The 114,908-nt window shown below is 61.9% G+C and carries 105 protein-coding genes and 3 pseudogenes (2 of these 108 only partly in view); 34 read left to right on the plus strand and 74 right to left on the minus strand.

The window, feature by feature from the left end; genetic code table 11:
- A protein-coding gene (locus tag HY019_RS15680; RefSeq protein WP_052162847.1) for a heavy metal translocating P-type ATPase crosses the window boundary here: on the minus strand, nt 1–1,270 show its 5' portion. Its footprint begins 815 nt before the window's first position; the window shows 1,270 of its 2,085 coding nt (coding positions 1–1,270); it begins with the start codon at nt 1,268–1,270; the stop codon falls past the left edge of the window.
- Between the two features lie 277 nt (nt 1,271–1,547).
- Between HY019_RS15680 and cadR the strand changes: the two genes are divergently transcribed.
- From cadR to HY019_RS15705, 5 genes are all read left to right on the plus strand, one after another.
- Nucleotides 1,548–1,979: a Cd(II)/Pb(II)-responsive transcriptional regulator gene (gene cadR, locus HY019_RS15685; RefSeq protein ID WP_035034018.1), complete on the plus strand. Its 432-nt coding sequence runs from the start codon at nt 1,548–1,550 to the stop codon at nt 1,977–1,979.
- A 19-nt stretch (nt 1,980–1,998) separates the two neighbouring features.
- Entirely contained in the window at nt 1,999–2,619 is a 621-nt protein-coding gene (locus HY019_RS15690) for a class I SAM-dependent methyltransferase (protein ID WP_035034015.1), read from the plus strand.
- On the plus strand, nt 2,616–3,674 hold the full coding sequence (locus HY019_RS15695; protein ID WP_290693951.1) for a DMT family transporter: 1,059 nt from the start codon (nt 2,616–2,618) through the stop codon (nt 3,672–3,674). Before HY019_RS15690 ends, HY019_RS15695 begins: the two co-directional genes overlap by 4 nt.
- 9 nt (nt 3,675–3,683) lie before the next feature.
- Nucleotides 3,684–4,313 (plus strand): Crp/Fnr family transcriptional regulator, encoded by a 630-nt coding sequence (locus tag HY019_RS15700; RefSeq protein WP_290693954.1) that lies wholly within the window; start codon nt 3,684–3,686, stop codon nt 4,311–4,313.
- Nucleotides 4,314–4,382: 69 nt separating this feature from the next.
- Complete coding sequence (locus HY019_RS15705) at nt 4,383–4,904, plus strand: aspartate carbamoyltransferase (RefSeq protein WP_290693957.1); 522 nt, start codon at nt 4,383–4,385, stop codon at nt 4,902–4,904.
- An 820-nt stretch (nt 4,905–5,724) separates the two neighbouring features.
- Here the strand turns inward: HY019_RS15705 and HY019_RS15710 are convergent.
- The 8 genes and pseudogenes from HY019_RS15710 to HY019_RS15745 form a co-directional block, all read right to left on the minus strand.
- Complete coding sequence (locus HY019_RS15710) at nt 5,725–6,579, minus strand: methyltransferase domain-containing protein (RefSeq protein WP_290693960.1); 855 nt, start codon at nt 6,577–6,579, stop codon at nt 5,725–5,727.
- 109 nt (nt 6,580–6,688) lie between these two features.
- A complete protein-coding gene (locus HY019_RS15715) occupies nt 6,689–7,048 on the minus strand; it encodes a hypothetical protein (RefSeq protein WP_290693964.1) in 360 nt (119 codons plus the stop codon).
- A 114-nt stretch (nt 7,049–7,162) separates the two neighbouring features.
- Entirely contained in the window at nt 7,163–7,591 is a 429-nt protein-coding gene (locus tag HY019_RS15720) for a copper-binding protein (RefSeq protein ID WP_290693967.1), read from the minus strand.
- Nucleotides 7,592–7,600: 9 nt separating this feature from the next.
- On the minus strand, nt 7,601–8,137 hold the full coding sequence (locus HY019_RS15725) for a cupredoxin family protein (RefSeq protein ID WP_290693969.1): 537 nt from the start codon (nt 8,135–8,137) through the stop codon (nt 7,601–7,603).
- A gap of 36 nt (nt 8,138–8,173) precedes the next feature.
- Nucleotides 8,174–9,567, minus strand: a pseudogene (locus tag HY019_RS15730) (copper oxidase).
- A 28-nt stretch (nt 9,568–9,595) separates the two neighbouring features.
- On the minus strand, nt 9,596–11,002 hold the full coding sequence (locus HY019_RS15735; protein ID WP_290693972.1) for a TolC family protein: 1,407 nt from the start codon (nt 11,000–11,002) through the stop codon (nt 9,596–9,598).
- An 8-nt stretch (nt 11,003–11,010) separates the two neighbouring features.
- Nucleotides 11,011–11,391 (minus strand): hypothetical protein, encoded by a 381-nt coding sequence (locus tag HY019_RS15740; RefSeq protein ID WP_290693976.1) that lies wholly within the window; start codon nt 11,389–11,391, stop codon nt 11,011–11,013.
- A gap of 32 nt (nt 11,392–11,423) precedes the next feature.
- On the minus strand, nt 11,424–11,801 hold the full coding sequence (locus HY019_RS15745; RefSeq protein WP_290693979.1) for a CzcE family metal-binding protein: 378 nt from the start codon (nt 11,799–11,801) through the stop codon (nt 11,424–11,426).
- Between the two features lie 314 nt (nt 11,802–12,115).
- Here HY019_RS15745 and HY019_RS15750 point away from each other — a divergent pair, with 314 nt between their 5' ends.
- Entirely contained in the window at nt 12,116–12,358 is a 243-nt protein-coding gene (locus tag HY019_RS15750) for a nicotinamide mononucleotide transporter (protein ID WP_290693984.1), read from the plus strand.
- Between the two features lie 18 nt (nt 12,359–12,376).
- On the opposite strand, the gene HY019_RS15755 is transcribed toward HY019_RS15750, so the two are convergent.
- Nucleotides 12,377–13,651: a type II restriction endonuclease gene (locus HY019_RS15755; RefSeq protein WP_290693987.1), complete on the minus strand. Its 1,275-nt coding sequence runs from the start codon at nt 13,649–13,651 to the stop codon at nt 12,377–12,379.
- A gap of 16 nt (nt 13,652–13,667) precedes the next feature.
- Nucleotides 13,668–14,873, minus strand: coding sequence for an MFS transporter (locus tag HY019_RS15760; RefSeq protein ID WP_290693989.1), 1,206 nt, complete (start codon nt 14,871–14,873; stop codon nt 13,668–13,670).
- 191 nt (nt 14,874–15,064) lie between these two features.
- Here HY019_RS15760 and HY019_RS15765 point away from each other — a divergent pair, with 191 nt between their 5' ends.
- Both HY019_RS15765 and HY019_RS15770 read left to right on the plus strand, forming a co-directional pair.
- On the plus strand, nt 15,065–15,532 hold the full coding sequence (locus tag HY019_RS15765) for a DUF411 domain-containing protein (RefSeq protein WP_290693993.1): 468 nt from the start codon (nt 15,065–15,067) through the stop codon (nt 15,530–15,532).
- Nucleotides 15,533–15,575: 43 nt separating this feature from the next.
- Complete coding sequence (locus tag HY019_RS15770; protein ID WP_035034001.1) at nt 15,576–15,866, plus strand: heavy metal-associated domain-containing protein; 291 nt, start codon at nt 15,576–15,578, stop codon at nt 15,864–15,866.
- A gap of 26 nt (nt 15,867–15,892) precedes the next feature.
- On the opposite strand, the gene HY019_RS15775 is transcribed toward HY019_RS15770, so the two are convergent.
- The 15 genes from HY019_RS15775 to HY019_RS15845 all read right to left on the minus strand — a co-directional run bounded on the left by HY019_RS15775 (nt 15,893) and on the right by HY019_RS15845 (nt 30,815).
- Nucleotides 15,893–16,396, minus strand: a complete 504-nt coding sequence (locus HY019_RS15775) for a TPM domain-containing protein (protein WP_235333805.1) — start codon at nt 16,394–16,396, stop codon at nt 15,893–15,895.
- A complete protein-coding gene (locus HY019_RS15780; protein ID WP_052162846.1) occupies nt 16,396–17,223 on the minus strand; it encodes a YgcG family protein in 828 nt (275 codons plus the stop codon). The genes HY019_RS15775 and HY019_RS15780 overlap by 1 nt, the downstream gene beginning before the upstream one ends.
- An 8-nt stretch (nt 17,224–17,231) precedes the next feature.
- A complete protein-coding gene (locus tag HY019_RS15785) occupies nt 17,232–17,840 on the minus strand; it encodes a LemA family protein (RefSeq protein WP_035033996.1) in 609 nt (202 codons plus the stop codon).
- A 26-nt stretch (nt 17,841–17,866) separates the two neighbouring features.
- Entirely contained in the window at nt 17,867–19,558 is a 1,692-nt protein-coding gene (locus HY019_RS15790; protein WP_235334006.1) for a DUF3141 domain-containing protein, read from the minus strand.
- Between the two features lie 109 nt (nt 19,559–19,667).
- On the minus strand, nt 19,668–22,091 hold the full coding sequence (locus HY019_RS15795; protein ID WP_290694255.1) for a heavy metal translocating P-type ATPase: 2,424 nt from the start codon (nt 22,089–22,091) through the stop codon (nt 19,668–19,670).
- Nucleotides 22,052–22,210: a hypothetical protein gene (locus HY019_RS15800; protein ID WP_235333803.1), complete on the minus strand. Its 159-nt coding sequence runs from the start codon at nt 22,208–22,210 to the stop codon at nt 22,052–22,054. Before HY019_RS15800 ends, HY019_RS15795 begins: the two co-directional genes overlap by 40 nt.
- A gap of 70 nt (nt 22,211–22,280) precedes the next feature.
- Nucleotides 22,281–22,931, minus strand: coding sequence for an isoprenylcysteine carboxylmethyltransferase family protein (locus HY019_RS15805; protein ID WP_035033993.1), 651 nt, complete (start codon nt 22,929–22,931; stop codon nt 22,281–22,283).
- Nucleotides 22,928–23,215, minus strand: a complete 288-nt coding sequence (locus tag HY019_RS15810) for a DUF2933 domain-containing protein (protein WP_081960924.1) — start codon at nt 23,213–23,215, stop codon at nt 22,928–22,930. Before HY019_RS15810 ends, HY019_RS15805 begins: the two co-directional genes overlap by 4 nt.
- Before the next feature lie 5 nt (nt 23,216–23,220).
- Nucleotides 23,221–23,409, minus strand: coding sequence for a DUF2933 domain-containing protein (locus tag HY019_RS15815; protein WP_035040569.1), 189 nt, complete (start codon nt 23,407–23,409; stop codon nt 23,221–23,223).
- 167 nt (nt 23,410–23,576) lie between these two features.
- Complete coding sequence (locus tag HY019_RS15820; protein ID WP_052161994.1) at nt 23,577–24,032, minus strand: hypothetical protein; 456 nt, start codon at nt 24,030–24,032, stop codon at nt 23,577–23,579.
- Between the two features lie 185 nt (nt 24,033–24,217).
- The gene (locus tag HY019_RS15825) at nt 24,218–24,679 is read right to left on the minus strand and encodes a hypothetical protein (protein ID WP_290694013.1); all 462 of its coding nucleotides are present in this window, start codon (nt 24,677–24,679) and stop codon (nt 24,218–24,220) included.
- Nucleotides 24,680–24,728: 49 nt separating this feature from the next.
- The gene (locus HY019_RS15830) at nt 24,729–27,833 is read right to left on the minus strand and encodes an efflux RND transporter permease subunit (RefSeq protein ID WP_290694015.1); all 3,105 of its coding nucleotides are present in this window, start codon (nt 27,831–27,833) and stop codon (nt 24,729–24,731) included.
- Nucleotides 27,834–27,857: 24 nt separating this feature from the next.
- Nucleotides 27,858–28,997: an HlyD family efflux transporter periplasmic adaptor subunit gene (locus tag HY019_RS15835; protein WP_290694016.1), complete on the minus strand. Its 1,140-nt coding sequence runs from the start codon at nt 28,995–28,997 to the stop codon at nt 27,858–27,860.
- A 4-nt stretch (nt 28,998–29,001) separates the two neighbouring features.
- Entirely contained in the window at nt 29,002–29,589 is a 588-nt protein-coding gene (locus HY019_RS15840; protein ID WP_152606316.1) for a hypothetical protein, read from the minus strand.
- Nucleotides 29,586–30,815 carry a TolC family protein gene (locus tag HY019_RS15845; RefSeq protein ID WP_152606315.1) on the minus strand — a complete coding sequence of 410 codons (1,230 nt, stop codon included), beginning with the start codon at nt 30,813–30,815 and terminating at the stop codon, nt 29,586–29,588. The genes HY019_RS15840 and HY019_RS15845 overlap by 4 nt, the downstream gene beginning before the upstream one ends.
- A 180-nt stretch (nt 30,816–30,995) precedes the next feature.
- Between HY019_RS15845 and HY019_RS15850 the strand changes: the two genes are divergently transcribed.
- Both HY019_RS15850 and HY019_RS15855 read left to right on the plus strand, forming a co-directional pair.
- Nucleotides 30,996–31,679 carry a heavy metal response regulator transcription factor gene (locus HY019_RS15850; RefSeq protein ID WP_035033984.1) on the plus strand — a complete coding sequence of 228 codons (684 nt, stop codon included), beginning with the start codon at nt 30,996–30,998 and terminating at the stop codon, nt 31,677–31,679.
- Complete coding sequence (locus HY019_RS15855) at nt 31,669–33,087, plus strand: heavy metal sensor histidine kinase (protein ID WP_035033982.1); 1,419 nt, start codon at nt 31,669–31,671, stop codon at nt 33,085–33,087. Before HY019_RS15850 ends, HY019_RS15855 begins: the two co-directional genes overlap by 11 nt.
- A gap of 6 nt (nt 33,088–33,093) precedes the next feature.
- Here HY019_RS15855 and HY019_RS15860 read toward each other — a convergent pair whose 3' ends face one another.
- The 4 genes from HY019_RS15860 to HY019_RS15875 all read right to left on the minus strand — a co-directional run bounded on the left by HY019_RS15860 (nt 33,094) and on the right by HY019_RS15875 (nt 36,987).
- Nucleotides 33,094–34,332, minus strand: a complete 1,239-nt coding sequence (locus HY019_RS15860; RefSeq protein ID WP_290694017.1) for a DUF1173 family protein — start codon at nt 34,330–34,332, stop codon at nt 33,094–33,096.
- Nucleotides 34,333–34,337: 5 nt separating this feature from the next.
- Entirely contained in the window at nt 34,338–35,279 is a 942-nt protein-coding gene (locus HY019_RS15865; protein ID WP_290694018.1) for a site-specific integrase, read from the minus strand.
- 317 nt (nt 35,280–35,596) lie between these two features.
- On the minus strand, nt 35,597–35,857 hold the full coding sequence (locus HY019_RS15870; RefSeq protein WP_035033980.1) for an AlpA family phage regulatory protein: 261 nt from the start codon (nt 35,855–35,857) through the stop codon (nt 35,597–35,599).
- Nucleotides 35,858–36,222: 365 nt separating this feature from the next.
- Nucleotides 36,223–36,987, minus strand: coding sequence for a DUF1845 domain-containing protein (locus HY019_RS15875; protein WP_290694019.1), 765 nt, complete (start codon nt 36,985–36,987; stop codon nt 36,223–36,225).
- Nucleotides 36,988–37,488: 501 nt separating this feature from the next.
- On the opposite strand from HY019_RS15875, the gene HY019_RS15880 reads away from it, so the two are divergent.
- From HY019_RS15880 to HY019_RS15905, 6 genes are all read left to right on the plus strand, one after another.
- On the plus strand, nt 37,489–38,031 hold the full coding sequence (locus tag HY019_RS15880) for a hypothetical protein (RefSeq protein ID WP_290694020.1): 543 nt from the start codon (nt 37,489–37,491) through the stop codon (nt 38,029–38,031).
- Nucleotides 38,032–38,101: 70 nt separating this feature from the next.
- Nucleotides 38,102–38,419 carry a hypothetical protein gene (locus HY019_RS15885; RefSeq protein WP_290694022.1) on the plus strand — a complete coding sequence of 106 codons (318 nt, stop codon included), beginning with the start codon at nt 38,102–38,104 and terminating at the stop codon, nt 38,417–38,419.
- Nucleotides 38,420–38,461: 42 nt separating this feature from the next.
- The gene (locus HY019_RS15890; RefSeq protein ID WP_290694024.1) at nt 38,462–39,472 is read left to right on the plus strand and encodes a toprim domain-containing protein; all 1,011 of its coding nucleotides are present in this window, start codon (nt 38,462–38,464) and stop codon (nt 39,470–39,472) included.
- 233 nt (nt 39,473–39,705) lie between these two features.
- Nucleotides 39,706–40,767 (plus strand): DUF932 domain-containing protein, encoded by a 1,062-nt coding sequence (locus HY019_RS15895; RefSeq protein ID WP_290694026.1) that lies wholly within the window; start codon nt 39,706–39,708, stop codon nt 40,765–40,767.
- A gap of 291 nt (nt 40,768–41,058) precedes the next feature.
- Entirely contained in the window at nt 41,059–41,379 is a 321-nt protein-coding gene (locus HY019_RS15900; RefSeq protein ID WP_290694028.1) for a hypothetical protein, read from the plus strand.
- Nucleotides 41,380–41,394: 15 nt separating this feature from the next.
- On the plus strand, nt 41,395–41,988 hold the full coding sequence (locus HY019_RS15905; RefSeq protein ID WP_290694257.1) for a FlhC family transcriptional regulator: 594 nt from the start codon (nt 41,395–41,397) through the stop codon (nt 41,986–41,988).
- On the opposite strand, the gene HY019_RS15910 is transcribed toward HY019_RS15905, so the two are convergent.
- Nucleotides 41,989–42,324 carry an H-NS histone family protein gene (locus tag HY019_RS15910; protein ID WP_290694030.1) on the minus strand — a complete coding sequence of 112 codons (336 nt, stop codon included), beginning with the start codon at nt 42,322–42,324 and terminating at the stop codon, nt 41,989–41,991.
- 269 nt (nt 42,325–42,593) lie between these two features.
- Here HY019_RS15910 and mobH point away from each other — a divergent pair, with 269 nt between their 5' ends.
- From mobH to HY019_RS15930, 4 genes and pseudogenes are all read left to right on the plus strand, one after another.
- Entirely contained in the window at nt 42,594–44,300 is a 1,707-nt protein-coding gene (gene mobH, locus HY019_RS15915; RefSeq protein ID WP_290694032.1) for a MobH family relaxase, read from the plus strand.
- A gap of 1 nt (nt 44,301) precedes the next feature.
- Complete coding sequence (gene traD / locus HY019_RS15920; protein WP_290694034.1) at nt 44,302–46,209, plus strand: conjugative transfer system coupling protein TraD; 1,908 nt, start codon at nt 44,302–44,304, stop codon at nt 46,207–46,209.
- Nucleotides 46,206–46,829 carry a DUF4400 domain-containing protein gene (locus HY019_RS15925; RefSeq protein ID WP_290694036.1) on the plus strand — a complete coding sequence of 208 codons (624 nt, stop codon included), beginning with the start codon at nt 46,206–46,208 and terminating at the stop codon, nt 46,827–46,829. Before traD ends, HY019_RS15925 begins: the two co-directional genes overlap by 4 nt.
- 59 nt (nt 46,830–46,888) lie before the next feature.
- A pseudogene (locus HY019_RS15930) lies at nt 46,889–47,164 on the plus strand (SDR family oxidoreductase); the annotation flags it as partial.
- On the opposite strand, the gene HY019_RS15935 reads toward HY019_RS15930, so the two are convergent.
- The 14 genes from HY019_RS15935 to HY019_RS16000 all read right to left on the minus strand — a co-directional run bounded on the left by HY019_RS15935 (nt 47,145) and on the right by HY019_RS16000 (nt 60,576).
- The gene (locus tag HY019_RS15935; protein WP_290694038.1) at nt 47,145–47,510 is read right to left on the minus strand and encodes a response regulator; all 366 of its coding nucleotides are present in this window, start codon (nt 47,508–47,510) and stop codon (nt 47,145–47,147) included. The pseudogene HY019_RS15930 and the gene HY019_RS15935 sit on opposite strands and share 20 nt — an antisense overlap.
- 22 nt (nt 47,511–47,532) lie before the next feature.
- Nucleotides 47,533–48,501, minus strand: coding sequence for a chemotaxis protein CheX (locus HY019_RS15940; RefSeq protein ID WP_290694040.1), 969 nt, complete (start codon nt 48,499–48,501; stop codon nt 47,533–47,535).
- Between the two features lie 31 nt (nt 48,502–48,532).
- Nucleotides 48,533–49,087 (minus strand): hypothetical protein, encoded by a 555-nt coding sequence (locus tag HY019_RS15945; protein WP_290694041.1) that lies wholly within the window; start codon nt 49,085–49,087, stop codon nt 48,533–48,535.
- Nucleotides 49,088–49,092: 5 nt separating this feature from the next.
- Nucleotides 49,093–49,743 carry a methyl-accepting chemotaxis protein gene (locus HY019_RS15950; protein WP_290694043.1) on the minus strand — a complete coding sequence of 217 codons (651 nt, stop codon included), beginning with the start codon at nt 49,741–49,743 and terminating at the stop codon, nt 49,093–49,095.
- 304 nt (nt 49,744–50,047) lie between these two features.
- Entirely contained in the window at nt 50,048–52,336 is a 2,289-nt protein-coding gene (locus HY019_RS15955) for an ATP-binding protein (protein ID WP_290694046.1), read from the minus strand.
- Nucleotides 52,337–52,621: 285 nt separating this feature from the next.
- Nucleotides 52,622–53,848, minus strand: coding sequence for a fatty acid desaturase (locus tag HY019_RS15960; RefSeq protein ID WP_290694048.1), 1,227 nt, complete (start codon nt 53,846–53,848; stop codon nt 52,622–52,624).
- Between the two features lie 116 nt (nt 53,849–53,964).
- The gene (locus HY019_RS15965) at nt 53,965–54,396 is read right to left on the minus strand and encodes a hypothetical protein (protein WP_290694050.1); all 432 of its coding nucleotides are present in this window, start codon (nt 54,394–54,396) and stop codon (nt 53,965–53,967) included.
- 17 nt (nt 54,397–54,413) lie between these two features.
- Nucleotides 54,414–55,706, minus strand: coding sequence for a hypothetical protein (locus HY019_RS15970; protein WP_290694052.1), 1,293 nt, complete (start codon nt 55,704–55,706; stop codon nt 54,414–54,416).
- A 256-nt stretch (nt 55,707–55,962) separates the two neighbouring features.
- Nucleotides 55,963–56,766: a lysophospholipid acyltransferase family protein gene (locus HY019_RS15975; protein ID WP_290694053.1), complete on the minus strand. Its 804-nt coding sequence runs from the start codon at nt 56,764–56,766 to the stop codon at nt 55,963–55,965.
- Complete coding sequence (locus HY019_RS15980; RefSeq protein ID WP_290694055.1) at nt 56,763–58,106, minus strand: dihydroorotase; 1,344 nt, start codon at nt 58,104–58,106, stop codon at nt 56,763–56,765. The genes HY019_RS15975 and HY019_RS15980 overlap by 4 nt, the downstream gene beginning before the upstream one ends.
- On the minus strand, nt 58,103–59,065 hold the full coding sequence (locus HY019_RS15985) for an aspartate carbamoyltransferase catalytic subunit (RefSeq protein ID WP_035039415.1): 963 nt from the start codon (nt 59,063–59,065) through the stop codon (nt 58,103–58,105). Before HY019_RS15985 ends, HY019_RS15980 begins: the two co-directional genes overlap by 4 nt.
- Nucleotides 59,062–59,577, minus strand: a complete 516-nt coding sequence (pyrR, locus tag HY019_RS15990) for a bifunctional pyr operon transcriptional regulator/uracil phosphoribosyltransferase PyrR (RefSeq protein ID WP_290694058.1) — start codon at nt 59,575–59,577, stop codon at nt 59,062–59,064. Before pyrR ends, HY019_RS15985 begins: the two co-directional genes overlap by 4 nt.
- 16 nt (nt 59,578–59,593) lie before the next feature.
- Nucleotides 59,594–59,992 carry a Holliday junction resolvase RuvX gene (ruvX, locus tag HY019_RS15995; RefSeq protein WP_290694060.1) on the minus strand — a complete coding sequence of 133 codons (399 nt, stop codon included), beginning with the start codon at nt 59,990–59,992 and terminating at the stop codon, nt 59,594–59,596.
- Nucleotides 59,989–60,576 carry a YqgE/AlgH family protein gene (locus HY019_RS16000; protein ID WP_290694062.1) on the minus strand — a complete coding sequence of 196 codons (588 nt, stop codon included), beginning with the start codon at nt 60,574–60,576 and terminating at the stop codon, nt 59,989–59,991. The genes ruvX and HY019_RS16000 overlap by 4 nt, the downstream gene beginning before the upstream one ends.
- 96 nt (nt 60,577–60,672) lie before the next feature.
- Here HY019_RS16000 and HY019_RS16005 point away from each other — a divergent pair, with 96 nt between their 5' ends.
- Nucleotides 60,673–62,247 carry a deoxyribodipyrimidine photo-lyase gene (locus HY019_RS16005; RefSeq protein ID WP_290694064.1) on the plus strand — a complete coding sequence of 525 codons (1,575 nt, stop codon included), beginning with the start codon at nt 60,673–60,675 and terminating at the stop codon, nt 62,245–62,247.
- Nucleotides 62,248–62,271: 24 nt separating this feature from the next.
- On the opposite strand, the gene HY019_RS16010 is transcribed toward HY019_RS16005, so the two are convergent.
- The 7 genes from HY019_RS16010 to HY019_RS16040 all read right to left on the minus strand — a co-directional run bounded on the left by HY019_RS16010 (nt 62,272) and on the right by HY019_RS16040 (nt 73,951).
- On the minus strand, nt 62,272–63,378 hold the full coding sequence (locus HY019_RS16010; RefSeq protein WP_290694065.1) for a GGDEF domain-containing protein: 1,107 nt from the start codon (nt 63,376–63,378) through the stop codon (nt 62,272–62,274).
- A gap of 20 nt (nt 63,379–63,398) precedes the next feature.
- Nucleotides 63,399–69,911, minus strand: a complete 6,513-nt coding sequence (locus HY019_RS16015; RefSeq protein ID WP_290694066.1) for an Hpt domain-containing protein — start codon at nt 69,909–69,911, stop codon at nt 63,399–63,401.
- Nucleotides 69,912–69,926: 15 nt separating this feature from the next.
- A complete protein-coding gene (locus HY019_RS16020) occupies nt 69,927–72,266 on the minus strand; it encodes a methyl-accepting chemotaxis protein (RefSeq protein ID WP_290694067.1) in 2,340 nt (779 codons plus the stop codon).
- A gap of 42 nt (nt 72,267–72,308) precedes the next feature.
- A complete protein-coding gene (locus tag HY019_RS16025) occupies nt 72,309–72,851 on the minus strand; it encodes a chemotaxis protein CheW (RefSeq protein WP_290694068.1) in 543 nt (180 codons plus the stop codon).
- A gap of 17 nt (nt 72,852–72,868) precedes the next feature.
- Entirely contained in the window at nt 72,869–73,234 is a 366-nt protein-coding gene (locus HY019_RS16030) for a response regulator (protein WP_290694069.1), read from the minus strand.
- Nucleotides 73,235–73,333: 99 nt separating this feature from the next.
- On the minus strand, nt 73,334–73,732 hold the full coding sequence (locus HY019_RS16035) for a response regulator (protein ID WP_290694070.1): 399 nt from the start codon (nt 73,730–73,732) through the stop codon (nt 73,334–73,336).
- 66 nt (nt 73,733–73,798) lie between these two features.
- The gene (locus HY019_RS16040) at nt 73,799–73,951 is read right to left on the minus strand and encodes a rubredoxin (RefSeq protein WP_035043462.1); all 153 of its coding nucleotides are present in this window, start codon (nt 73,949–73,951) and stop codon (nt 73,799–73,801) included.
- Between the two features lie 131 nt (nt 73,952–74,082).
- Between HY019_RS16040 and HY019_RS16045 the strand changes: the two genes are divergently transcribed.
- The 3 genes and pseudogenes from HY019_RS16045 to mpl all read left to right on the plus strand — a co-directional run bounded on the left by HY019_RS16045 (nt 74,083) and on the right by mpl (nt 77,527).
- Complete coding sequence (locus HY019_RS16045; RefSeq protein WP_363302775.1) at nt 74,083–75,030, plus strand: bifunctional hydroxymethylpyrimidine kinase/phosphomethylpyrimidine kinase; 948 nt, start codon at nt 74,083–74,085, stop codon at nt 75,028–75,030.
- A pseudogene (locus tag HY019_RS16050) lies at nt 75,020–76,143 on the plus strand (glutamate-1-semialdehyde 2,1-aminomutase). Before HY019_RS16045 ends, HY019_RS16050 begins: the two are co-directional and overlap by 11 nt.
- Before the next feature lie 7 nt (nt 76,144–76,150).
- A complete protein-coding gene (gene mpl / locus HY019_RS16055) occupies nt 76,151–77,527 on the plus strand; it encodes a UDP-N-acetylmuramate:L-alanyl-gamma-D-glutamyl-meso-diaminopimelate ligase (protein ID WP_290694071.1) in 1,377 nt (458 codons plus the stop codon).
- Nucleotides 77,528–77,569: 42 nt separating this feature from the next.
- Here the strand turns inward: mpl and ugpQ are convergent, their stop codons facing one another.
- On the minus strand, nt 77,570–78,382 hold the full coding sequence (ugpQ, locus tag HY019_RS16060; protein WP_290694072.1) for a glycerophosphodiester phosphodiesterase: 813 nt from the start codon (nt 78,380–78,382) through the stop codon (nt 77,570–77,572).
- Nucleotides 78,383–78,619: 237 nt separating this feature from the next.
- Here ugpQ and HY019_RS16065 point away from each other — a divergent pair, with 237 nt between their 5' ends.
- Entirely contained in the window at nt 78,620–82,627 is a 4,008-nt protein-coding gene (locus HY019_RS16065; RefSeq protein WP_290694073.1) for an FAD/FMN-binding oxidoreductase, read from the plus strand.
- A gap of 2 nt (nt 82,628–82,629) precedes the next feature.
- Nucleotides 82,630–83,076, plus strand: coding sequence for an HIT family protein (locus HY019_RS16070; RefSeq protein WP_290694074.1), 447 nt, complete (start codon nt 82,630–82,632; stop codon nt 83,074–83,076).
- 6 nt (nt 83,077–83,082) lie between these two features.
- Here HY019_RS16070 and HY019_RS16075 read toward each other — a convergent pair whose 3' ends face one another.
- Nucleotides 83,083–83,745, minus strand: coding sequence for a TetR/AcrR family transcriptional regulator (locus HY019_RS16075; protein WP_290694075.1), 663 nt, complete (start codon nt 83,743–83,745; stop codon nt 83,083–83,085).
- A 125-nt stretch (nt 83,746–83,870) separates the two neighbouring features.
- On the opposite strand from HY019_RS16075, the gene HY019_RS16080 reads away from it, so the two are divergent.
- On the plus strand, nt 83,871–84,758 hold the full coding sequence (locus tag HY019_RS16080; protein WP_290694076.1) for a metal-dependent hydrolase: 888 nt from the start codon (nt 83,871–83,873) through the stop codon (nt 84,756–84,758).
- A 66-nt stretch (nt 84,759–84,824) separates the two neighbouring features.
- Here the strand turns inward: HY019_RS16080 and HY019_RS16085 are convergent, their stop codons facing one another.
- The 5 genes from HY019_RS16085 to HY019_RS16105 form a co-directional block, all read right to left on the minus strand.
- A complete protein-coding gene (locus tag HY019_RS16085) occupies nt 84,825–85,283 on the minus strand; it encodes a cache domain-containing protein (protein WP_290694077.1) in 459 nt (152 codons plus the stop codon).
- Between the two features lie 17 nt (nt 85,284–85,300).
- The gene (locus HY019_RS16090) at nt 85,301–85,777 is read right to left on the minus strand and encodes a chemotaxis protein CheW (protein WP_290694078.1); all 477 of its coding nucleotides are present in this window, start codon (nt 85,775–85,777) and stop codon (nt 85,301–85,303) included.
- A gap of 20 nt (nt 85,778–85,797) precedes the next feature.
- On the minus strand, nt 85,798–87,909 hold the full coding sequence (locus HY019_RS16095) for a chemotaxis protein CheW (protein ID WP_290694079.1): 2,112 nt from the start codon (nt 87,907–87,909) through the stop codon (nt 85,798–85,800).
- Nucleotides 87,910–87,960: 51 nt separating this feature from the next.
- Nucleotides 87,961–88,323, minus strand: coding sequence for a response regulator (locus HY019_RS16100; RefSeq protein ID WP_035039376.1), 363 nt, complete (start codon nt 88,321–88,323; stop codon nt 87,961–87,963).
- A 67-nt stretch (nt 88,324–88,390) separates the two neighbouring features.
- Nucleotides 88,391–88,840: a hypothetical protein gene (locus HY019_RS16105; protein ID WP_290694081.1), complete on the minus strand. Its 450-nt coding sequence runs from the start codon at nt 88,838–88,840 to the stop codon at nt 88,391–88,393.
- A gap of 230 nt (nt 88,841–89,070) precedes the next feature.
- On the opposite strand from HY019_RS16105, the gene HY019_RS16110 reads away from it, so the two are divergent.
- A complete protein-coding gene (locus HY019_RS16110) occupies nt 89,071–90,273 on the plus strand; it encodes a response regulator (protein ID WP_290694083.1) in 1,203 nt (400 codons plus the stop codon).
- The gene (locus HY019_RS16115; RefSeq protein ID WP_290694085.1) at nt 90,270–90,899 is read left to right on the plus strand and encodes a response regulator transcription factor; all 630 of its coding nucleotides are present in this window, start codon (nt 90,270–90,272) and stop codon (nt 90,897–90,899) included. Before HY019_RS16110 ends, HY019_RS16115 begins: the two co-directional genes overlap by 4 nt.
- A gap of 36 nt (nt 90,900–90,935) precedes the next feature.
- Here the strand turns inward: HY019_RS16115 and HY019_RS16120 are convergent, their stop codons facing one another.
- Nucleotides 90,936–93,353, minus strand: a complete 2,418-nt coding sequence (locus tag HY019_RS16120; RefSeq protein ID WP_290694087.1) for a UvrD-helicase domain-containing protein — start codon at nt 93,351–93,353, stop codon at nt 90,936–90,938.
- Nucleotides 93,354–93,502: 149 nt separating this feature from the next.
- Here HY019_RS16120 and HY019_RS16125 point away from each other — a divergent pair, with 149 nt between their 5' ends.
- Together HY019_RS16125 and HY019_RS16130 are read left to right on the plus strand one after the other, a co-directional pair.
- On the plus strand, nt 93,503–94,729 hold the full coding sequence (locus HY019_RS16125) for a YjgN family protein (protein WP_290694088.1): 1,227 nt from the start codon (nt 93,503–93,505) through the stop codon (nt 94,727–94,729).
- An 8-nt stretch (nt 94,730–94,737) separates the two neighbouring features.
- Complete coding sequence (locus HY019_RS16130) at nt 94,738–95,844, plus strand: M48 family metallopeptidase (RefSeq protein WP_290694090.1); 1,107 nt, start codon at nt 94,738–94,740, stop codon at nt 95,842–95,844.
- 6 nt (nt 95,845–95,850) lie between these two features.
- On the opposite strand, the gene HY019_RS16135 is transcribed toward HY019_RS16130, so the two are convergent.
- The 6 genes from HY019_RS16135 to HY019_RS16160 all read right to left on the minus strand — a co-directional run bounded on the left by HY019_RS16135 (nt 95,851) and on the right by HY019_RS16160 (nt 100,194).
- Complete coding sequence (locus HY019_RS16135) at nt 95,851–97,017, minus strand: nitronate monooxygenase family protein (RefSeq protein WP_290694263.1); 1,167 nt, start codon at nt 97,015–97,017, stop codon at nt 95,851–95,853.
- Between the two features lie 161 nt (nt 97,018–97,178).
- Nucleotides 97,179–98,537 (minus strand): MBL fold metallo-hydrolase, encoded by a 1,359-nt coding sequence (locus HY019_RS16140; RefSeq protein WP_290694092.1) that lies wholly within the window; start codon nt 98,535–98,537, stop codon nt 97,179–97,181.
- Nucleotides 98,538–98,539: 2 nt separating this feature from the next.
- Nucleotides 98,540–98,944, minus strand: a complete 405-nt coding sequence (locus HY019_RS16145) for a YqjK family protein (protein WP_290694094.1) — start codon at nt 98,942–98,944, stop codon at nt 98,540–98,542.
- The gene (locus HY019_RS16150) at nt 98,944–99,330 is read right to left on the minus strand and encodes a phage holin family protein (protein ID WP_290694096.1); all 387 of its coding nucleotides are present in this window, start codon (nt 99,328–99,330) and stop codon (nt 98,944–98,946) included. The genes HY019_RS16145 and HY019_RS16150 overlap by 1 nt, the downstream gene beginning before the upstream one ends.
- Nucleotides 99,331–99,387: 57 nt before the next feature.
- A complete protein-coding gene (locus HY019_RS16155; RefSeq protein WP_290694098.1) occupies nt 99,388–99,699 on the minus strand; it encodes a DUF883 family protein in 312 nt (103 codons plus the stop codon).
- Nucleotides 99,700–99,747: 48 nt separating this feature from the next.
- Nucleotides 99,748–100,194 carry a universal stress protein gene (locus HY019_RS16160; RefSeq protein ID WP_290694100.1) on the minus strand — a complete coding sequence of 149 codons (447 nt, stop codon included), beginning with the start codon at nt 100,192–100,194 and terminating at the stop codon, nt 99,748–99,750.
- 244 nt (nt 100,195–100,438) lie between these two features.
- Between HY019_RS16160 and HY019_RS16165 the strand changes: the two genes are divergently transcribed.
- Nucleotides 100,439–103,282: a valine--tRNA ligase gene (locus HY019_RS16165; RefSeq protein ID WP_290694102.1), complete on the plus strand. Its 2,844-nt coding sequence runs from the start codon at nt 100,439–100,441 to the stop codon at nt 103,280–103,282.
- A gap of 115 nt (nt 103,283–103,397) precedes the next feature.
- Nucleotides 103,398–104,267, plus strand: coding sequence for a UTP--glucose-1-phosphate uridylyltransferase GalU (gene galU, locus HY019_RS16170; RefSeq protein ID WP_290694104.1), 870 nt, complete (start codon nt 103,398–103,400; stop codon nt 104,265–104,267).
- Here the strand turns inward: galU and HY019_RS16175 are convergent.
- The 7 genes from HY019_RS16175 to HY019_RS16205 all read right to left on the minus strand — a co-directional run bounded on the left by HY019_RS16175 (nt 104,254) and on the right by HY019_RS16205 (nt 112,014).
- The gene (locus HY019_RS16175; protein WP_290694106.1) at nt 104,254–104,850 is read right to left on the minus strand and encodes a shikimate kinase; all 597 of its coding nucleotides are present in this window, start codon (nt 104,848–104,850) and stop codon (nt 104,254–104,256) included. The genes galU and HY019_RS16175 overlap by 14 nt on opposite strands.
- Nucleotides 104,851–104,862: 12 nt before the next feature.
- Nucleotides 104,863–106,776 (minus strand): Ig-like domain-containing protein, encoded by a 1,914-nt coding sequence (locus HY019_RS16180; protein WP_290694107.1) that lies wholly within the window; start codon nt 106,774–106,776, stop codon nt 104,863–104,865.
- A gap of 62 nt (nt 106,777–106,838) precedes the next feature.
- Nucleotides 106,839–109,010 carry a type IV pilus secretin PilQ gene (locus tag HY019_RS16185; RefSeq protein WP_290694109.1) on the minus strand — a complete coding sequence of 724 codons (2,172 nt, stop codon included), beginning with the start codon at nt 109,008–109,010 and terminating at the stop codon, nt 106,839–106,841.
- Between the two features lie 23 nt (nt 109,011–109,033).
- Nucleotides 109,034–109,567 carry a pilus assembly protein PilP gene (locus tag HY019_RS16190; RefSeq protein ID WP_290694111.1) on the minus strand — a complete coding sequence of 178 codons (534 nt, stop codon included), beginning with the start codon at nt 109,565–109,567 and terminating at the stop codon, nt 109,034–109,036.
- Nucleotides 109,567–110,268 carry a type 4a pilus biogenesis protein PilO gene (locus HY019_RS16195; protein WP_290694113.1) on the minus strand — a complete coding sequence of 234 codons (702 nt, stop codon included), beginning with the start codon at nt 110,266–110,268 and terminating at the stop codon, nt 109,567–109,569. The genes HY019_RS16190 and HY019_RS16195 overlap by 1 nt, the downstream gene beginning before the upstream one ends.
- 10 nt (nt 110,269–110,278) lie before the next feature.
- Complete coding sequence (locus HY019_RS16200; protein ID WP_290694115.1) at nt 110,279–110,938, minus strand: PilN domain-containing protein; 660 nt, start codon at nt 110,936–110,938, stop codon at nt 110,279–110,281.
- Nucleotides 110,935–112,014, minus strand: coding sequence for a pilus assembly protein PilM (locus HY019_RS16205; protein WP_290694117.1), 1,080 nt, complete (start codon nt 112,012–112,014; stop codon nt 110,935–110,937). Before HY019_RS16205 ends, HY019_RS16200 begins: the two co-directional genes overlap by 4 nt.
- 241 nt (nt 112,015–112,255) lie before the next feature.
- On the opposite strand from HY019_RS16205, the gene HY019_RS16210 reads away from it, so the two are divergent.
- Nucleotides 112,256–114,658 (plus strand): penicillin-binding protein 1A, encoded by a 2,403-nt coding sequence (locus HY019_RS16210; RefSeq protein ID WP_290694119.1) that lies wholly within the window; start codon nt 112,256–112,258, stop codon nt 114,656–114,658.
- A gap of 3 nt (nt 114,659–114,661) precedes the next feature.
- Here the strand turns inward: HY019_RS16210 and cyaY are convergent, their stop codons facing one another.
- Nucleotides 114,662–114,908 carry the 3' portion of an iron donor protein CyaY gene (gene cyaY, locus HY019_RS16215; protein ID WP_290694121.1) on the minus strand. Its footprint extends 110 nt past the window's final position, so the window shows 247 of its 357 coding nt (coding positions 111–357); its start codon lies beyond the right edge, outside the window; the stop codon is at nt 114,662–114,664.

Here is a 114,908-nt window from a genome sequence, read left to right on the forward strand (position 1 = left end):
AACGGCTGGCCAGACTGGCGGCCAAGCTGCGAACATCCGCCTCGTTGTGGCCGTTCAACACGACAAAGTCCGTCTGCACCGGCTTGCCGTGGGTGATCGTGCCGGTCTTGTCAAGGGCCAGCCAAACCAGCTTGCGGCCTTCTTCCAGGTAGACCCCACCTTTGATCAGGATGCCTTGGCGCGCGGCGGCGGCCAGGCCGCTCACGATGGTCACCGGGGTCGAGATCACCAACGCGCACGGGCAGGCGATGACCAGCAAAACGAGCGCCTTGTAAACCCAGTCGAACCAAGCCGCACCCATCAACAGCGGCGGCAGGATCGCCACCGCCAGCGCGATGGCAAAAACCACGGGCGTATAGACGCGTGCGAATTGATCGACGAAGCGCTGTGTTGGCGCCCGCGCACCCTGAGCCTCTTCCACCGCGTGGATGATGCGTGCCAAAGTGCTGTCGCCTGCTGCGGCCGTCACGAGGTATTCGAATGAGCCCGACTCGTTGATGGTCCCGGCAAAAACCGCATCACCCTGTGCCTTGTCCACCGGCAGGCTCTCGCCGGTGATCGGGGCCTGGTTGACCGTTGACCGACCGCTGACCACTGTGCCATCCAATGCAATGCGCTCACCCGGCTTGACGCGAACACGCGCCTGGATGGCGACCGACTTCGCCTCCACATCCCGCCAAGTGCCATCGTCCTGCAGGACGGAGGCACGCTCTGGCGCCAGTTGAATCAAGCCCTTGATGGCGTTGCGCGCACGGTCCAAAGATTTGGCTTCGATCAACTCCGCCACCGTGAACAGCACCATCACCATGGCTGCTTCGGCCCACTGGCCCAGCACCAGCGCTCCCGTCACAGCAATGCTCATCAAGGCATTGATGTTCAGGTCGCCATGACGAATGGCCACCCAGCCTTTTTTGTAGGTACCGATGCCGCAGGCGAGCACCGCTGCCAATGCCAGCAAAGCAGGCAGCCATGTGGGCAACCCCAGCCAGACGGCGGCCTCGGAGCCGATGGCCGCCACTCCGGCCAAGGCGAGTGGCCACCATGGCTCGGCAGGTTCTGGCGTGCCAACAGCCTCGGATGAGGCGTCGGTGACGACCTCTGGCGTGAACCCCAAAGAACGAACCGCTTCCAGGATGAGATCAATGGCCTGTGGCTCGTGTGACACCGTCAGCACACGCTGCATCAGGTTGAATTCCATGCCCGAAACTCCAGCCATGCCGCCCAGCCTCTTGCGCAAGAGCGCCTCCTCGGTCGGGCAGTCCATCTGCATGATGCGAATGGGCGTTTGCGTGTAACCGCCTTTGGCCGCAGCTTTGCCCAATGTCACCTTGGCGGGTTGGGCATCTTGCCCACAACACGCCGTGTTGCAGGACGCAATAGGTGGCGCTGGCTCAGCGCAGCAAGGCTCATCGTCATGAGCAAGGCCGTCATCTGGGTTGCGGTCAAACGGGAGGTTTTCTTGTGGGGCAGGCATGGTCATGGCGAATCTGTTTACCGCATTACACAACCTGAAGCTACTATAGAGTCAAGGGGTTTCTGGAGTCCTCATGAAAATTGGTGAGTTGGCGCAGGTTGCGCAGTGCACGGTTGAGACCATCCGCTACTACGAAAAGGAAGGCCTGTTGGCTGCACCCACCCGTACGAGCGGTAACTTCCGGGTGTACGGGCCCGAGCAGGTGGAGCGCCTGCGGCTCATTCGCAACTGCCGTGCGCTGGACATGAGTCATGATGAAATCCGCACCTTGCTGGGCATGGCAGACCAGGTCGAACAAGGATGTGGCGCGGTGAACGACGTGGTTGATCAGCACATCGCTCACGTTGACGAACGCATACGTGAGCTCAACCACCTCAAGCAACAGCTGACGGCATTGCGCCAGCGATGTCAAAGCGAGCGAACCGTGCAATCGTGCGGCATCCTGCAAGGGTTGGCGGCCATGGAAACCGAAGCCAAACCTGAAAGACACACCCATCTGGGTTGAACACGCCAAGGAGTGCTGCATGCAAAACAAAGAGCACTGGGAAAAGGTCTATTCCACCAAAGCGCCGGACAGCGTTAGCTGGTTTCAGCAGCACGCCGATACGTCCATGCGGCTGACCAAGGCAAGCGGCCTCGACCGAGGCGCGGCCATCATCGATGTCGGCGGCGGAGCCTCCACGCTGGTCGATGACTTGCTGGACGATGGCTACACCAACCTGACGGTGCTGGACCTGTCGGCTGCCGCCTTGGCAGAAAGTCGGCACCGCCTGGGAGCCAGATCGGATCGCGTGACCTGGATGGAGGCTGACATCACCCGTGCGGCCTTCGCCGCCCACAGCATCGACCTCTGGCACGATCGCGCCGTGTTCCACTTTCTGACGACGCAGGCAGACCGTGAGGCATATGTCGAGCAGGTCTTGCGTGCGCTCAAGCCGGGTGGCCACGTCATCATGGCCACGTTTGGCAGCGAGGGGCCGACACAGTGCAGTGGCCTGCCAGTCATGCGTTACGCACCAGACGAATTGCACGCCGAGTTCGGAGAGGTCTTCACCCTGCTGGCCCACGAAGAGCAGGTGCACCACCCCCCCTTTGGTACCGAGCAGCAGTTCATCTACTGCATGTGCAGAAAGCGGTCAACATGAACGGGCTGCACCGCGCAGCCTGGCCTGCTTTGGGTGCAGCCATCCTGTTTGGCGCCAGCACCCCTTTCGCCAAGCAACTCATCGGCGCAGGCAGGATCACCTCGTCGCCCGTTTTGCTGGCCGGCTTGCTCTATCTGGGCAGCGGCCTGGGTTTGACGCTGGTTCGACTGGTACGTGACAAAGGTTGGCAATCGCCCGGCATACCAAGCCACGAGTGGCCCTGGCTGCTTGGAGCCATCGCTTTTGGCGGCGTGCTCGGTCCGCTGATGCTCATGGTCGGTCTTGAACACACCACTGCGGCCACAGCGTCTCTATTGCTGAACCTGGAGTCGGTGCTGACCGCCGTGCTGGCGTGGATGGTGTTTCGTGAGAACACCGATCGCCGCATCGTGTTGGGCATGGTGCTGATTGTGATCGGGGGCGCCGTGCTGGCTTGGCCAGCAGGCGGGACGTTGGCAATCGGCCTCGGCCCATGGGCTTTGGCGAGTGCCTGCCTCGCGTGGGCGATCGACAACAACCTCACGCGCAAGGTGTCCGCATCTGATGCCTTGTTCATTGCGGGCAGCAAAGGCCTGGTGGCTGGCAGTGTCAACACCGCATTGGGCTTGGCGCTGGGCGCCACATGGCCTCATACCGGGTTCTTGTCATCGGCCATGCTGATTGGCTTTTTAGGCTATGGCATGAGTCTGGTGCTGTTTGTGCTGGCCTTGCGCGGCCTGGGTGCGGCCCGCACGGGCGCCTATTTTTCGACAGCGCCGTTCGTTGGGGCGGCGCTGTCAGTCGTGATGTTGGGAGAACCCACCAGCGCCGCGTTCTGGGTGGCGGCCACGCTGATGGCGGTGGGAGTTGCCCTGCACCTCACCGAACAGCATGTGCACGAACACGAGCACACCGATCTGTCTCATGTCCACCCGCATCGACACGATGTGCATCACCAGCACCTGCATGAGTTCGAATGGGATGGTACAGAGCCTCATGCACACGCGCATCGTCACAGCAAGCTGAAGCACAGCCATGTGCACTTCCCAGACATCCACCACCAACACAATCATTGAGCACGCTTTATGCGCGAGGTTCCCGAGCAGCAAGTGATTGCAACAGGCCTGCCTGCGGCCTTGAGCGTTGCCGGTACCGTCATCTCGTGCGATGCCGGCGTCACGGTATTTCACGCCGGACAGCCCGCCCGTGCGGTGTACTTTCTTGTCTCAGGTTCTGTTCGCCTGGTGAGGTATGGGCGAGCCGGTGAAGAGGTCTCGCTCCACGAAGCTCGGCCCGGCGAGTTCTTCGCCGAGGCCTCGCTGGACAGCGATTGCTACCACTGCGACGCCATCGCAAACGAGTCGAGCGAGTTGCTTCAATTTCTAGCCCCGGCTATGCGAAACCACTTGGCATCAGATGTCACGCTGTCGCGTGAATGGATGGCCCTGCTTGCTCGGCAGTTGCGCACGGCCCGCACCCGCGTCGAGCGGCTGTCCTTAAAGAATGCGGCGGAACGGATTCGGCATTTGCTTTATTCAGAGGGACGAGGCGATCGGTGCGAAGTCACCTTGCCCGGTACGTTCAAGGAACTTGCGCGTGAGTTGGGCCTGTCGCATGAAGCGCTGTACCGAACACTGGCCACGATGGTGCGAGAAGGCATCATCGAACGTGAAGGCATGACCTTGCGATTCAAAGAGTCGGCGTCACGCATATGACCGAAATCACATGAAGTCACCCGCATGCTGCGACACCATGGCGCATTTTCATCACGTCAAGGCCCATTCATGATCGACCTATTTCGACGCACTGCCCTAGCAGTGCTCATCCTGCTACCGCTGCTGTCCTGCGCGGCTGACAGCAAGCGGCAGGCAGAGGTGGGCAGGCTCGGCGCAGATGTGATGCCTTTCAGCCTGAAGGCAACAACGCACATTTTCACAAAAACAGCCGAAGGCGGTATTCAGCGCGTGGTTGCAAAAAGCATGACCGACACACCGCAAGTCACTTACGTACGAGAACACCTGCATGAGATCCAGGCCCAGTTCCTCAAGGGCGATTTCTCAGGACCGACACACATCCATGGCAGCGAGATGCCTGGCCTAACTGAACTCAAGACCGCCAAACCAGGGCAGATCGCCATTTCATATCAGGATGTGGTCGGTGGTGCGGAGCTGCGCTTCAGCACGACCAATGTCAGGCTGGTGGAGGCACTGCACACTACTTGGTTTGATGCACAACTGTCTGATCATGGCGCTGACGCCATGGCAGGTCATCACCACCATGATCATCAAGACATATCTGCGCCTTGACTTGTCGCACACCATCAGCGAATCCTGGCGCTCACCATCACAGGCAAATCAGGTTGAACGTGGATGGCCTTGCAGCAAAGATCGACTCAACGCATGAAAATGCATTTCGATCGCGCTTGCTTGCTAGACACGATTGGATTGCAGCCACCAAACAAGAAGCTGGAACAAGACGCCGCCAAGATAGTGGGCCTTTGCCTGGGTCTTTCATAAACGCCGGTAACCAATCACGCGCGCCTCGAACACCAACTCAACGAGAAGTTCTCGAAAACGGTCTTGCACGAAATGGCCGGATCGGCGCCCCAGCATCGCCTGAAAGACCTGCCGCTGTTCGTGCACATGGAGAACAGTCCGCCTGCCCCGACTGCGCCAACGATGAAAATGATGCCTGCTCACGTAGTGCCGTATGCAGGCCTCCAAAACCTCCCATGAGCAGACCTCTTTGATGGAAAATACAAGTAAAAGGTTCACCCGCCAATATTAGCGCGTTGGCACAGCAACTGGATGTCAATGCCATCCCACCGGCGTTCGACAAGCGGTGCCAGGAGTGCGTGACGAAGAGCCTCTCGCGTGCGAAGCACTCGCCGGTCACCGAGAGCCCGACCAATTCGGCTAGGGAGGGTCTGCACAAATGAGCACTGACCGAGGATAGGGCACTGATATGACCAGATTGAGGCTAGACGGCATTAGCGCCGATCGAAAAAACGAGCTCAAATTCGGATTAACAGGGCCAAACATGGCTTCAGCAAGACGAGGGCGATCCTCTGATTTGATGTTGCCTCGCCAACGTGACAAACAGCGCTGGAGCTCCTTTCAAGCGGCATCAAATATCGGATGATTTCCGACAAACCACCACATAGTGCGTGCAATACATTGAGCGGAATGGATACATTTTAAATTTCAAATCACCCTTCAAATTGTACTTTTCTGCAAACCCAGAAAAAACAATATAAGCAAGTTGAAAGGGATACAAAAAAACAGAAGGAAGTAACATCCAATAATTTCTTCTCTTGCCAACAAAATACTCAATCCCCTCCACTTTGAATCCTGAGTCCTGCAACAACCGGATCATCATGCCCAATGGGAATAAATTCCATATATTCTCCCCTTGCAAACGAAGAAGCTTTTGCCTTCTGGTTCTACCCAAAAAAAAGAACATGATTCTATCTTGCAGGGTTTGCACGCTGTCGTTTGAAACAATCAGCCCTCCACCGTCAGCCAGGTTTTCGTGACAAAAATCCAAGAACCTCGACGTATTTCCAAATTCCATGATGCCGCTGATGCATGTAACGACATCAAAATTCGGATGCTTGCCTTGATCGATGCATGGAGATGCCGCATCGATTCTCTGATAAAACTTCTCCGACAGATACTTTGGATCGAGCAATATATCAGCCCCCAAAACATCCATACCGACATGCATTTTAACAGTCTGAGCGAATAAACCATTCCCACACGGGATGTCAAGCAACCGCTTCCAGCCACGGCTCCGCGCATGAGCCAACAAGTATTTGACAATATATGCGTTTACTCCGCGAGTGGTATTGCCTTGCGGAACATGAAAAACACCCACCCGATCAGTCGTCAATTCCTTCTTCTCGATTGCCTTGAGTGGCGAATTTTTTTGACCGGCAAGGCCAGGCTCACGCTCAATGGGAATAATGGTCTTTCTGAACATTGTGTCTATTCAAATTCGAGTCAAGTCTGCTATTGCGTCACCAATGACGCAGAACCGAAATTTGATCTCATGTCTGCGCCCGAAGAGTTCAAACCATGTCCGATGCCGCTCATGCTGGCGTCAGCCGCTTGAGCGGCAACACGCAATCCACAACGTTCACTGACACCCAGGCGCCAACCTCCAGCCCCCGGTCAGCTGCGGGGATGCCGACAGCGATTTTCTTTCTCAGATTGGGATCCCCTCCGAAGCTGTAGGACACGACTGCAAACTGGGCGTAGGAAGCACCAGGTGGCAACATCGTTTGGCAGTCTTTGATGGCTGACGGCGTCACGGTGCCAGCGCGGACGATTTCCAGCACTTGTGCACGCCGCCATCCGGCTTGGTAATCGCCAGCCTCACGTTCAAGCGAAGCGCATGCGCTCAAAAACGACACCCCGCCCCAAAGAATCAAGGACATGTGTTTGGCCATCGTGATCTCCTGTAACAAAAATCGTCAACGCCCTTCACCACATTACGATCTAGGCCTCGAACCACAAAGCAAGTCATGACGGCGGGCCGTGAACTCACGAACCGCCTCAACCACTCATGGCATCACTTCAAGGCGAACCACGACAAGCGCACCAGCCTGTCTTTCCGCGCGAAATTTGACCTTGTCACCGGCTTTGACCGTGTTCAACAACGACTCGTCCTTGACCTGGAACACCATGGTCATGCCCGGCATCTCCAGGTTCTTGATTTCCTCATGCTTGATGGTGATCTTCTTGGTCGACGCATCGACCTTGCGGATCACGCCTTCAGTCAACGCCATGGCGTCAGACTCTGCGCCAGCGCCAGAAGCCATCGCTGTGGCCTGGGGCATGCCATGTCCAGCCATGTGATCGGCCGCCTGTGCTCCCGTCAATGAGTAAGCCAGCGCCGCCAACAAGGTTGCGCGAGCCAGATGGGTGTAGGTCTTTTTCATGTCGGTCCTTTGAGTAAAAAAGAATGTGCAAACTGCGCCTGCAGTCAGCAATGAACGGGCTCAGTGCTGATGGGTTGCCTGTGAGGCAGGTGCACCGACAACGTTGACACGCCCCTTCATGCCCGCGTCGAAATGCCCCGGCTGAAGACATGCGAAATCGACAATGCCCGCTTTGGAAAACGTCCAGATGATTTCACCCGTTTGACCAGGGGGCAACGTGATCATGTTGGGATCGGCATGTTCCATTTGAGGGTTCTTGAGCATCAAGGCGTAGTGCGATTTGAGTTCTGCCGTGGTCCCCAGCACCATCTCGTGCTTGAGCGTCCCTGCGTTCTTCACCACAAAGCGCACGGTTTCGTTTTTCTTCACCTGAATCTCAGCCGGTGTAAAACGCATGCCATCGCTCATCTCAATGGTCAGCGTGCGTGTGGCTTGGCTGGCCATTCCAGGTTGACCGATGGCCGCATACTCCGAAGCATCGTCACTGCCATGCGCATGGCCTGCGTCTTGGTGATGCGCGCCCTGAGCTGTGTCGGCCATGCTCAGATTGCTGGCGACAAGAAGCGGCAGCAACAACCAGATTTTCTTCAAATGCATGATCAAGTCCTTGAGGTTAAAAGAGTTGAAGTTGAATCAATGACCTGCATGCCCCGTCGGTTTGCGAACCTGAAGGTCGATACTGGCTGGAGTCTTGGGGGGTGTGGGCGTTTCTCGAACAGGCTCGCTCAACTGTCCTGACCATTCATAGGCCACTGATCCTGCTGGCGGCTTGAACCAACCGGGGTCCTTGTAGTCCCCGGGCTTTTGGTCTTTGCGCACCTTGACCATTGAGAACATGCCGCCCATCTCCACAGACCCGTAGGGGCCCTGCCCCGTCATCATGGGGGGGTCGTGTTGTCTGGCAAGGGCATTTCCATTTCTGCCATGTCTGCCATGCCACGCTCACCCATCACCATGTAGTCGGGGATCAGCTGCGTGATCCGCTTGGACACGTCTTTGTGGTCTACGCCGATCATCGTTGGCACATCGTGTCCCATCGCGTTCATGGTGTGGTGGCTTTTGTGGCAATGAAATGCCCAATCACCCTCCTCGTCAGCCAGAAACTCGATTTGCCTCATTTGCCCCACGGCCACGTCGGTGGTCACCTCGTACCACCGGGTGGACTTGGGTGTCGGGCCACCGTCCGTGCCTGTGACCAGGAACTCGTGCCCATGCAAATGGATGGGATGGTTGGTCATCGTCAGGTTGCCGATGCGGATGCGCACCTTGTCGTTCTTGCGCGCGACCAATGGCGAAATCCCCGGAAACATGCGGCTGTTCCAAGTCCACAAGTTCTGATTCAACATCGTCATGATCTTGGGGGTGTAACTCCCCGGATCGATGTCATAGGCATTGAGCAAGAAACAGTAATCCCGCTGAACGTCGTCAATCAATGGGTGTTTGCTTTTGGGATGGGTGACCCAAAAGCCCATCATGCCCATGGCCATCTGCGTCATCTCATCGGCATGAGGGTGGTACATGAACGTGCCGGGGCGCCGGGCCACGAACTCATAGACGAAAGTCTTTCCCGGTTGAATCGTCGGTTGATTCAACCCACCGACCCCATCCATCCCGTTGGGCAGACGCTGACCATGCCAATGGATGGTCGTGTGCTCCGGCAGCTTGTTCGTCACAAAGACGCGCACCCTGTCTCCTTCCACCACTTCGATGGTCGGACCAGGAGACTGTCCGTTGTACCCCCACAGGTGAGCCCTCGTCCCCGGAGCCAGTTCACGCACGACGGGCTCGGCCACAAGGTGGAACTCCTTGACACCATCCTTCATGCGCCATGGCAACGTCCAACCGTTGAGCGTGACCACGGGGTTGTAAGGTCGACCGCTGTTGGGCACAAGCGGAGGCATGGTCTCTGGCGAGGACTGAGACATGGGCTCCGGCAGGGCGGCCATGGCGACTCGACTGACCGCACTGGCCGCGACCGCCCCGCCAGCGAGCCCCAAGCCTTGTAGAAAACGTCTCCTGTCATCCATGGATGTACTCCGTCAAATCTTGATCTGTTCAATTACTTGCCGCGGTCGATGACACGCTTGCTGCCGAGCTGCTCAAAGGCGGAGGCCCAACCAGCGCCAACTGCATGTCACTTTGAGCCAACCAGAAATCCCTTAATGCATCGATGTAGCCGTTGACGGCCATCACCTGCGAGCGGGCATCCGCCAGCAGATCAAAAACACCAATGAACATGCCGTTGTAGCGAAGCTGGTTTTCTTCCGAAACCCGCTTGCGATTGGGTACGACCTCATCCTTGTAGTGACGTGCGATGTCATAGCTAGACCGATAGGCCGCATAGGACTGCCGGATCTCAGAGCGGGCATTGACAGCCGTCTGCGACAGGCGGTCAACCGATTGCATGTACATCGCTTCGGCCTTTGCCGTTCGCGCACTGCCCCAGTCAAACAAGGGCACCTCTAGGCTGACAACGTAGCCACGTTGCGTCAGCGCCGCGTTGGACGTGTTGCTGACCGCGCCCAACTCCAGCACGTTCAAAAAGCGTGTGACTTTGCTCAGCCCCAGGTTGCGCGCCAGGCCTTCGCTTTGGGCCTTCATTGCCTGCACGTCCAGGCGCTGAGCCATGCCGACCTGTTCGACGTCAGGCTGATCGGTCGGCATTTTGGGCAGCTCGGGCAAGCGATCAGGCAAGTTGAAACTCAGCTGTTCACCCCACACACCCATCAAGCGGGTCAACTTCTCGCGTGCATTGAGCTCAGCTTGCGTTGTTCGGGCAAGACCCAGCGCTGCGTCAGCATAGAACCCCTGCTCCCGTGCGTGATCCAGTTTGCTCCAATTGCCTGCAGCGGCCATGCGAGACGCCAACTCTTCACCGATCTCTGCTGACTGCAAAACCTGCTGCGCATATCGCACCGCCTCCTTGGCAGCCACAGCGTTGAACCACGCCTTGCGTGTTTCAAAGACCAAGCTCAAGGTCTCCAGGGTTGCGATTCGGCGCGTTTGTTCAAACCGCCTGGCCTCAATCCCGGAGACCAGCGGTGCAGTCAACATCCTAGCCAGATTGAACTGCAGACCATGATCAAACTCGACCTCATCACCTCGTCGTAGGCGACCAAATGAAATGCTGGGGTTGGGCAGTCGAGACGCCTGGACCAAATCGGCTTCAGACACCCCCAGTTCAGCATAGGCGGCTTGCAAGCCCCTGTTGTTGAGCAAAGCCACCTGCACCGCATCGTCTACAGATAACGTCTTGGACAACAGCGCGGAAACCTCCTGACGCGCACTGGTTTGCTCGGCGTCACTTCTGAGCCACTGCGCTTTGAGCCCTGTTCTCAACTGCGTCTCGCGCTGAACCGGTGCAAAGCCGCCATCAGGCTCAAACGTCGAGCACCCACCCAGCACGACGACACTGGCAGACAGCAACAAGGCGCCAGTGCGCGAAGACAGCAAAAGATTCATCCGCATGTTCACTTTCCCCGATGCCCTTGATGAGGCGCCTCCGACGGCGTCATCGCGCCACCTGTTACTTGGTCCGGACGAGCATAGCCACCGGACTCTGGTGCTCTGCCGCCTGAGTTTTTGTTGACCATCGCGTTGCTTTGCCTCCAATCGTTGACTTCTGGGCTCGCCAGACGACGCACGCCAGCCAGTGCAGAGCGATAGACAACCATGGGCACGCTCGCCAATGTGTTGGCAGGATCAGCCTGTTGAAGCCTTGCCCTCTCCATGTCATTGGCTATGGCCTGTGATTGGGATTGCGCAATGGCCCCGACTGATGCTGTTGCCAATGAGGCAAACATCAGCGCACAAACGGCTGATTTCATTGCCGCACGAGAATTCAAAAACATGACAGCCCTCGTAAAAGTTGACCGCATCTAACTCAACGCCGGGAAAGGCGATCCGGTGCCACGTACACCATCACGTTGGCAAGACCTGACGCCAACCCTTCTGGTGCCAACTTCGACAGCGGATAGGGCTGGTTTGACAAAACGTCCATGCGACGAATGAATTCATCAGGTGTGCCACCAGCGGGCTTCACAACGAACCGAATCACCTCCGCCCGCCGGACATTCACCCACCGAGTCGCACCTGGCTCAACCGTGATGGTTCGGTCAACGCCAATGCGAAAGTTTTCAGCGATGGCAGATGTGTCGCGCTCGGCGTGACGCTTGGGTGGCTCATGGTCAGGGCGGGCCCATGCCCCCACAGAGCACAAACTAACAAGCAGGCTTGCAAAAATGACGGAAAGGCGTTTCATGATGATTCTCCGAATACCGAGGCATGAGCGCTTCGCTTTGTGGCTTGGCTCAGCACACGCCACCTCAACGGCACACCCGCCAGCATCAACCAGCAAGGCATTACCTTGAGACTGCATCCTATGCAGCCAGGATCACAGCAACCTGACCCGCAAATTACATTTTTGCAATGTAGTCACTGCTCAACGAGCGTTCGCCACGCTCATGACCGGACCATGACCAAAATGACATGTAAGACCACACGTCTTTCGCACGTTGATCCCCCCACTCTCAATCAGAGGAAAACCCAGAATCGGCCCATGCTTTGGAGACCCGCATGGATTGGCTGCAACCCCTCATCATCCTCATGGGCCTGTCCGGCCAGCTTCTCATTGCCAAGAAAAATCCCGCGGGATATGCCTGCTGGATCGTTGGCAACATCAGTTTGATGTTCGTCTATGTCGATCTGCATCAGTACGGACTGATGGGACTGCAAGCGGTCAACACGGTCATCCAAATCTACGCGCTCAACGATTGGCTCAAAAGCTTTCGGCACAGCAAAGCTGTGCAACCGACGTGATCATCAATCGACCACGTGCTACAGCCTCTGCGAGATGTCGATGATCGGCTTGATCCCCGAACCGAATCGGGCAATGGCATCTCGGTGCTTCTGCAACTCACCGTACGGCAGGTAGCGGATCCCCAACTCGGATACTCGGCTGAACGCAGGTCTGGCCAACTGTTGTTTGACTTCGTCGCGTCGGCTGTCGGGAGCGACAAGAAACAGGACACTGGATGCCCCCACATCACTCCCCAGGGCCAGATCCAGCATGCGCACGATCCCCGAGTAGATGGACGTGGAGTGCTCCACCTCAAAAGCCGCCGCCACGCTGGCGGCCCCCTTCTCCAGCCAGATCACGTCAATGAGGCGAACCGCATCACCTCGCGTGCTGACGTTCACGGGCAGATCGGCCAGGCAGCCATCGCCCAGGCGCCCGCCGCCGTAGGTGCGGCCGCGGTCATTGGAGGCGATCCAGACATCAAAGCCCAAGGCCAGACCCAGGTCCCTCAATCGTCCCTGGATGTCGGTGTGGGTGGCATCGCTTTCCGCATCACGCAGCCACTGCTTTTGCGCAGCGGACGATTCCTCGCGAACCTTGTTGAGATCGGCTTCCCAAAGTGCTCTGGATTGCGACATGGCATCCGGGTCATCCAACCTGGGCGGCGCGGCATACCGTCCATTGCCCACATCGAACATCAAACCGGCCAGCGCACCCAGGTCATTGGACAGTTGTTGACGGTGCGCCTGGTTGATCCGAACCAAGCCCTCTCGCATGGACAGGTAATGGTCCCATCGCCCAAGTTTGACATTGGCCCCCGTCACCGCGTTGTAGCCTCGGACAATCGCGGTGTTGAAGGGTGAAACCAGCGTGGGGTGAATGAAGTACAGGAGGTTGGCCACAGCAGGCCCCAGGCCTTTGATCTGCAGTGCATCGATGCGCTGAATCGCCTCGATGATCGATTCGATCGTGTCACAGCAATCACAGGCGTCGAGCAAACGGGCAAAGGCCTTTTGGTTGGCCGCGTTTTCATAGATGTCGGGAATGCGCAGCTTGGGTTTCCACAGGAAGGCGTGGTCAGCCCCCTTGAAAATCTGGCGCTGTTCGGCCACTGAGCCCACCACCGTCTCCAGAGACGAGCCTCGGTAGGCATTGCCGAAAGTACCTGCATCGATGTCGCGAACCACCTGTCCGATGCCTCGGCGGATCGAGCGGAAGTTCTTGAGCCGCTCCTCCCACAGAAACCAGGTGTTGTAGGTGCTGTGCGGATCGCTCTTCCAATGGTCGATCAGGACGGTCAGGGTGTCATGCATGTGATCAAGCAGGTGGCTATGGTTGTAGCTGCGGGGATGGTTGGCGCGCCCACAAGGCTGGGCGCAGCAGCACCAACGCCAGTATCGCCACCAATGGCGCCGTCAGCCAACCATAGCTGTGCTGGGCAGCAACACCGAACAGCCATCCACCGACAGCCGAACCCACGATCTGGCCCACGCTGCTGGCGGCGGCCAGCCCCCCCATCGTGACACCCAGCCTGTCACGCTCGGCGCCCGCCGCGACATAGGCGATCACGGGCAGCACCAGGCCTGTGCCAGCCGAGGTCAGGCTGACGCCCAGGTACATCCAGGCCTCGGCCCGATGCCAGGCAAGCAAGGCCAAACCGGTGATGGCCAGCAACAGCCCGACGCAGATGAGTTTGCGCGGCGGGGTCCGCTCCAGCAGTTCAGAGAAAAACAGCACGGCATTGACGCCCAGCATCACCAGGCTGCATTCGGCAAACATCATCGACACCTGGCGCGAGCTCAGATCGGGATGCTGCTGACCTTGCAACATGATGCCGACCTCAAACCCCGACAAAGCAAACATGACCAAGGTGTCGAGCCCACACAGCGCAGCGAAGCCTTCGGCCTTGTCACTGACATGCTCAGGCCTGGACGATGGCGGTGTCTTGGGCGAATGAGGCAAGGTCCAGATCTGCCCTGCCATCGTCGCAGCACCCAGCAAAGCCGAGAGCACCACCACGACCTGGGGCGCCGATATCCCGCGCAAGGCACCCTGGCTGATCCAGTCGGCCGCCGCGTTCAACCACGGGCCAAACAGGAATCCGATCAGCGACACGGCACCGAGCCAGGCGAAGCGACGTGCACGCTGCCATGGCCGAGTGTGCTCCGCGATCAAGGCAGACACCACGGGAATGACTGCCGCAACAAAGAAACCGCTGGTGCACCGCAAGGCATACAACCCCGACAGCCCCGCCAACGATGGCGCCAGCAACAAGAGCAGGCTCGCCACATAGCCCGCCAAGCCCATGATCAGGATCGGCTTGCGCCCCACGCGGTCAGAGACCAGTCCCCAAAAAGGTGCCCCCATTAATACTCCGAACGCATACACCCCTGTGATGAACCCCACATGGTCGGCGATGTCACTGGCTGCAGCATCAGGCCTGGCCAGCGCCAGCCAGGTCGGCAGCAAAGGCATCAAGGCCCCATAACCCGTGGACACCACCAGGATGGCGGCAGCCAGCCATGCCAATTGCATGCGCCCTAATTCGCCCTGGACATTGGAGGTTTCTGGAAGTTGGTCCTGCATGAAGCAAATGTAATGTCAGCGTCATGCTGCAGATAACTACGCGAGCCTATCCTGCAAATGTGCTGACGCGTGGATGCTGCCCGAAGAGCCTGCAGTGTCCATCCGCAGCTTCGAAGCCGCCAGCAAACAGGAGATCCAGCATGCACAGATTTGTCGGATTGCAACGCCGCCAGTGGTTGGTGGGCGCATTGGTCCTCGCCACAGTGGGCGCCTGGGCCCAGCCTGATGGCCCGATCGTCGAAGTATGGAAAGACCCCCAATGCGGGTGCTGCAAGGACTGGGTTGCCCACATGGAAAAAGCCGGCTTCGTTGTCCGAGTGCATGAGACAGGCAACGTCGGCGCGCGCAAGCGCCTGGGCATCCCCGACAAGCTGGGCTCCTGCCACACGGCCAGCGTCGGCGGCTACGCGCTGGAGGGGCATGTCCCTGCACGCGATGTCCAGCGCTTGCTGAAAGAAAAACCCCGTGCTGTTGGCCTGACGGTGCCCGGCATGCCAGTGGGGTCGCCAGGCATGGATGGTCCAGCCTATGGCAACCGTTTGGTTCCCCATGATGTGTTGCTGGTCCAAGCAGATGGCCGCAGCACGGTGTACCAAAGCTACCGCTGATCTACCGGACAACGTCCTTTCCCCTTTCTATTGGAGCCTGAACATGAACACCATCGATCTTGAAGTCCAGGGCATGAGTTGCGGCTCGTGCGTCAAGCACGTCACTCAGGCACTGCAGACACTGAGCGGCGTGCAGCACGTGGACGTGAGCCTGCAGTCCGGCCACGTCAAGGTGAGCGGTGCTTTGGCCACCGATGGCCTGCCCCTCATCTCAGCCCTGAATGCGGCAGGCTACCCGGCCAAGCTGTCCACCTCAGCCTTGCCTGTGCAGGGCAAGCCATCTGGCGGCTGTGGCAGCACCGGCAAAGCCAAGGGTGGATGCTGCTGTGGATGATGGCCAAATCAACACTGAACGTGTCCTCACAGGACCACTGGCGCGTCCGGTAGTTCATTGTGGGCATGTTGTCCGTGCGAAGGAAAATGCCGAGAAAGGTGCTGCGCCACCGCACCAATGCAGGTGATGGCGCCTTGTTCGTATTGGTCGCTGCGAAACGCAGCCTCCATGTCCCGACACAGCGCCTCCCAACCGCCTGGTCCGACGCGGGCATGGATGCCCCGATCGGCCACGATTTCGACGCGCCGATCGGCCAGCAACAGGTAGATCAGCACACCGCTGTTGTGCTCGGTGTCCCAGATGCCCAACAGCGAGAAGACCTCGATGGCCCGCTCACGCGCGGACTGACCTCTCAGCAGAGGTAAGCCATCGAGTGCGCCTTCCACCACAAAGCGAATTTCGCCTGCATGGCCGACTTCGGCTGCCTTGATCGCCTGCTCGATGGCGTGCATGGACTTGGGCGGAAAGGCCCGGTGGACACACCCGCGTGTGGTCGTCATGTGCGACACGATCCTGGAGAGTTTGCTCATCACCATCTCCCTGACGCACCGCCGCCGCCGAAACCACCGCCACCACCTCCAAAGCCCCCGCCGCCGCCATAGCCTCGATGACCGCGCCCGCCCATGGCCGCCAGCAAGCCCATGCCCCCAGCCAGCGTGAAGACCAGTGAGATGACCCCGGCTGCCAAGGCCAATGACAATGCGCCCGCCATGAACCAGGTCACCCCAGCCACCACGCCTCCTGTGACCAAGGCACCGGGCAAGCGGCCCAGCCAGGCGCGCAAGATGCTGCCCAAGCCCAGCGCCAGGATGATCGCCACGGGTGCGAACTGCTGCACATCGTTGGCCCCCTGGTCGGGCCGCTCCTGGGGGGCAGGCAGAGGTTCACCATCGACCACGCGGATGATCTGATCGACGCCCGCAGCGATGCCACCCGCAAAATCCTGTTGCTTGAAGCGTGGCACGATGACCTCACTGATGATGCGCTTGGACGTCGCGTCGTTGAGCGCGCCCTCCAGGCCGTAGCCAACCTCGATGCGCAAGGTGCGGTCTTCTTTGGCCACCACCAGGATGGCGCCATCGTCCACTTTCTTGCGCCCGATCTTCCACTGCTCGGCCACACGCAAGGCGAACTGCTCGATGGGCTCAGGCGCCGTGGTGGGCACGATCAGCACAGCCAATTGGGAGCCTTTTCGGGTCTCAAAGGCTTGCAGCGTTTGGCTCAAGCTGGCTTGTTGCTCAGCGCTCAGTGTGCTGGTTTGATCAACCACGCGCCCGCTCAGGGGCGGCACGGGCACTTGCGCACCGGCCAGCGCCGACCACCAGAGCGAGATGGCAAGCAGCAGCGCCCTTGCCATGGTGGGTGTCACTTCGACGCCCCGGCCGCAGCGCCAAAGTCCACAGCGGGCGGCTTGGAGATTTCCTTTTCGTTCTCGACGGCGAAGTTGGGCTTTTCCTTGTAGCCCATGACCATGGCCGTGAGGTTCGAGGGGAAGGTGCGCACCGTCACGTTGTAGTCCTGGACCGACTTGATGTAGCGATTGCGCGCCACGGTGATGCGGTTTTCCGTGCCTTCCAGCTGAGCCTGCAAATCCCGAAAGCCCTGGTTCGCGCGCAGTGTCGGGTAGTTCTCGGTCACCACCAGCAAGCGAGACAAGGCGCCAGACAACTCGCCTTGGGCCTGCTGGAATTTCTGGAAGGCTTGCGGGTCGTTGACCAGCTCCGGCGTGGCCTGGATGGACGTGGCCTTGGCACGCGCCTCCACCACCTTGGTCAGCGTGCCCTGCTCGAAGTTGGCCTCGCCCTTGACCGTGTTGACCAGGTTGGGCACCAGATCGGCTCGCCGCTGGTACTGGTTCACAACCTCCGACCAGCTTGCCTTGATCTGCTCGTCGGTGGTTTGGAAGGTGTTGTAGCCGCAACCGCTCAGGCTCAGGGCCGCTGCGGTCATCGTGATGGCGATCAGCTTGCGCATGTCATTGCTCCAAATGGAATGTTGAGTTAAAGGTCTTGAACGCCTTGGCAGAAGTACTGCTGGAACAGGGTCTCGCCCATGGCGTCGCGCAGGTGCCGCCCGTTGTCCATGACATCGGCCACGCCCTTGGCCGCTTGGACCTGGGCTTTGAGGAATGCGTTGCTGGGCTCAGCAGGCTGTCTGTTGTCTTTGACCCAGGCCGCCCAGGGTGCGAGGGATGCGGTCAATGGGTTGAGCGCCGTCGCAAAGGCATAGCGCTGCACGCGCATGGGATGCATCCACTTTTGGATGGCCGCACCCCAAGGGTTGGCCCAGGTGCGCACCCATGGGCTGACCCAGTTCGCATAGGCCGACTCGTTGATTTCCGAGACCTGGCGCACCTTCTCGAAGGCTTGCCTGGGGTAGGCGTAGTGCACATCCTCCACCTGCCGCTCCTCGTAATGCACGCGTGCCGCACCGCGAGCCCCCTCTGACTCATCAGCGGAGTCAATGACCATCTGGTAAAGACCGGGCGGCAGGGTTTCGATGCGCTCCAACTCCTGCAGGATCGCGTGGTGCTCATGACGCGCGACACTGGCCGACACGAAGATGCCCAGGTGTCCCACGTGCCGATTGATCAGGTACACGATACGCTGCCCGGCATCCTTGAGTGCCTGAGTGCTGGGGTAGACAGCGGGAATCCAGTTGAGCGCCTGATGTGGCGGGGTGATGTTGTCAGCGCTGGATGCAAAGATCACCACCGGGTGACGGATGCGGCGCAGGTCGGCCACACAGTGCTCGCAGATGCGCATCAGGCCTTGTTCCAACTGGTCCCCGATGAACAGGTTCTCCACGATGGTCTTGATCTCTTCACGGCTCAAGAAGTAGTAGCCGCTCCACCAGCGCTCGAAATCCAGGAAGCGCTCACGCTCCGTGTCCACCTGAGAGAACAACTGGTAGTTCTTGGTGAAATACGAGTGCGCCGGGTTCAAGCTCTCGAAGTTCTGCACCAGCCAGGCGCCATCAAAAAGGCCATTGCCCAAGTCCGATGTGAAGTGGGACAACCAGGCACCGCCCAGAAAGGCCCCAGCCAGCCGCATGGGGTTCACGTCAGAGGCCCCCGCCCAATACGACAGTGGCGAGCCGTTCATCACCACTGGCCCGGCGGTGCCTTCGCAGTCAGCGGCCAGCAGCGCCACGGCCCAGCCACCCTGGCAGTTGCCGTACAGAGCCGGCGCCACACCCTCATGCAGCTCGCACACCTTTGCCACGAAGCGGCGCAAGGTGTGGTGGACATCGGCCAGCGTTTGCTCAGGTCGAGGCTCGGGGAAAAACACTACGAAATAAACCGCCCGGCCATCGGTCAAGGCCATGCCCACTTCGGAGTCGCGCTTGAACCCGCCGATACCAGGACCATGACCGGCACGGGGGTCCACCACCAGGATGGGCCGGTGATCGGGCGAGACCTTGGTTGGCTCATCGTCATTGGAGGGGAGGATGCGCAACAAGGCGTAGTTCACCGGTACAGCGAACTGTCTGGCGTCCAGCACCACCTCGTGCGCGAAATCCAGCAAGGGCGGCATCCCAGCCGCTTCGTGGGCCAGCATGTTGTCGGCACGCTGGCGCAGCGTGTCCATGAACAGGATCGAGCGCTGAACCACGTCGATCTGGTAGCGAAACAATTGCTCCGCCAGGCTTTGATGCTCGCCCGTCGCAAGCGCGTCGGGCGCATGGGCCATGTTGGTCAAGGCTTTGGCTTCTCCAACCACTACAGCTTGGCGATCAACTCCCGAAGCCTTTGCTAGCCTGGAGGACTGTCGGGGTTTCAAGGTGGCGCTCATCAGCGTCTCACACCTTGGCCGAACGCAGGCGAAGCGCATTGCCAATCACAGAGACCGAACTCAGTGCCATCGCCGCGCTGGCCACGATGGGGCTGAGCAAGATGCCCAGGAAGGGATACAGCACGCCAGCGGCCAGCGGCACGCCCAAGAAGTTGTAGATGAAGGCAAAGAACAGGTTCTGGCGGATGTTGCGCATGGTGGCCTGGCTCAATTCACGCGCCTTGGCGATGCCGCGCAAGTCGCCCTTGACCAGCACGATGCGTGCGCTGCTCATGGCCACATCGGTGCCAGTGCCCATGGCGATGCCGACATTGGCCTGGGCCAGCGCAGGCGCGTCGTTCACACCATCGCCCGCCATGGCCACAATGCGCCCTTGATCCTGCAAGGCCTTGACGTGCTTGTACTTGTCTTCGGGCATCACACCCGCCTTGACGTCGTCCAGCCCCAGGAGCTTGCCCACGGCGGCGGCCGTCACTGGGTTGTCGCCCGTGAGCATGACAATGCGAACGCCTGAGGCCTTGAGCATGGCAATCGCTTCCGCCGTGGACGCCTTGATGGCGTCGGCCACACCCACATAGCCCGCCAGCTTCGATCCTGCCGCCAGGTACATCACGGTCTGACCTTGCAGGCGCAAGGCTTCCACATCCTTGTCAACCGACGAGGTGTCAACCTGCGCGGATGCGAGCAAGCGTGCGTTGCCCAGCAACACGGTTTGGCCGTCAATGACGCCGCGCACGCCCTGCCCCGTCACCGCATCAAAGCCGGACACAGCCGACAGCGTCACGCCATCGGTTTGAGCGCGGCCCACGATGGCGGTGGCCAGGGGATGTTCGCTGAGCTTTTCCAGGCTCGCAGCCCAGGCCAGCACCTGCTGTTTGTCAAACCCGTCGGCGGCCACCACGGTCTGTACCGTGGGCTTGCCCTCGGTGAGCGTGCCAGTCTTGTCTACCACCAGGGTATCGACCTTTTCCATCAACTCCAGGGCTTCGGCATCCTTGATGAGCACGCCTTCTTTGGCCCCGCGCCCCACACCCACGATGATGGACACGGGCGTGGCCAGACCCAGCGCACAGGGGCAGGCAATGATCAACACCGAAACAGCGACCAGCAGCGCGTTGGCCAGCGCAGGAGCAGGCCCGAATGCCGCCCAGACCAGCGCGGCCACCAGGGCAATGGCCAGCACCGACAGCACAAACCAGCCAGAGACCTGATCGGCCAGCTTCTGGATGGGCGCACGTGAACGCCCCGCTTCGGCCACCATCTGAACGATGCGGGCCAGCAGCGTCTCAGACCCGACACGCTCGGCCCGCATGGTGAACGAGCCAGTCTGGTTGACCGTGGCCCCCGTGACCTTGCTGCCCGGCACCTTCTCGGCAGGAATGGGCTCGCCCGTGATCATGGACTCGTCGATGCTGGACTTGCCATCCAGCACCACCCCGTCCACCGGCACCTTGCTACCCGGCTTGACCCGCAGGGTGTCACCCACCACCACTTGCTCCAGCGGCACCTCGGCCTCCACGCCATCTGCACCGATGCGGATGGCCGTGTTGGCCGCCAGACCCAGCAGATCCTTGATGGCGGAGTTGGTGCGCGAGCGAGCGCGCAACTCCAGCACCTGCCCCAGCAGGACCAGGGTCACGATCACAGCCGCAGCCTCAAAGTACAGCGGCAGGCCGTGCTCGGTCAAAAAGGCTTGAGGCAACGACTCGGGCAACAAGATGGCATAGACGCTGAACAGGTAGGCCGCCCCGATGCCAATCGCAATCAGGCTGAACATGTTGAGCTGCCACGTGACGAACGAGCGCCAACCACGTGCAAAGAAGGGCCAACCGGCCCACAGCACCACAGGTGTGGCCAGCAAGGCTTGCACACATTGAGACCAACTGACCTTGAGCAAGTGCGGCCAGCCCAACTGCGTCGCCAAGCCATCGACCACCTCGTCAACCCAGGCAGCCAAATTAAACGGGAAGAACTCGTGCATCGCCATCATCAGCAAAGGCACGGTCAAGACCATCGAGAACCAGAAGCGCTGCGTCATCGAGCGCAACTCGGGGTTGTCTTCTTCGCCCACGGTCGGCAGCAAGGGCTCCAGGTTCATGCCACAGATCGGGCAATTGCCGGGGTGATCCTGGCGGATCTGGGGATGCATCGGGCAGGTGTAGACCGTGCCTGGTGCTACAGCGGTGACGGGGCCACTCGGCGCACCTGGCGCAGTTGGCGCATGGTGGTGCGCATGGCCTTGCGCAGAACTCGGCTTTGGCTCAATGTACCGCTGCGGCTCTTTGCTGAATTTACCCAGGCAGTTGCTGCTGCAAAAGTAATACGGTCTGCCCGCGTATTCCTGCTTGTGCGGTGAGGCCGTCGTGACGGACATGCCGCACACCGGATCGGTCAACGCCTGATTTGCCGTCGCAGGTGCAACCGATGCCACAGCAGCGTGATCGTGATCGCAGCCTTCGTGCGCCGATCCGTGCTGATGCTCACCGTGCTCACCATGTTGATGGCCCTCGTGGCCGTGAGCCGCGTCCCCCCCGTGGTGATGGTGTGCATGGGGATCGGAGGGCTCTTTGCTGGTGGGTTGCTCGGACGTCATCGTGATTCCAGTTCTTCTTGTTGTTGATCAGCCTACGAGGCGGCTGCGCAGGCGAGGCAGGAAGCGCGGTGTAACCGCCGCATAGTCGCGCCAGGTCGAGCCAAAAGCGCGTTCGGAGTCCTTCTCCTCCGTCAGAGACAGGCGCACGTACATCACAGTGAGTACCGGGAACATCAGCACGGTCAGTACGGTAGGCCACTGAAGCAGGAAGCCAAACATGATCAGCTCGAAAGCAACGTATTGCGGATGCCTGATGCGCCCGTAAGGGCCTGTGCTGGCCATCGAGCCACGGCGCTGTGCGTGGTAGAGCACCCGCCAAGCGGCCGACAGCAACCAGAAGCCGCCGCCGATGAAGACCAGGCTCAACATGTGAACCCCGTCTGTGTGGGGATCTCCATGTTGACCGGTGAGCGTCCACCACAGGTGACCCGCGTCATGCGACAGCAAGTTGACTTTGGGATAGCGCGCCTGCAACCACCCCGACAGCAGATAGATGGTCAGGGGAAAGCCATACATCTCGACAAACAAGGCGACGATGAAGGCCGAGAACGCGCTGAAGCTGCGCCAATCCCTCGTGGTTTGCGGCTTGAAGAAGCTGAAGGCAAAGGCGATGAAGATGGCCGAATTGAGGGCCACCAGCCCCCACAGGCCGTAAGCGGGCATGTTGTCATGCGTCATGGCCGATCTCCAGTTTTGGGCGCTGGTGAATCGTTTTGCTCACCTGTGCTGCCATGCTGATGTGGGCCGTGTTGGCCATGACCGTGTCCGTGGTGCATGAACACATGCATCAAGGGGCAAGCCAACAGCAACACAAATGGCAGCGCACCGGCCAGATGGGCGCGGTGCTCGGTCCACAAGAAGTAGCCCGCCACACTGCCCAGAACGATCAAGCCCACGCCATAGCGTGAACGCCAAAATGAGGCTGGTTCGCAGTCGTGCTGCTGGTCGTGTTGATGGTCCATGGGGCTCACCAATTTTTTTTGTTTGGATCTGACGGGGCACTGCCTGGCTCGTGGTGGTGGTGCCCGCCATGTCCGCCATGTCCATGGAAGACGTGCATCAATGGGCATGCCAACAGCAGCAGATAGGGCCAACTACCGGCCACGTGTTGCCAGTGTTCACGCAGGACATAGAAAGCGGCGATCAAGGCCAGCATCGCCACGGCGACACCCACGGGGCTCTTGAAGAACGATGCGGATGAGCCTTCAGGCCCCGTGCCGTGTTCATGCTGATGGTCCATAGCGACTCCTGATGTTCAGATGGTTGACGGGCGCACAAGCGAAGACGTTGCGGCGGGCACCCCACCACAACGCCGCGTCGGCCTTACTTGCTTGCAGCGTCCTGCATCGGCTTGGCACCCATCTTGGAGCCCATGCCCATGCCCGGCTTCATGTCGCCACCAGGAGCAGAAGCTCCCATGCCTTGAGCGCCCATCATTCCCATATTGCCGCTCTTGTCCATGCCGCCGTTTTTGTCCATGTGCTCATGCATCTCTTTCATGTGCTTGTCCATGAGCTTCTGGCGTTTGGCGGGGTCCTTGGTGCCGTGGATCTTCTTCATCTCCTTTTGATGCTTGTCGTGCATCTCGTGCATGCCCTCCATGCCGCCCATCCCGGCTGGCTTGGAGGCCATGTCGGCGGATGGCACCGGTGCAACTGCTGAGGCCGCAGCCTGGGGATGGTGGGCCTTGTGGTCCTCTTCTTTGGTTTGGGCCGAAGCGTTACCAATGGCGACCAAAGCCAGCATCAGGGAGGAAATCAGTTTCGTGGGGGTGTGCATGTCATGCTCCTTGTTCGTCAGCTTGAAAAAATGAAGATCTGCGTCAATCCTTGGGTTTCACCACATGCTCTTTGGGTGGTTGGTAAGAGCTTAGGCCGCTGCACTGTCCTGCGGATTACCGCAACATTACGATTTCGTCATGTTGCAGGCCCCGAGCAAACATGACGCTCACAAATTGATCTACGTCAATGCTTGTGACTTTCGTGATCGTCTGCGCGAGGAGCCAAAGGCGTGAAGCGCGCCTGCTGCTCGTCTTGCCCGGCCAGCTTGATCTTGACCACAGCCTTCAAGTCTGGCTGCGAGGCATACACCGCGTGCCCCGTCAGCTTGTTGTCGCCATCGGGCGCCAGCGCAGCGCTGACCTTGGTTTTGCCTGACAGCAGCGTGACCGAGCCAGACGCACCAGCGGTCGGGATTTTGGTTCCAGCATGGTCGGTCACATAGACCACGATGGTGTTGTCTTTGGCCGCTTTGCTGTCTTTGACGACCACGAGCTCGTAGTGGCTGCTACCTGCCATGCGCAACTGGCCACCATGTGGCGCCGTCAGCGTGTCCAGGTACGCATCGTCGTGCGCATGGGCCAACGGGGCCAATGCAAGGCCCAAGGCCAAGCCCGAGGCCAGGGTCAAGGTTTTGATCGCTTTCATCATGAGTTTCCTTCTTTGCTTGGTCAAAAGTGCGTTGCCCTCAACGCGGTCAGTAGCTCTCGCCCGAGTGGGCGCTCAGCAGGTGCGCCAGGGATTTGCGCCCCCAGAGCCAAAACATCAAGGGGGTGAGCACGGTGTCCAGCACCGTCGAGCTGATCAGCCCGCCAAAGATCACCACAGCCACAGGGTGCAGCACCTCTTTGCCGGGTGCGTTGGCCGACATCAGCAGCGGCACCAGCGCGAACGCCGCCACCAGGGCTGTCATCAACACGGGCGTGAGGCGCTCCAATGAGCCGCGCACGATCATGGGTTGACCGAACTGCTCGCCCTCCAGCGCGCACAGGTTGATGTAGTGACTGATCTTGAGGATGCCGTTGCGTGTGGCAATGCCGGTCAGCGTGATGAAGCCCACCAGGGCCGCCACTGACAGGGCCTGCCCCGAGATCCACAAAGCCACCACGCTGCCCACCAGGGCCAGTGGGATGTTGCCCATGATGATGGCCGTGAGCACCACCGAGCGGTAGCGGCTGTACAGCACCATGAAGATCAGCACCAGCGAGATGGCTGCCAGCAGCGCCATGAGCTGGGCCGCTTGCTCCTGGGCCTGAAACTGCCCTTCCAGCGCCGTGAAGTAGCCTTCAGGCAAAGGCTTGGATGCGATCTCCGCACGGATGGCCTTGACCACCTCGGCCAAGTCACGGCCATCGGTGTTGGCCGAGATGACGATGCGGCGGCGAGCGTTCTCGCGGCTGATCTGGTTGGGGCCGTCGGCGTCCTGGATCTGCGCCAGTTGGGACAGTGGCACCCGGCCGGTGGGCGTCTCGATCAGCAAGTTGGCCAGGTCGGTCGCACCGCGCTGGCTGTCGGGCAAGCGCACCAGCAGGTCAAAGCGCCGGTTGCCCTCCACGACCTGGGTGATTCGCTCACCCTCGATCATCTCCTGCAGGGACCGCAGCAAGGTACCCGGTGCCACCCCCAGCCGCGCGGCCTGGTCGTAGTCGATGCGAATCTTGACCTGAGGGATCAGCACCTGCTTTTCGATCTGCAGGTCGGTAATGCCTGGGATGCGACTGAGCCGGGACTGCATGTCACCCGCCAGGCCACGCAAGGTGTCCAAGTCATCACCATAGATCTTCAGCGCAATCTGGGCGCGCACGCCGGACAGGAGGTGGTCCAGGCGATGGGAGATGGGTTGCCCCACGTTACTGACGGCGGGTAACACCGCCAGGCGGGTGCGCAGGTCCGCGATGATTTCTTCCCGCGAACGGGCTGAAGGCTTGAGGTCCACATCCATCTCGGAGGAGTGCACCCCTTCAGCGTGCTCGTCCAACTCCGCTCGGCCTGTGCGGCGGCCTACCTGTGTCACTTCCGGCACGCCGGCCATGATCTGCTCGGCCATGGTGCCAATGCGATTGGACTCGGCCAACGAGGTGCCCGGGTTAAGCAGCAAACTGACGGTGAGCGTGCCCTCGTTGAACGGTGGCAGGAAGGCACGCGGCATCCAGGCCATGGACGCGCCTGCCAGCACCACGGCCACAGCTGCGATCGACAGCAGCACGCGGCTGTGCTGGAAGGACCAGTTCAGCAAGCGGGTGTCGCCGCGCTTGAGCCAGCGCACCAAGGGGCTGTCGCCATGGCCCTCCAGCTTGAGCTTGGGCAAGAGGTAGTAAGCCATCACGGGCGTGAGCGTGACCGACACAATCATGCTGGCCAGGATGGACACGATGTAGGCCATGCCCAGCGGCGTGAACAACCGGCCTTCGATACCAGGCAAAACGAGCAGCGGCACGAACACCAGCACGATGATCAGCGTGGCGTACACGATGGCCGAGCGCACCTCCAGCGTGGCATGCGCGATGACCTCGATCACCGGGCGCGGTGTGGGCAAGGCCTGGTTGAGCCTCAGGCGGCGCAGCACGTTCTCCACACCCACCACGGCGTCGTCCACCAGCTCGCCAATCGCAATGGCCAGGCCTCCCAGGGTCATGGTGTTGATCGACAGGCCCATGTAGTGGAACACCAGCGCGGTCACCAGCAGAGACAGCGGGATGGCCATCAGCGAGATCACCGTGGTGCGCACATTGAGCAGGAAGAGGAACAGCACAACGGCCACCAGGATGGCGCCATCGCGCAAAGCCTCTTCGACGTTGTTCACCGAGTGCTCGATGAAGTCCGCCTGCTTGAACAGGAACTGCGGTGTAGCCAGCCCATGTGGGCGGGCTTTGGCCAGATCGCCCATGGCCTGTTCCACCGCCCGGGTGACGGTCACGCTATCGGCGCTGGGCTGCTTCTGCACGGAAAGAATGACGGCGGGCTTGCCGTTGTAGCTGGCATCGCCTCGCTTGGTGGCCGCAGCCACTTTGACGTCCGCCAGTTGTTTGAGCAGGATGGGCTGCCCGTTGCGCACTGTCACCACCAGGTTTTGCAGGTCCTCGATGCGGCTGGTTCGCCCGATCTGGCGGATCAGGTACTCGCGGCCGTTGGCTTCCAGAAAGCCGCCACTGGTGTTGGCGCCGAAGTCCTGCAAGGCCGTGGCCAGCTTTTCTCGCTCCACGCCCAGGGCCATCAATTGCTCAGGCTTGAGCTCGACCCGGTACTGCCGCACCTCGCCACCGATCGGGATAACCTGTGCCACGCCAGGGATGGTCAGCAAGCGGGGCCGCATCACCCAGTCGGCGTATTCGCGCACCTGCATCGGGCTCACTTGCGCCGGGTCGGCGGGCAAGGCGATCAGCATGATCTCGCCCATGATGGAAGAGATCGGGCCCAACTGCGGCACGATGCCGGGTGGCAACTGGTCACGCACCAGGTTCAGCCGCTCGCTGACCTGCTGGCGATTGCGGTAGATGTCGGTGCCCCAGTCGAACTCGACGTTGACCACGGACAGGCCAATGCCCGAGACCGAACGCACCCGGGTCACCCCAGGCATGCCGTTCATGCTGGACTCGACCGGCAAGGTCACCAACTGCTCGACCTCTTCAGGGGCCATGCCACCGGCTTCGGTCATCAGGGTGACGGTGGGTTTGTTCAGGTCCGGGAAAACATCCACGGGCATCTGACGCACGGTCAGCACCCCGTAGAGCACCAGGAGCATGGAGACGACCAGAACGATCAGCCGCTGCTTGAGGCTGCTGTGAATGAGGAAATCGAACACGGTGTTCCCTTGGTGTGTTGACGCTCAGCGCACTTGGGCCAGCAAGCTGGCACCTTGGGTCACGATGCGATCGTGCTCACCCAGGCCCGAAGTCACCACCACGGTGCGGGCATCCAGCGGCTGGGTGCGCACAACCTTGGGGGCAAAGCGCTCAGGCGTCTGGTGCAGCCAGACCACCGTGTCACCCGCAGCGTTGCGGCTCAGTGCGGCTTGCGGCACGGCCACGCCTTGCACGGCCCGTGCGGTCTTGGCGGTCACCTTGAGCGTCTGCCCGATGGCCACGGGCGCATCGGCCTGGGTCACGCGAAACAGCAAAGGCATGGCCTGATCGCGCAACTGGCGCCCGCCGCCCATGAACTGCAAGGCCAGCGTCCCGCCAGGGATGGCGGCACTGGCCTGGCTCAGCCCTTGGGTGAGCGCCGCGTCGTAGGCCAAGGCCTCGACCACCAGGCGTGTGGGGTTGACCACCTCAAACAGCACGTCCTTGGCGTCCACCACCTGGCCGATGACCACGCTGGATGACACCACCGTGCCACTGACGGGCGACAACAATGCCTCCGGGGCACTCACGCTGGCACCGATGGCGGCGCGGCGCTTCTTGAGGGCATCGCGCTCATACCTAGCGGCCTCGATGTCCTTTTGCGGCACCGCGCCTTCCAGTTGTTCATAGCGGGCCAGCTTGCGCTCGGCCACAGCGTATTGCGCCTCCAAATCGGCCAGCGCGGACTGCTGATTGCCCCGGTCCAGACTGCTGGTGGCGGGACGCAAAAACGCGAGCACCTGACCTTTGACCACTGATTGGCCCAACACCGGCAAGCCCTGAGGACCGGGCTCGATGCGACCACCTTGTGTGGCCTGGACACGGCCGCCCGCATTCGGGTCAGCCAGCACGCGGCCGTTCAACTCAACGGCCACGGCATGGCTTTGAACCTGCGCCAGCAGCGTCTGGATGCCCAATCGATGCTGCACAGCCTTGGGCACCCACAGGCTCCCATCAGGCTGGCGCTGAGGTGCGCTGACATCCGATGACGACACCACGCCAACGACGGCAACGGCCTTGGGCTTGGCATCCCCGTGGTCTTCGTCGCCATGGGCGTGTGCGATCGGCGAAAGCACTGCGGCGACCATGATGGCCAGTGCAGCTTGAGTGAAAGATATCTTCATAAGCTCAGCCTTCAATCGGTGAGGTGCCTGGGCGGCGGCGCCATGCCCATCCGGCGATGATCAGCACCAGGGCCAAACCGGCGGCCCAGCCTCCCAACTTGCGCCAGACAGGGGCCGATTCAGGCGAAGAAGTAGATGCCGAAGCCTTTGGCGCCTCGTATTGCAGCGAAGCTTCGAGCAAATCAGCCCCGTCGTCGGTCTGCACCGACACCGTCAGCGGGTAACGCCCTGGCTTGGCAAAGACCTGGCCTGCAACGGTGTACACACCCGCCTCCACCTGTTTGGCCACGGCTTTGAACGCCCCGCTTTCCACCTCGACGGTGGCGCCGGCAACGGGCGCGTTGGTGGCAAAGCGGTCCAGGTACAAGGTCAACACGGGCGGGACAGTGGGGTGGTCGTGTTCCGGTTCGCCAGACGCATGAGCGCCCGTCAGCACCATCACCAACTCGAAATCATCGGTCTGAGCCACAGCGCGTGGCGCCTGCCCCACTTGAACCGGCGCAGCCGCAGCCTCGCCATGGTCTTCGCCGCCATGGGCCCCCGCCGTCAGCGCGCCACATGCGAGCGCGCAGGCAATCAATGTTCTTTTCAAGGCAATACCCCTTGGGCTTGAAGAAGTCGAGACTGCGCCAGGGAGTGGGCCGTCTCTTGACGTTTGAACCAGGCCTGCGCTTCATGGGAGGCAGCGCGGGCGCGCATCAGGGTGGGCAGATCGGACTCACCCAACTCGAACGAGCGCTGCGCCAGGTTCAAGTTGTCTGCGGTCAAGGCCTGACGCTCACGCGCCATGTCCAACTGCCGCTGGGCCAGATCCAACTCGCTTTGCGCTCTGAGCGCCTCTTGCTGCGTGCGGGTTTGAGCAAGGGTCAACTCCGCTTCAGCCTGCGCCAGTTCTGCTCTCGCTGCAGCGCCATCCTGGCGCACCCTGGCACCAGAAGACAGAGGGATGGTCAGCTTCACCCCCACGGCCTGGTCATACGGCGTCATGCCGTCGCCGCGTTGGTTGGTCCATCTCACGGCAATCTCGGGCGCATCGCGCTGGCTGGCATCCACCAGCGCCAGGCGACTCTGTGCCACCTCGGCGATCGCCTGCAAGGCGCGCAATTGGGGATGCAATGACAGGCGCGATGCTTCCACGTCCTGCGCCTGTGCGGTTTCAGCCGGAAGTGCAACTGGAGCGTCCGCCCCCGTGAGCGTGCGATAGGCCTGCATCGCTTGCTGCAAGCCACTGTCGGCGTCGAGCACCTCGGCCTGGGCTGCCAGGCGTTCGGTCTTGACCAGGTTCGCATCCACACGGGCCAGATCGCCGGTCTTGAACCGGCGCAACACGCTACCCTCCAAAGCCTGCGCGGTTTCCAGTCGCTGATGCGCCAGCGCTGCCGCATCACGTGCCGCAGCCACCCGCCACCAGGCTTCGCGCACCTCGGCAGCCAGTTGCAGCTTCAGGCTGGCGTTCCTCGCATCCAGTTCGACCGCCGCCTTTTCTGCCAGGGATTCGCGCGCGCTCCTTTGTCCTGGCAACCAGAGGGGCGTGGCCAACTCTACTTCCCACTCACGGCGCCCGGTGTTTTGGTTGAGACGGTCGTTCAAGTGGTTGAGCGACACGGATGCTGGCCCTGGCGTCAAACCTCGCGCAAGGTCCAGGCCTGCCTGTGCTTCAGCTTGCCTGGCGCTCAGGGCAACGGCCTGAGGCGCGCGTGCCCAAGCCGCATCCAGCGCCTGGGTCATAGTCTGCGCCACCACGCCGCGCCCCGAGGTCAGCCCCATCAATAAACCAAACATCCAGGCGGCTTGGGCATGTCTACGCTTGCTCAGCATGTCACGGTCTTTCACGGTTCCCGTTTTGGAATGCCGCGATCATGCGCAACCCCACCCAACAATCGAGTTACCAGAACATGACAATGTTGTAATGTTCAGCTCATCTTTCAGACAGCCGCCGTTCGCTACAGTGCGGCTGTCGCCTCGGTGATCTGTGTGTTTTGAATGGGAGATGCCCTCGTGAAATTGCTCGTCGTCGAGGATGAAAGCAAAACCGCCGACTACCTCCGGCAAGGGCTGATGGAGGCCGGTTTTGTGGTGGATCTTGCACGCACTGGTCTGGATGGCCACCACCTGGCCATGACCGAGCCTTATGACCTGATCGTGCTGGATGTGATGCTGCCTGATGTGGATGGCTGGCGGATCTTGCAATCCCTGCGCGAAGCGGGTAAACAGACGCCCGTGCTCTTTCTGACCGCCAGAGACAGCGTGGAAGACCGCGTCAAAGGCCTGGAGTTGGGTGCCGACGACTACCTGGTCAAACCCTTTGCCTTTGCCGAGTTGCTGGCACGTGTGCGCACCCTGATGCGCCGGGGCAGCACGCCTGTGCAATCAGACCGCCTGCAGGTGGCCGACCTTGTGCTGGACCTGGCCAAACGCCGTGCCATGCGGGGCACGGCGCGCATCAACCTCACCGGCAAGGAGTTCTCGCTGCTAGAGCTGTTGGTCCGCCGCCAGGGCGAAGTCCTGCCGCGCTCTCTGATCGCCTCCCAGGTTTGGGACATGAACTTTGACAGCGACACCAACGTCATCGATGTGGCCATCCGCCGCTTGCGCGCCAAGATCGATGATGAGTTCGAGCCCAAGCTGATCCACACCGTGCGTGGCATGGGCTACAGCCTGGAAGCACCCGATGATGTCTGATGTTGTGCAGCGTCGGCCAGCATCGCTGGCCCTGCGCTTGACCGTGTCCATCGGCATCGCGATCACGCTGGTGTTTTGGGCCCTGGGCTGGATCATCCAGAACTCAATCGAACAGCACTTCATGCAGCAGGACGTGGAAGAGCTGGAGGTGGTGGCGCATTCTGTTGAACGGGTGCTGACCAGCATGCCCGACGCTGCGCCCGAGCAGGACATCGCCCGTCGGCTGGCAGGTGCCGTCAGTGGTCACCACGGCATGTACTACCTCGTGGCCGATGGCACCGGCCGCACCTTGTTTGCCACACCGGGTCCTAAAATGGAAGCCCTGGCACAAACGCAGCCTGCGGCCTCTGGCGTGGATGCTGACAAGCTGCATGTCTGGCAGGAGCAGGATCAGTCCTACCGTGGCACCGTGGTGCGTACGGATGCCGAGCAAGGCGCCACGCAGCCTTACACCATCGTCGTGGCGACGGCCACCGGCTTTCACGATCATTTTCTGGTGAGTTTTCGGCGTACGGTCTGGGCTGCCATGGCCGCGGCGGGCCTGTTTGCCATTGCAGCAACCTGGCTGGCGGTGTACCGGGGGCATGCACCGCTGCGCGACATGAGTGACCGCATTCGCGGCATCTCTGCCGACCAGCTTCACCTGAGGTTGGACCCCAAGAAGGTGCCTATTGAGTTATCAGGTTTGGCCGCGTCCTTCAACGACATGCTGGAACACATTGAGCAGGACTTCAGACGCCTGAGCAATTTCTCTGCGGACATCGCCCACGAGCTGCGCACTCCCGTCACCAACCTGACAACCCAGACTCAGGTGTTGCTGTCACAAGCGCGCGGTGCTGACGCATACCGAGAAGTGCTCTATTCGAACCTGGAAGAGTATGAACGCATGGCCAAGATGATCAGCGACATGCTCTACCTGGCACAGACAGACAACCAACTGATCAAGCCAGACCTGGTGGACGTGGACATGGCAGCCGAACTGGACGCGCTGTTCGAGTATTTCGAGCCCTGGGCCGAGGAGCGTCACATTCAATTGAAGCGCACAGGTCAGATGCCTAGGGTGAGGGGTGACAGACTGATGATCCGGCGCGCATTGAGCAACCTGCTCTCCAACGCCATCCGCCACACAAGCGGCGAACAGGCTGTGACCGTATCGCTTCGGCAGGACCAACAATCAGTGGTGATCACCGTATCCAATCCGGGTGACACCATCGCGCCCGAGCACCTGCCCCACCTCTTTGATCGCTTCTACCGGGTGGACCCGTCCAGGCAACGCAATGGAGATGGTGCGGGCTTGGGTCTGGCCATCGTCAAGTCCATCGCCGAGGCCCATGGCGGTGAGATTGCCGTCCGCTCCAGCCATGGCAACACGGCCTTTGAGTTCCGCCTGCCCTGTGCGTTGAACTGAGCTTGCTCAGTGGTTTCTGAGCATGACCGCCTCGGGCAACGCAGGCATCGCTTCAGTGCTCCACCACAGCCAGGGAGCGGCACCGGCCGCTCGTACAACACGCTCCTTTTCCGTACGCTCCTTGGGTGCCATGAAGGCGCTGATGACGTGCAAAGGCAGCGGCAGTGGTCCCGCGTCCAATAACAAGGCATTCGGAAATGCAGCGGCGCTCCTGGCGTCGTAACGCAGAGGTTTGACAAAACGTCTGCCCTGATCCACCAGGGCATGCACCAGCGGCAACTCGTGCACACCTTCAATCGGAATCCAATGCTCACTGGTCAACATCAAGCTGGCCGCATCGATCTCATAGGTGTGCTCCCTGCGTGCCCGGATCAGCGCCGCCAACACCAGACGCACCTTATGTCCGCTGTCGGCATCGCGCGCTTCGAACAACGAGGCGAACACGCGCTCGATGCGCTCCCAAGTCTTGGTGCCCACCAACAAAGGGGCATCGGGCATGTGCTTGACCCAGACGCGACGGCCTAAGGTGGTGGCCTCGCAGACCTTGAATTCACCGATGACCACGGCCAGAGGGCTTTGCCCTTCATGGGGTCGCAAGACGGCCAGCTTGTTTCGCCGACGTTGCGCTGCCTCGAATTTGCTGGCCTCGTTGAAGGCCTCGGGCACATAAAGCCGATCACTCAGCCCCACGCCTTTGACCACCACGTCCTCGGCCGCATGCATCAGGTATTTGTGTAGCACCCCCTGGTTGCGCTTGCCGGCCATGGCCGGGCTCCATCGGTTGAAGCCCGCCCTCTCGAACAGAAAGTGCATCAAGGCATGCAGGCTCATGCGTCGCCTTGGCGCCTCCACCTCGGCCACCCCATGCACTTCCCCCCTCACCAGGTTTCGCCCCGCCGTGCGCACCCATGGAAAGTCCACGCGCAACTGGATCTGCCCGTGCACCAGTTCTAGAATGGCCTCACCCACCAACTCGCCCAGGCCTGATTGCTGGCACTCCGGCTCAAACGAAGGGCACGACGGGTGGTGCAGACACCCCGTGTCTGGCATGCGTTTGACGACAAACAGACGGTGTCGCGCCACGTACATCTCCACCCCACCCGGGATGCACAGACACCGAGGGCGCTCTGGTGTTTCGTACACGTGGGCCAGCAGTTCCTGCATGTCCGAGGCATTCGCTTCCACCACCCTCCCCTTGATGGAAAAGCGCTGAATGTCACCCTCTGCGATGTTTGGGGGCACCATGATGTTCACACCAGTTCATCGAGCAGTTGCTCAATGGTCGGCTTATGGCGTGCCAGCAGCTCGCGCACCGCACTGCGTTCGCTGATGCCCAGAATCAAGCCGACATCATCCTCATCGGCGCCACGCTCGTACAAGCGCGCAACCACCGTCCGCCGCACCGACAGCGCCGTCACATCTTTCATCCCACCATAGCGAAACAGCTTGCGGTATGTTTCCAGGATCGGTCGACACAGAAACCGGCGCTGACCGGCTTCACCGTAGGGCGTGATCTTGAAGCCCACCCCCGTGGGCGACAGGAACAAGCGGCTGAAAGGGTCCAGCCCCCGGTAGGCGTCCATCTGCCCCACGCCCAAGTCCTGCTGAAGACGCTCTTGTAGATAGTGCGACAGGGCATCGTCCAGGCGCGTGCTGAGGAAGTACAACGGCCTGGCCTTTTGCGTGATGGCCACCTCGGCCCGCATCTCAGATCGTCGCCGAACACTGCCGTCTGCGTGCAAGTAGTCACGCACCTCCAGCCTGGCGATTTCCAGCGGGCGGGCACCTGTGGCGAACAGAAGGTAGAACAACGCCAGGTCGTGCCAAGGGTGGACGCTGCGCGCCTTGATGCGCTTGCCTGCCTGAAGGATTTCATCGGCAGTCAGAATGCGGTTCGACCGATGATCATCTGGCCGTTTTGGATCGAAGGCCTCCAAGGCCACAAGGATCGCGTCCTTGTGCTGGCGCAAGCGGCGCACAAAGGAGGCACTGTCTTCGTTCAAGCCTTCGATACCGGCAACCTGGCTAAGCCTGACGGCAATCGCTTTGATCCTCCGCTCCACGGCGGTGCGGGTCACCCCGAAGCAGCCCGCCACCGCTTCGTACGTTCCGCCTTCGACCACCGCGATCAGCATCCTGATCGACTGGGCAACGGTATCCCCATCCTGTTCTGGCTCTGGTTCGCATGACATGACCCTCTCCCTCTTTCGTTCCCCTTCCCTCGTGCCTAACTGCATCTTGATGCTCTGCCCCTCGATGGGTTTTCACCAGTCAAATGGGCCGATGAAGACGGGGGCTTTCGGCATCTGACGGGCCCGGTCGGCCATGGCCAGATCAGCGCGAAGGTGGCTCTCACCAAGCAATTTCTGTGGCATCTACCCAGGCATCAGGAATTGCGCCATGCGCAATGGCGGCACAAACACGACGATCTGGCGGTGCGTTGCTTCATCGCAAATGAAACCTGTGCACCGAGACCGCACCAACAAGCACCAGCTTGTGATCGCCAAACCTACTGGCCTTGCGCTGCAATCCATTGCCTGATGTCTTCGACCCGCCAAGCCGTGACGCGAGGAGACAGCTTGACGGGTTCAGGAAAGGTGCGCGTTTGCACACGTCGCCACAGCGTGGACTTGGATATTGGGATGAATTGCAGCACCTGCGCCTGCCTCAGGAAGCCCACTTGAGGCAGAGTGAGGGCATGAATTGGAGGAAGCGATGCTGCCGCAGGCAAAGCCGCAGCCGCCCGACTGGTTGACGTGGTTCGGGGCATGATCTGGCCTCGTCATGGCGTGAGCCAATGCAAGACATGACCTGCTCTGTAGCGGCCGCGCTAGGTCAGAGTTGCGCAAACCGGTAGGAACGCTGAACTCAAGCAGCACACCGTCGGCGTTCCGGTCGCACGGTGCAGCAATGTCAGGCAGGCAGGTATCGACTGCGACGCCGCCGCGATGCGGCGAATGCACGCCCGAAGCCAGGCATGCCGAAGACTCTGTTCACTGAGGCTTGTCCACCATATCAGAACGACCGAGTTGCATCCATCTTCAAGCCTGGCTTCACCACGCAAGGCCCCTTGATGTCGTGCGGTTGCATGTGGCAAGCGTGAGATCACTTGTCCTTCGCAGGCCTGTGGCTCAGTCAGTCCTGACCGCTCACGTTGGCTGTTTCCACCACGGACACCAGTCCAGACTCAGTGGCAGATGCCTCCGGCTTCGGCAAGCTCTCTTGAGCAGGTACCCCCGGATTGGCCATGGCATCCGGGCCCAAGGTTGGCTCGGCTTGGCCGCCGTCGTCAACGAAGCCCTGCCGCGCGCCCATGGCATTCATGCGGCGACGCAGGCCAATGGCAAAGTTGCGTGCACCGTTGGCCACATCACGCACCTGGCGCTTCAATGCGGCGCGCTGGATGTCCACGGCTTGTGCCGTGATGACCTCGTGGATTTCGAGTGTCTGCAACAGAGGCATCAACTGATCCAGCTTGCCCAGCACCTCAAGAAAGCGCCGCCCCGATGACGACAACACCCCGACCTCCACGTCCAGGGCCACCGTGTCATAGGTCGCCACGCTGGTGATGCCATGAGCCTTGAACAAGGCTTCCGCGTCGTCAATCGCACTGTTCAGGCTCTCGTTGACGGCGTCGAGTTGCGCCCGAATAGTGGCCTCCACCTTGGCAATGTCATCGTGATCCAGCCGGGTGCGTGCAATCACCGAAATAAAGTGTGTGTTGAGTTGCAGCGTGTTGAAGAGGCGCACAAAGAATCGCTTGCCTTCGGCGCTGGTGAAGCGTGTGGGCATCTTCACGCTGGCGGCCTCGATGCGTCGGAAGTCGGCTTTGGTTTCTTTGGCCAGGATGCGGGCGTTGACCCCGCCTTGATCCACCTTGACGATCTGTATGTCAGACATGTTGCGCTCCCATCGATGGCGTGCTCGCCACCATCTTGCGAAGCGGCCTTGCGCATCACCACAGGGAATCATCGGCATTTGAAGGGCGTTTCGGCATCAGCTTGCGTTTTGCGCTCCAAGCGTCTTGACCGCTCGCCTTGTCGGCACTACCTTGTCACCATGCAGCAGCTGGCCCTGCATTCAAACGAGGCAAGCCTTGGAGTTCATGCACCCTCGTGATGGCCACGCCATCACCAAAGACATCACCATGCCATCGAGGTTACTTTCGAGGTGAGGGCACGTCCGCACTGAGGCGGCATGCGCGCATTCACCCCGAAAGCTTTCTTCGATCGGTAGCTGGCACACCGATCCGAACGGGCTCACCACCCGATCAAGCCAGCCCTGGAGTCTCTTCATCGCCATCGGCAGTGCGTCAAGACACCACGCCGACTGTTCATCACCCTGTGGGGCATTGCCCCACCCGTGGTGCGCTGTGCCTCCCTATTTCACATGGAGGCCACGATGCTGCACACGAGCACATCCCTGGTTCACCCCCCAGCTGCCTTGAATGGCTTCACAGGGGACACGCAGTCCGTTTTCCCGGAAGAATCGCCAGACCCACTGTCGCTGGACGCCCCGACTGAACGCATCGACTGGAGCGAGGAAGACATCGTCTTCCTGCACTGGCGCTTGCTGCAGGAAGTCAATCAGTTGTCTGACCCGGCCACGCCGCTGGAAGACAAGTTCGACACCCTGCGCTGGGTATTCACCGAGCAGGACAAGGACAGACAGCCGTTCTCGTTTGTGAACTGCCTGCGTGTTGTTGGCTGCAGCCCGCTTTCACCGATTGCCTATTGCGGCCTCGTCGATGCGCAAGACATCCGCGACCACATCCGCAACAAGCTCAAGGTCTGGTTGTCTGAATCGCTTGCCCGATACCCGCAATGGGTTCGCGACGCCATCGCCAACAACCCCCAGTGGGTTGAGACGCGGCTGGCCAAGAACCCGCAATGGATCAATGAACAGATCAAACAGATGTCCGAGCAAGGCGACCTGTTCACCTGACCCGACATACCCAAACAGGGCCGAGCTCCGATTGTTCGCCTCGTCCCTGACATCACATATGGAGTGCCCTATGCACAAACAAACCTATGCCCATGGCCACCGCATCCCCATGCTGATGGTCGTTGAACCACAGGACATCGAGTTCCTGGTCAAAGAAAGCGAAGTCTTGACCGGCCAGGCTGGCCGCATCTTTGTCATCGCCGGAGCCGACTGGCTGAGCTACCGCGTCCTGTGGAGCCAGGCAGGTTTCAAGGTCGAGCGCCTGGACGACAAAGGCCAGGTCTTGCACACCCAGTACCAACTGCCCTGGGAGTTCGCCGAGCACAGCGTGATCGAAGCACTACAGGCGGGGCAGCTGTTCACCCCATCGGTTCGCCCTCGCGGCTAACCACCCCCCCCAGGAGGACATGTCACCAACACGGAGTTCATCATGAACAATCCCGAGTACGAAGCTCGCATTGACGACGTCAAACGTCGAGCCCACGGCCGCTGGACCGAAATCCTTGGCAGCCTGGGCGTCAGCGAGCAGATCCTCAAGAAGCGCAACCAGCCCTGCCCGCTCTGTGGCGGCACGGATCGGTTTCAGTACACCGACAAATTCGGCGAGGGCAACTACCACTGCCGCGCCTGTGGCGCAGGAGGTGGCTTCAAGCTGCTGCAGGCCGTCACGGGCCTGGATTTCAACACCGCACTCAAGGAAGTCGAACGCTTGGTGGGCACCTCGCCCGCTGCACAGCACGAGGCATCGCCTGAGCCCTCGGCCGAGCGCATGAAGGCCCTGGCCAAGCGGCTATGGGAAGAAGCCATGCCCGTAACGCCTGGTGATGAGGTGGACCGCTACCTGTCCGGTCGGCGGCTCGCCTTGGCCCACTACCCCAAGGTGCTGCGACTGCATCCCGCCCTGGGCTACTACGAGAAAGACCCGACCTCGGGCAAGTCGCGCAAAGTGGCCGAATACGCCGCCATGCTGGCTTGCATCCAGGGCGCTGATGGGCATGCCGTCACGCTGCATCGTACGTACCTGAAGGATGGCCGCAAGGCCAATGTGAGCGAAGCCAAAAAGGTACTGTCCTCAGGCATCAATGGGGCAGCCGTGCGGCTGTTCGAGCCCGAGCACGAACTGGCCATTGCCGAGGGCATCGAGACCGCCATGGCTGTGCACCTGGCCACCGGCAAACCCGTGTGGGCAGGACTCAATGCCGGGAACCTGGAAAAGCTGTGGCTGCCCGACTCGGTGCAGAGCATCTGCATCTATGCCGACAACGATGCCCACGCGGACTTTGACGGCCAGATGTTTGCCTTTGCCCTGGCTCGGCGGCTGAAGAAGCAGGAGCGCCAGAGCGGCCCTCGGCAAGTGCGGGTGCTCTTGCCCAAGACCTCTGGCACCGACTGGGCCGATGTGTGGCTGGCCAAGGCAGAACACGCCTCCCGAACCGCATAAGTCATGTTTCCCCACTGGTAGCTGTCAGACCAGGCCAAGCCACATGGCAAGGCAAAGACAGCCCTGGCGTTTTGTATGAGTGATTTGTGAATTGGGCGAGCCCTGGCCTGTGGTCAGTTTGCGCCCTATGTGGATGGGTCAACACCCATCCGTCATCAACCCTGGCGGGGATGTGCATCCCCGCGTGTGGGTCATGCCGTCTCCGCCATTTCTTTCCCGAACAGGAGCTTGATATGAGAAGCGGACGTTCCCTGGTGAGCCTGGCCCATGAACTTGAGCGCCAGTTGCAATCAAAGAAGGACCTGGTTGTCCCCTCGTCGCTGTTACGGCACGACACCGATGACACAGGCGAGACCCGCCTCGTCATTGGCGAAGGCGGGGGCTCCACGCCCTATGGCGTTTTGCCGCTGGCGCGCCGCCAGTTGGCGGACAAACTGAAGATTCCCTATGCGTACTTCGAGCGCATGCGCTCCGAGCAGCCGGTGCTGCTGGACCGCAACGTGAACACCTGGCTGCAAAGCGACGATGACCGTCGCATGATCCGCACGCTGGATGGCAACGTCCGGGCCGTGCTGTCAGACCGCTATCGTCGCCTTGACAACTACGATCTGGCCGAAAGTGTGCTGCCCATCCTGCAGCAGTTGCCTGATGTGCGCTTCGAGTCGGTGGAACTCACCGACACGAGGATGTACATCAAGTGCATCACACCGCAATTGAAGGTCGAAATGGCGCCTGGCGACATCGTCCAGGCTGGCGTGGTCATCTCCAATTCGGAGGTGGGACAAGGCACGCTGTCGGTGCAGCCCTTGCTGTATCGACTGGTGTGCCGCAATGGCCTGATTGCTTCAGACCGCTCCTTGCGCAAAACCCACGTCGGGCGGGCACTCGGATCTGACGAAAGCATCATGGTCTTCAAGGACGACACCTTGCAGGCCGACGACAAGGCCTTCTTCCTGAAGGTTCGCGACGTGGTGCAGGCGGCCGTGTCTGAGGCAACGTTCATGCAGGCAGCGCAGAAGATGCAAAAGACCTTGCAGATTCACCTCGTCGGCAACCCCGTCAATACGGTGGAAGTGCTGGCTCAGCGCTACACATTGAATGACGCCGAACGCGCCGGGGTGCTGCGACACCTGATCGCCGAAGGTGATCTGTCGGGGTATGGCCTGGTGAATGCCGTCACGCACTTCTCCCAGGAAGTTGAGGACTACGACCGTGCGACCGAGTTCGAAGCCCTGGGCGGGAAGTTGATCGAACTGCCAGTCAAGGATTGGAAGGAGTTGGCACAAGCCATTTGATCTCGGATCACAGTGATTCACCACCAGGGCCTTGGCTCTGGTGGTTTTCTTGTCGAAGGCAAGTTCAAAGCATCACGCCCATTGACTGTGACAAATGCGACAGGCAATGCGGGCTGTTGTCGATGGCAAACACGCCATCCCCCCGCACTCGGGCATTGATTTCAATCGGTGGTCGTGAATATGCTGAGCCGACCCATCACTCCAATCACACACAACGCCAAAGCAGTCATACCTCGCCGCAATACCTGGCCCATCTCTACTCACATGTGGGCACACCGACAGGAGAAGACCATGAGCAGCATCCAGTTCACCGATGTGCAGTTGACCAATTTGTACCTGTTGCAAGCCATCAGGCTGGGCATCGCGCAAGATCGCGTATCGACATGCGGCAAGTTCGGGCTGGACGCCGCCCAAGCAGAGTTCCTTGGTACCATGAGCCAGGAACAGTTGTGGGCATTCGTTGATCAGATAGGCCAAAGCACCCTCTTCCCTCCACGCCAGGATTTGCTTGCCTTGCTCAAGGCGCCCGCGCCGCTTCAGGCATCACTGGCCGCCGTTCATGCGCCAAGGCCACGGCAACTCGCGACCATGGCGCCCGCAAGCACGTCGTGACCGGAGAGGACCATGATGTCAACACGTGCTGACCGCCAGTTGTGCGCCATACGCCTGGCGCAAGACTGTGCTCAACTGGGCGCCCGGGTGCGCACCATCCATCACATCACAGGGCTCAACCCACGGGACGTGCAGAGGCTGCTCTTCAATGACCCTCAAGCCATCCCACGCGGACGTCCGCCCAACTCCCTGGAGTGGTATCACAGCGCCAACCTCATTGCGAGGGCTGAATCGTCGATCTTCATGTCGATCTACCGCCGTCTGCGCAACACTGGCTTCGGCGCAGCAGAGACGCTGGTCTGCGCCTATCGTGGATACCAAGCCGTCTGCCAGTGTCCGCACCGCATCAGTTTTGACCGGGCGTTTGATCTGGCATCGCACACCGATGGCATCTGGCTGGCCTGCACCCCGGTGTTCGAGGTCCTCGCTTGCCCGACCTGCGGCAGCGATGTGCTGGTGGCCATCGGCACCGTGGTCCACTTGGGCGACAACTGTCCGTTCTGCAAACTGGTACAGCGCTACAGTTGCGATCCTCGGCTCCAGGCGTCATTTCCCAAGAACGGGGTGGCGACCACACCTGCGACTGCCCCTGAACCGATGGCCTTGTAATCAACCTACTTTCAGTTGATCCAGTGTCTTGCCAGCGGCCAACGCGGCCTTGATCCACTTAGGCTGAAGTCCTCTTCCGCTCCAGGTCTCGCCCGTGTCAACGTTGCGATATTTTGGGGCGACCTTGCTTCCTGCTGTAGCACTGGAGCGGGTCGCCACACCGGCTTTCAACCTCAGGTCGGCCACAGTCAAACCATTGGCAGCCAACAGTTGCTTGATGTGGTCAATCACCCCTGCTCGCTCTGCCTTGCGGGCATCCTGCAATTGCCTGTCCAACTCCGAAGCCTGCTTGTCCAGGGAGGCTTTCTGGGCAAGGAGTTCTTGGTACGTGGTCATGATTGCAATGTTTGGCTTTCGCCGAGTTCGGATTCCAACATCCTACATTGCAAGTTCCGTGGCTTCGTGACCAACGTGTCGACATCCTCGTCCTGGTATGTAGAGTGAAAGCCAAGGTATCGGACGAATCGACGCCCATCGCTCTGATCCGCAATGGCCGCTCATCCTTCAAGCCTTGATGGCGAAAGCCCAAATGAACAGACGCCATTTTGAGGTGCGCGCGGCAATGCATGGTGACCAAATGGCTGGGTCATTTGCAATGGACCACCATGCTTGCCCCGTCTCAGCCACACAGCACTTTTGCATCGTCAGATCCCGGCTTCGAGGCCCTGCCCATTGATGATCTGCTGTCGCAACACTATGACCTGATCGTCCGAATCAAGCTCTGCCATGGGTCTGACCGCGCAGATTTCGAGCAGACCATCATGTCGCTGATCAGGCGATATGCCAGCCTGGTACACCTGCTGCCGGCCACATCCGACAACTACTTCTGCATCCCTGGCGGCCTGCTGCGCCTGGGCATGGAAGTCAGCTTCTTCAGCCTGCAAGGTACCGACGCCCACATTTTTTCCGGGCGCTCCACCATCTCGGCACGTCGCCACTTGGAACCGCGCTGGCGTCTGGCCACCTTCGTCGCTGGGCTTTGTTGCGAGGCCCACCGGGTCCTCAGCCACATCATCGTGACCGACGCCCCTGGCGAGGTCTGGCCAGCCTACCTGTATCCCCTGAGTGATTGGCTGACAGCACGCCGGGCAGACCGCTACTTCTTGCGCTGGCGCCCACAAGCCATCGAGACACGCAGCCTGGGCGTGTTCACGCTGGCCCATGTCGTGCCACCTGCGGTCATGCATTACCTGGCAGAAGACAACACGGTCATCGTGCCTCACCTCATGGCCTGCGTCAGCGGCATTTCGCAGTATCGAGATCACAACGTGCTGGACGAATTGGTCCGTCGCGCCTTGGCGCTGGTGATTGACCGCAACCTGCTGGCCAACGCCGACCGCTACGGCACGCCCCAATACGGCTCGCACCTTGAACGCTACCTGGTTGATGCACTGAGGCACCTCGCGGGCTCCAACTCGGGGTGGCAGGCAAATCGCGAGAAGTCTCGCGTCTGGTTCGGCCCCGATGGCCTGTTCCTGGCCTGGCCGAGCGCTGCAGAAGACATTCAAAAACATCTGGACACCACGCAGTTGCCGGGCATCCCAAAAGCACCAGAGACCATCATGGAAGTACTCCTGCTGGCCGGGGTCTTCGAACCCACGTCCGCAGGAAACTCGACCTGGCTCATCCAACCACCAGGCGGCAAGGCCAAGATCGAAGCGGTCAAACTATCCTCAACAGCCATCCTGTTTGCAGGGCATGACCCGTTCCCGCCTCCTCTGGCGCAGAGCCTCACAAGTCCCCCACGCAACAACCCTCCATCAGTGCAAGCAGCCGAACCGATCGCACTACAGCCTCTACCGGATGGCCCGCCAGGCACTCAGCTCTTGCTCATCCCAGACAACGCCGAGCAAACCCAACAAGCAGCTTCGAATAGCCAAGACGCTCAAGCCGAAGCGGCACTACTATCGACCGCCCCTCCATCTGACCTGGCATCGACAAGCGACGCCCAAACAACTCAGCAAGCGACGATTGGTCTTCAAGCGCCTCTGCGCCTCAACCCCGTGGTGCGCGACGCATTGACCGAGGTGGTCAACACCTTGAACACCGGCGCCGGACCCGCCCGGTGTTGCACCGTCGCTTTTGGGCTGTTTGTGCCTCTGTACGAATTCGAGCGGCGCGCCATTCAACCCTCTATGGCCCTGCGTGCCTTGTCTGATGTGCACATGCTGGTTCGCGCACCGGGCAAAGGTCCACCCACAAACTCAAGGGATTTCAACGGCACACCGACCGTGGGGTTGACCATAGCGCCACGCTTCATCAGCGGCTTAGACATGGAAGCCTTTGCCTCGCCCGAGGCTCAGGGAGGGTGACATGCCCATCCGCCGTTACGAGATGCCATGGCGCCACGCCTACGAGGCTTTCGCAGGCCTTGCCTGGGGCATCGCGCTGATGTTCTTCACAGCGGTCGGTGCCATCGGCCAACTGCCTCGCGCTCTCGCTTTCCCCCTGTCCATCGCTTGCCTCGGCATGAGCGCCCTCAGGTTCTCGCAGGCACTGCGCATCCTCGTGCTGCGGGCGTCACTGGCTGGTCACGCCATCCAGGTGATCAGCACGCAAACTCAGGCGCGGTGGTGTCAGGATCCAACAGCCGTTTTCCTGGGCTTCGGCTTCGAGTGGCGGCCCGTGCACTCACAGCGTCTGTATGAACTGGCCAAGATCGACTACCGCGATTTCACGGTGTCTCCGCGCCTCTTGAGTCTGCTGGGGTATGACAGCGCACCCCAACCTGATGCCGAGATCGGTTTGCCCTACATACACGGCGTCGAGCCCCATGAGGTTCCACTACGTCGCCCCTTGCAGAACTTCGAAGGCGGCACGCTGCTGGTCGGCACCACGCAGTCAGGCAAGGGGGTGGCCCTGGCCAACCTCATCACCCAGGCGGTCAGACGCGGCGACGTGGTGATCGTCATCGACCCCAAGAACAGCCGTCGCCTCAAGCGCGTGGTCGAGCGCGCCTGCCAGGACTGGCGAGAGCCCGACACTTTCATGGAGTTTCATCCGGCCTTCCCGGAATCCGGTGTGCGACTGGACTTCACCTTCAACTGGCAAAAGCCCACCGAGATTGCCTCCCGTATCCAGTCGATCATGCCGCAGGACACGGCCGGCGCGTTCTCTGCCTTTGGCTGGGACGCCGTCAACGTGGTCGTGCAAGGTCTGGTCGAACTGGAAGAGCGCCCCAACTTGGCCAAGCTGACCCGCTACATCGAGGGCGGCATCGAACCAGTGCTGGAGGGCTCTTTGCGCCGCTTCTATGAGGAAACCTTGGGGCCTGCCTGGCGTGATCTGCCCGAGATGAAGAAGCTGATGCAGGAGGCTCATCGAGGCCACATGAAGCGCCCATCAGAAGCTGCCAACGCCGAGTTGATGGCCTTCGTCGCGTACTACGAGCACCACATTGCCCAGTCCCAACGCAGCAAGGTGATCGATGCCCAGGTGCGCACCTTCAGGCACAACCGTGAGCACTACCAGAAGATCACGGCCAACCTATTGCCCGTGCTGTCGATGCTGACCTCAGGTGACCTGGGTCGTACGCTGTCGCCCGAACCGTTCGACGCCAACGACATGCGCCCGATCATGAACTTCGAGAAGATCGAGCGCGGCGGACACGTTCTGTACATGTGCCTGGATTCGCTACCCGACCCCTCGGTGGCATCTGCCATCGGTGCACTGGCATTGGCCGACCTGGCCGCACGGGCGGGCATGCGCTACAACCTGGGCGGCTATCGGCGCATTGCCCTGTTTGTGGACGAGGTGGCCAACGTCATCAACCAGCCCTTGATCGAAATCCTCAACAAGGGTGCCGAGGGTGGCATCTACACCACCTGCGCGATGCAGACGTTGGCCGACCTGGCCAAACGTCTGGGCAGCGAAGCGGCGGCACGCATGGCACTGGGCAACCTCAACAACCTGATTGCACTGCGCTCGAAGGACCGACCCACGCAAGATTTCATCGTTGAGACCTTTGGCAAGACGGCCATCCATTCGATGCGCGTTGGGCTGGGGCATGGCGCGGACACCCATCTGGTCGACTTCTCGACCAGCTATTCAAGCCAACTCTCCGAGAGCTTCGAAGAGATGGTGCCTGCTGATGTTTTGGGAAAATTGCCCAACCTGCAGTACTTCGCCTCGGTGTCTGGCGGGCGCATCATCAAGGGTCGCTTCCCCATTCTTGATCCGGATCCGCAAGGGGTCCATCAACCCATCAGGAGAGCAGCATGATCAGGGCGATGGCCGCGGCATCGCTACTGGCACTGCTGGTTCTGGTTCTCTATGTGCCGTCCGCCCACCCGCCAGAACGGTTCGTAGAGCAACTGCGAACGGAATACGCCAATGCGGCGGTGTTCTGGGGCAAGGACGAAGGCACCCGCATGCTGTCGCGTGCGATGAGCATGCAGGTGTCTGCACGTCAGGCATCACCCGTCCCTTCATCCAAAGACGCGGCCCCAGCGAGTAGCGTCAACGCAGCAGTCAGCCGAGAAATGGCCTCGGTCAACCAACGGCTGTTCAACAATCCCTACTTCCGCTCGATTGACGCACTGCTGCTGCTCGCCAGCTTCCGCCTGGCCATGCTGCTGGAATGGCTCCCCTGGCTGATGGCCTTCCCGGTTGCTGCCTTGGTGGATGGCTGCCTTGTGCGACTGGTCAAAGCCAAAGAGTTCCTGCACCACAGCCCGGAGATGTTCGCTTTTTATGCCTGCTTGGCCATCCTGACCAGTTGCGCAACCGTCCTGGCGTTTGTGCTGCCCATCACCTTGCATCCTCTTGTCGTGCCATGCGTGCCAGTGATCATCGGCACGTTGATGGGAGCAGCGATCAGGGACTTTCATCTAAGAGCTTGAGATTGGTCCGTTCACCACTGTGATTATGAGTGAAACGTTATCATTACACTTGATAGACAGAATCCGGGCAACAAAAAAGCCGGGTGCATGCGATATCACCCGGACCGATCCAGACACGCGCGGCGTCCGGCTTGAAAGAATTCGATGTGCTGCTGGCTCACGCCGTCAGCACCGCCCCCATCGGCGAGATGGTGGACGTGATGGACGTCGGGCTGACCTGCGCTTACCTGGCCAGCCCGTTTGCACACCACCTGACGGGCTCGACCGTCTACGTGGATGGCGGCTCAACATCATGGCCTGAAGCGCCTCAGACGCTTATTCAGCCAGCTTCTTGAAGGTGGCGATCACGGCATCCCCCTTGAAGGGTTTGACGATCCAGCCCTTGATGCCGGCGGCCTTGCCACGCTCTTTCATGATGGGCGTGTTTTCCGTGGTCAGCATGATGATGTTGACCGAGGCATTGCCCAACTCGCCACGGATCTTCTCGGCCATGGTCAGGCCATCCATATTAGGCATGTTGACGTCACTGACCACCAGCTTGACGCGGGGGTCCGCCTTGAGCTGGGCCAGGCCGTCACGACCATCCACGGCCGTGATCACGTCCAGACCGTTTTTCTTCAGGAAATCACCGACTTCGTTGCGAACGGTTGCGGAGTCGTCGACGACGAGAACTTGTGCCATGTTTATTCACCTCACTAAAAAATCAGAAGAGCTCCAGCTTGCCCGAGTCAAACAGATCTTCAACCAGTGCTTCGTTTTCCTTGAACTTGTCAGGTGACCAGCTCAGGTTGAAAACGAAACGTTGGTACAAAACGAGATTGGGCCCGTCACCACTCTTGTCAGACAGCGTGTACTTGAAGCACAGCTGGGGATCCTCTGAACCGAAGGAGATGTAGCGGTGCAGGTGGTTGACGATGATGGGCACCTGGGAGGCACGGCCTTCCAGCGGCTCAAAGGCGACGAAGCGGTTCCTGAACGAGCCCCAGACTAGGTTGGTCACCTCGCCCAACACGTGGTTGATATCGCGGAAGTTGACCATGCTGTCGGTGGCGATGTGGGTCTTGCCTGCTTCCACGAAGCGCACCAGGGGCTGCTCTTCGGTCTGCAGCATCATGTAGCCACGGCACCAGTTGCTCTCCAGCGGGATCAGCGTGAACAGCTCACCGTAGATGATGCGATCGCGCACGATGTAGGGCGCCTCGGAGTTGACGTCCATGTCCTTGAACTGGCTCTCCAGCGCGGCCTTGGTGATCTCCGTGATACCGCGCACCAGCGCGTTCGGATAGACCAGACTGAAGATGGTCTCGTTGACCACGGGGCCCAGCTTGTCGATGTTGTCGATCGAGTAGGCCTGAGAGAACAGGCTTCGGTCATGCTCGGAAAATGAGTCCAGATCATCCACGCCGTTGCGACGCAGGAAAACCGGCAACTCAGGGCGAACCTCGTGGATCTCACGCGCCAGGGCAACCCCGCCGTCATCGCCACCGTAGCCCTCGCACAAGAAGATCGCACCCAGGTCCACATTGGACTTGAGCACGCCCATGACGTTTTCCAGCTGGGCTTTCACACCAACAAGATTGTTCGCGTCACAGAACGCCTTGATGCGCACCGCGCAGTCCGCAGACTCTTCGAGCACCAGCACTTTGCTGACCAGCTCTGCCTTTTCAACCATGATCCAAATCCTTGTGGTGGGGAGGGGACGACTAGAACAGCTCCAGCTCGCCGTTGCTCTCTTCGGTCTGAGTCATATCGACGGTGAAGTCGATATCTGCAAAGTCACAGACGCACAGGCTGGCGTGCATCGTGAAGTTGTCGTTGATCGAGATCTTGAAATGCTGGGTGTAGCCTGCATCCAGTTCGGTCAGGTAGTCCACGCATTCGCGGTCCAGCACATTGGGCGTGGACATGCCCAGATGCGGAAAGTGGTTGCCCAGCTCTCGGTTGAGGGCACCACAGAAGATGTTGCCGCACTCGCAGATCACATCCAGGAAGTCCGAGTCACTCATGGCCTCGACTTCAGAGCGATTGATGGCCGCGAAATGCGCCTTGGTGTCCTTGTTCAGCGTGAAATAGACCATGGTCATCACGCGGAACACATACGACGACACGGTCAGCAGCACAACCTTCTTTTCTTTGATGTCCTTGATGTCGCTGATGACGGTGACTTCGCACCGATCGTCCGGCGACGCCACCATCGAGCTCTTGAGCGCCGAGGTGACGACGAAATCCAGCGCGTCTTTGGCTTGCTGACTGATCATGGCTGTCAGACCGTTTCAACGACCAGGGCATCCTTGGTCTTGCTGTTGATCAACTGCAACTCGGTCACGGCACCAATGATCATCTTGCCGCCCGCCTGCAGGTCCTGGAAGGTGGTCGTGGTGATGAGGTCGTTCTTGTAGAGGTTGTTGCGGTAATCGTTGGACAAGGCCTCGGCCCGGTTGGCCAGGGTCCGCACCTCGTTGGCCACCACCGCAAAGCCCTTGCCTTGCTCACCCGCGCGCGCCGCCTCGATGGAGGCGTTGAGCGCCACGATCACCACCTGGCGCACGATGGCCGCGAACTCGTCGTTGCGGTCATGCATCTCGCGGTTGTGCGTGATCAGCACGTTCATGTCGGCATGCCAGCGCTCGAAAGTCTTGATCAGCGTGAGCAGCTTCTCGATCGAATCGGCCAGGCGGTTGCAATTGACCAGCGTCTGCTCCTTGCTGCCCGAGGCCATGGCCTGCACGTCACGCAACTGACGATCCAGGCCTTGCTTGAGCTGGCTCATCTCGGACTTCGCCGTGGATTGCTCTTCGTGGAGACGGCGCTGGTGCTGGTCCAGCTCCTGGCGCAACTCTTCAATGGTGTGCTGCAAGCTGGCTTCACGGGCGTGGGCCTCGCTGGCCAGCACCACCTCACCGCGGAGCTTCATGGCCCGCTGGTGATGAAACCACGCACCCAGCGCACCAAGCAGGCATCCCGATAAAAACACAATCGAGTAAAGCAGCATCTTGAGAACCCTTGAGGTGATCGCGCGGCTGGCCATGAACCCATGGTGACAACCACATCGTTACTTCAGCTTATCGGCGCATACGGCACGTCATAAAGTTGCACTGGCGTTCAAATTGCACGCATTTCACAACTTGCACTCGCCCTTGTCACAACAAGGGTATGGCCGTAAAACAAAGGCCCCACCGGCGTGCACCAGCAGGGCCTGGTCATGCGCCTGAGCCCGATCAGGCCTTGACAGCGAACTTCTCGGGCAGGGTGATCACCAGCTCGAAAGCTCGCTGATCCGAACCGGCGTTGTTGTCTGTGAAACGGATGGCCACATCGCCGCCTTCCTTTTGCAGGAAGCCACGAACCGCATCCATGCCCACGCCGCGCCCGGACACCTCGGTGACCTTGTCGGCCGTCGAGAAGCCCGACGCGAAGATCAGGTTGGCGATCTCTTCGGGGGAGCGGGTCTCGCCTTCGCTCAACACGCCGTTCTCGATGGCCTTCTGACGGATGCGCCCCACGGCCAGGCCGCGGCCATCGTCATGCAATTTCAAGGTGAGCTGCCCCGCATCCAATGCCGCAGCCAACTGGATGTGCCCCACCGGGCTCTTACCCGCAGCCTGACGCGCCTCGGCTGCCTCCAACCCGTGGTCCATGGAGTTGCGGAACAAGTGCGTGAACACGTTCTTGAGCAGGCCGATGGCCTGGTTGCGCACCACGATGCCGTTGTCGGCAATGCTGATCTGCGGAGCCTCCTTGCCCAGCTCCTTGGCCAGGGAGGGCATGGACTCGACGATGCCAGCCAGCACGACATCGATCTTCTCGGTGCCGATCAGGCGCAGTGTGCGCTCGACTTCGCTCAAGGCCTTGCGTGCATCAGCCAGGTCGCCCGTGTTGGCGGCCTTGACCAGCTCCATGGTGCGAGCAACCTGATCCTTGTCGACCATGAGGAAGCGCTCGACATTGCCGCGACGGCCCGGGCCCTTGCGGCCCAGCTTGAGGTCGTTGATCTTGTGGTATTCGTCAACAGAGGCATGGACCAATGCGAGCTGGTTCAACAAGGCATCCTGGTCCCAGACTTTTTCTTCGTCCTTGCGCAGGTCGTCGTACTCCTGCTCGGTCTCGTGCACGACGTTGGTCATGTTCAGCAGGCCATAGGTACGGGCGTTACCCTTGATGGTGTGCATGTTGCGGAAGAGCAGGCCAATCGCATCGAGGTCCTTCTGAGGTGCCTTGCGGATGATCTCTTCGTTCTCGGCCACAAATGTGTAGGCGCTCTCGATGAAGTCCTGGAACTTCTCCTGGCTGACAGCCAGGATCTCGCCAATGATGTCCAGTTCACGCTTTTGCGCGCCGGCTTCGCTTTCCAGCCGCTTGAGCTCGGTCACGTCGCGCACGCACAGCATGAGCTTTTCGACCACGTCGTTGTCATCCGAGATGGGCGACCAGCTCAGCTCCAGGCTCTTGGCCACGCCATTGGGCATGGTCTTGTTGAACTCGGTGACCAGCAGGTGCGAGTTGAACTCGTAGTTCATCAGGTCTTCGCCGATGCATGAGCCCACAGCCGCATCCACCTGAGACAGGTCGTTGGAGCCCAGGCTGGTGTTGGTGAACACCAGCTCCATCATGTTCTGACCGGCGATGTCTTTGGTCTCGAAGATGGTCTCCATGTAGGCCGAGTACTCGGGGTGGATCACACCACCGGGCAGCACCGTCAGCACACCTTGAGGCATGTTCTGCAGCATGGCCTGGATGTCGTGCGTCTTCTGACGCAACTGGGCCGTGCGCTCTGCCACCCGCTTTTCCAGGGTGGCGTTCTGCTCGGCAATCACGGCCATCATCGCCACGTTGTTGCGGATGAAGAAGACCAGCACACCCATGAAGATCAAGTTCATCACGCCCAGCGCGATGCCCATGTACAGGTTGAGCTTGACGGTCTGCTGCGATTGCGCCAGCGTCTTGACGAAGTTCTGATAGCTCGATTCGCGGAACTTCTTGATCGACTCGCGCAACGCATTGAGCGTCTTGTTCATGCGCTTGGTCTGCTCCGGCATGTTGGCGATCTTGTTCTTCAGGAAGTCCTCGGCCGTCTGCAAGGCCATGGCGTTGTACTGCTTGTACTCTTCACGCAGGGCCTTGATTTCCTTGGTGCGCTCGGGGTAGATCTGCTCGATCTCGACGAACACCTCGTCGCCCTTCTTATAGAAGTCTTCGGCCTCATCAAGCGGGTCATGGTCACCCAGCATGACGGAGCGCATGAACAGCTCCTCCATCTTGTCCAGGCGAACAATATTGGCTTCGATCTTCTGCAGCACAGGGAAGTACAAGTCCTTGATCGCAGAGAGCTGGTCGCTGCTCTGGAAGGACTGGCGCACGCTGTAGCTGGTGACGGCCAGGAACACAAAAATGGCCACGCCGACCATGAAGATGATCTTGCGCATGGGGTTGGCCGTGGACGGTGCCGCGCTGGCAGCCTCATGTCCTGATGCGACTTGCTTGCTGGGGAGCTCGGCAGGACTTTGCATGATGTGTTCCATCGCCTTCAACCTCTTTCATGAATCTGCCGGATTCGCGGGGCATTGCCGTGGGCAGGCCGACACTGACCGGACTACTTCTGCGCTCAATAATTTATGAGCGGCAAATCAGAATACGAAATACAGGACAGGTTTACGGCCGGAAAAGAGAACACTTAAGCCTTCAGTAAGATCTTTTTCATTGGCTTGTGAGAAAACGCGCAAATCTGGCAAAAAAAAAGCGCGCCGCAAAGGGCACGCTTTTCAGTGTCGAAACGACGAGCGGCTGATCATTTATCAGGCATGCGCCGCCCGCAGCTTGCGAGAGAAATCCTGCAATGCGGCAATGCCGCTGGCCTCGGCACGCTGGCACCAGGCCTGCAGGTCCACCACCAGCTGCTCAGCGGACACATTGGTGCGTGTCCACAGCGTACGCAGCTCTTCGCGCATGGCGATGAGCTTGTCGAGATGGGGGTTGGCCGCGCGAGCCTGGTCCACTTGCTGCTGGATGTCCATGGGCATCTGATCGGCATCGCGGTGCATCCAGTTGCGCACACGCTGCAACTGGTTGGCGGCAGACACCTGGCCGCTGGCCTTGAGGCGGCTGACTTCAGCCGAGCAGGCCGAACGCACCTCGTTGGCATAACGGGCCATCAACTCGTAGCGGTTGGCCACGATGGCCTCCAGGGTCTTGGCATCGGCCACCGGCTTGATGTCACCCAGTTGCAGGCGCGGCGGTGTCTTGCGAACCTTGGCCAGCCCTAGCATTTCCAGACCGCGGATATAGCCCCAGCCGATGTCGAACTCGTAAGGCTTGACCGACAGCTTGGCCGAGGTCGGATAGGTGTGGTGGTTGTTGTGCAGCTCCTCGCCGCCAATGATGATGCCCCAGGGCGACACATTGGTGGACGCGTCGGGCGCCTCGAAGTTGCGGTAGCCCCACCAGTGGCCCAGGCCATTGATGATGCCGGCCGCGGTGATCGGGATCCACAACATCTGCACGGCCCACACGGTGATGCCGATGGCGCCAAACAAGGCCAGGTCGATCAGCAGCATGGCGATCGGGCCCCAGTCGTTGCGCGGGGTGTAAAGCTTGCGCTCAAGCCAGTCATCGGGCGTGCCATGACCGTACTTCTTGAGGGTTTCGGCCTTCATGGCCTCGTCGCGGTACAGCTCGCGACCTTCCAGCAGCACCTTCTTGATGCCGTGAGCCACCGGGCTGTGGGGATCTTCAGCGGTTTCGCACTTGGCGTGGTGCTTGCGGTGCACGGCAACCCACTGCTTGGTGACCGTGCTGGTGGTCAGCCACAGCCAGAAGCGGAAGAAATGCGAGGGGATGGCATGCAACTCGAGCGCACGGTGCGCCTGCGAGCGATGCAGGTAGATCGTGACAGATGCAATGGTGATGTGCGTCACAAGCAGTGTGAAAGCCACAATTTGCCACCAGCTGGCGTCTGTCAGACCTTGGATCGCCCATTGCACGAGACCATCGTGCAGCGACCCGGAAAACTCGGAAAAAAACATCAGGGACCTTTCAACGGGACGCGAGATTGTAGAGGCCCCAGAAAAATTGTCTTTGTCCGGAAACAATAAAGGGTTGCCACACGAACAATCGCGTGACAACCCTTGCCCGGAGAGACTTATTCCACGGTCAGGACAACTTTGACCGTGCTATCCACTGCGGATTTTTCGATGTAGCCGATGGCGTCCACGTTGGCGGCCACGTGTTTCTTCACGTCAGCGGCCGTCGGCACTTCCTTGGGAGGCGTGGCCTTACCAGAGAAGGTCAGACGGGCCCAGGTGGCTTTCACCTGCGCGGGCGATTTGCCGGCCGCCTTGCTGTAGAAGATTTCCCGAGCCTGGCTGGATTCTGGCAGATCGGCCGGAACGGCGGTCTGACCGGAAGGCAGCGTCGAGCTTTTGCCCAGGAAAATGGCGGCGGCCTGCTCGGGCGTCATGGAGGCCATCGAGCTCTTGGGGTTGACGATCACAGCGACCTGGGCGCTGGCTGCTTGGGCCAGGGTCAAGAGTGCAACTGCGGCGGCGGCTTGAAGGGTGTGCTTGAGTTTCATTTAATGCTCCCTTCCGCTTAGAACACGAAGTCCATCGACACGGACAACACGTTGACCGTACGGCGGTTTTGCAGGAAGGATTGCTCTTGAGCAGCACTGGGGTCCCTGGTAAAGAAAAGTCCCCATGAATCTGCCGGTTTATGAATTTGATCCCACTGGGCTTTCAAGGCCACATTGGGCATCACGTCCCAACGCGAACCCAGGGTGATCGTGCGCTGAGCCAATTTTTGAACGTTCAGCACGCTTTGGATGCCGCTGTTAGCACCATTGGCAAAGGTCGTCAGAGGAGCGACCTGAGCAAGCGGCACGACGGTTGTAGCCGTGACATTGGCGCTGTTGACAGTCAAGCGAGAGAAGCCGATGTAGGGCGTGAATTTCCCCACACGGTAACCAACATTGGTGTACCAGCCAGTGGTATCAGCAATGAAGCTGTTACTGCGGCGCTTGGTGTATTCGCCTGAAATGATCCAATTGTCTTGGTCATAACTTGCGCCAAAGCCAACAAAAGAAATATCCTTGTCCTGGGTCACCAGCGTCGCGTTGGTGGCATTCGTGATCTTCGTGCCAACGTCAACCAACGCGGGACTCGAATTGAGAATACCGAGGCCAGTAGCTTGTGCACCAAGGGCCAACAGACCGTTTACTGAGTCTGAAGTCAACGATATCTTGGACTTTGAATACCCAGCGCGAAGCGTCAGGCCGTTGTCCATTTCGGCGGTCAGGTTCAAACCTTTCAGCTTCTTCAACTGAAAGTTGGAAGGCCCCAACTCCCGACCACTGCTTCTGAAAGCAGAGGCGTAGTCAGCCTTGGAATCGCCGGCATAAAGCGTGGCATTGAAGGTGGTGGACCCCAGCGCGTACTGGTAGGTCACGTCGCCGCCTTCAAACTGATCCGTGGGTACCTGCCCGTACACATCCAGGTTCGGACGCACGGTCGTGTTGGCGTAGCCCACGTTACGGAAGTCAGAAACCATGAAGAACGGGGCACCCATGCGCCCCCCACGCACGGTCAGCGCTGGCAGCGCTTGCCACTTGGCAAAAATCCAATCGACCGAGGGCACGTATTGCGAACTGGCGTCGTAGCGCGCCATCACCTGGGTCGTGGCGGAAAACGTCGGTGTGAACTTGTAGGAGCCTTGAACCGCCAACTTGCTGTCGGGGCTCATGTTCGGCGTGGTGCCCGCGCCGCCACCTTGCCCTGGGTAGTTGAATTCGACGTCATTGGTGCTGCTGTGCACTGCACCCAGCGTACCGAAGCCGGACAAACGGAAGTTGCCGTCAGGCGATTGGTAGTCAGCCTGGGCACTCATGCAAGTGACCAAGGCTGCGGCCGCCAGTGGAAGGCGCCGAAGTTTTTTCTCTGACATTGGAGGGACTCCTCAACAGGGTTGACGGGACGCCGAATCGGTCTGAACACCTGATGCTTTTTGGAAGTCGGTGTTGTGACCGAATGCGCCACCACTTTGCCTAAGGGCTTTGCGGTTGTCGTCAGAGTAGAGTTACCACTTGACACCAATCCCCTGAATAAGGTGTTTCGCAACGTGCACTTTTTCACTAACGCACGAATTAATGATTTTGCAGATGCAGGGAATCGGACAGTTGGGCCTGTAACAAATCTGCCAGCGCCCTTCTGTCGGCGTGCGCTACCGTCTGCAAAGGCAGGATGTGAGCGTGCACTCGCAACCCTCTGGCGGTGACGATCCACCACAAGGATTGCATCAGGGTGGTGTCGCCCACATAGGCCGCAATGGGGCTCACGGCATGCTGAGGGTCGCTATAACGCAACACCACGGGCTGCACGGGCGCAGGGGCATCGATGGCCGCCTGCAATAAATTCGCGTGAAAGTGCATCACGCCATGGCCGTCGCCGGTGGTGCCTTCCGGAAAAACCGCCAGGGTGTGGCCCTCGCGCATGGCCTTGGACATCAAACCCAGCACGCGCATGGCGTCCCGGCGGCGCTCCCGCACCAGATACAGGGTGCCTGCCGCGGTCACCAACCGGCCGACCAGAGGCCACTGCCCCACCTCGGCCTTGGATACAAAGCGCGAGGGCACCACGGAGTTGATGGCGACGATGTCCAGCCAGGACACGTGGTTGGACACGACCAGCTTGGCGCCGGGCCGAGCCTGCCCCTGCACCGACAACTCGATGCCCAGGATGGTCAGCAGCTTGCTGGACCAGCGGGCCGTTTCGTCATGCCAGCCCTGCTCGTCCAGTTTGGGCCAGACGAGGTAGGAGCGCACATAGGCGACCAGGACATGCAGCAGGACGCGCGACAGCCGCCACGCCGCCAGGGGCACGGCCTGAGCCAGCTCCAGCGGGCCGGACGGCCCGGGCTGGCGTTGTTGATCACCCAGGGTGGCACTCATGCCGCCACGCGTCGCGTTTCAGCTTCGTGCGCGACCTGACCGGCCACCAGCGTGAGTTGCACCCGGCCCGCCAGCTCGAAACCGGTCGAGCTGAAGGCAAAAGGTGTGTGCTTGCCTTGACTGACCAGCGCAGAAGGCTCGACCACCCAGCGCGCAGCCGGGTCAAAGATCACCACATCGGCCACACCGCCGGCAACCAGACGCCCCGCGCTGGACGACAAGGAGCCCAGGGACTCGCCCAGGACCTTGACCGGCCCTTGCGTGACCACCGACAGCGCGCGGCGCAGCTTGGCTGCATCGGGCTGGTCGCTCTGGTCTGCACCCGACCACTTCAGGGCCAGGCTGAGCAACAGCTCCAGGCCGGTGGCACCGGGCTCGGCCTCGCCAAACGGCAGGGTCTTGTTGTCCTCGTCAACCGGGGTGTGGTCGGACACCAGGGCGTCGAGCGTGCCGTCCAGCAGGCCGGCCTGCAGGGCATCGCGGTCGCGGCCCTGGCGCAGCGGCGGGGTCACGCGCATGGCGGGGTTGAAGTAGCCGATGTCCACGTCCGTGAGCAGCAGGGAGTTGATGCTCACGTCAGCCGTGATGGGCAAGCCCTGGGCCTTGGCCTGGCGGATCAGCTCGACCCCTTGTGCGCTGGAGATGCGGCACAGGTGGACCCGCGCGCCCGTTGCCCGCACCAGCTCGATGATGGTGCACAGCGCAATCGTTTCGGCGCTGACGGGCACGCCCGACAAGCCCAGGCGTGTAGCCACCGGGCCGCTGGCAGCCACGCCCTTGCCGAGCCAGGCATCCTGCGGACGCAGCCAGACGGTGTAGCCAAAGGTGCCCGCGTACTGCAGGGCGCGCTGCAGCACCTGGGTGTCCTTGATGGGCACTTCGGCCTGCGAATAGCCGACGCAGCCTGCCTCATGCAACTCGGCCATCTCGGTGAGGTTCTCACCCTTGAGGCCACGCGTGAGCGCTCCCAAGGGGAACAGGCGGCAGCGACTGAGCTTGCGCGCACGCAGCTTGAGCATCTCGACCAGTCCGGGCTCGTCCAGCGTGGGATCGGTATCGGGCAGGCAGACCACACTGGTCACGCCACCCGCGGCAGCGGCGGCCAGCTCGGACTCCAGCATGCCTTCGTGCTCATGCCCCGGCTCTTTCAGGCGCGCAGCCAGATCAACCAGGCCGGGGGCCACGATCATGCCGCTGGCATCGATGACGCGGTCAGCGGCGAAGTCGGCACTGGCAGCGCCAATGGCACTGATGCGGCCCGAGGTGATGGCGAGGTCGCCAATCTGGTCCAGGCCGGAAGCGGGGTCGACCAGACGGCCGTTCTTGATCAGGATCTTCATGCTTCATTCCCCGCGATGATGGACATGACCGCCATGCGCACGGCGATACCGAAGGTCACCTGGGGCAGGATCACGCTTTGCTTGCCGTCCGCCACGGCCGAGTCGATCTCCACACCGCGGTTGATCGGGCCCGGGTGCATCACGATGGCATCGGGCTTGGCCAGGGCCAGCTTGGATTCGGTCAAGCCGAACTCCTTGAAGAACTCGCCGGCGCTGGGCAGCATGCCGCCGGACATGCGCTCGTTCTGCAGGCGCAGCATGATCACGACATCTGCACCACGGATGCCTTCGGCCATGTCGTGGCACACGCGCACGCCCATCTCGCGCAGGTCACCGGGCACCAGGGTGCGCGGGCCCACCACACGCACTTCGGGCACGCCCAGCGTGGTCAGTGCATGGATGTTGGAGCGGGCCACACGCGAGTGCACGATGTCGCCCACGATGGCCACGGTCAGGTTGCTGAAGTCCTTCTTGTAGTGCCGGATGGTGTACATGTCCAGCAAGGCCTGCGTGGGGTGCGCGTGGCGGCCGTCACCGGCATTGACCACATGCACATGCGGTGCCACGTGCTGCGCGATCAGGTAGGGCGCGCCGGACTCGGAGTGGCGCACGATGAACATGTCCGCCTGCATCGCGCTCAGGTTGGCGATGGTGTCCAGCAGGCTTTCACCCTTGGAGGCCGATGAACGGGCGATGTCCAGGTTGATCACGTCGGCGCTCAGGCGCTTGGCGGCGATCTCGAAGGTCGTGCGGGTGCGGGTGCTGTTTTCAAAGAACAGGTTGAAGACGCTCTTGCCGCGCAGCAAGGGCACCTTCTTGACTTCGCGGTCGTTGACGCTCAGGAACTGCTCGGCCGTGTCCAGGATCTGGTGGATGATGGGCTTGGGCAGTCCTTCGGTGGACAGCAAATGGATCAGCTCGCCATGCTTGTTGAGCTGTGGGTTGGTCTTGAGCATCAAACCCTCTCGAAATGGAATTGGAAGCGGCCGTCTTCGGTGCGGTCCAGCGACACCCGCTCATTGGCAGGCAGCGTGATGCGGGCCGCCGACAAGGCCGGCTCGATGGGCAACTGGCGGCCACCGCGGTCCACCAGCACAGCCAGTGTCACGCTGGCGGGACGGCCAAAGTCGAACAGCTCATTGATCACGGCACGCGTGGTGCGGCCGGTGTAGAGCACATCGTCAATCAGCAGGATGTGACGCCCTTCCACCTCGAACGGCAGGTGGGTCGCGTCCTTGGTGGTGGACATGCCGCGGGAGCTGAAGTCGTCACGGTGCAGGGCCGACGAGATCACGCCGTGAGGCGTCTTGATCCCCAGGTCGCGGTTTAGACGCTCGGCCAGCCAGGCGCCACCTGACCAGACGCCCACCAACGTGGTCTCCGGGGTGACGATGCGGCGCAAACCTGCCAGCAGGTTGTCGTAAAGCGCCTCGGCATCAAGGTGCAGGGTGTGGGGCGTGGTGTCGCTCACGGTGGCCTCTTGCTAGTCAGGGCTGTGGATGATCGTTGAAATATTGTTGCAGCAAGATGGCGGCAGAGGCCGCATCCAGGTCGCGCGCACCGTCGGCAATGGCCTCGGTGGTGGAGTAGCGCTCGTCGACCTCGTGCACCGGCAGGTGAAAGCGCCCGCGCAGCTGGCCGCCAAACTTGCGTGCTCGCAGCGTATTGTCGTGCTCCGCGCCGTCCGGATGGAAAGGCACCCCGATGACCAGGGCATCCGGGCGCCACTCTTCGATGAGTTTGGCGATCTGCTCGAAACGGGGCTTGCCTTCGGCGGCGATGGTGCGCAGTGGCTGCGCCTGGCGCATCAGGCTGTTGCCCGTGGCAACGCCCACCCGCTTGAGACCGTAGTCAAAAGCGAGGTATGTCAGGGTCGGGCCACTCATGCGTGCCCAGCCTCGCCCATCAGGAAATTGCGGTCGATGCCAAGCAGAGACAAAGCCTTGTCATAGCGTTGCTCCACTGGCGTGTTGAAGATGATGTCGGGTTCGGCGTCTACAGTAAGCCACCCGTTGCGGGACAGCTCTTCCTCCAGTTGCCCCGCGCTCCAGCCGGAATAGCCCAGCGTGATGAACACCTTGCGTGGGCCAGCCCCGTTGGACAGCGCCTCCAGCACATCGCGCGAGGTGGTCATCTCCAGGCCCTCGGCCACTTTCAAGGTGGAGTTGTAGTGCCCCCCCTCGGCATCCAGGCTTTCATGCAGCACAAAACCCCGCTCGGTCTGCACCGGGCCGCCAAAAAACACCGGCCGGCTGGCCAGGTCGGGCCGCTCCAGGCTGAGGTCCACCTTCTCGAACAGGTGCTTGAGGTTGATGTCAATGGGCCGGTTGATGACCAGGCCCAACGCACCTTTGTCGTTGTGCTCGCACATATAGACCACCGTACCGGCAAAATTGCCGTCTCTCATCCCCGGCATGGCGATGAGGAACTGGTTGGTCAGATTGATAGGGTTGGAAGCACCGGCAGACATGGCGCAATTTTAGACGCCCGCGCCCTGCCCTTTCATGCTGATTGGCCCATTTACCCTTCACGCAAGCCGGCTTGCTGACAAACGAACGCCCAAGACATGACCGAAGTCATCGATTCAGCCCTGGTCTGGTTCCGACGCGACCTGCGCAGCACGGACCACGCGGCGCTTTACCACGCCCTGAAAAACGCCCGCCGCGTGTGGTGCGCCTTTGTCTTCGACACGGACATCCTGGACCCGCTCCCCCGCTTTGACCGGCGCGTGGCCTTCATCCAGCGCAGCCTGGTCGAGCTGGACCAGGCGCTGGAGGCCCTGGGCCGGCAACACCCGCTGGCGCAGCTGAACGCCTCAGCTGCCAGCGGCGCCACCTGCGGCCTGATCGTGCGCCATGGCTCGGCCAAGGTCGAAATCCCCAAGCTGGTGGCGCAACTGGGCGTGCAGGCGGTCTACGCCAACCACGATGACGAACCGGCCGCCCAGGCCCGGGACGCCCAGGTGCGCGGCCAGTTGAGTAACCTGGGCGCCGCCCTGTTCACGTCCAAGGACCACGTGATCTTCGAGCGCAACGAGGTGCTGACGGGCAACGACTCGCCTTATGGCGTGTTCACGCCCTACAAGAACGCCTGGCTCAAGAAAATCGACCCGTTCTACGTCAAACCCTACCCCATTGAGCGCTTCGCCGCCCATCTGGCGCCCATACCCGCCAAAGTGCACCCGGTTGGCTCGCCCAGGGTGCCCGAGCTGAGCACCATCGGCTTCGAGGCCGTGGGTGAGATGAAGGTGCCCGCCGGCATGAGCGGCGCCCAGTCTCTGCTGGACGACTTCCTGCACCGCATCGACCACTACGACGAAACACGGGACTTCCCCGGCATCAAAGGCCCCAGCTACCTGTCCACCCACTTGCGCTTTGGCACCGTGTCCATCCGGCAGCTGGCGGGCCTGGCCTGGGAGCGCGCCAAGAACGGCTCATCGGGCGCGCAGACCTGGCTGTCCGAGCTGATCTGGCGCGATTTCTATCACCAGATCCTGTTTCACCACCCCCACGTGGTGGGTCACGCCTACAAGCGCGAATACGACCTCATCAAATGGGCGCATGGCAGCAAGGCCGAGGCGCATTTCCAGGCCTGGTGCGATGGGCGCACCGGCTACCCCCTGGTGGACGCGGCCATGCGCCAGCTCAACCAGACGGGCTATATGCACAACCGCCTGCGCATGGTGGTAGCCAGCTTCCTGATCAAGGACCTGGGCATCGACTGGCGGCGCGGCGAGGCCTATTTCGCCGAGAAGCTGCTGGATTTCGATCTGGCGGCCAACAACGGTGGCTGGCAATGGGCCGCCTCCAGTGGCTGCGATGCGCAACCCTGGTTCCGCATCTTCAACCCCATCAACCAGAGCGAGAAGTTCGACCCGCAAGGCAAGTTCATCCGCCGCTACGTGCCCGAGTTGGCCGCCCTGCCCGACCGGGCCTTGCACGCGCCCTGGCTGGCTCGCCCCAGTGACCTGGCCAGCATCGATGACGTGGTGATCGGGCGCGACTACCCGCAACCCATCGTGATGCACGACGAAGCCCGCGCGGAAACACTGGAGCGCTATGCGGTGCTCAAGACCGCCAGCGACAAGGACATCCAGAAGCTGGCCCGCAAGAAGCCTGCAAAGAAGGCCGTGAAGAAATAGGGCTGAGCCCAGCCGGGCGTCAGATCAGAACAGCTCGACGTCGCCGATGTGGGTGTCTTCGGATGCCAGCACGCCCTCGCGCACCAGGGCCTCGAAGCACAACACCTGGTTGCGCCCCTGGTGCTTGGCCTGGTAGACGCCCTGGTCAGCCCGCGCAAAGGACACGTTGGGCGTGTCCTGGTGCTGGATCTCGGTGAAGCCGACGCTCACCGTCACCTTGTGGACCTGCGGGAAGGGGTAGGACTCGACATTGCAACGGAAACGCTCGAAAGCGCCCATGGCATCGACTTCGTTGCCACCGCGCAGCAGGATCACGAACTCTTCGCCGCCAAAGCGATAGAGCCGGTCGTAGTGACGGAAGGACTGCCGCATGATGCGCGCCACCAGCACCAGCACCTCATCACCAATGAGGTGACCAAAGCCGTCATTGACCTTCTTGAAATGGTCGATGTCGACCACGCCCAGCCAATAGCCCGTCACCGGCACGGCCCGACGCTCACCGGCGGGCACCTGATGAAGGTCGGACGCCACGGGCATCGAGGCCTTCAGGAAGGACGCATCGAAAGTCTGGCGATTGAGCAAGCCCGTGAGCGCATCACGCTGGCTCGACTCCAGCAGGTTCTGAAAGTTGCCAAACACCTTCAGCAGGGTCTGGATGGGCCGCAGGGCTTGCAAGGACAAGGGCTTGTCCGACCACACTTCCAGCACGCCAGGCAAGCCCACTTCGACCTGCAAGGGCAGCACGGTGACGTGACGCAATGCGGGATCAGCGCAGGCCTCTTCGCTCAACTCGGCCTGCTCCAGCAAGCGCGCCTCCAACACGGACTCGCGCATGGGGTAGGCGCCCAGGGGCGGCAGGGATTCCAGGTCCACCCAGGGTGGGTCGCTGACGGTCAACTGGCTGCGGCGCGCCAGGCCACTGCACAGCCAGTGGCGCGGCTCTTCGTCACGGCCGACCAGGCGATACACACCGACGCTGCTGACCGACAGCAACTCCAGCACCCCTTGCGCCAGCGACACGTCCAGCATTTCGCGGTCGCGCTGGGCCGTCAGGGCCGCCAGATGGGAAATGGCATCCTCGGCAACCGGTTGCACGGCCGCGGCGTGGGATGGGGTTGCGGTGATGGCCAACAAATCTTTACTGCAATGAATCAGACCGCCACTTCATGCGGCACCGTGTAGCGCGCCACCAGTGCCAGCAACTCTTCTTCGCCGTATGGCTTGCCCAGGTAGTGGTTCACACCCAGCTCGGTTGCGTAGTCACGGTGCTTCTGCGCGATACGTGAAGTGATCATGATGACCGGCAGATCAGACAACTTTTGATCCGCGCGGATGTTGCGAACGAGGTCGAAACCATCCATGCGGGGCATTTCAATGTCGGACAGTACCACCGCAGGGCGCTCCTGTGCCAGCAATTCGAGGGCTTCCAACCCGTCTTTTGCCAGCATCACGCGATAACCTTCACGCGCCAGCAGGCGCTGGGTCACCTTGCGCACGGTCAGCGAATCGTCAACCACCAGCACCAGCGGGGCCTGGGGCTCCGCGGATTCCGTCACGGCCTTGGCCTTGTTGGACTGCTTGCTGTCAGCTTGCAGCCAGCCGTCCAGATCCGAGGCGGCAGCAGCCAGTGCCTGCGCCGTCTGCGCGTGGGCACGGTCACCGTACACGGTGGCCAGCGCCACCGGGTTGTAGATCAGCGAGACGGCACCGGAGGCCAGCAGCGTCATGCCCGCCAGACCAGGCAGGCGCGCCAATTGCGGCCCCAGGTTCTTGACGACCACTTCCTGGTTGCCCAGCACTTCGTCCACGTGCAGCGCAACGCGTTGCTGCGCCGAACGCACGATGACCACCGGCAGCGTGCGCCCGCCTTCCATGCCGCGCGGGCTGAAGTCCAGCAGCGCACCCAGCCAGTAGAAGGGCAGAACCAGATCTGCAAAGGCATAACTGCCTTGCTGATAAGCCTGCACCACTTCTTGCGGACGCGCGCGGCGCACCATCTCGATCAGGTGGGTCGGCACGGCGATGTTGATGGCGCCGCACCGCAGCATCACCACCTTGGTCACCGCGGTGGTCAGCGGCAGGATCAGCGTGAAGCTGGTGCCCTTGCCAACCGATGTCGCCGTTTCGATGCGGCCACCCATGGCGTTCACTTCGGAGCGAACCACGTCCATGCCGATGCCGCGGCCGGCCAACTCGGTGACGGACTCGGCTGTCGAGAAGCCCGAGGTGAAGATCAATTGCGCCAGTTCGGCTTCGCTGGGCTTGTCGTCCGGCAGCAGCAGGCCCATGGCCACACCGCGCAAGCGGATGCGATCCAGATTCAGGCCTGCGCCATCGTCACGGAACTCGATGGCCACTTCGTTGCCTTCATGGCGCAGCGCCACGATGACCTGGCCCGTGGCGTCCTTGCCATTGGCCGTGCGGGTGGCGCCATCCTCGATACCGTGGGTGATGCAGTTGCGCAGCAAGTGCTCGAACGAGCCGGTCATGCGCTCCAGCACGCCACGGTCGATTTCAGTGGAGCCGCCCTGGATGTCCAGCCGCACCTGCTTGCCGGTTTCCTTGGCCGCCTGGCGCACCACGCGGTAAAGGCGATCAGACAGGCCGTCGAACTCCACCATGCGGGTGCGCAGCAGGTCGTCCTGCAGGTCACGCGTCAGGCGCGCCTGAGCGGCCAACTGGTCTTCTGCGGTTTCCAGGTTGCGCTGCAAGGTGCGCTGCACGGTGGCCACGTCGTTGACCGACTCGGCCATCATGCGGGTCAGTTCCTGGAAGCGCGTGTAGCGGTCGAACTCCAGCGGGTCGAAGTTCTGGCTCATGGCACGGGCCGCTTCCATGCGGGTGCTGAGCTGGGTTTCGGCCTGCAGTTCGATGTCGCGCAGTTGCTGACGCAAGCGCTCCAGGTTGTCCGTCAGGTCGGTCAGGGAGCCACGGATCTGCCCCACCTGCGACTGCAGACGGGTGCGCGTGATGCTGACCTCACCGGCGTGGTTGACCAGGCGGTCCAGCAACTGAGGGCGCACACGCACGGCCGCCTGCGACGGGCCCTGCACATGCTCACGCTCGATGCGCACCGAAGGCACCTGGCCTGCGCGGCTCAGGCCGGCCCAGTCGATGGGCTCCAGCTTGGCTTCGCCGGGCTGACGCGGCATCAGGGGCGTGACGGACACCGGCAAAGCCTGGGGCTCGACGACCGCAGGAGCCTCAAGGGCCGCGACCACGGTCGGCTCAGGCACAGACAGCACCGGCTCGGCGGGCGGCAACGGACGGCTGGCCTGCTCGTCGTAACTTTGGGCATCACGGGCACGCAGGGCCTCGAACACCTCGACCAGGCGGTCAACGCGCCCTTCCAGCGGCGCCACATCGGCCGGGATGATGTGATCGGACGCCAGCAAGCGCTCGATCGTGGACTCCATGCGGTGTGCCAGCTCGCCCAGGCGCATGGCACCGGCCAGGCGCGCACCACCCTTGAAGGTGTGCAGCGTGCGCATGCAGGCGGCGGCCGCAGCGGGGTGATCGGGCATCTCCAGCCACTGGCGTGTCTGGCTGGCCAACTGGGGCAGCAGTTCCTGAGCCTCTTCCTCGAAGATGGGGAACAGGTCAGCGTCTACATTGTCCTGCGCATCGATGTCGGACTCGTCGTCCCAATGCACGGGCCCTGCCCCGCTCAGACCCTGCACGCTGGGTAAAGCACCTTGCAGTGCGTCGGCCTCGGGCGTCAGGGGCTCGAACTCCTTGAACTCGGCCACGCCCAAGGGCGCGGGCTGGGTGGCCTCGACTTCATCGGCAGCGCGAACCAGGCGCAGATGCGGACGCGCGTCTTCAACCGGCAAGTCACCCATCAACGAGTCAGACGGAGGCTGGCTTGCACCTTCAGGCGCAAAGGGATCGACATGCGGGGGCGCATCGAGCACCACCTGCTCATCCAGATCGCTGACCAGGCTGCGCGCCTCGATGCGGCGCGAGGCCTCGTGGTCGTACCACTCCAGGCGACGCATCAGCTCGTCGGACGGGGTCTTGAGGAAGCCCGCGGCGAACTGATGCAGCAGGCGCCGGATCTCTTCAGCCGCTTCATTGAACAGCGACACGGCCTCGGCTTCGCCACCACCCAGGGCCTGCGAGCGCATCAAGGCGTGCTCCAGGAGGCGGGCCAGTTGCGACAGCTCCGTGTAACCCACGGTGCCGGAGTTGCCAGCCAGGGAGTGCGCCAGCGCGATGGCGTCATCACCCACAGGGCGATGCAACTCCAGGGCCCACTCGCCCAGCGAGGTGCTCAAACGGCGCGATTGCTCATCGGCCTCGTTGAGGTAGATGTTGAACAGCGGGATGCTGATGCGCAAAGGACCCACCACCTTGACCTGCTCATCGACAGGCTCGTCGGCGACGGCGCTGTCGACGGCTTGCGGCTGCTCGCTGTCGGTGGGTTCAGCTGGTTCGGTGCGCGCGGTGCTGTCAGCACGGGCCGACTCGGTTGGCAGGTCCAGCAAATCGCCAGCCTGCGTGGGGTCGTTGTCGTCAAGGAGCACAAACTCCTTGGGGTCGGTCAAGGTCACCTCGGCCAGCGGCTCTTCAACCACTTCCTCAGACTCGGAATACAAGGCAGCAGGCGTCGAAGGCGCATGGATGGTCTCGACCACCAGCGGCGCCTGCGGCGTGCCAGCCGATGCATCCAGATCCAGCACGATCAACTCATGATCGGCCAGTGGTTCGGCCATCAGGTCCTGCGGCTGGGTGTCCACCTCGGGCAGGGCCTGCGGGTCCAGCACCGTGTCGGGCTCGGTGGTCACCACCAACTCTGGCAGGTCCATCTCGGACACCACCACCGACTCCAGCGGCGCGGGCACCGCGTCAGGCAGATCCAGCTCGTCGAAGGACAGCGTGGGCGCCACCGGCTCAACCTGAACCGGCGCTTCTTCCGTGACCTGCCCCAACTCGGGCAGCTCCCAGTCCAGGCCGGGCGGAACGGGCTTGGGCTCGGCCAGCAGAACGGGTGCAGGCTCAGCCAGGGTCTCGATCACCGGCGCGGACGCAGCCGGGGCAGGCTCTTCAGGCTCGCCGCCTTCGGGCTCAGACGCGGGGGCAGAGGCCACCTCAGACAGGCGTTTGCGCTGGCCATGCAGACGCAGGGCATCGGCCACTGCGATCACGGGTTGCGCCTTCCAGCCGGCATCCTGCTTGGCCGAGATCGCGTCCGTCCACAAGGCAAAGTGGCCCAGCAACTCGGCCGTGACGGCCTGCAAATCTGCGCTCACGGGATCATGCGACGCCAACCAGGCGTTGTACATCTGCTCGCAAGCCCAGCCAGCCTCGCCGTACTCCTTGAGGCCCACCATGCGCGAGCTGCCCTTGAGGGTGTGAAAGCCCCGGCGCACGGCCGTCAGCGAACCCACATCATCGGGCTGCGCAGCCAGGTGGACCAGCGCCTGCTGCATGTTGTCGATGACCTCGCGCGCTTCCTCCAGGAAGATGTCGCGCATTTCGTCGTCTTCTTCCAGGCCGGTTTCCTGCGTCACAGCGGCAGGTGCCAGTGACAAAGGTGCCTGTGGCGGGAAGTGGGGTTCAGGCTGCAGGGTTTCGGCGTCTGACACCGACTGCGTGAAGTCGGTCAGCACTTGCGAGACCTGCTCGCGTGCAGCGGCCAAGGCCACCTCATCGTCGCTGGCCTGGGCCGATTCGATGGCCGCCTGGGCTGCGGCCACGCTTTCGGCCAGGCCGGCCTGCTCCTGCACGTGCTGCGTTTCCGCCAGCTTCTGCAATTGCTCGGACACCTCGCTCAAAGAGGCGTCATCGCGCTCCAGAACCTCGGCCACTTCTTCGACCACCGCATGCGCTTCTTCCAGCTGAACATGCTGCGCAACGACTTCTACGGGGTCAGCTTGGGTTTTTTTTTCCCGCCCCATCACCGGCGCGAGCACGCCAGTGGCCTCGTCCATCGTGAACAGGGATTTGGCCAAAGCAGGCTGCACGCCCATCATGTCGATCAAAAAGCCCAGTGCGCCCAGGTTGGTTGCCAGGCGATCGAACACGCCTTCTTGCGCAGCCTGATCCAGGTCGGCACCGGGCACCAGCAGGTGGTCCACGGCCTCGCGCATGCGCACGGTGGCGTGCGCCGCCACATCCAGGCCCAGCACGGCCAGCACGCCGCGCATGGACTGCAACTGCCCCGGCACGTTGACCAGGGGGGTGGTGTCCTTGGGGTCGCGGAAGAACTGGTCGATGTGCTTTTCGCAGTCGGTCAGCGTGGTGCGCAGCTCCTGAACCACGCTGCCGATCGTCTGGCGATCGGACACCCGGCGGTACAGGTCCTCCATCCAGCTTTCCAGCGGCTGGGCATCATGGCCATCGCTGACGCTGTTGATGCGCTGCGCCAGGCGCTGCACGCGCTGCTGCTGATCGGGGCTGTCGAACTCGCCGTCTTCCAGCGAGGCTTCGATGTACAACAAGCTCGTGGCCACTTCCATGGCCAGCGAAGGCTCGGGCGCCTTGGCGGCCTGAACCGTGTTGTGCACGGCATGGGTCAAGGCGTCAGCCAGGGACTGGCCTTGCGGGAACAGGCGGCGCAGCGAATCACTGACCAGCGAGAACTGCTCGTTCAGGCCGCCCAGTCGCAACAACTCGCCAGCGGCCACGGCGGACCAGCCGTCTTTGGCGCCACCCACACGCTTGATGGCCTGCGCCACCCAGGCCGGGTCGTACTTGCCCAGCGAGGACGCCTGCAGGTCCACAGGCTTGTGGCGCTCCAGGCCAAAGGTGCGGCGCACACGCGCCAGCACCGAGTTCTCGGCGGCGGGCACATCGGAGGCCTGCGCGCAAAAGAACAGCAGTTCATTGGCCAGCCGGTCGGACGGCGTGGCGTTGCCTTTGACCAGCACGCGCAACTGGCTGAGCAGTTGCGACAGCACGCGCTTGGCATGCACGCTCAAGGGCACGTGGGCACCAGCCAGGCCTTCCAGGAAACCACTGGCAAGCATCCAGGTGGCGGACTCCCGGTGTGCCGAGCGCTGCACGGCACCGCTGGCCAGCGAGGCGCACAAGTCGGCCAGGGCCACGGCATCGACAGGCTGATTGCGCTTGAGCAGGTTCAGCAGGCCGGTTTCAAAATCGTCGACGGTGGCCGCATCGGCGGCCCGCGGCTGCACGTTCTCAGGCGGGGCCAGTGGCGCTTCCAGCGACAGATCGGGCCAATCCTGCGACCACAGATCGGTCGGGCGTGGCAGCACGCTGCCTGCGCGGGCCATCAAGGCCTCGTACTGCGGGAACAGCGCCATGGCCGAGACGGGCTTGCCCGACAAACGGCGGCTGACATAGTCCAGCAAGGCAAAGGAGGCCTTCTCGACGTCGCGCACGGCCTCTTCGGTGATGGACTGCGGACGGTTGACGAACTTCTGCACCACGGCTTCGGCGGCACGCAAAAGCGTCGCGCCCGCGGGCACACCGGCCAACTCCAGCGCACCCACACCCTGGTGGATCTGCTGGCGTGCCGTGCGCAGGATGGCCGGGTCCATGGCGTCCATGTCGGACAGCCCGGCCGATGTCACATCCTTGAGGCACCGGTGCAGCGCCTTGTGGGCCGCATCCAGCGACTTGCGCAGTTCCTCGTGAACCCAGGCCAGGGCACTGAGGTCATCGGAGGGCGAAGGAGCGTCGTTGTGCAAGCTGTCCATGGTTCATTCGCTCTTTTAGGAAGCGATCTTGAATCGGGCCACCGATTGTTGAAGTTCGTTGGCGGTCCTGGACAACTCACGCACCAGTTGCGTGGTTGAACGGGTACCTTCACCGGTCTGCTCGGTCACGGCAAAAATGTGCTGAATGTTGGCCACGACCACGTTGGCGGACTCCGCTTCCCGCAGGGCCTGCGAGGAAATCTGCTCAATCAGCTCGGCCAGTCGGCGAGACACGCGGTCGATGTCGCCCAGCGCGGAGCCGGCGGCGTCGGACAGTCGGGCCCCTTCCACCACACCCTGCGTGGAGCGCTCCATGGCGCCCACGGCATCTTGCGTGTCGGTCTGAATGGTGCGCACCAGCGCGGCAATTTCGCGCGTCGCATCGGCGGAACGTTCAGCCAGACGCTGCACTTCTTCGGCCACCACCGAGAAGCCGCGGCCGGCTTCACCAGCGGATGCGGCCTGGATGGCGGCGTTCAGCGCCAGCACGTTGGTCTGCTCGGTAATGTCGGAAATCAGCTCGGTGATTTCGCCGATTTCCTGAGACGATTCGCCCAGCCGCTTGATGCGCTTGGAGGTTTCCTGGATCTGCTCGCGGATGGTGTTCATACCGCCGATGGCGTTCTGCACGGCTTGCAGACCGGAGTCGGCAGCGGCCAGCGATTGGCGCGCCACTTCAGCAGAGTGCTGGGCTTGTGCAGACACCTCGTTAATCCGGCCGGCCATCTGCAGCACGGACTCACCGGTTTCACGGATCTCGCGCAGCTGCTCGTCGGAGGCGGCCAGCAGTTCGGTCGACGTGGCTTCCACCTCACCGGTGGTCTCCGTCACCCGTTGCACCGTGCCTTGCACTTGTGCCACCAGGTTGCGCAGCTCTTCCACCGTGAAGTTCACCGAGTCGGCGATGGCGCCGGTGATGTCTTCCGTCACCGTGGCTTGTTGCGTCAAGTCACCTTCAGCGACGAGTTGCAGTTCGTTCATCAATCGCAGAATGGCGGCCTGGTTGGCGTCATTGACGCGCTTAGCTTCGCGCTCCAGGCGTTCGGCTTCCTGACGCTGCTGTTCAGCCACCTGACGACGGTGGTTCTGGTCGGTCAGGAACACGCGCAGCAAGCCGTAAGCGGCTGCCACGGTGATCAACAGGAAGACCAGGATCAGGGCCACGTTGACCCCGCCAATACCGGCGCTTTCAGTCAGCTTCTGCTGAACCGTTTCCAGACCCTTGCGCAGTGGCTCGGAGTCATCGATCACGGCCACCTGGGCATCACGTGCGGCTACCAGGCCTTGCAGCGAACCCAGAATGAAGGTCGACTGTGTGCGGGTACGCTCGAAGATCTTGAGCAGCGCATCCAGTTGTTCGCGCACGGCCGGGTCTTTCGAGGCGACCAGCTTCAGGTCGGCGTTGCCATTGAGCAGGCCTTCGGCGATTTCCTTGAAGGCGTTCAGGTCCTTGCCCAGCAAGAACACGGCCTCGGTCGACACGCCTTCCACCGTCAGGAATTCGTTGGCCGACTTACCGATACGCTGCGTCAGCATGACCAGCTGGTTGAGCGATGAGGCTTCAGCGGGCGTCACGCCGCCCTTCTCGATCTTGGTCGTGGCAATGCCTTCGGCCAGGTCCAGCAGTTCGGACGACTGGCTGTTGACTTCACGCAGCGCCTGGCTCACCTGGGTCAGCGTCTGCTTCTGCTTCAACACGTAGTCCGCGTTCTTCTCGGCGCGGTCCACCAGGGGCAGCAGCTTGGTCAGCTCTTCCTTGGCAGCGCCATGCACTTCGCTCAGGCCCAGTGCGGAGTCGCCCTTGTCCAGACCACGCACGTTGCTGGCCAGCACCTTGGAGCTGTCTGCCACTTCGCCGAAGGCCTGTGCCCGGCCGATCAAGGCCTGCGACACCGACTTGGCCAGGCGTTGCGACTGCATCAGCGCCTGACCGGTTGCCCCGGTCTGCGCCGCACGGCGGTCGGCAGAGGTCACCGACAGGAAGGCGGACAGCAGCAGACCCAGCATGCCCACACCGAGCGCACCGCCGATGAAGCGTTGCTGGCGGTCCAGGCGCCACTTGCCGATCACGGGCAGGCCGGTTTGCGGCTCGGCCATCAAGGGGCCATCAGGCACCTCGTTCTTGAGCCGGTTGTCGTGGTAGTCAGGCGGGAACTCGGACGGCGCGTCCTCCGAGATGATCGAATCGGACGTGATCGTGCTGCCACCGGGCTGGATGGTGGAAGGCGCGGCCTGGGTGTCGACCGACTGCGCGCCAGAGGACGTCACCATGCCCTCGGTGCTCAATGCCTCGGACTGGACCTCGTCGTCGTCCTGCGTTTTGCCCAGGTCCTTGATTCGACTCAGGAAACTCATGCCTTTTGCTCCACTGTGTACTGCCAGACGGGGTCAGCCCCGTCAAACATCAATTTTCAGAAAGGCCTCGTCGGCCACCAGGCCGGCGAGATCCAGTTCGTACCATGTGCGGCCCAACGCGTCGTTGAACTGCTGGCCGATGAAATGCGGTTTGACCACGCCGGCTGCGTCTGGCGCCGGCGTCAGGGCCGTGGCGTTGCGCAAGCCCATCAGGCGGTCGATCAGCAGGGCTGCATTCATCTGCAAGCCCGAGTTGAAAGCGATCAGGCGGCCGGCGTCCCGGGTCACCGATTCGTTGAGGCTGCGCGTCTGGCGCTGCGGCAGCCCCAGGAAGGCCGCCATGTCGACCACACCGTGCAACTGGCCGCGCAGGTTGGCCACACCCAGGAACCAGGCCTGGCTGTGCGGCACAGGCTGGATGGTGGACAGCGGGAAGATCTCGCCCGCCTGGTCCAGTGAAAGCAGAAAACCGTGACCGGCAATCTCGACAGCCAACCAACTGCGCGCGGGCGCTTGTTGACGCACCATCTGCAGACGATCTGCCAGACGTTGCTGCAACTCCCTCAAGGCTTCTTTATTGGCCATCTTGCTGCGACCTCTTCTTAGCCGAAGGCCTTGATTTTGGACAGCAACTCTTCAGGGTTGACTGGCTTGACCACGTAGTCTCGCGCCCCCTGGCGCATGCCCCAGACCCGGTCGGTTTCCTGGTTCTTGCTGGTGCAGATGATGACGGGCACGCTGGCAAAAGCCGGATCGCGCGTGATGGCGCGGGTCAGCTGGAAGCCGTTCTGACCGGGCATGACCACGTCCATCAGGATCAGGTCAGGCTTGTCTTCCTGCAGACGGCGCATGGCTTCCTCGCCATTTTCGGCCGTGCGCACCTGGTAGCCCTTTTTCGTCAGCAACTCGGACAGGACATGCAATTCGGTCTTGGAATCGTCAACCAGCAATATTTTCTGAATGGGCATATCAACTCCTCGGTGCACGCTTGACTCAGGGTTTCGGGAAGCCCGGCGCACACGCATTATTCATCCTGACAGGCACCAGCCTGACAGCCAATGTTGCAATCAACTGGCGCTGTATTGCGCCACAGCCTGCAGCAATTGGTCCTTGGTAAAAGGTTTGGTCAGATAGTCCTGCGAGCCCACCATGCGCCCACGCGCCTTGTCGAACAGGCCATCCTTCGAAGAAAGCATGATCACCGGGGTATTGGTGAACCGTGGGTTTCGTTTGATGATGGCGCAGGTTTGATATCCGTCCAGACGGGGCATCAGAATGTCACAAAAAATAACATCTGGATTGTGGTCATTGACTTTGGAGAGGGCATCAAAACCATCTTCGGCCAACACCACTTCGTAACCGCCTTGTTTCAAAAAGATTTCGGCGCTGCGGCGAATGGTATTGCTGTCGTCAATGACGAGCACCTTGGTGCCCGCCTTCAATTCGGGGTTCTCAGCATCAGACACGGACGCGTTCCTCCAGACGGCCAACGCCCTTTGGGGCCTTGGCCAAAATCAACTCGATCACGAAGATCAGACCTGGACCATTTCGAAGTCTTCCTTGCGCGCACCGCACTCAGGACAGACCCAGTTCATCGGAACGTCTTCCCAGCGCGTGCCGGGCGCGATACCCTCTTCAGGCAAACCGGCGGCCTCGTCATAAATCCAGCCGCAAATCAGGCACATCCAGGTACGAAACTCGTTCACGTCGGTCCAAACCAGCTTGAATACAATGAACTGATTGTAGCCACCAGCCGCTCCCGTGAACCCCAGGGTTTGTGGGCACGGGCTCACCTTCTAGCCAATACTGCACACGCATGAACGCCCCCCAGACCGGTCCAGAGGACCACACCGCCGCAGAAGATCAGGACGCGGGCTCGCCAGCATGCGTCATGAGCTTCAATGCCAATGACGCCAGCGGGGCATCAGGGATCGGGGCGGATATCGCCACGATCGCCGCCATGGGTGCGCACGCGCTGCCTGTGGTCACCAGCCTGCTGATTCGCGACTCTGCCGAGGTATTCGAGTCCCACGAGATCGATGCCGAGGCGGTGATCGACCAGGCGCGCAGCGTGCTGGAAGACATCACCATCGCATCCTGGAAGGTCGGCTTCCTGGGCAGCGCCGAGGGCATCAGCGCCGTCGCCGAGATCCTCTCCGACTACACCGACACCCCGCTGGTGTCCTACCTGCCCAACCTGTCCTGGATGGACGAGGACGCCCAGATGGGCTACCTGGACGCCTTCCGCGAATTGATTCTGCCCGCCAGCCAGGTGTTGGTGGGAAACCACAAGACACTGACCGATTTCCTGCTGCCCGAATGGGACGCGGAACGTTCACCGTCTGCCAGAGAGCTGGCTGTGGCCGCTGCCGAACATGGCTGCGCCTATGTGCTGGTGACCGGCGTGCAGTTGCCCGACCAGTTCATTGACAACGTGCTGGCCTCGCCACAAGGCGCGGTGGCCGGTGAGCGTTTCGAGCGCTTCGAGGCCAGTTTCGTGGGCGCAGGCGACACCCTGTCGGCCGCCCTGGCCGCCATCCTGGCCACGGGCACCTCGCTGGATGTGGCCGTGTCGGAGGCCCTGAGCTTCCTGGACCAGGCCCTGGATTCGGGCTTCCGCCCCGGCATGGGCGGCGTGGTGCCCGATCGCTTCTTCTGGGCCCTGCCCCCTGGCGAACAGCCACCCGAAGGCGCGCCCACCGAGGGCGACATCACCGATCTGAACGACCAGCTTCCTCCCCCGCACACCCGCAATGTCCACTAACGCCTCGCTTTTTGAGCGCGCCCAACGCGTCATCCCTGGCGGCGTCAACTCGCCCGTGCGCGCCTTCCGCGCCGTGGGCGGCACGCCCCGCTTCATCACCCGTGCCCAAGGCGCCTCCTCAAACTCGTGCCCAGCGCCGAGCAGGTGCGCCTGGTGAGCTCGGGCACCGAAGCCGGCATGAGCGCCATCCGCCTGGCGCGCGGCTTCACGGGCCGCAGCAAGCTGATCAAGTTCGAAGGCTGTTACCACGGCCATGCCGATGCGCTGCTGGTCAAGGCCGGCTCGGGCCTGGCCACCTTCGGCCACCCCACCAGCGCCGGCGTGCCCGCTGAGGTGGTGCAGCACACTCTGGTGCTGGAGTACAACAACATCGCCCAGATCGAAGAGGCCTTTGCCACGCAAGGCGCCGACATCGCTTGCGTGATGATCGAGCCGATTGCCGGCAACATGAACTTCGTGCGCGCCAGCGTGCCCTTCATCAAGCGCATCCGTGAGTTGTGTGACCAGCACGGCGCCCTGTTCGTGTTCGATGAGGTGATGAGCGGCTTTCGCGTGGCCCTGGGCAGCGCGCAAAGCATCTACGCCAAGGCCCTGCCTGGTTTCAAGCCCGACATCAGCGTGTTCGGCAAGGTGATCGGTGGTGGCATGCCGCTGGCGGCCTTTGCGGCCCGCCGCGAGATCATGGCCAAGCTGGCCCCCCTGGGCCCGGTCTACCAGGCCGGCACCCTGTCGGGCAACCCGGTGGCCACCGCCTGCGGCCTGGCCACGCTCAAGCTGATCCAGCGCCCCGGCTTCTTCGAGGCCTTGTCAGCCTCCACCCGCAGCCTGATGGACGGCTTCTGCGCCGAGGCCAAGGCCGCTGGCGTCGAGCTCACCGCCGATTGCGAAGGCGGCATGTTCGGCTTCTTCTTTGCCGACCACCTGCCCCAGCACTACCAGGCGGTGATGGCCAAGGGCACCGACAAGTTCAACCAGTTCTTCCACCTCATGCTGGACCAGGGCGTGTACCTCGCCCCTGCCATGTACGAGGCCGGCTTTGTGAGCGCGGCTCACACGGCTGACGACATTGCCCAAACCGTGGCGGCCGCCGGCAAGGCCTTCCGCCAACTCTGAGCTTTACATGCACATCCATATCCTCGGCATTTGCGGCACCTTCATGGGTGGCGTGGCGGCCCTGGCCCGTGAAGCGGGCCACCGTGTGACCGGCTGTGACGCCGGTGTCTACCCCCCCATGAGCGACCAGCTGCGTGCCCTGGGCATTGAGTTGATCGAGGGTTATACGGTTGACCAGCTCAAGCTCGAACCCGATCTGTTCGTGATCGGCAACGTGGTCTCGCGCGGCAACCCCTTGATGGAAGCCATCCTGGATGCCGGCCTGCCCTACACCAGTGGCCCGCAATGGCTGAGCGAAAACGTGCTGCAAGGCCGCCATGTGCTGGCCGTGGCCGGCACGCACGGCAAGACCACAACCACGTCCATGCTGACCTGGATCCTGGAGTTCGCAGGCAAGCAGCCGGGCTTCCTGGTGGGGGGCGTGCCACAGAACTTCGGTGTGTCGGCAAGGCTGGGGGACACCGCTGCCGATACGCGCCCCGCAACGGGCCACCCCTTCGTGATCGAAGCGGACGAGTACGACACCGCGTTTTTCGACAAGCGCAGCAAGTTCGTGCACTACCGCCCCCGCACGGCCGTACTCAACAACCTGGAGTTCGACCACGCCGACATCTTTGCCGACCTGGCCGCCATCGAAACGCAGTTCCACCACCTGGTGCGCACGGTGCCCGGCACCGGCCGTCTGGTGGTGAACGCCCGCGAAGAAGCGCTGGAGCGCGTGCTGGCGCGGGGCTGCTGGAGCGACGTGGCACGCTTTGGTGTGCGCGGTGATGTGCCGGGCTTCCGCGCCCGTGGCGAGCCGCACGCCTTTGATGTATTGAAGGCGGGCGTGCTGGTGGGCCGCGTGGAATGGGCCCTGCTGGGCGAGCACAACCAGATGAACGCGCTGGCGGCCATTGCGGCGGCCGAGCACGTGGGTGTGACGCCGCAACAGGCCTGCGAGGCCCTGGGGCAGTTCGCCAATGTGAAGCGCCGGCTGGAGTTGCGTGGCGAAGTCAAGGGCGTGGCCGTCTATGACGACTTCGCGCACCACCCCACGGCCATCCGCACGACCGTGGACGGTCTGCGCCGCAAGGTGGGCCCGGCCAGCCGCATCCTGGCGGTGTTCGAGCCACGCTCCAACACCATGAAGCTGGGCACCATGAAGGCCCTGCTGCCCTGGTCACTCGAAGAGGCTGACCTGGCCTTTTGCCACAGCGGTGGCCTGGGCTGGGACGCCAACGAGGCGCTGGCTGAAATGGGTGAGCGCGCCATCGTGTCCGACAACATCGACACGCTGGTGACCAAGGTGGTCAAGGCGGCCAAACCCGGCGACCAGATCCTGTGCATGAGCAACGGGGGCTTTGGCGGCATCCACGACAAGCTGCTCAAGGCCCTGGGCTGACGCCCTGGCGCTGCTTGCCGGGGCCCTTCGTTCAGGCGATGTTCAGGCGATGAATTCTTCGGCCACGTACATCAACTGAGCGGGGTTGGCGCCCAGGCGGGCCTGAGGTTCAAACAGGTCGACCCGGTCCGTGATCAGCCCGTCCAGGCCAGCCAGCCACAAGGTGCTGGCGCGCGAGGCGTCGTTGACGGTGTAGGTCAGCATTTTCAAACCGACGGCGTGGCCCAACTCGATCCGATCGGCGTCGAGCTGGGTCTGGTTGACCACCAGCGCCTGGCAGCCCAGCGACTGGGCCTGGTCCACGGCGTCACGCACCCATTTGTCCAGCAGCAAGGCGCGGGGCAACTCGGGCTGCGCCTCCTGTGCAGCGTGCAAGGCGTCCACACTGAAGGAGCTCAGCAAGGGCTTGATCTGGGACTGTGCCCACAGGCGGGCCACATGTTGCGCCACGATGCGGCCGGTGCGCACTTCTTCACCAGGCGTGGGCTTGATCTCGAGATTGACCATCAGACCCAAGGCCTGCAGCCAGCGCGAGAGCGCCTCCAGGCGCAGCAGCGGCTCCCCGGCGTAGGTGCGGCCGTGCCAGCTGCCCGCGTCCAGGCGGGACAGCGCGTCCCACTTGAGCACGCCGGCCACGCCCTGGCCATTGGTCGTGCGGTCCAGCTCGTTGTCGTGCAGGAGGAAGGGCTCACCGTCGGCGCTGAGCTTGACGTCGCACTCGAACATGGCAAAACCATGCTCGGCACCCAGCCTGAACGCAGCCATGGTGTTTTCGGGCGCCAGCTTGCCCGCACCGCGGTGGGCAATCCAGCATGGATAAGGCCAATGGGCGGCTTGGGGTCCGTATTGGGTCATGGCGGGCTCTACTACGCTTTGAATTCTGAACTGCTGCTCAGAATATCGATTTGAGCCAAGGCTAAACCCTTTCAGAAGACCCTGTCGGTTGCCCTTTTCTGCCCGAGGGCTTGACCTGCTGCGTTAACATCTCGCCTCAGGCGCGAAAACCACCCTCCCCCGCAGTGCCTGGGCGTTATCCCAAACCCCAGGCGAATTGCCCTTTGTTGAACCGGTTTGTTCGCGTCTGGCGCCTTCATGAACGCACCCATCGAGCTGACCCACATGACCGCCCAGGCCGCCGACGCCCATGCCGACGGCCAGCCCCGCCTGCGCGAGATTCCCTACAACTACACCTCCTTTTCGGACCGTGAAATCGTCCAGCGTTTGCTGGGCCAGCGTGCCTGGGAGGTGCTCAGCCTGCTGCGCACCGAGCGCCAGACCGGCCGCTCCGCCCGCATGCTCTACGAAGTGCTGGGCGACATCTGGGTGGTCCAGCGCAACCCCTATCTGCAAGACGACCTGCTGGACAACCCCAAGCGCCGTGGCCAGTTGATTGACGCCCTGCACCACCGCCTGGGCGAGGTCGACAAGCGTCGCCACCCCGAGGATCAGGCAGGCTCCGATGGCGCGCGCGACGCGCTGGTTGGTGAGTTGCTGAGCGCCGCGCGCAATGCCGTGGACCGTTTTGCCAAGGCCTTTGACCAGATGGGTGGCCTGCGCGAGCGCACCAACAAGGTCCTGGGCAAGGTCACCCGGCACGACAACATCAAGTTCGATGGCCTCAGCCGCGTCTCGCACGTGACGGACGCAACCGACTGGCGCGTGGAATACCCCTTCGTCGTCCTGACACCGGACACCGAAGAGGAAATGGCCGCCCTGGTCAAGGGTTGCGTCGAGCTGGGTTTGACCATCATCCCGCGTGGGGGTGGCACCGGCTACACCGGCGGCGCAGTGCCCCTGACCTGGAAGAGCGCGGTGATCAACACCGAAAAGCTCGAGGCGATGACCGAAGTCGAGATGGTGAACCTGCCGGGGCTGGACAAGCCCGTGGCCACCGTCTGGACAGGCGCCGGCGTGGTGACGCAACGCGTGGCCGATGCGGCCGAGCGCGCGGGCTTCGTGTTCGCCGTGGACCCGACTTCGGCCGAGGCCTCCTGCGTGGGCGGCAACATCGCCATGAACGCCGGTGGCAAGAAGGCCGTGTTGTGGGGCACCGCCCTGGACAACCTCGCCTCGTGGCGCATGGTCACGCCCAATGCCGAATGGCTGGAAGTGGTGCGCCTGAACCACAACCTGGGCAAGATCCATGATGTCGAAACCGCCAGTTTCGAGCTGAAGTATTTCCAGGCCGACGGCAAGACCCCGATCCGCACCGAGCGCCTGGACATCCCCGGCCGCACCTTCCGCAAGGAAGGCCTGGGCAAGGACGTCACCGACAAGTTCCTCGCCGGCCTGCCCGGTGTCCAGAAAGAAGGCTGTGACGGCCTGATCACCAGCGCCCGCTGGGTCGTGCACCGCATGCCCGGCCACGTGCGCACGGTGTGCCTGGAGTTCTTTGGCAACCCCAAGGAAGGCGTGCCCTCGATCGTCGAGATCAAGGACTTCATGTTCGAGGAGATGAAGCAGCCTGGTGGCGCCATCCTCGCAGGCCTAGAACACCTGGACGACCGCTACCTGCGCGCCGTGGGTTATGCCACCAAGAGCAAACGCGGCACCCTGCCCAAGATGGTGCTGATCGGCGACATCGTCGGTGACGACGAAGACCGCGTGGCGCGCGCCGCCAGCGAGGTCATCCGCCTGGCCAATGGCCGCTCGGGCGAAGGCTTCATCGCCGTCAGCAGCGATGCCCGCAAGAAGTTCTGGGCCGACCGCAAGCGCACCGCCGCCATCGCCAAGCACACCAACGCCTTCAAGGTCAATGAAGACGTGGTGATCCCGCTGCCGCGCATGGGCGAGTACACGCTGGGCATCGAGCGCATCAACATCGAGCTGAGCCTGCGCAACAAGCTGGCCATTGCCGATGCGCTGATCACCTTCGTGCAAGGGGGCAACCTGCCAATCTCTTCGTATCTCGGCAAGGTCGAAGATGCCGAAGAGCTGCCCAGCCCCGAGCAACTGGCCGAGAAGGTCGGTGCCGCGCTGACCCAGCTGGACAAGGTCCGCGCACGCTGGCAGTTCCTGTACGAGCACATCGACACCCCGCTGAGCACGGTGTCGGACCAGCTCGTCGCACTGGGCTACGAGCAACACCGCAACGGGACCTACACCCCGGAAGCCGGCGACACGGTCTTCAACCTGCTGCAAACCTGGACGATCCGCGCCAGCTGGAAGCGCGAGATCCGCGACGAACTGGCCAAGGTCTTCACCGGCACGGCGCTCAGCCCCATCGTGGACGAGCTCAAGCGCATCCACAAGCAGGTGCTGCGTGGCCGCGTCTGGGTGGCCCTGCACATGCACGCCGGCGACGGCAATGTGCACACCAACCTGCCCGTCAACAGCGACAACTACGAGATGCTGCAGACGGCCCATGAAGCCGTGGCCCGCATCATGAAGCTGGCGCGCGCGCTGGACGGCGTCATCTCGGGCGAACACGGCATCGGCATCACCAAGCTGGAGTTCCTGACCGACGACGAGATCGCCAACTTCACGGCGTACAAGCTCAAGGTCGACCCCGAAGGCCGCTTCAACAAGGGCAAGCTGCTGCGCGGCGCCGCCCTGAAAGCCCTGGGCGATGACGTGCACGCCGCCGACCTGACCGAGGCCTACACGCCCTCCTTCGGGCTGATGGGCCACGAGTCGCTGATCATGCAGCAGTCGGACATCGGCGACATCGCTGCCTCCGTCAAGGACTGCCTGCGCTGCGGCAAGTGCAAGCCCGTGTGCGCCACGCATGTGCCGCGCGCCAACCTGCTCTACAGCCCGCGCAACAAGATCCTGGCCACCTCGCTGCTGGTCGAAGCCTTCCTGTATGAAGAGCAGACGCGCCGCGGTGTGTCGATCAAGCACTGGGAAGAGTTCGAGGACGTGGCCGACCACTGCACGGTCTGCCACAAGTGCCTGACACCCTGCCCGGTCAAGATCGACTTCGGCGACGTGTCGATGAACATGCGCAACCTGTTGAACAAGCTGGGCAAGAAGAGCTTCCGCCCGGCTGCTGCAGCCGGCATGCTCATGCTCAACACCAACAGCCCGCAGACGATCAAGATCGTGCGCAGCGCCCTGGTGGATGTCGCCATGCCGCTGCAGCGCCTGGGCAACGAGGTGCTCAAGCTGGCCGCACGCAAGCAGACCAACGCACCACCGGCATCGGTGGGCACGGCCTCGCTCAAGGAACAGGTCATCCACTTCATCAACAAGAAGATGCCGGGCGGCCTGCCCAAGAAGACCGCACGCGCCCTGCTGGACATCGAGGACAAGGACTACGTCCCCATCATCCGCGACCCCAAGGGCACCACGGCCGATACCGAGGCGGTGTTCTACTTCCCCGGTTGCGGCTCGGAGCGCTTGTTCAGCCAGGTGGGCCTGGCCACGCAAGCCATGCTGTGGCATGCCGGCGTACAAACCGTGCTGCCACCGGGCTACCTGTGCTGCGGTTACCCGCAACGCGGTGCCGGCCAGTTCGACACGGCCGAGAAGATGATCACCGACAACCGGGTGCTGTTCCACCGCGTGGCCAACACGCTGAACTACCTGGACATCAAGACGGTGGTCGTGTCCTGCGGTACCTGCTATGACCAGTTGCAGGGCTACCAGTTCGACAAGATCTTCCCGGGCTGCCGCATCATCGACATCCACGAGTACCTGCTGGAAAAGGGCATCACCCTGCAAGGCAAGGGCGCCTTCCTGTACCACGACCCCTGCCACACGCCCATGAAGCTGCAGGACCCGATGAAGACCGTCAAGGCCCTGGTGGGTGACGGCGTCATCAAGTCCGATCGCTGCTGCGGCGAGGCCGGCACGCTGGCCGTGAGCCGCCCGGATGTGTCCACGCAGATCCGCTTCCGCAAGGAAGAAGAGATCCGCAAGGGCGAGGCCGAGTTGCGCAGCAAGGGCCTGATCGGCGAGAAGGACAACGTCAAGGTGCTGACCTCGTGTCCCGCTTGCCTGCAGGGCCTGAGCCGCTACGTGGACGATGCCCAGACCGGCCTGCTGGAAGCCGACTACATCGTGGTCGAGATGGCCAAGCAGATCCTGGGCGAGAACTGGATGCCGGACTATGTGGCGAAAGCCAACAACGGCGGCATCGAACGCGTGCTGGTCTGATCATGGGGCAGCTTGATACTTCCCGCGTGGTGGGCTGCGAGTTGTGCACCCAGGACGGCGGTGTGCTGATCCTGCGCACCGACAAACTGCGTGTGATCCGTGCGCTGGACGAGGATCACCCCGCCTTCTACCGCGTGATCTGGAACGACCACGTGGCCGAGTGGACCGACCTCGTCCCCGAGGACCGCAGCCACATCATGCAGACCGTGGCCAAGGTGGAAACCGTGCTGCGTGAGGCGCTCGCCCCCACCAAGATCAACCTGGCCTCGCTGGGCAATGTGGTGCCGCACCTGCACTGGCACGTGATCGCCCGCTTCGAATGGGATGCCCGCTGGCCCGCGCCGGTGTGGGCGCCCAAGCAGCGTGAGGTGGACGACGCCAGCAAACGCCTGGCCCTGCCGCTGCCCCAGCTCGACGCCCTCATTGCCAGCGCCCTCCAGGCGCGCTGAATTCAGTCAGCCGCCTTTGGCCGGCTCGGTGCCCGCAGCCCCCGCATCGCCGCTCTGGCGTCGGGCCAGTTGCCGCTCCATGCGCACATAGTGGCTCACCATGTGGGCCAGCCCGTCCACCAGCTCGTCATAGGAAATGGGCGGGTTCGGGTCCGACATGTGCCGGATCACGGTGAACATCCCCGCGTTGACGAAGATGTAGCTCATGGCGGCAAAGCGCTGCATCCCGGCGTATTGCGGGTTGTGCAGCAGGTACTGCACGATGATGTCACCCAATGATCGGGACACATCGGTGAGGTCAAAACGGAAATCCGCGTTGAACACCTCGCGGGCGTACTTCAGGTAGCGGTGCTCATCCCGCAGCAACAGGGCCTGGACGTCATACAGGATGAGCGGGATGGCCTCCGTCAAGGGCATGCGCACGATGCGCGGCGTCAGGGGCTGCAGCACGCCAATCAGGTCCCGCACGAAACGATCCCGCATGGCCTCGTAGATCGCTTCCTTGTTCTTGAAATACTCGTACAGGGAGCCCACGCTGACGCCGGCGATCTCGGCGATGTGGGTGGTGGTCGTGCCCGCCAGCCCGTGGCGGCCCAGGCTGATGTAGCCCGCATCCAGGATGGCTTCGACGGTGGATTTGGCGCGTTGCTGCCTGGGAATACGTTGCATGGGCGAAGACCTGAGGCCGAAATGCAGAGATCCGAATTGAATCCGAATAAACATTCGGAACAAACTGGCGCTGATTATCGTGCACGTCAACCGGGCGTGCCGCATCCACCTCTGGAGACACCTGCATGTCCGACACCGCCGCGCCACGCGCGCTCACCGGCGCCCAAGTGGGCATCCCCCCCCGTCACATCGATTTCCGCTTCTCGCGAGACAGCCAGCGCCATTTCTTCTACGACAACAACCCGCTGGCCAGCCTGATGTTTGTCGTCTTCTCCGGCATCTTCCCGCCGGGTGAGCGCTTCTTCATGGAGTCGGTGCGTCACTTCCGCGATCGCATCACGGACCCGGTGCTCAAGGCACAGGTATCGGGCTTCATGGGCCAGGAGGCGCTGCACGGCCGCGAGCACGAGCGCCTCAACGAGCTGTTTCGCGAGCGCGGGCTGGATGTCGATCTGCCTGCGCGCTACGTCCGCTTCGGGCTGCGCCAGCTGGAGCGCTTCTCGCCCCGCTTGCAACTGGCCTGCACGACCATGATGGAGCACTTCACCGCCCACCTGGCCGAGCAATGGCTGACCGACAAGGCGCTGGCCGCGTCGTCAGACCCCGAGATGCTCAAGCTCTGGTACTGGCATGCGCTGGAGGAGCTGGAGCACAAATCGGTGGCTTACGACGTCTTCGAGCTCATCGGCGGCACGCAACGCGAGCGCAAGCAGGCCGGGTGGCTGGTTGGCATCTTCGTGATGCTGCCGGTCGTCGCCAGTTGGCTGCGACTGCTGATCAAGGAGGGGCAGCTGTTCAATCTGGCGGAGAACCGCCGGGGCCTGCGCGCCTTGTTCGGGCATGGCGCCTTGATCAGCCAGGTGCTTCGCCACATGCCCAAGTTCTGGCGCCGCAGATTCCACCCCCGACAGCAGCAGACCCAGGCGCTGGAAGAGGCCTGGCGCGCCCGGCTGTTTGGCCCCGCGGGTGAACTCAGCGATGTCTACCGCAACCCCGGCAAGGCCGTCGGCTGAAAGGGGGCCCACCAAAAGCAAACGGGCCTTTGAGGGCCCGTTGTGTCGTCTCGGCTTAGCCGCACATCACTTGTAGATGCCGCCGCACACCACGGTCTCATCGAGCTTTTCGCAGTACATGCTCTTGGGCTCGATCTTCTTGGTCTCGGGGTTGGTGAACTTGTAGTCCTGCCAGAAGGTGCCATGGGTCTTGGCCATGTCGACACGCTCCTTCACGAAGGCCTTGCCGTCGATGTCCTTGAGCTCGATGAGGTTCTTGCCCACCATCTTGGCGTTGGCGCCGTGTGCGCGCACCACGCCATCCAGCCCGTAGACCACCAGATACAGGTCATGCTGGTGCCAGGTGGTATTGGCCTTGTCGCCAAACTCGGCATAGGTCTTGTCTGCGCCGGCCGACTTGATGGTGGACACGCCTTTTTTCACCATGGCCACGGCATCTTCCTTGGTGGCCCCACCCTCGGCAGCCCAGACCGAGCCGGTCACAACAGACAGTGCCAGGGCCATTACGCCAAACAGTTTGTTCATGATGTCATCTCCTGTTTTCAATCAACAAGACCCATGTCCTGGCTCATCAGCATGCTTTCAATGTCCAGCAGGATGACCATGCGTTCCCCAACCTGAGCCAGCCCACGGATGTAGGTGGCCTCGATGGCCGAGGTCATTTCTGGCGCGGGGCGCATGGCCTCGGCCGGGATTTCCATCACGTCGCTCACCGAGTCCACCACCACACCGATGGTGCGTTGACCAATGTGCAGGATGATCGACACGGTGAAGGCGTTGTACTCCGCAGAGGAGCAGCCAAAGCGCATACGCAGGTCGACGATAGGGACAATCGTGCCGCGCAAGTTGACCACACCCTTGAGGAAATGCGGTGCGTTGGCAATGCGCGTGGGGTTCTCATAACCACGGATTTCCTGCACCTTCAGGATGTCGATGCCGTACTCTTCATCGCCCAGGCGGAAGGTCAGGTACTCGCGTGCCAGGTCGGCCTGCACGTCCAGTTTTTCCATCATGCCCATTGCATGGTCTCCTGTTGAACTCAGTGACGCGAGCGGCGCACGAGGCTGCCCACGTCCAGAATCAAGGCCACTCGGCCGTCACCCATGATGGTGGCGCCCGACACATCGTTGACCTTGCGGTAGTTGGTCTCGAGGTTCTTGACCACCACTTGTTGTTGCCCCAGCAGTTCGTCGACCAGCAGGGCCACACGGCCGCTTTCTGCCTCGACCACCACCATGATCCCGCTGTTGTGCTCCCAATCGAATCGGGGCACCTGGAAGACTTTCTCCAGCTCGATCACCGGCATGTACTCGTCACGCACTTCGACCACGCGGCCCGAGCCACCGATGGTCTTGACCATCTCCTGGCTGACCTGGAAGGACTCGACCACCGACGACAGCGGCAGGATGTAGACCTCTTCGCCCACGCCCACGCTCATGCCATCCATGATGGCCAGGGTCAGGGGCAGGCGAACCGCCACGCGCATGCCGTAGCCTTCGGCCGAATCAATCTCGACCGTGCCGCCCAGCGAGGTGATGTTCTTCTTGACCACGTCCATGCCCACGCCGCGGCCGGACACATCGGTCACCACATCGGCCGTGGAGAAGCCGGGGGCGAAGATCAGGTTCCAGACTTCGGAGTCGGTCAGGCTGTCGGGTGCATCAATGCCCTTTTCGCGGGCCTTGCGCAGCAGCTTCTCGCGCGACAGGCCACGGCCATCGTCACGCACTTCGATCACGATGGAGCCGCCCTGATGGGAAGCGGCCAGGGTGATAGTGCCGACTTCGGGCTTGCCGTTGGCAATGCGGTCTGCAGGCATTTCGACACCGTGGTCGCAGGAGTTGCGCACCAGGTGGGTCAGCGGGTCGGTGATCTTCTCGACCAGGCCCTTGTCCAGTTCGGTGGCTTCACCCTGGGTGACCAGCTCGACCTTCTTGCCCAGCTTGTTGGCCAGGTCGCGCAGCATGCGGGGGAAGCGGCTGAACACCGTCGACATCGGAATCATCCGGATCGACATCACGGCCTCTTGCAGGTCGCGGGTGTTGCGGTCCAGATCGGTCAGGCCTGTCACCAGTTGCTGGTAGACGACCGGGTCCAGGCCGCGGCTGTTCTGGGCCAGCATGGCCTGGGTGATCACAAGCTCGCCCACCAGGTTGATGAGCTGGTCGACTTTTTCCACGGACACGCGGATGGTCGAGGCTTCGAGTGCGGCAGCGGGCTTCTCGGCCTTGGGCGCCGCAGGCTTGGCCACGGCGGTTGCAGGCTTGGGCTGCTGGGGCTCGACAGCCGAAACGGGGGCAACAGGCTGCGCGGCGGCGGGGGCGCCAGGCGCATCGTCGAAGAAGCCGTAGCCCTTTTCAGATGCTTCAGCCTGCGCAGCGGGTGCGGCAGGGGTGGCGGCATCACCGTAAGGCAGGAAAGCCACTTGCTCACGCGCCACATGGAAGGTGAACAGGTCCAGCAGTTCGGATTCGGCGGAGGCGGTCTCCACCTTGAAGCGGCGGGTGGCATCCAGGGATGGGTCATCGGGCAGCGGTTCAATGGTGCCCAGATCGGTGATTTCCTTGAACAGGTCCACCAGGTTGTCGGCCTGCGAGAGGTCGTTCAGCGGGCCCACGCGCAGCTCGACGATGCGCTTGCCTGTGGTTGCAGCCGTTGCCGCAGCCGCGACAGGTGCCTGGGCCGCAGGCGCTTGCGCCTTGGCAACAGGGGCCTCCGCAGCAGGCGGCGCCTCGCCGGCCACCATGGCGCGGATGTTGAACAGCAGGCCCGAAGTGTCCACCTCTTCGCCACCGGAGCCCTGATGGCGTCCCAGCATGGCCTTGAGGGCATCGCCGGACTGCAGCAGCACGTCCACCATGGGCGGCGTGGGCACCAACTCATGGCGGCGCAGCTTGTCCAGCAGCGTTTCCATCTGGTGAGTCAGCTCGGCCACATCGCTGAAACCGAAGGTGGCGGCACCACCCTTGATCGAGTGCGCGCAACGGAAGATGGCGTTCATCTCCTCGTCATCTGCCGCCTCGATGTCCAGCTCCAGCAGAAGCTGTTCCATGTTCTCAAGGTTCTCACCTGCTTCTTCGAAGAAGACCTGATAGAACTGACTGAGGTCAATGCCTGCTGCCGCGCTGTGATCGGTGCTTGTGTCTGCCATCTCTGACTCCTGAAATTCGTCGTGACGCCCGTGGACCTGGCTCTCGCCCGGTTAACGGATCACCTTCTGGATCACTTCGATCAGCTTGGTCGGATCAAAGGGCTTGACCAGCCAGCCGGTTGCACCTGCGGCGCGGCCTGCCTGCTTCATCTGATCGCTGGACTCGGTGGTCAACATCAGGATCGGCGTCGTCTTGAACTGGGGAGATTCGCGCAGCTTCTTGGTCAGGCTGATGCCATCCATGCGCGGCATGTTCTGGTCGGTCAGCACCAGATCGAAACTGCGGCCCTGCGCCTTTTCGTAGGCATCCTGGCCATCGACCGCTTCGACGACGTTGTAGCCAGCGCTCTTGAGCGTGAAGGAAACCATTTGACGCATGGATGCAGAATCGTCGACGGCAAGGATCGAGTGCATGTCGCTCTCCGGGGCTTAATTGAATGCTGGTTAGGCGGACGTTATTTCGGCTGGTGGGACGGCTTCTTTAGAACAACTCCACCGATCCGGCGTCCACCTCGTCCTGGGTGACCGGGTTCGGCTTCATCGGGGCCTCGTCCACCACCGCCACGCCATCGGGATCGTCGTCCCCCAGCGCGTCGCGGGCAATCTGGTCGGCGCAGTTGCGCAAACGCTTGTTCGTGTGGGCGATCAGCTGCGTCGCCATGTCCTGAAACTGCAGGGCGGTGACGGTCTTGTAGAGCGTCTGCCTCACGGCCTGCAGATGCGGCGTGACCTCGTGCCCCAGATCGATGACTTCACCCAGTTGGCCGGCCGTTCCGTGAAATCCTTCCATCAGGACCTCGCAGGCATCGTCCAGCAGGCGCTGCAGGCGCTCCAGGTCATGGTGGGCGGTCATCAAGTGATCTTGCAGCTCGGCTGCCAATAACAATGGCATCTCGGGCGGCGGGGTGTCGACGGGATCGTCGTAGCTCATCTTGGCTCCACTCAACCAGATTACGAACGGACCGTCTTTGACCAGACGGCATGGCACAAGGACGTTGTCGGCTGAATTCGGGTGATCCTTAATACCGAAATCAATCAGATCACGCGGCTTTGCCAGTTGTTAGAATTTTTCGCATTTCCCGGTGTGAGGTGATCACAATGACACGGGAAAACTTGGCGTATATCGCCAGATCGAACCAGCGAAGGAAGTCCGTGTCCGATATGTCCCCATTGACGGATCCCGCCCAGACCGGCGTCACGCCCATGCCGCCAGTGAAGCTGCGTGTCCTGCATCTGGAAGACAACGACGAGGACCATGCCCTGGTCGCCATCCACCTGCGCCGTGGCGGGATCAACACCGACATCGTGCGCGTCGAGAACGAGGCGGCGCTCATCGAGGCCCTGGAGCAGGACTGGGATCTGATCCTGTCGGACTACAACCTGCCGGGTTACTCCGGCCTGGCGGCGCTGGACAAGGTCCGCTCCATGGGCAAGCTGGTGCCCTTCATCCTGGTGTCGGGCGAAATCGGAGAGGACATCGCCGTGCAGGCCATGCGCAACGGCGCCAACGACTACCTGCTCAAGAGCAACCTGGCCCGCCTGGCGCCCGCCGCCCTGCTGGCCATCGAGGCCAACCGCACCCGCATCGCCAAGCAGCGTGCCGACCTGGCCCTGAGCCGCTCGCGCCAGCAGCTGCGCGAACTCGCCCAGCACTTGCAGACCAGCATCGAGCAAGAACGTGCGGCCATCGCCCGCGAAATCCACGACGATGTCGGTGGTGCGCTGACCGCCGTCAAATTCGACCTGGCCTGGATTGCCCGCCACGCCAGCTCGCCAGAAATCGCCGAGCGCGTCCAGCAGGCCCTGGAATCCGTTGGCCACGCCCACGAGGCCAGCCAGCGCATCATGCACAACCTGCGCCCGGCCATCCTGGAGCAAGGCCTGGTGGCCGCGCTGCAATGGATGAGCGATCGCTTTGCCAAGCGCACCGGCCTGAACGTGGCCTTCCGCACCAGCCATGAGCAGCTGCAACTGGCCCCCGGCGTGCCCCTGGTGGCCTACCGATTTGCACAAGAAGCGCTGACCAATGTCTCCAAACACGCACAGGCCAGCAAAGTCAGCGTCGATCTGACGCAAGCTGGTGGCGTCCTGTCCATCGAAGTGACTGACAATGGCCGAGGCTTGAATGCAGAGGACTTGGCCAAGGCCCGCTCCTTCGGCATCCGCGGCCTGCATGAGCGTGCTGAAACGGTGGGCGGCTGGGTGGACATCAGCAGCAACCCGGACGGCACGACCTTGATCCTGTCCGTGCCGCTGTCAGGCCCGGAAAATGGTTTCATCGATCGACTGTTGCCCGATCTGGAAGCCAGCGCGTTGGGCAACGAGGCTGACCCTGACGACCCCACCGTATGGGGCAAACTATGATCAAAGTCATTCTCTGCGACGACCATGCCCTGATCCGACGCGGTATCCGCGACACGCTGGCCGATGCACCGGACATCGATGTGGTGGGGGAAGCGGCCGATTACGGCGAATTGCGCACCCTGCTGCGCGACAAGAGTTGCGATGTGCTCGTGCTGGACATCAACCTGCCCGGCCGCAGCGGCCTGGACGTGCTGCACGTGCTCAAGGAAGAAGGCAGCACGCTCAGGGTGCTGGTCGTCTCCATGTACCCCGAAGACCAGTACGCCATGCGGGCGCTGAAGGCCGGTGCATCGGGCTACCTGAACAAAGGCAGCGACGCCGCGCAGATCGTGGCGGCCGTGCGCACCGTGGCGCAGGGCAAGAAGTACGTGACCCCTGAGATGACGCTGATGCTGGTCGAGAACCTGACCGCACCGGCCCAGGAGGACGCGCACCAGAAGCTGTCTGACCGCGAGTTGCAGACCCTGGTGATGATCGCCTCGGGCAAGCGCCTGTCGGACATCGCCGAGCAACTGCTGCTGAGCCCCAAGACCGTGAGCGTGTACCGCGCCCGCGTGCTGGAAAAGCTCGGCCTGACCAACAACTCCGACCTGATCGCCTACGCGATCCGCAACGGCCTGGTCTGATACCACGCCGGGCCAGCATCCGGCCCGGCCTGCGCCTTATTCGATCGGCGTGAGCTTGGCGACGCTCAGCATCAGCCACTTCGTGCCGTGACGCCCGAAGTTGACCTGCACGCGGGCATCCGGCCCATTGCCCTCCAGGGTCAGCACCACGCCTTCGCCAAACTTGTTGTGGAACACGCTCTGGCCCACACGCAAGCCCCCTTCGGTTTTGGCCTGGGCCATCTTGGTGGGCAGCGGTGCGGTCAGGTCCTTGAAGTCGTCCTCCTTCTTGGCGCCGTAGTACTGGCCACCGTAGCCACCTCGGCTGCCCCCCTCACCTGAACCACCACTGGATCGGTAAGGCTGAGCCCCGGCCCCCACCATGGACCCCATGCCCTTGCCGCTGGCCCAGGCATCGTTGTAGGACTTGGCAAAGCCCGATCCAAAGCCCTGGTTGCGCGGCGTGAGCCACTTGAGCGCGCCCTCGGGCAACTCATCGAGGAAGCGGCTCTTGATGTTGTAGCGGGTCTGGCCGTGCAGCATGCGCGTCTGGCTGAAGCTGATGTGCAGGCGCTGGCGGGCGCGGGTGATGGCCACGTACATCAGGCGGCGCTCTTCCTCCAGGCCATCGGTGTCGTTCATTGAGTTCTCGTGCGGGAACAGGCCCTCTTCCAGCCCGGTCAAAAACACGTTGTTGAACTCCAGCCCCTTGGCGGCATGGATGGTCATCAGCTGCACGGCATCCTGGCCTGGCTGGGCCTGGTTGTCGCCCGCTTCCAGCGAGGCATGCGTCAGGAAGGCCAGCAAGGGCGAGATGATTTCGCCCGTTTCAGCGTCAGGCAGGGTGTCAACCTGGGCCACGGCCGCAGGCAGGCCCTGGGCAATGGTGCCAGCGGGCTCGTCCACGGGCAGGGCCACGGCGTCCTTGCCAAAGCCCTCCTGGGTCACGAAGGCTTCGGCGGCGTTCACCAGTTCGGCCAAGTTTTCCAGGCGCTCCTGGCCTTCCTTCTCTGCGCGGTAGAAATCGGCCAGGCCCGAGGCCTCCACCACGTGCTCGATGATCTGGCGCAGCGTCAGGCCACGGGTGGCCTCGCGCATGGCATCAATCAAGGCGACAAAGCCTTGCAGGTTGGCGCCAGTCTTGCCTGGCACCGCCGTCACGCTCTGTCCCAGACTGCGTCCAGATGAACGCGCCGCATCCTGCAAGACCTCCACGCTGCGCGCGCCAATGCCACGCGCCGGGAAGTTCACCACGCGCAGGAAGCTGGTGTCGTCATTCGGGTTCTCAAGCAGGCGCAGGTAAGCCAGCGCGTGCTTGACTTCAGCCCGCTCGAAAAAGCGCAGGCCGCCATACACCTTGTAGGCCACACCGGCGTTGAACAGCGCCGATTCGATCACCCGCGACTGCGCATTGCTGCGGTACAGCACGGCCACTTCATGCAGGGGCTGGCCTTCGCGTTTGAACTGGCGGGCCTCGTCCACCACCCACTGGGCTTCGGCAAAGTCGCTGCTGGCCTCGTAGATGCGGATGGGTTCGCCCTGCCCTGCGTCGGTGCGCAGGTTCTTGCCCAGGCGGCGGCTGTTCTGCGCGATCAGGGTATTGGCCGCATCCAGGATGTGGCCAAAGCTGCGGTAGTTCTGCTCCAGCTTGATCACGCTGGGCACGCGGAACTCGCGCTCGAAATCGGCCATGTTGCCCACCAGCGCGCCGCGGAAGGCGTAGATGCTCTGGTCGTCGTCGCCCACGGCAAACACGCTGTTGCCGGTGACGGCGGGGTTGCCGGCGAACATCTTCAGCCAGGCGTACTGCAGGCGGTTGGTGTCCTGGAACTCGTCGACCAGGATGTGCTTGAAGCGGCGCTGGTAATGCTCACGCACCTCGGGGTGGTCGCGCATGATCTCGTAGGTGCGCAGCATCAACTCGGCAAAGTCCACCACGCCTTCGCGCTGGCACTGGTCTTCATAGGCCTGGTAGACGGCCAGTTGCATGCGGCCCAGCTCGTCGCGCGGCTGGATGTCCTTGGGGCGCTGGCCGGCATCTTTGGCGTTGGCGATGAAATAACTGGTCTGCTTGGGGATGCACTTTTCTTCGTCGAACTTCAGCGCCTTGATGATGCGCTTGACGGCGGAGAGCTGGTCCTGCGTGTCCAGGATCTGGAAGGCCTGAGGCAGGCCGGCGATCTTGGCGTGTGCGCGCAGAAAGCGGTTGCACAGGCCGTGGAAGGTGCCGATCCACATCGCCCGCGTGTTGACGGGCAGCATGGCCGACAGGCGCGCCTGCATCTCCTTGGCCGCCTTGTTGGTGAAGGTCACGGCCATGATGCCCGCGGGGGACACCTGCCCGGTCTGCAGCAACCAGGCGATGCGCGTGGTCAGCACACGGGTCTTGCCCGAACCCGCACCCGCCAGGATCAAGGTCGGGCCAGGTGGGGCCGTCACGGCGGCCAACTGCTCCGGATTGAGGCCCACCAGCATGGGGGAATTGCCTGCAGGGGGCTGTTGAGGAAACAATCCAGGGGTGTCAGTGCGCTCGTTCATCTAAAAATTGTAGGCGGGCTTGCCGGACATACCTGGTTAAAGGCCATCAAAGGCCTGGCCATCACACAAAAAAAACAGGGAAAAACATGAACCAGCTTCGCCTGCCCGGCCCGCCAGCCGGCGGCATGACCGCCTCGCCCTTCATTTCCGCGATGGGCGCGCGGCCGGCCAGCCTGCACACCATCCATTTCACCGGCTCGGGCAGCGAATATTTCAGGATCTGGGTCGTCAACCTGTTGCTCACACTGGTCACCCTGGGGCTCTACTACCCCTGGGCCAAGGCGCGCAAGCTGCGCTACTTCTATGGCAACACCTTCGTGATCGGCCACCCGCTGGGCTTCCATGGCAACCCGCGCCAGATGCTGCGCGGCTTTCTGCTGGTCAGCCTGCTCATGGTGCTGTATGGCGTGGCGGGGCGGGTGTCGCCCGTTTCGGGCGCTGTCGCCGGGCTGATCCTGGCTGCCCTGTGGCCTGCGCTGCTGCGCTCGTCCCTGCAGTTCCGCCTGTCGCAAACCAGCTGGCGCGGCTTGCGCTTTCACTTCACCGGCTCGCTCAAAAGCGCCTACATGGTGTTCCTGAACCCCATGCTGATTGGCGTGGGCGTGATGATGCTCAGCGGCATCCTGATGGCCTTTCTGCCGCGCGACCTCGGCAAAGCCGTGGTGCCCATGGTGCTCTCGGTGGTCATGGTGCTGGGCAGCCTCGCGCTGGCGCCCTACATGATCTGGCGCATCAAGCGCTATCAGCATGCCCATTACGCACTGGGCCAGCTGCAGACCACGTTCAAGGCCACTTACCGCAACGTCCTGGCCATCTTTCTGAAAACCGGCCTGCTGACCCTGGCCGCGGCCACGGGCCTGGTCCTGGTGGGCGGGCTGCTGGGCTCGGTGCTGGGCGGTGGGCACATGGCCCCCCGGCCAGACCCCAAGCAGTTGCTTTCCGCCATGTCCATGATGCTGCCCGTGCTCGCTGGTTACATCCTGCTGACCCAGGTCATCGTGGCGCCCTACTTCAGCGTGCACCTGCAAAATCTGGTGTGGACACAAACCGGCAACCGGGTGGTGCGCTTCAAAAGTCACCTGCGGTGGTCTGACATGGCCGGCCTGGCACTCAAGAACTGGCTCCTGATCATGCTCACCTTCGGCCTGTACTGGCCCTTTGCCGCCGTGGCACTGGCACGGGCCCGGCTGCAAGCCATCGTGATCCACACGCGCCAGGACCCGGACACGCTGGTCGGTCAGGCACGCCAGGCTTGCGCCAACGCCACAGGAGACCTTGCCGCGGACCTCGCCGGCATTGACCTCGGGCTGTGATCCAGCCCATGTCGTCCTCTCACCAACTGTCGGTGGCCTATTTCGATGGCCTGACCGCCCGCGCCCAACCCGTTCTCATGTGGGTGGAGCGCGGCATGCTGCAGTTGTCCGGGCCTGGCCTGATCCGGCAGGTGCCACTCAACAAGGTGCAGTGGAGCGAGCGCACGCGCCATGGCGCCCGCCTGGCCCACTTCACCGACGGGGGCACCATCCAGGCGGTCAACCCTGCGGACTGGGACAGCTGGCTGGACCACCATGACCTGGGCGCCCCACTCAGCACACGCGCACACCAGAGCTGGCGATGGACCATGCTGGCGACCACCGTCTTGCTGATGGTCGCGGTGATGGGCTACTGGTGGGGGCTGCCGCTGGCAGCGAGGTTCGTCGCGCCGCTGATCCCACAGGCGGTAAGCCAGCAGGTCGGCCGCGCCACTTTGCGGGCCATGGACGAGCAATGGCTCAAGCCCAGCCAGCTCAGCCAGCAGGAACAGGCGCGCTGGCGTGTCTCGCTGTCCAAGGCCATTGCGCAAGGGCTGGATGGCGCAAGCGCAGACACAAACGCCACACCACCGCCCATCCAGCTTCAATTCAGGCAGGCGCGCATCGGGCCCAATGCCTTTGCCCTGCCAGATGGCAACATCGTCATCACCGACGAGCTGATCGGCCTGCTGCACGACCGCGAGGACGTTCTGATCGGCGTGCTCGGGCATGAGATCGGGCACATCACGGGCCGCCATGGCTTGCGAGGCCTGATTCAGGCAGGTTTGCTCGGGGTGATCAGCAGCGTGGCGTTCGGTGACTTCAGCACCGTACTGGCCAGCGCCCCTGTCCTCATGGGGCAACTCGCCTACTCACGTGATCTGGAGCGCGAGGCGGACGACGCGGCCATCGTCTTCATGCACCGCAACCACGTCCGCCCATCGGTGATGAGCGTGTTCTTTCAGCGCATCAAAGATGAGGGACAACACAAGGGCCATGCTGCCCCCCCTGCAGGCGATGACACCGACAAGCGCATCGGCATTGCATTCAGCAGCCACCCGGCCGACGCCGAGCGCCTGGCCCACTTCACCTCAGCCGACATCGACAAGGGGCTTGAAGCCCCGGCTCACCCCTGAGCAGGATCAGGCCGCAGCGGCCAGCGCCGCTTCTTCGCGCGTCAACAAGCGCTCCATCAGATCCCGCACGCTGCGGATCTGGCTGCCAAAGGGCAAGGCACCGGTGCCGCGGAAGAACAAGCCCTTCTTGACGTCACCCCGCATGGCCGCAGCCAGCTGGTTGTCGATGCAGAACTGCCCCCAGCCTTGCAGGCCATCGCGCAGGCCACATTGCGCCAGGCAATCAAAGGCCTTGGTGCAGCGCTTCTTGGCATGGCTGACCGCCTGCAAGCGTGACTCGATCTTCAAGTAAGCCTTCAACCAGGGCGTGGCCACGGCACGCGCGGGCAAGCCGGCCACGCTGGTGAACTCGACCATGTCCTCGTCACGGGCCTCGGCCAGCACACGCTTGAACTCCGGGTGCGCGTCGCCCTCCAGCGTCACGGCAAAAGGGGTCCCCAACTGCACGCCATCGGCACCCAGGTTCTGGATACGGCGGATGTCCTCGTGCGTGCGGATGCCACCTGCAGCGATCAGGGGAATGTGCTTTTCGATCCCGGCAGAGCGCATGAAGGCCAGCACCTCGGGGATCACACGCTCGAAATCAAAACGCGGGTCATTGAGATCGGCGATCTTGGCCGCACCCAGGTGCCCACCGGCCAGCCGCGGGTGCTCGATCACGATGGCATCGGGCAGGCGCTTTTTGCGCTCCCACTTCTTGATGATCAACTGCACGCCACGCGAATCCGACAGGATCGGGATCAGCAAAGCCTTGGGGTGATCCTGAGCCAGATCCGGCAAGTCCAGCGGCAGGCCGGCGCCCACCACCACCGCATCAATGCCGGCCTCCAGCGAACGCTTTACATAGCCGGCGTAGTCACTGACGGCGCGCATCACATTGATGGCCAGCAGGCCACGCCCCTGGGACAGCAAGCGTGCGGCTTTGACCTCACGCTCGACCGCCTCCAGATTGGCGGCATTGATCCGCTCGCGGGTATCGTCGTCCTGCCCGATACGGGATGACAGCCCCTGCGTGCTGGCCATCAGATCCGGGTGATGCCGGCGGATGTCCACGCAAGACAGTGTGCCCATGCCGCCCATGGCCGCCACGCTGCCCGCCAGCTTGTGGGCCGACACCCCGATGCCCATGCCCCCCTGCACGATGGGCAAAAGCGCCCGCCCACCCAGGTGCATGCTGCGCAGCCCACTGGCGCCGAACTTGCGCGCCAGGTCCACGTCAACATGATCCGAGGGGAGTGAGGGCGATTCGAATGTGTCGTGCGTCATGGGCAGCGTTCAAAAATGAAATTGCCCCCGACGGTAACGGCCTGACGCGCTCGCGGCTTTGCGACAGGTCAACTCAGGTCCACCGCGTCCCTGTAATCCGGTACGCTGGCGTTCCAGTCCAGGTCTTCGCCCACACGCAGGCGCAGGGTATCGGCCGCCTGAGGCTCGCCATGGTTGATGAAGACGTGCTCGGGCGCCTTGCCCAGGGCCTTGAGCCAGGCCAGCAAACCGGCCTGGTCGGCATGGGCCGACAGCCCCTCGATCTGCACCACCTCGGCGCGCATGGGCACGTACTCGCCAAACATCTTGAGCGAGGTCGCGCCCGCCGCCAGGGAAGCCCCACGCGTGCCACCGGCCTGAAAGCCGCTGAGCACGATCGAGTTGCGCGAATGCGGCCCATAGTGCGCGATATGGTGCAACACGCGTCCCCCCGTCACCATGCCACTGCCCGCGACGATGATCATCGGGTAGCGCTGGCTCATCAAGGCCTTGGACTCTTCCACATCGCGCACGAAACGCGTCATCTGGCGAATGCCATCGCACTCTTCTTCGGTGAGGCGGTGCTCCGCACGGTGCCGCTCATACAGGCCCGTCGCGGAAATGCCCATCGGGCTGTCCAGGATCACCGGCATGTCGGGGATGGCCTTGGCCTCCCGCAAGCGATAAAGCGCATAGAGCACGCCTTGCGTACGCCCCACAGCAAACGCAGGGATGATGACCACGCCGCCACGCGCAGCGGTACGCCTCACCACATCACCCAGCTTCTCGATCGGGTCCAGCTCAGGGTGCAGGCGATCCCCATAGGTCGACTCGATCACGACCCAATCGGCCTGTTGCCCGGTGGCGGGCGGCAGCATGACCAGATCGTCATCGCGCCCCAGGTCGCCTGAGAACAGGGCTGTCTTGCCCTGGTACTCGATGGCCACGCTGGACGCGCCCAGGATGTGCCCGGCACGCGTGAAGCGCACCCGCACATCCTCGTCCAGCTCCACCACGCCGTCTGGCGGCACGCGCTTGATGTGCTTGAGGCAGGCCCGCACGTCCTGCACGGTATAGAGCGGCTCGGCAGGCTTGTGCTTGGTCGCGCCGTGGCGGTTGCGGTAGCGCGCCTCTTCTTCTTGCAGGTGCGCCGTGTCCAGCAAAAGCACCTCGCACAGGTCGGCCGTGGCCGCTGTGGCCCAGATGGTGCCCTTGAAGCCATGGCGCGTGAGCAAGGGCAAGGCGCCGCTGTGGTCGATGTGGGCATGGGTCAGCAAGACGGCATCCAGGCTGGCCGGATCAAACGGCAGGGGCGCCCAGTTGCGCTCACGCAAGGTCTTGAAGCCCTGGAACATGCCGCAGTCCACCAGCATCCTCACATCCCCGGCTTCAACCAGCGTCTTGGAGCCGGTCACCGTGGCGGTTGCGCCATAGAACGTCATGCGCATGGTCATGCCTTTGTGATGTCTTGGTTTTCCGGGTTCATGGGCGAGCCATCTTTCGCGCTATTGATTGAGCGATTGGCCGAGCTATTGGCCACGCCATTGAACTGCGCCAGCAAAGGCAGCACCACGGGCTGCAAACGCTGCCAGGTCTGCCAAACCCACAGGCCTCGGCCTGCCAGGCGCACCACGCCCTTGGGCCGCCAGACAGCCAGCGCCACGGCGGCTGCCACCACCCAATAGGGATGGCGCCCCACCCAGCGCCCCGTGGACACAGCCCGGTCCGCCAGCCCCGCCAAGGGTGCCACGCGGGCATCGACCTGCAGCGCAAAGGCATGCCGCAACACAGCGCTGCGCTGGCGCAGCATGCGCTTTTTCAAAGCCAGTTCAGCCATGCGAGCCGACATGCGCATCACCCTTTCTGGTCAGGCTCAGACGAGCCCTTGGCCGCCGCCAGCAAGGCGTCGTGATCATCCTGAAGCTCAGCCAGTGTGGCGGCCAGCATGCCCTCCGGCGATGCCGTGATCGCTTGAACGCGCTTGACCGCCCACAGGCACACCGCCGCGAAAGCCAGCGTCAACAAGCCCAGCACCAGAAGCGGGTGCGTGTCCCAGAACAGCACGGTGATGAAGCCGGCCAGGAACACGCTCGCCACGGTGCCCATCAAGATGGCCACGGCCCCCCACCCCAGCACCGCCAGCAGGCGCTGCTTCTCTTCCTCGACCTCGGTGGCCAGCAGCTCCAGCCGCGTCTGGAAGATCGCCATCAAGGTGGCGGCCAGGCCCTGCACCGAGGACATGAGCCGCCCCCGATGCGCCTGAGCTGATTGGGACGATTGATCGGCGGATTCAGCCATTCATCGACGGCCCAGCAGCAGGCCGATCAGCAGCCCCGCGCCTGCGGCAATGCTGATGGACTTCCAGGGGTTCTCGTGTACGTATTCGTCAGTCACCTTGGCGGCGGCCTTGGCCTTGTCCACCACGGCGGCCTGCGCCTCGATCAGCCCCGTCTTGGCGCTCGACAGCGTGGCCTGCACGCGCTTGCGCAACTCGGCCACGCCCGCACCGGCGTCACCAGCAGTAGCCGCCAAAAGCGCCTCTGCATCAGCCATGACCAGTTGCAGGTCGGCCATCAGCTTGTCCTTTTGGGTGGAAGTCAGTTCGCTCATGTCATGCTCCTTCGGTTGTTAATTGATCAAACGGGAATCAAACAGGGATCAATGCAGGATCAACAAGGGCACCTGGCTGTGAGCGAGCACGCTCTTGGCCAGCGAACCATGAATCAGGGCATCCAGACCGTGGCGACCGTGCGTGGCCATCACGATCAGGTCACAGGCCTGCTTGCGCGCCGTGTCCACGATGCCCTGCTGAACGTTGTCGGTGATCATGAACTGGCCATCAAAATGCACCCCGGCCTCCTTGGCCCGGGCCGCAAACGCTTCGAGAATTTCACGGGCATGCGCCTCACAGCGCTTTTCATGCTCCTGAAACGTGGCCACGTCATAAGCCACGGCGGCCTGCTCGACCACCAGCACGGGCAGTGGCGGCTCGGCTGTGAACCCGGTGATCGACGCGCCCAGCATCTTGGCCAGGCCAATGCTGTGCTCAATGGCCTTGTTCGACAACTCGCTGCCGTCTACCGGCACCAACAAATGTTCGTACATGAGGGCCTCCTAACGCCTTGCATTGCAACTTCAGTCAAGCGACTGATCTGGCTTCATCCTAGATCGCGAATCGCTTCACGCCAACACCTAAAACCACACAACAACATCAAAACCTCAGGTTTTTGATCCATGACATGAAAGCCTGCCAGGCCAGAAAGCCTCGCAAGGGCGCTCAGCCGACCTAAAATCGCGGTTTGGCCCAGAGAAAGCGCCCGCTTCGGGCGCAGACCAGCCTCCCAACACCATGACCGAACTCGCCAAATCTTTCGACCCCGCCCCGATTGAAGCCAAATACGGCCCCCAATGGGAGCAGCGCGGTCTGTACAAGCCCACACTGGATACCGCCAAGCCATCCTTTTGCGTTCAGTTACCACCGCCCAATGTGACCGGCACCCTGCACATGGGCCACGCCTTCAACCAGACCATCATGGATTCGTTGACGCGCTATCACCGCATGCTGGGCCACAACACCCTCTGGGTCCCCGGCACCGACCATGCCGGCATCGCCACCCAGATCGTGGTGGAGCGCCAGTTGCAGGAAAAGGGGCAGAACCGCCACGACCTGGGCCGCAAGAACTTCGTGGCCAAGATCTGGGAATGGAAGGAGCAAAGTGGCTCCACCATCACCCAGCAAATGCGCCGCATGGGCGACTCGGTGTCATGGGAGCACGAGTACTTCACCATGGACGACAATCTGTCCAAGGTGGTGAGCGACACCTTCGTCAAGCTGTACGAAGAAGGCCTGATCTACCGCGGCAAGCGCCTGGTCAGCTGGGACCCGATCCTCAAATCCGCCGTGTCCGACCTCGAAGTCGAAAGTGAGGAAGAAGATGGCTCGATGTGGCACATCCGCTATCCGATTGCCGGAAGCGATGAGACCCTCGTCGTGGCCACCACCCGTCCTGAAACCATGCTGGGCGACACCGCCGTCATGGTCCACCCCGAAGACGAGCGCTACACCCACCTGATCGGCAAGCTGGTCAAGCTGCCCATCACCGGCCGCCTGGTGCCCGTGATCGCCGACGAGCACGTCGACAAGGACTTCGGCACCGGCGTCGTCAAGGTCACCCCCGCGCACGACACGAACGACTACCAGGTCGGCCAGCGCCACAGCCTGCCGATGATCACCATCTTCACGCTGGACGCGCAGGTGGTGTCGCATCTTGAAGAGATCCCCGAGGCCTACCGTGGCCTGGACCGCTTCGTGGCTCGCAAGGCCCTGGTCGCCCAGCTCGAAGCCGAAGGCCTGCTGGTCGAGGTCAAGAAGCACAAGCTGATGGTGCCGCGCTGCGCCCGTACCGGCCAGATCATCGAGCCCATGCTGACCGACCAATGGTTCGTGGCCATGACCAAGCCCGGTGCGCAAGGCAAGTCGATCGCCGAGCAGGCCATTGAAGCGGTCGAGTCCGGCGAGGTCAAGTTCGTCCCCGAGAACTGGGTCAACACCTACAACCAGTGGATGAAGAACATCCAGGACTGGTGCATCAGCCGCCAGCTGTGGTGGGGCCATCAGATCCCGGCCTGGTACGGCAGCAACGGCGAGATCTTCGTGGCCCGCACGGAAGAAGAAGCCCATGTGCGCGCCAAGGCCGCTGGCTACGAAGGCACGCTGACCCGCGATGAAGACGTGCTCGACACCTGGTACTCATCCGCCCTGGTGCCCTTCTCGACGCTGGGCTGGCCCGAGCAGACCAAAGAACTCGACCTCTTCCTGCCCTCGTCCGTGCTCGTCACCGGCTACGACATCATCTTCTTCTGGGTCGCCCGGATGATCATGATGACCAAGCACTTCACCGGCAAGGTGCCCTTCAAGCATGTCTACATCCACGGCCTGGTGCGCGATGCGCAAGGCCAGAAGATGTCCAAGTCAGAAGGCAATGTGCTGGACCCGGTCGACCTGATCGACGGCATCGAACTGGCCCCGCTGCTGGACAAGCGCACCACCGGCCTGCGCAAGCCCGAGACAGCGCCCAAGGTCCGCAAGAACACCGAAAAGGAGTTCCCGGATGGCATCCCCGGCTATGGTGCCGACGCGCTGCGCTTCACCTTCGCGGCGCTGGCCAGCCTGGGCCGCAGCATCAACTTCGACAGCAAGCGCTGCGAGGGCTACCGCAACTTCTGCAACAAGCTGTGGAACGCCACCAAGTTCGTGCTGATGAACTGCGAAGGCCAGGACTGCGGCATCGTCAAGCACGAGCCCGGCCAATGCGCGGCCAACGGCTACCTGGACTTCAGCCCCGCAGACCGCTGGATCGTCAGCGAACTGCAACGCGTGGAAGCTGCTGTTGAGCAAGGTTTCAAGGAGTTCCGTCTCGACAACGTGGCCAACGCCATCTACCAGTTCGTCTGGGACGAGTACTGCGACTGGTACATCGAGATCGCCAAGACCCAGCTCAACGTCGCCAAGGACAGCGGCAACGAAGCCCAACAGCGTGGCACGCGCCGCACCTTGATCCGCGTGCTGGAGACCGTGCTGCGCCTGCTGCACCCCATTACCCCCTTCATCACCGAAGAGCTGTGGCAGGTGGTGGCCCCCGTGGCCGGCCGCAAGCAGGCGGGCTCGGACGACAGCATCGTGCTGGCGCCCTACCCCGTGCCGGATCTGAGCCGCGTGTGCGCTGAATCCGACGCCTGGGTGGGCAAGCTCAAGGCCCTGGTGGGCACAGCCCGCAACCTGCGTGGCGAGATGAACCTGTCGCCTGCAGAACGCGTGCCCATGCTGACCACGGGCGATGCCGAGTTCATCACCAAGGCCGCGCCCATCCTGAAGGCCCTGGGCAAGCTCAGCGAAGTCAAGGTCCTGGACGACGCCGCTTTTGCCGAAGCCACGTCAATGGCACCGGTGGCTGTTCAAGGCGAGGCCCGCCTGGCGCTGCACGTCGAAATCGACGTCGAAGCCGAAAAGGCGCGTCTGTCCAAGGAGATCACCCGCCTGGAAGGCGAGATCACCAAGGCCAACGCCAAACTCGGGAACGAAAGCTTCGTGGCCCGCGCCCCCGCCGCTGTGGTCGAACAGGAAAAGCAACGTGTGACAGAGTTCACAGCCACGCTGGGGCGCGTCAAGACCCAGTTCCAGCGACTGGGATAAACGCCCGCTTTTGCCCCCCGCGAATGAGGCGTCCCCCCCACAAGGTAGGGACCGCCTCTTACACAACATGATCATGCCGGTGACACAATCCCGGCCAATCGCTCAGGAGCTTTGCATGTCCATCACGAAGGCCATCTTTCCCGTCGCCGGCCTCGGCACCCGGTTTTTGCCCGCAACCAAGGCCCAACCGAAAGAAATGCTGCCAGTGGTGGACAAACCGCTGATCCAGTACGCCGTTGAAGAAGCCTACGACGCAGGCATCCGCGAAATGATCTTCGTCACGGGCCGCCACAAGCGCCCCATCGAGGACCACTTCGACACCGCTTTCGAGCTGGAGTACGAACTCGAGCAAGCCGGCAAGATGGACCTGCTCAAGCTCGTGCAGTCCATCAAGCCGGCCGATATGGAGTGCGTGTTCGTGCGCCAGCCCAAGAGCCTGGGCCTGGGCCACGCCGTGCTGTGCGGCGAACGCCTGGTGCGGGGTGAGCCCTTTGCCGTGTTGCTGGCCGATGACCTGATGGTGGGCCAGACGCCCATCCTCAAGCAGATGGTGGACCAGTTCGATAAGTTGCAAGGCTCTATCCTGGCCGTGCAGGAAGTGCCTGCCGAACACACCAAACGTTATGGCATCGTGGCCGGCACCCCCGTATCCGAGCGCGTGATGGCCATCTCCAAGATCGTGGAAAAGCCCTCGCCTGAAAACGCCCCGTCACGCCTGGGCGTGGCCGGCCGCTACATCCTCACCCCCGCCGTGTTCGAGCAGATCCGCTCGCAACCGCGTGGCGTGGGCAACGAGATCCAGTTGACCGATGGCATTGCCGGCCTGCTCAACCTCGAAAAGGTTTTTGCATACCAGTACGAAGGCAAACGCTACGACTGCGGCAGCAAGGAAGGCTTCCTGGAAGCCAACGTCGAGCTGGCACTCAAGCACCATCAGGTGGGCGACTGGTTCCGCAGCTACCTCAAGCAGCTCAAGCTTGACTGACCGGTGATGATGAAGGGGGCTGTTGTGGCCCCCTTTGTGCCTGCTGGGCAGGCAGCAAGCCAGCGACCTCCAGCTGCATCATGATCATGTTGACCAGCGTCGCCACAGACGGGCGGCCAGTATCGACGCAGTAGTGCGCCGTCTGCTCGTACAACGGGTGGCGCTGCTCGAACAATTCGCGCAACTTGGCCAGAGGGTCAGCGACCTGCAGCAAGGGGCGCTGCGTATCGTGCCGCAGGCGCCGGTACAGCTCATCTGGCGTCGAGCGCAAATACACCACCGTTGTGCGTTGATGCAAGCGCTCGCGGTTGATGGGGCGCAGCAAGGCGCCACCGCCAGTTGCCAACACCAGGGGCTGCGCTGCCGCATCTTGGGTAGCAGAGGTCAACTCGTCGATCACCGCCTCTTCGCGATCGCGAAAAGCGGCCTCACCGAACTGCTCAAAAAACTGACGGATCGGCATGCCGATCCGTTCTTCGAGAACCACATCGGAGTCGACGAATCGAGCTCCGATGCGCTTCGCTAACTGCCGCCCGACGGTGGATTTACCGCCGCCGGGGAGGCCTACCAAACTAACCTTCATCTTGCACGAAGATCAGAATGGCGATGCGCAAGAAGCTCTGCGACCAAAGGGACTCACCACACCTGCCGGCGCCGTGTCCGCCTTGTTGAAGTCAGAGGACATACCACTGACAACAAACGTTGCGTCCCTCTTGGACTCTGTCCCAGCAACGGTAGCGGTTGCGCGAAGCGTCACCTGCACCCAGGGCGCATAGCTCTCGGCATACAGGAGATTAATCGTCGCACGACCGTTCGCATCGGTTGTCACGGTGCTGTTGCCCGGCGCAAGGGATATCACATTCCCGGGTTCCAAGCTACCACTGCTATTCGTGTCTTCACCTGAGTCCAGCGTGCCATTGCTATTGGCATCCTCGCTGGCACACCAAAGAATATTACCCGCCGGCATGACAGTATTGACGTCAATCGCACCGGTGTAGTTGGATGCCTCCCAGACTCCATCCGTTGAGGAGAATGCCAACTGCCCCTTACCGTAAGCCACAGAAAGAATTCTGATGGTCAGCGTCTTGCCTGACACTGCGACACCGTTAGCGTCAGTGACATACACGGTCCAAGGTTTGACATAAGTGGTTTCATCCACGACGCCATTGACAGTCAAGTTGCTGATCGTATTGCTGGTACCCAACGCGATAAACAAGGCCTGCTGGTTAACCGTCAGTTGCGTGTCACCAAAGATCGACGTACCAGACACGGTACCTCGAATCTTGACGCCATCAGTGGCGGTGGAGTTCGGGCCAGAAATGTATTTCACGGAGGCTTCACCATTGGTGTCCGTCGTCGCCGATGGTGCGCTGAGATCACCAATACTCGGGTCCGCAGTACGCGAGAAGTCCACCGTTACGCCCTTGACAGGGTTACCGTTGACATCTGTCACACGAGCCGAAACCGTGGATTGTTGCGCAACGCTGCCATTCGTGTTCGGCGCGATCGCCGAAGGCGACACCTGCAACACAACACTGGAAGGCGTCGTGGCAACGTAAGAAATGGGCAAGCTGATCGTTCCCACGCCACTGATCGTCGCCGTCACCGTGGTAGCGCCTGCAAACGTAGAGGTCAGGGATGTGGTCGCTACGCCGCTGCCGTTGGTTGTCGCCGTCGCCGCCGTCAAGGTACCTGCTGTCGCAGCGAAGTTAACCGTTGCCCCGGATACCGCTGCGCCATTCAAGCGATAACGCACAGAGATAGACGTCGGTGCACCAACAGTTACCGATGTGCCTGAAGCCGGGGAAGTAAACACGAAGTCTTGCCCGCTGATGACCAGCGTCGCCGTCGTTGTTGCACCCAAGGCAGAGAAAATCAATGAATCGGTTCCGGCGTTGGTTGGCGTATAACTGAACGTCGCAGAACCGTTCGAATCAGTTGTGGCGGACAAGGCGGACAGCGCATTGCCCAAAGTGCCAGCTGTCACGTTGACAGTCGCCCCTGGGACCACCGCACCCTTAGAGTCCTTTACCAACAACGACATGTTGCTGGCTGCAGCCCCGGCACTGAAAGAAGTGGCGCCGGAATAGGCAACGGTCGTACCAGTCACTTGAACATCGACATAACCCGAGGCGTTACCCGACGTTGCGCTCACCCTGATGGTGCGATTTGCCTTGTCGCTTGCATTGGTGCCCGGCGTCAGGGTGGCCGTGACCATTCCACTTGAATCTGTTTTTGTAGCTGCAACTGCCAGGGAACCCGAGGACGCCTGCAGCGTCACAGCGGTGTCAGGAAGCACAACGCTACCCGCCCCCTTGACCACAACAGTGATCGTTACTGACTCCCCTGCACCCGACCCTAGTTGAAGCGAGCTTGATGACACATCAACAGCTGAAGCAGTTGATGTAGTTGTAGTCGGTGTGTTACTCGAACCGCCATACAAGGGCGTGCCCGCACCACCACCGCCACCACAAGCCGTCAGCGACGCCGCAGCGGCCAGAACGGTCAACCATGTCTTCCAATTCATTGTCTTAACTCCCAAGAAGGGGATCCTCTAAACGGTTGCTGTCTTCAACGCAATGCTGCTTTTTCTGTCACCACCTTGGGTGTCAGGAAGATCAGCAACTCGGAACGCTGGGCATTCCTGACGTTGGATTTGAACAGATGTCCCAGGACCGGCAAATCCCCCAGGAACGGGACCTTGGTCTCCGTCGAATTTTCACTTTGCAGGAAGATGCCACCGATCACCACCGTGCCGCCATTCTCCACCAGCACCTGTGTCTGTACGTGTTTGGTATCGATGGCGTAACCGGCATTGGTCACTTGACCGACGCTGTCCTTGTTCACATCCACGTCCAGGATGATGTTGCCTTCAGGTGTGATCTGCGGCGTGACTTCCAGCTTCAGGTTGGCCTTGCGGAAAGCCAGCGCCGTGGCACCGCTCGAAGTGGCCACCTGATACGGCAGTTCGGTACCCTGTTCGATCAGGGCCTTGACCTGGTCTGCCGTGATCACACGTGGGCTGGACACGATCTTGCCCTTGCCATCCGCTTCCAGTGCGGACAACTCCAGGTTCAGAAAGCGGTTCGAGCTGGCACCAAACAGCGACAGTGCGACCGACGAGGCGCTGTAACCGTTGAAGCCCGTGCTGGGCAGGTTCACGAAATAGGTGTTGGGCGTATAGCTGCCGGATGTGGCCGCAGCCTGCAAGGTCTGCTCACCCACACCCTGGTAGGTACCGGTGATGGCCAGACGATTGTCATTGCCAATGCCGAAACCCGGTGTACCACCACGCAGGCCGCGCATGTCCAGTGCCCCCAGACGCACACCCAGCGAACGACCAAAGGTATCGCTGGCCTCCACAATCCGTGCCTCGATCAAGACCTGGCGCACAGGGATGTCGATCTTGGTGATCATCCCCTGGATTTCTTCCAGCTTGGATGGGATGTCGTTGACGAACAGTTGGTTCGTACGCGTCTCGAAAATCACACTTCCGCGAGGAGACAGGATACGCGTGGCTGTACCACCACCACCGGTGCTGGTGCCGGCCAGGCCCTTGGCGATTTCTTCCGCCTTCGTGTAGTTCAGCTGGAAGGACTGGGTGCGCAGCGGCTCCAGTGCAGCCACTTGGGCCTTGGCTTCCAGGTCGATCTTTTCCTTGGCGTTGATTTCATCCTTCGGCGCAATCCAGAGCACATTGCCGGACTTGCGCACACCCAGGCCCTTGGCCTGCATGATGATGTCCAGGGCTTGATCCCAAGGCACATCCTTCAGGCGCAATGTGACGTTGCCGGTCACGGTATCGCTGGTCACCACGTTGAAGTTGGTGAAGTCGGCGATCACCTGCAGCAAGGCACGCACTTCGATGTTCTGGAAATTCAGCGACAGCTTTTCGCCCGAATAACCAGGGCCCTGGGTCAGCTTGTTGGGGTCAACCTTGCGAGGACGCACTTCCAGCACAAACTGGTTGTCGCTCTGGTAAGCGGAGTGCTCCCAGTCACCGCGGGGGTCCACCACCAGCTTGACGCGATCGCCAACCTGGCTGGCCGACACGGCTTGCACCGGCGTGCCAAAGTCCATCACGTCGAAGCGGCGGCGCAGACGCTCCGGCAAGGTCGCACGCATGAACTCCACCACCAGGCTCTGGCCCTGCTGTTTGATGTCCACGCCAACCTGGTTGTTGGGCAACTCGACCACCACGCGACCGGCACCATCCTGACCGCGACGGAAGTCGATGTCTTTGAGGGCCAGGGGGTTGGCGTTCTTGTTTTCGGCAAACCGCACGGTGTCATCAGACTTGCCTGAGGACTTCACCGCCGTGGTGGGTGTAACGGCGGCAGCAGACGCCACCTGTGGCGGATTGGACCCCGAGTCCAGAATCAGCATCAGGGTCTTACCCTCCAGCTGAGCGCGGTAAGTCGTGGACTGACGCAGGTTCAGCACCAGACGGGTCCGCTCACCAGCTTGCACCACGTTGACCGAGCGCACATTGCCTTGGTTGACCTCCACCGAATTGCGAGACATCGCGCTGGTCACACCAGGCAGGTCGATCGCAATGCGAGGCGGCACCTGAATGACAAAGCCCGCCGGCAAAGATGCCAATGGCTCGGACATTTCGATGCGAACCACGTCAGAGCCCGCCTGCTGGGTGCTCGTGATCGCCTGGATCGCCGCAGCAGCCCAGGTCAGAGGCGAGACCAAAGTCAAGGTCAGCCCGGCCAATGCAACACGCCACGGTTTCATAGTCATCATCTCCAGATTCGTTTTCATCGGCTGCCCTCCTGCAACTGCAGTGTGGTGGGCCGCTCAATCCATTCGCCTGCGGCGTCCTGCACAATCTCACGCAAGGTGATTTCGGTCTCGGTGATCTTCATGATCTTCCCGTAGTTCTGCCCCAGGTATTCGCCAACCTTGACCTGATAAAGCAGGTTGTCGACCTTGAGCAAAGCGTAGGGCACACCCTTGCGGCTGACACTGCCCACCATGGACATGCTGTCCAGGGGGAAGGCCTCCAGTGGCTCCTTGCGTCGGCTCAATTCGGCCGCGACAGCCGAGTTGGGTTGAGCCGCCTCCTGCTTGAGCGCGCCGGTCAGCTTTTGCGTGCTGAATGGCTCAACACCATCCATACCAGCATAAGCCTGCGGGTTGAACTTTTGAGGGGGAGACAGCGGCTGCACGCTGGGCTGCACTTCGTGTCGCTGCTGATCCATCCAGGCCTGCAACTCTTCCTGCTCACCCGTGCAAGCGGTCAAGGCCAACAAGGCAACAGAGGCCATCAGCCAATTTTGGGGGCGGGTCATCACTTCTTATCCCCCTTCTTCTGCTTGGCTTTTTCGGCACGCATGGCATCAACCTCTGCCGGATCCAGATAACGGTAAGTGCGCGCGGTGGCCTCCATATAGAGGTTGCTGCCCTGGTTGTCCTTGCTGTCCTTGGCGTTGACAGCGGCGATGACCAGGTTGTGCAGCGTCACGATGCGCGAGAGGTTGGCGATGTCCGCCGTGAACGCACCGATGTCGTGATAGCGGCCAGAGACGCGGATCGAGATCGGCAACTCGGCGTAGTAGTCCTTGACGGACACCTGACCTGGGCGGAACAGATCGAACTCCAGACCACGACCCAGACCGGCCTGGTTGATGTCCGACAGCAGTGCATCCATTTCGGCTTTGCCAGGCAACTGCTTTTCGAGTTGCTTGACGTACTCTTCAACCTGGATGCGTTGCTTGCGCAACTCGCCCAGGTTCACGGCCTGCGCCACCTTGGAGCGGTACTCTTCCTTCAGCCTGGGCTCCTTGTCTCGCTCGGCCTGCAGCTCGTCGCTTTGCGACGAGAGCACGCCAAACCAGCCAAGCCCCACGATGACGGCACCCGTTGCCAGGAAGCTCAGCAGCTTGGGCAGGATGGGCCATTGGCCGGGCTCGTTGGGATTGAGCCCGCGGAACTGCTCCTGGGCATTTTCGAACCAGGCGTTGAGATCAATGTTCAGATTGGGATTTGCCATGGCATCAACCTCAGGACTTCGCCGCAGCCGAAGCCGCTGGCTGTGAGGCCTTGACCCCGGAAGCCGCGCCGCCAGGTGCAGATGCACCACTGGCTGCCGTCGACACCTCACCAGGACGCTTCAGGCTCACGCGCATGGAGAAGTCGAACAGGCGCTTGTTGTCTCGCCCATCCTTGCCCGGCGTGGCCGCCTTGATTTCCACCAGCTCGGGATGTTCCAGCCACTTGGAACGCGCATTGGTGTTGCGCAGAAACTCCGAGACGCGTTCGTTGGTCTGCGCATAACCGGCGACGGTCACGCTCTGGCCATTCTGGTGAATGGACGTCAGGTAGATGCCCTCAGGCGTCTGGGCAACCAGTTCGTTGAGCAGATAAACAGGCATGTTGCGATCAGTCTGCAGATCTTCCACAGCACGCTGACGCGCCTTGAGCGAGTCGATCTCGGCCTTCAGGGCAGACACGTCCTTGATCTCTTCGTCCAGCTTGTGGATGGCCGAGGTCAGGATTTCATTGCGCGATTGCTGCGTGGCCATCATGCGCAACTGCACGGCGTACCAGAGCGCCACAATCACGGCCCCTGCCACGACGGACAGCCCCAGGCCGACAAAGAAGGCCTGCTTGCGCAGCTTCCGTTTTTCCTCACGATGAGGCAACAGGTTGATCAAAATCATGCGAGGAACCTCCGCATGGCCAGGCCACACGCGGTCAGGTAAGCGGGCGCTTCACGCCGCAGCTTGCTTTCACGTACCGCCGACCCCAGTTTCATGCCCTCAAAGGGGTTGACGACCATGGAGGCAAATCCGGTCAACTCGGTCACCCGATCCTTCAGACCAGGCAGCGTTGCCGTGCCGCCGGCCAGCATCACGTAGTGCACCTTGTGGTGGGGGGTGCTGGTGAAGAAATACTGCAGTGCGCGCCCGATTTCCTGCGACAGGCTGTCGACGAAGGGGCCCAGGATCGTGTTCTGGAAGTCCTCGGGCAGATCGCCTGACAGTTTCTTCTGCTCGGCTTCTTCAAACGAGAACCCGTATTGGCGCGAAATCAGTTGCGACAGTTGCGCACCACCGAAAGCCTGATCGCGGTCGTACAGCAACTCGTCATCACGCAGCACCTTGAGGCTGGTGTTTTCAGCGCCGATCTCGAACAAGGCCACCAACGCATCCTTGCCTTCACCAGGCAGTGCGGCAATGAGGCGCTGCATCGCCAGACGCGATGCGTAAGACTCGATGTCGAGAATGGCCGGCTTCAGGCCAGCCGCTTCAGCCAACCCCTGCCGGTCCTGAACGCGGTCCTTGCGAGACGCGGCAATCAACACCTCGACGTCACCCGCCGAGGTGGTGCTGGGGCCCACCACGCAGAAGTCCAGGCTGACCTCGTCCAGCGAAAAAGGAATGTACTGGTTGGCCTCGGCCTCCACCTGCATTTCCATTTCCTCTTCGCGCAGCCCCGCCGGCAGCATGATCTTTTTGGTGATCACCGCAGATTGGGGCATGGCCATGGCAGCGTGTTTGGTGCGCGTGCCACTTTTGTTGACCACCTTGCGAACCGCTTCGGCCACTTCGTCGAACTTTTCGATCTGCCCATCGGCAATCCAGCCCTTCTCGAAGGGCTCGGAGGCAAACCGATCCAGGATGTATTCGCCAGATGCACTCTGGCTCAGCTCGACCAGCTTCACGCTTGATGAACTGATGTCCAGTCCGATCATTGGCGGATGCTTGCGGCCCAAGAGCGTGTCAAGAAAGCTCACACCGTCCCCCATGCGCCAGAGCTGGCGCTGGAAAGTTAATAAACCACTTGAATGCTATCAGTAAAGTTTTTGTGTATGAAACGAGAGAAAGCAGGATAAATCCCAACCTCGTTGCGATATGCACACGCCTTACAAGCGGTTGCAAAACCAACAAATCGCAATCAATCGACTCACCAAGGCTGGTGTACGAGGGGTGTCCCGGGGGTTTCTATAATCTCGGAACCTTCTACGGCAAGTCTCCATGAGCGATACCAACACCAACGACAAGCAACCTCGATCGGGCCGCGCAGGCCCCTCCCCCGCTCGGGCTTGGTGGGTGCAATGGCTCGTCAAACCGATAGCGGTTCTGGCCGGGCTGGGGCTTGCTGGCTTGCTCAGCGCCGTTTTCATCGCCGGCATCGGGCTGGCCGTGGCCTACCCCAATCTGCCCGAAGTACGTGGTTTGGCCGACTATCAACCGAAAATACCTTTGCGTGTTTTCTCGTCGGATCAGGTTTTGATTGGCGAATTTGGCGAGGAAAAACGCAATTTCCTGCCTATTTCAGAAATTCCCCGCGTGATGCGGGACGCGGTTCTCGCGATTGAGGATGCCCGCTTTTACAAACATGGCGGGGTGGATTACGTCGGCGTTTTGCGCGCCGGCCTGGCCAACTTCGGTGAGGCGCGAAGCCAGGGGGCGTCCACCATCACCATGCAGGTCGCCCGCAATTTCTACCTGCCCACAGAAAAGACTTTCACCCGCAAGATCTACGAGATTTTGCTGGCCTTGAAGATCGAGAGCCTGCTGAGCAAGGACCAGATCCTGGAGCTCTACATGAACCAGATCTACCTTGGCCAGCGCGCCTACGGGTTTGCCGCAGCTTGCGATACCTATTTTGGCAAGCCCATCAAGGACATCACCGTGGCCGAGGCGGCCATGCTCGCGGGCCTGCCCAAGGCCCCTTCGGCCTACAACCCGGTGCGCAACCCCAAACGCGCCACCATCCGCCAGCAGTACATCATCGATCGGATGTTCGAAAACGGCTTCATCACGAGCAAGCAGCGCGACGAAGCCAAGGCAGAGGCCCTTCATTACCGGACCAAGGCTCCCATCCCGATTCACGCCGAATACGCCGCCGAAGCCGCACGCCTGCTGATGCACGAGCAATATGGCAACGAAGCGTACTCGCGAGGCCTGAACGTCTACACCTCGATCAACATGACCGAGCAGACCGCCGCCTACAAGGCCTTGCGCAAAGGCTTGCTGGACTTCGACAGACGCCAGTCCTGGCGCGGCCCCGAGGCCTATATCGACCTGCCTGCCGACCCCAAGCAGATGGATGTGCGCATTGCCGAAGCGCTTGAAGAACACCCAGACAGCGAAGACATCCGCGCCGCCGTGGCGCTACAGGTCGAACCCCGCAAGCTCGTGGCCGTTCTTCAATCGGGCGAACAGATCACGATCACGTCAGATGGTCTGAAGGCTGTGGGCAACGCACTGACAGACAAGGCCAACCCCAAGCAGCAGATCCGACGAGGCGCGATTGTCCGCGTCAACCAGGACAAGCAAGGCCAGTGGTACGTGCAGCAACTGCCGGAAGTCGAGGGGGCATTCGTCTCGCTGGACCCGCGTACCGGCTTGATCCGGGCCATGGTGGGCGGCTTTGATTTCGGCCGCAACAAGTTCAACCACGTGACCCAGGCCTGGCGCCAACCCGGCTCCAGCTTCAAACCCTTCATTTATTCGGCCGCACTGGAAAAGGGTTTCACACCCGCAACCGTCGTCAACGATGCGCCCTTGTTTTTTGATGCGGGCACCACGGGCGGGCAAGCCTGGGAGCCCAAGAACTACGACGGCAAGTTCGAGGGCCCGATGCCTTTGCGCAGAGGCTTGGCAAAATCCAAGAACATGATTTCCATCCGCGTGCTGCGCTCCATCGGTGCCAGATACGCTCAAGACTGGATCACGCGCTTTGGCTTTGAGGCAGACAAGCACCCCGCCTACCTGACCATGGCACTGGGCGCCGGCTCGGTGACGCCACTGCAGATGGCCGACGCTTATGCGGTGTTCGCCAATGGCGGCTACCGCGTGAACCCTCTGCTGGTACTCAAGGTCACCGACACCCGGGGCCACCTGTTGGCGCAATATCGCCCGAGCCAGCTCAACGAAAGCATGCGCGCCATTGACGCCCGCAACGCCTTCATCATGAGCAGCCTGCTTCAGGAAGTCACCCGCTCAGGCACCGCAGCCAAGGCCCAGGCAACCCTCAAGCGCCCCGATCTGTACGGCAAGACCGGCACCACGAATGACTCCATGGATGCCTGGTTTGCGGGGTACACGATGCACAACGTGGCCGTGGTGTGGATTGGGCATGACCAGCCACGCAAACTGGGTGACAAGGAAACCGGTGGCGGTTTGTCGCTGCCCGTGTGGATCGACTTCATGAGCACGGCGCTGCGCAACGCCCCGGTCGAAGAACCAGCCGCACCGGAAGGCGTGCTCAACGTCGGCGGCGAATGGTTCTACGAGGAATACACATCCGGTACGGGCGTCAGGGAGCTCGGCCCTGACAACACGGATGGCCCAGCAGGCAGCGCCCCAGCACCCAGCTCCGAGGATGAGAAAAAAGGCATCCTCAATATGTTTGGCGGCAAGCCCGAATAGTCGTCAGAAGGTCAAACCTGGCTTGCCGCCCTGCTCACTGGCACAACTTGACAGCAAGGCGAAGAACTCCTCGCCACCGCGGCTGTCTTGCCACTGGCCCGAGCTGTTCAGCTTGAAGTGAAAGCCCCCGCGGCGGGCAGCCAGCCACAACTCATGCAGCGGTGGCTGCGCATTGACGATCAACTGCGTGCGGTTGGGCAAGGTCAGCGTCAACATGCCGCCAGAACGGGCCGTGTCGATGTCGATGACG

The sequence above is a fragment of the Aquabacterium sp. genome (assembly GCF_016195855.1).
Classification (GTDB): domain Bacteria; phylum Pseudomonadota; class Gammaproteobacteria; order Burkholderiales; family Burkholderiaceae_C; genus Aquabacterium.

Coding starts and splice junctions, on each gene's coding strand:
- cadR (WP_035034018.1), top strand. CDS start 1,548: ATGAAAATTGGTGAGTTGGCGCAGGTTGCGCAGTGCACGGTTGAGACC.
- HY019_RS15690 (WP_035034015.1), top strand. CDS start 1,999: ATGCAAAACAAAGAGCACTGGGAAAAGGTCTATTCCACCAAAGCGCCG.
- HY019_RS15695 (WP_290693951.1), top strand. CDS start 2,616: ATGAACGGGCTGCACCGCGCAGCCTGGCCTGCTTTGGGTGCAGCCATC.
- HY019_RS15700 (WP_290693954.1), top strand. CDS start 3,684: ATGCGCGAGGTTCCCGAGCAGCAAGTGATTGCAACAGGCCTGCCTGCG.
- HY019_RS15705 (WP_290693957.1), top strand. CDS start 4,383: ATGATCGACCTATTTCGACGCACTGCCCTAGCAGTGCTCATCCTGCTA.
- HY019_RS15710 (WP_290693960.1), bottom strand. CDS start 6,579: ATGTTCAGAAAGACCATTATTCCCATTGAGCGTGAGCCTGGCCTTGCC.
- HY019_RS15715 (WP_290693964.1), bottom strand. CDS start 7,048: ATGGCCAAACACATGTCCTTGATTCTTTGGGGCGGGGTGTCGTTTTTG.
- HY019_RS15725 (WP_290693969.1), bottom strand. CDS start 8,137: ATGCATTTGAAGAAAATCTGGTTGTTGCTGCCGCTTCTTGTCGCCAGC.
- HY019_RS15735 (WP_290693972.1), bottom strand. CDS start 11,002: ATGAATCTTTTGCTGTCTTCGCGCACTGGCGCCTTGTTGCTGTCTGCC.
- HY019_RS15740 (WP_290693976.1), bottom strand. CDS start 11,391: ATGTTTTTGAATTCTCGTGCGGCAATGAAATCAGCCGTTTGTGCGCTG.
- HY019_RS15745 (WP_290693979.1), bottom strand. CDS start 11,801: ATGAAACGCCTTTCCGTCATTTTTGCAAGCCTGCTTGTTAGTTTGTGC.
- HY019_RS15750 (WP_290693984.1), top strand. CDS start 12,116: ATGGATTGGCTGCAACCCCTCATCATCCTCATGGGCCTGTCCGGCCAG.
- HY019_RS15755 (WP_290693987.1), bottom strand. CDS start 13,651: ATGCATGACACCCTGACCGTCCTGATCGACCATTGGAAGAGCGATCCG.
- HY019_RS15760 (WP_290693989.1), bottom strand. CDS start 14,873: ATGCAATTGGCATGGCTGGCTGCCGCCATCCTGGTGGTGTCCACGGGT.
- HY019_RS15765 (WP_290693993.1), top strand. CDS start 15,065: ATGCACAGATTTGTCGGATTGCAACGCCGCCAGTGGTTGGTGGGCGCA.
- HY019_RS15770 (WP_035034001.1), top strand. CDS start 15,576: ATGAACACCATCGATCTTGAAGTCCAGGGCATGAGTTGCGGCTCGTGC.
- HY019_RS15775 (WP_235333805.1), bottom strand. CDS start 16,396: ATGAGCAAACTCTCCAGGATCGTGTCGCACATGACGACCACACGCGGG.
- HY019_RS15780 (WP_052162846.1), bottom strand. CDS start 17,223: ATGGCAAGGGCGCTGCTGCTTGCCATCTCGCTCTGGTGGTCGGCGCTG.
- HY019_RS15785 (WP_035033996.1), bottom strand. CDS start 17,840: ATGCGCAAGCTGATCGCCATCACGATGACCGCAGCGGCCCTGAGCCTG.
- HY019_RS15790 (WP_235334006.1), bottom strand. CDS start 19,558: ATGGCCCATGCGCCCGACGCGCTTGCGACGGGCGAGCATCAAAGCCTG.
- HY019_RS15800 (WP_235333803.1), bottom strand. CDS start 22,210: ATGCACACCATCACCACGGGGGGGACGCGGCTCACGGCCACGAGGGCC.
- HY019_RS15805 (WP_035033993.1), bottom strand. CDS start 22,931: ATGACGCATGACAACATGCCCGCTTACGGCCTGTGGGGGCTGGTGGCC.
- HY019_RS15810 (WP_081960924.1), bottom strand. CDS start 23,215: ATGGACCATCAACACGACCAGCAGCACGACTGCGAACCAGCCTCATTT.
- HY019_RS15815 (WP_035040569.1), bottom strand. CDS start 23,409: ATGCTGGCCTTGATCGCCGCTTTCTATGTCCTGCGTGAACACTGGCAA.
- HY019_RS15820 (WP_052161994.1), bottom strand. CDS start 24,032: ATGCACACCCCCACGAAACTGATTTCCTCCCTGATGCTGGCTTTGGTC.
- HY019_RS15825 (WP_290694013.1), bottom strand. CDS start 24,679: ATGAAAGCGATCAAAACCTTGACCCTGGCCTCGGGCTTGGCCTTGGGC.
- HY019_RS15835 (WP_290694016.1), bottom strand. CDS start 28,997: ATGAAGATATCTTTCACTCAAGCTGCACTGGCCATCATGGTCGCCGCA.
- HY019_RS15845 (WP_152606315.1), bottom strand. CDS start 30,815: ATGCTGAGCAAGCGTAGACATGCCCAAGCCGCCTGGATGTTTGGTTTA.
- HY019_RS15855 (WP_035033982.1), top strand. CDS start 31,669: ATGATGTCTGATGTTGTGCAGCGTCGGCCAGCATCGCTGGCCCTGCGC.
- HY019_RS15860 (WP_290694017.1), bottom strand. CDS start 34,332: ATGGTGCCCCCAAACATCGCAGAGGGTGACATTCAGCGCTTTTCCATC.
- HY019_RS15865 (WP_290694018.1), bottom strand. CDS start 35,279: ATGTCATGCGAACCAGAGCCAGAACAGGATGGGGATACCGTTGCCCAG.
- HY019_RS15870 (WP_035033980.1), bottom strand. CDS start 35,857: ATGCCCCGAACCACGTCAACCAGTCGGGCGGCTGCGGCTTTGCCTGCG.
- HY019_RS15875 (WP_290694019.1), bottom strand. CDS start 36,987: ATGTCTGACATACAGATCGTCAAGGTGGATCAAGGCGGGGTCAACGCC.
- HY019_RS15880 (WP_290694020.1), top strand. CDS start 37,489: ATGCTGCACACGAGCACATCCCTGGTTCACCCCCCAGCTGCCTTGAAT.
- HY019_RS15885 (WP_290694022.1), top strand. CDS start 38,102: ATGCACAAACAAACCTATGCCCATGGCCACCGCATCCCCATGCTGATG.
- HY019_RS15890 (WP_290694024.1), top strand. CDS start 38,462: ATGAACAATCCCGAGTACGAAGCTCGCATTGACGACGTCAAACGTCGA.
- HY019_RS15895 (WP_290694026.1), top strand. CDS start 39,706: ATGAGAAGCGGACGTTCCCTGGTGAGCCTGGCCCATGAACTTGAGCGC.
- HY019_RS15900 (WP_290694028.1), top strand. CDS start 41,059: ATGAGCAGCATCCAGTTCACCGATGTGCAGTTGACCAATTTGTACCTG.
- HY019_RS15905 (WP_290694257.1), top strand. CDS start 41,395: ATGTCAACACGTGCTGACCGCCAGTTGTGCGCCATACGCCTGGCGCAA.
- HY019_RS15910 (WP_290694030.1), bottom strand. CDS start 42,324: ATGACCACGTACCAAGAACTCCTTGCCCAGAAAGCCTCCCTGGACAAG.
- mobH (WP_290694032.1), top strand. CDS start 42,594: ATGCTTGCCCCGTCTCAGCCACACAGCACTTTTGCATCGTCAGATCCC.
- traD (WP_290694034.1), top strand. CDS start 44,302: ATGCCCATCCGCCGTTACGAGATGCCATGGCGCCACGCCTACGAGGCT.
- HY019_RS15925 (WP_290694036.1), top strand. CDS start 46,206: ATGATCAGGGCGATGGCCGCGGCATCGCTACTGGCACTGCTGGTTCTG.
- HY019_RS15935 (WP_290694038.1), bottom strand. CDS start 47,510: ATGGCACAAGTTCTCGTCGTCGACGACTCCGCAACCGTTCGCAACGAA.
- HY019_RS15940 (WP_290694040.1), bottom strand. CDS start 48,501: ATGGTTGAAAAGGCAGAGCTGGTCAGCAAAGTGCTGGTGCTCGAAGAG.
- HY019_RS15945 (WP_290694041.1), bottom strand. CDS start 49,087: ATGATCAGTCAGCAAGCCAAAGACGCGCTGGATTTCGTCGTCACCTCG.
- HY019_RS15950 (WP_290694043.1), bottom strand. CDS start 49,743: ATGAAGCTCCGCGGTGAGGTGGTGCTGGCCAGCGAGGCCCACGCCCGT.
- HY019_RS15955 (WP_290694046.1), bottom strand. CDS start 52,336: ATGCAAAGTCCTGCCGAGCTCCCCAGCAAGCAAGTCGCATCAGGACAT.
- HY019_RS15960 (WP_290694048.1), bottom strand. CDS start 53,848: ATGTTTTTTTCCGAGTTTTCCGGGTCGCTGCACGATGGTCTCGTGCAA.
- HY019_RS15965 (WP_290694050.1), bottom strand. CDS start 54,396: ATGAAACTCAAGCACACCCTTCAAGCCGCCGCCGCAGTTGCACTCTTG.
- HY019_RS15970 (WP_290694052.1), bottom strand. CDS start 55,706: ATGAGTGCCCAGGCTGACTACCAATCGCCTGACGGCAACTTCCGTTTG.
- HY019_RS15975 (WP_290694053.1), bottom strand. CDS start 56,766: ATGAGTGCCACCCTGGGTGATCAACAACGCCAGCCCGGGCCGTCCGGC.
- HY019_RS15980 (WP_290694055.1), bottom strand. CDS start 58,106: ATGAAGATCCTGATCAAGAACGGCCGTCTGGTCGACCCCGCTTCCGGC.
- ruvX (WP_290694060.1), bottom strand. CDS start 59,992: ATGAGTGGCCCGACCCTGACATACCTCGCTTTTGACTACGGTCTCAAG.
- HY019_RS16000 (WP_290694062.1), bottom strand. CDS start 60,576: ATGTCTGCCGGTGCTTCCAACCCTATCAATCTGACCAACCAGTTCCTC.
- HY019_RS16005 (WP_290694064.1), top strand. CDS start 60,673: ATGACCGAAGTCATCGATTCAGCCCTGGTCTGGTTCCGACGCGACCTG.
- HY019_RS16015 (WP_290694066.1), bottom strand. CDS start 69,911: ATGGACAGCTTGCACAACGACGCTCCTTCGCCCTCCGATGACCTCAGT.
- HY019_RS16020 (WP_290694067.1), bottom strand. CDS start 72,266: ATGAGTTTCCTGAGTCGAATCAAGGACCTGGGCAAAACGCAGGACGAC.
- HY019_RS16025 (WP_290694068.1), bottom strand. CDS start 72,851: ATGGCCAATAAAGAAGCCTTGAGGGAGTTGCAGCAACGTCTGGCAGAT.
- HY019_RS16030 (WP_290694069.1), bottom strand. CDS start 73,234: ATGCCCATTCAGAAAATATTGCTGGTTGACGATTCCAAGACCGAATTG.
- HY019_RS16040 (WP_035043462.1), bottom strand. CDS start 73,951: ATGTGCCTGATTTGCGGCTGGATTTATGACGAGGCCGCCGGTTTGCCT.
- HY019_RS16045 (WP_363302775.1), top strand. CDS start 74,083: ATGAACGCCCCCCAGACCGGTCCAGAGGACCACACCGCCGCAGAAGAT.
- mpl (WP_290694071.1), top strand. CDS start 76,151: ATGCACATCCATATCCTCGGCATTTGCGGCACCTTCATGGGTGGCGTG.
- ugpQ (WP_290694072.1), bottom strand. CDS start 78,382: ATGACCCAATACGGACCCCAAGCCGCCCATTGGCCTTATCCATGCTGG.
- HY019_RS16065 (WP_290694073.1), top strand. CDS start 78,620: ATGAACGCACCCATCGAGCTGACCCACATGACCGCCCAGGCCGCCGAC.
- HY019_RS16070 (WP_290694074.1), top strand. CDS start 82,630: ATGGGGCAGCTTGATACTTCCCGCGTGGTGGGCTGCGAGTTGTGCACC.
- HY019_RS16075 (WP_290694075.1), bottom strand. CDS start 83,745: ATGCAACGTATTCCCAGGCAGCAACGCGCCAAATCCACCGTCGAAGCC.
- HY019_RS16080 (WP_290694076.1), top strand. CDS start 83,871: ATGTCCGACACCGCCGCGCCACGCGCGCTCACCGGCGCCCAAGTGGGC.
- HY019_RS16085 (WP_290694077.1), bottom strand. CDS start 85,283: ATGAACAAACTGTTTGGCGTAATGGCCCTGGCACTGTCTGTTGTGACC.
- HY019_RS16090 (WP_290694078.1), bottom strand. CDS start 85,777: ATGGGCATGATGGAAAAACTGGACGTGCAGGCCGACCTGGCACGCGAG.
- HY019_RS16095 (WP_290694079.1), bottom strand. CDS start 87,909: ATGGCAGACACAAGCACCGATCACAGCGCGGCAGCAGGCATTGACCTC.
- HY019_RS16100 (WP_035039376.1), bottom strand. CDS start 88,323: ATGCACTCGATCCTTGCCGTCGACGATTCTGCATCCATGCGTCAAATG.
- HY019_RS16105 (WP_290694081.1), bottom strand. CDS start 88,840: ATGAGCTACGACGATCCCGTCGACACCCCGCCGCCCGAGATGCCATTG.
- HY019_RS16110 (WP_290694083.1), top strand. CDS start 89,071: ATGTCCCCATTGACGGATCCCGCCCAGACCGGCGTCACGCCCATGCCG.
- HY019_RS16115 (WP_290694085.1), top strand. CDS start 90,270: ATGATCAAAGTCATTCTCTGCGACGACCATGCCCTGATCCGACGCGGT.
- HY019_RS16120 (WP_290694087.1), bottom strand. CDS start 93,353: ATGCTGGTGGGCCTCAATCCGGAGCAGTTGGCCGCCGTGACGGCCCCA.
- HY019_RS16125 (WP_290694088.1), top strand. CDS start 93,503: ATGAACCAGCTTCGCCTGCCCGGCCCGCCAGCCGGCGGCATGACCGCC.
- HY019_RS16130 (WP_290694090.1), top strand. CDS start 94,738: ATGTCGTCCTCTCACCAACTGTCGGTGGCCTATTTCGATGGCCTGACC.
- HY019_RS16135 (WP_290694263.1), bottom strand. CDS start 97,017: ATGCACCTGGGTGGGCGGGCGCTTTTGCCCATCGTGCAGGGGGGCATG.
- HY019_RS16140 (WP_290694092.1), bottom strand. CDS start 98,537: ATGCGCATGACGTTCTATGGCGCAACCGCCACGGTGACCGGCTCCAAG.
- HY019_RS16145 (WP_290694094.1), bottom strand. CDS start 98,944: ATGCGCATGTCGGCTCGCATGGCTGAACTGGCTTTGAAAAAGCGCATG.
- HY019_RS16150 (WP_290694096.1), bottom strand. CDS start 99,330: ATGTCCTCGGTGCAGGGCCTGGCCGCCACCTTGATGGCGATCTTCCAG.
- HY019_RS16155 (WP_290694098.1), bottom strand. CDS start 99,699: ATGAGCGAACTGACTTCCACCCAAAAGGACAAGCTGATGGCCGACCTG.
- HY019_RS16160 (WP_290694100.1), bottom strand. CDS start 100,194: ATGTACGAACATTTGTTGGTGCCGGTAGACGGCAGCGAGTTGTCGAAC.
- HY019_RS16165 (WP_290694102.1), top strand. CDS start 100,439: ATGACCGAACTCGCCAAATCTTTCGACCCCGCCCCGATTGAAGCCAAA.
- galU (WP_290694104.1), top strand. CDS start 103,398: ATGTCCATCACGAAGGCCATCTTTCCCGTCGCCGGCCTCGGCACCCGG.
- HY019_RS16175 (WP_290694106.1), bottom strand. CDS start 104,850: ATGAAGGTTAGTTTGGTAGGCCTCCCCGGCGGCGGTAAATCCACCGTC.
- HY019_RS16185 (WP_290694109.1), bottom strand. CDS start 109,010: ATGAAACCGTGGCGTGTTGCATTGGCCGGGCTGACCTTGACTTTGGTC.
- HY019_RS16190 (WP_290694111.1), bottom strand. CDS start 109,567: ATGACCCGCCCCCAAAATTGGCTGATGGCCTCTGTTGCCTTGTTGGCC.
- HY019_RS16195 (WP_290694113.1), bottom strand. CDS start 110,268: ATGGCAAATCCCAATCTGAACATTGATCTCAACGCCTGGTTCGAAAAT.
- HY019_RS16200 (WP_290694115.1), bottom strand. CDS start 110,938: ATGATTTTGATCAACCTGTTGCCTCATCGTGAGGAAAAACGGAAGCTG.
- HY019_RS16210 (WP_290694119.1), top strand. CDS start 112,256: ATGAGCGATACCAACACCAACGACAAGCAACCTCGATCGGGCCGCGCA.